Genomic DNA, 115343 nt, shown 5'->3' on the forward strand with positions numbered 1-115343 from the left:
AATCCGGCCAGTCCCAGCCCGAGGTCATCGTCAGCAGATGCTTGATTTGTATGGAGGCGTCTGGCACTCCTTCAAAATAATCCGCAATAGGCTGGTCTACGTTTTGAATATGACCGTCTGCTATGGCAACTCCGATAAGCGCGGACAACACGCTTTTGGTACAGGATAAGAGCGGCCCTACCGAATCCTCGCCCTTGGCATGCCACTCCCAAGCTATTGCATCATCACGCATAATGATGACCGAAGTCATCTTCCATGGCTCCAGCCATTCCTTCATCTGCTCCAGCTTCGACTCATCCAGATTAGCAACGGATGGCGCTACGATACGTAAATAAGGATCATTTATTAATGTAGACATGCTATTAATCAGCCTTTCCGGTTCTATGAAGGAGCATCCGCCGTATCCGATGCGGCATGGCCGCCTTCTGCGCCTGCTTTCGGAAGCATAAACATAGACAGCAGCACCATAACCGACATGACGCCCAGAATCATAAAGATCCGGTGAAGGCTGTGCTCCAGCTTAAGCGCATCAATCGCTTCCGTATTTCCGGTGTTCAGCAATAAACCAAACATGGCAATCCCCACCGTCTGTCCAAGGGTACGGATAAAGTTGTTGCTGCCAACCGCCGCTCCGCGCAGCTCCCAGCTGACAGCCGAAGTTACCGCCACGGTAAAGCTTGTTAATGAAAGGCCAAACGACAGGCCGGATAAGCACGTGTAGATCATAAACAAAACGATGGAGGTGTGAGCGTTCATAAGCATGAAGCCCGCGCTTCCGGCAATAAGAAAGAGCGAACCCGTTACAGCAATGCGGCGCATGCCGAACCTGGCAATAAAATTGCCGGCCAATATAGCCCCAAGCGGCCAACCGATGGACAGAGGAATCATTGCCATGCCGGAGTATGTCGCACTTTCGCCAAGCACGCCTTGAATCCACAGCGGGAGGTAAAAGATCGCAACAACATTTATCACGCATATCAAAAAGCTGATTGCGTTTACGGCGCTTATCGTCCGGATTTTAAAAATTTGCAGCGGAATGATCGGCTCGCGCGATCGTTTTTCAATAAAGTAGAACAACGTCAGGAGGATCGCCGCTGCCGCCAGGAGCAATATAATTTCGATCCTAGATTGAGCGGCATCCGGTTCGCGGAGAATCGTCAGCGCATACAAGAAAACGAACATTCCCGCCGCAAAAGCCGCGATGCCGGGATAATCGATATACCGCTTCTGCTTCACGGACACCTCTTTCATCGACATCATTAGAAGCACAAGCGCAACGATGCCAAACGGAAGATTCATATAAAAGATGGCCCGCCAAGACACGTAATCGACAAGCAGTCCGCCTGCAAGCGGTCCCGTTATGCCGGCGATGCCCCAAATGCTCGACATCCAGCCCTGGACTTTAGCCCGTTGCTCGAAAGGGTATAAGTCGCCGATAATGGTGTAAGGAATCGTGGTCAACGCCCCCGCTCCAAGCCCTTGAACCGCCCGGAAAGCAATCAGCTGCGGCATGGAGGCGGCAAGCCCGGACAGCATGGAGCCCAGAAGGAAAATGCCCGCTCCGGCGATAAACATTTTTTTGCGTCCGAACAGATCGGACAATTTGCCGTAAATCGGCGTTGTGATCACCGTGGCGAGCAGATAAATCGAGATAATCCAGCTGTACTGCTGGATTCCGTGCAATTCACCGGTAATGCTCGGCATTGCCGTGCTTACGATAGTTCCTTCTATCGCCGCCAGGAAAGTCGCGACATACAAGGCAACGGTTACGGTACGTCTATTGGTTGTTGTACTCATTATTTCTCCTTTCCGTACGTCTTATGACTTGGTAAAATAATGCGAAACAATCTATTATGATACTTGTTTGCGGAAAAGATCAATGGTTTTTGAGGTTTTTGGCAAAGGACACAGCCATTTTGACCTACCGGAAAACCTTTTTTTATGTTAGCTTTATTAAAGCTTCTTTTAATCAAATAACGTTGTTGATGTAAGGGATGAATATACAAATGGGTTACGATTATTTAATATCCATTATCGATCAGTTCGGCTATGTTTCGCTTTTTTTGGTTCTATGCCTAGGCTTAATCGGGCTTCCCGTTCCGAACGAGGTTGTCGTTATGACGGGCGGCGCGTTTGTTGCATCGGGTCTGTTAAGTCCCGTGCCTGCTTACCTGATGGTATTCCTTGGAATATGCTCGGCGATGACGTTTAATTACTCGATCGGCCGGTTCGCGGGAAGTAAAGTATTCGACTGGTTCATGAAAAAAAAGAATATGGATAAATTTATTCATCAGGCTCAAAACATGAGCGATAAGTATGGCGGCTTTGCGCTAAGCATCGGCCTCGTTCTTCCCGTGCTGCGGCATGTGATGCCGTTTGTAGGAGGAACAAACAAGATGACTTTTAAACGCTTTGTTTTGTTTGCTTACCCAAGCGCCTTTGTCTGGACGCTTATCTATTTTATCCTGGGTACGTTTGTAGGCGACCAAGTGCAAGCAATAGGCGATTCGATAACGAATAACGGAATGCTTGTTGTCTACGCCCTGCTTGCCGTTGCGGCAGGCGCGGGAGCCTGGCTGTACTTCAGGAACCGTTCGGCGAAGAAGAACGGAAAAGCTGAACGTCCGATGTAGGAGTAAAAAACCTCCGGAACCCCTTATTAAAGGGAAACCGGAGGTTTTTTTATTTGAACTTCGGGTCTAATTTTTCTTCCGCCGCGTTCACCAGGTAATCAAACAGCTCGTCATCCTCTTCGAGCAGGTCCTCTACCGCCAGCAGCTGGTCCTCGTCGCCCGATTCGTGAAGGAAAAAGAGGCCATACCCCCATTCCGTTCTCTTCCGGCTATGAATGGTCATTTCATATTGATTCGGCTGGCCGGTCATTTCGAATTGAATACGGCCAACATAACCTTCTTCCTTCGTATAAGTCATCGAAGCATCCAAAATTTTAACCTTATCCATCTGTTCTAAACTTCCTTCCGGTCATTCAATTTTTCCGTTTGTATTTGCTAAAAATAGCCTGCCCTCTAATTGTATACGGTTTGCCGCATTCGTCAACAAATGTTCAAGGCGGTTAAGCACATTTCATGGACCCGTGATGAACGCCTATAGACGGCCTTGCATACTGTACATTACGGCAGCGGTTACCGAAGCCGCGTATCCCGTGAGAGGGTGATTCTATGGCCATTGATTTAGTGGCGCTGCATTGGGTGTATCTCGTCTTTATCGTCGCCATAATCGGCTTTATGGTGATGCGGCGCGATACGTCGCTCATCTGTATCGTCGGCATCTTTTTGCTAGGCCTACTGGCAACCGAATCGCTGAGCGATTCCGTCAGCGGTGTGTTTAACAGCTTTATTTATGCCATTAAAGAACTAATGGGCACTATCCTCATTATATCCATAATTGTCGCAATGAGCCGGGTGTTGATCCGGACTGGCATAAATGAAGTGATGATCTCCCCGTTTGCCCGCTTCCTGCGGACGCCTACCCTGGCTTTCTGGGGAATCGGCCTCATTATGATGGTCACCTCGTGGTTCTTCTGGCCATCTCCCGCCGTAGCTTTGATTGGCGCCGTGTTGCTGCCGGTTGCGTTAAGAGTTGGCCTTCCCGCATTAGGAGCCGCAATGGCGATGAACTTGTTTGGCCACGGCATTGCGTTGTCCGGCGATTACATCATTCAAGGCGCTCCAAAGCTGACGGCCGATGCGGCCGGCTTGCCGGTTAGCGATGTCATGGAAGCAAGTGTTCCGCTAATAATCGTAATGGGTTTGGTCACGACTGTCACGGCCTTCTGGATGATGCGCCGCGATATGAAGACCGGTAAATGGAACGATGGCATTATCTCCAATGTGGAAGGCGATAAAGAGCTGACCGGGGAAGATGATCTTGCTTTCAAAAATGTGCTGTCCCACGGCACCAAACTAACGCTGGCTATCCTGATTCCTGTACTGTTTGCCGTCGACGTTGTCACCATGTTCGTCATGGATTTGCAGGGCGGCGATGCAACAGCGCTTGTCGGCGGTACCGCAATCTTCATCCTGCTCCTCATCACGATGCTCGCTCATAAGAGTAAAGGCTTGGAGAAAACAACGAATTATCTGATCGAAGGCTTCTTATTCGGTTTTAAGGTGTTTGGCCCCGTCATTCCAATCGCGGCATTCTTCTATCTGGGTGATTCCGGCTTCACCGCCATCTTTGGCGATACGCTTCCTGCCGGCTCTCAAGGCATCGTCAACGACCTTGGCGTTGCCTTTGCGAATCATGTACCGGTGAATGTCGGGGTTGGCTCCGTTACACTGACATTGGTTGGCGCTGTTACCGGCCTTGACGGTTCCGGCTTCTCCGGCATTTCGCTGGCTGGCTCCATCGCCCAGCTGTTCGGAAGCGCCATCGGTTCCGGCGTAGCCACCTTGACCGCTCTCGGCCAGGTTGCGGCAATCTGGGTAGGCGGCGGTACGCTTGTACCGTGGGCGCTTATCCCTGCCGCGGCCATTTGCGGAGTCAGCCCGTTCGAGCTGGCGCGCCGCAATCTGAAGCCCGTCATTATCGGTCTCTGCGTTACTACGGTTGTAGCGATGTTCTTAGTCTAATCATAAAAAGGATGATCCCTTTGGCGCATAGCCATCAGGATCATCCTTTTGCTGTTTACAAAATAATAAAGGCAAATACAATCGCAAGAGCAAAGCGGTAATACGCGAACCACGACAAGCTAAGACGCTTGATCAGGTTCAGGAAAGTTACAATCGCGATCATCGCAACGATAAAAGCAGCAACGAATCCGATAATAAAGAGCGGCGCATCCGATGCCGTAAGGAACTCGCGGCTTTTGATCAAGTCGATACCGCTGGCCCCCGCCATAATCGGCACCGATACCATAAACGTAAATTCAGCCGCGGCCTTTTGGCTTGCGCCAAAGAACATGCCGCCCGAGATCGTTGAACCGGAACGGGAGAAGCCTGGCCACAATGCGAGAACCTGGAACATACCAATTGCAAAAGCTTGCTTGTATGTAATGTCATCCAGCTCTTCCGCAGTAACTTTCTTTTTCAACCGGTCCGCTACGATCATTAAGATACCGCCTGCTACGAGACCAACAAGCACCGTTGCGGAGCTGAATAAATAATCCTTGATAACATCATGAAACAAAACGCCAATTACTCCGGCAGGAATCATGGCAAGAACAAAGTGAATGGCGTTAACGCCCGATCCTTTTCTGAAATCGAATTTCAGCAAGCCTAGAAACTTTCTCCAGTACAACACGAGGACGGCAAGTACGGCGCCTAATTGGATAACAACCTCAAAGACCTTCGCCCGGTTATCCTGGAAGTTTAACAACTCTGCTGTCAGAATCAAGTGGCCCGTTGAAGAGACAGGCAAAAATTCCGTAAGGCCTTCAATGATGCCCATAATAATGGCATTAAATAAATCTCCCAAATGTAGTCCTCCATCTCCTAAATTTTCTTTCGCTTATTTTTCTGATTAACCAACCTTATTATCATAGCACATGGACGAGACAAGCGAAAGCAACCAACGTTTTAGGAGAATAGCCGCATCCCCGATAACGGAATACGGCTCGTAAGTCCTTATTCATTAACGGGGCTAACGACATGAACGATGATTTCGATCTTACGGATCCGATGCCGTTCCTTCTCGCGGATAATAAAAGTCAGATGCTCATAGTCCTGAGGCACCCCAACCTGCAGATCAGGGTATTGATTAAATAGCCAGCCTCCAATTGAATCCACGTCATGGCTTTCCAAGCGGGAGCCGAGCGCATCATTCACCTCGCTGATCAATGCTTTGCCGTCTACAATAAAACGATTCGGCTCGATAGCATCAATTTCCTTCACTTCATCAGCATCAAATTCGTCACGGATCTCGCCAACGATCTCCTCCAGAATATCCTCGATGGTAATTAGCCCCGAGGTCCCGCCATATTCGTCGAGCAATATAGCGATATGCACCCGCTCCTGCTGCATTTTCCGCAGAAGCTTCTTGATTGGCATCACTTCCGGAACCGACATAACCGGCTGCAGAAGCGTAGCCACATCGGTCTCATCATTGCCGAAGTACTGCATGAAGAATTGCTTCGTATTGATAATGCCGATAATATTGTCCTTGCTGCCTTTCGCAACCGGGAACCGCGTATATTGCTCGCGACGGATAATCGAAATGTTATCGACCTTCGAATTCTCGATAAACAAACATACCATGTCGGTGCGCGGTACCATAATCTCCCGTGCCAGTCGCTCGTCGAATTCGAAGATCCGGTTCACATAGCTGAGCTCGCTTTGGTTGATTTTGCCGTTCTCGAAGCTCTCCGACATAATGCTTTTGATCTCTTCCTCCGAATGAGCCTCATGCTCTCCCGTCGGCTTGAAGCCCAACAATCGGACGATGCTGTTGGCAGAGCCGTTAAGCAGCCAAATAAACGGGAACATGACTTTGTAAAAAACGATAATAATCGGAGCTGCCGTTAAACTGATTTGCTCCGGTTTAATGATAGCAACCGTCTTTGGCGCAAGCTCGCCGAGCACGACGTGAAGATAGGTCACGACTGCGAAGGATATTATAAAGGACAGCACATTAACCAAGTTCCCGACAATATGCAGGCTGTGGAACAAAGGATCCAGCAAGTCATGTACGGTTGGCTCGCCAAGCCAACCTAAACCCAGCGCAGTAATCGTGATGCCTAGCTGACAAGCGGATAAATAACTGTCCAAATGCGTAATTACATTTTGTACCGCTGCCCCATTCCGGACACCTTCCGCGACCAATTGGTTCACCCGGCTGGGGCGGAGACGGACAACTGCGAATTCTGTTGCTACGAAGAATGCAGAACAAAACAGCAGCACCGCAAACAAGATCAGTTTCAGAACCATAAGCGTCTCTCCTCGGCACTGTTCGTAATTACATGTATTTTACCCTTCCCGGCCGTTCATGAATCCTGAAAAAATAAACCGTATCCAGATCAGCAAGATCCGGATACGGTTCGACTAGCGATTCTTATTAATACCCAACTTCCACTGACGCGTTAACGATGTAGATCAGATCGTTTTTGTCATCCTTGTCCGGCAGAACAACTCCGCTTGTCGTCATCATACCGCCATCCATAATTTCCACCGTGACCTGACCGTAAGGCAATACGGCTTTCACTTGGTCCACGTCAAGCAGCTCCTTGTCGCAAGGCACCGCCAGCTTGACATGGACCTTCATGTTGTCCAAAGTCCCACCCGGCAGGACCGAGCGCAGTCCGGGCATCGAATTATGATGGATCGCGTTCTGAACGGCTCTTACCGCGGCTTTCGTTACGTTCTGTCCGTGCAGGTCGCAACCCATCCCGATCTCAATAAAAAATAATTTGTCCATTATCTTCCCCTCCGTTACCAAGGTACGTCATCATCTTGAGCAGATGATTCCTCAACATACGGCTGTATAGCCGGTTCTTCTTCCTTGACGTTAGTGCCGATAATGGGCAAGAGCTGCTCCAGATCCGGAGGCAGGAGCAATTCGACAGGCGAGACCCCTTTTTCGAACTGGAAGGCATCTCCTTCAATTACGGCAACATAACGTCCATTATGTTTAGCAAAATGCAGCGTGATTCCGAAGTCCGCCAGCAGCCCCTTAACGGTTACGCCGCCAAGCTTGAACGAAAACGGCAGATCCGGCTTTTGCTCGACAAGCGCTGCCGAAGCCGTGCTCACCTGCTCATGGGTCCAATATTCCTGAAGCTCGCGCTTCTCGCTGGCTGCCCATACCTCGATCGCATTCTCTTCCTCGCGTCTTTCCGTGCTTTCCGGCTCAGCCTGCCACTTATCCTCCATGTACTGCTGGACCATGCCCAACACTTGCTCGCCCATAACCTCGGGAAGCGGCTTTTCGTAAGATACAAACTTCAGGAAATCCTCGAAATAACGAGCATGGGAGGCCTGATGGATTTTGAGCTCCCAATGGTCAAGCGACCCTTCCTCCGGCATATGCGGATATTGAATCGACTTCATCCCGCGTATGCTGATTGCCATTTCGACATGGGAGATCAGGCTCCGTTCATCGGATATCCTTGCAATCTTAGGCTCGAAATCGCATTTAAGCAGGAAGAGGAACGGTTCGTCGAAATACGTATTAAGCTTTGCCCGCGCAATGATAAAAGCTCCGCCCCGTACGGCCGTCGTATCCATATAGATATGTACAAGCTCGTCGGCGATTCCGATGAAGCGCTCTTTAGAGTCAGCCTCCCGCAAGCGTTGGAACAGGTTATAGTTCTGGTTGCTTCCCAGCTCGTAACCCGGCTCAACCATGAAACGGCCGATTTTCGTAGGCGCATTTTCCGTATTTGGGTTGCGTTCTACTTTTCTTTTGACAATCCGCGTAAATTCCCCGTCGAGAAAACGTTTGATCTCGCTGTCTTCGTAGTCGTCTTCCTCCAGCGTTTGAAAATGCTTATACCGCTTCGTCGAAGAACTGTCCTCGCCATCCGTTACAATAACGAAGAAAGAAAGATATTCCATTCTGAAATCCACTTTTTCATTTTCCCCCATGACCTAAGCTTATTAATTATTTCGAATATGGAGCTTTCTGATAGCCGTACGCAGGCTTCAGCTCCGTATTGTCAAATCCGCGATGCCATACCGGAGTCGTGGAAGGCGACATCGGCGGGATGAGCCAGGACCATCGGCCGGTCAGCGGCCGTCCGTTATTTTGCTCCTGCTGGGCGAACCGCATGAACTGCTCAGCCGCCGTATGATGGTCCACAATGCTGACGCCATGCTTCTTGAACGAGTGTATAACCGCGACATTCAGCTCGGTTAACGCACGATCCTTCCATAACGATGTATTGGTCGACATATCCAGTCCCATCAGTCTGGCAACCTCGGGAAGCTTATTGTATCGGTTGAAGTCGGCAAGATTGCGCGCTCCGATCTCCGTCCCCATATACCAGCCGTTGAACGGCGCGGCCGTGTACGTGATACCGCCGATCTCCAGCTTCATATCCGAAATAAACGGTACCGCGTACCATTTCAGCGCGAGTTCTTCAAATCGTTCAATTTCGGGATGAGACAACGGTACTTCCTTCACCAGTCCTTCCGGCAGCTCGTACCAGCTTGGAGGATCGTCATTCACCTGAATAACAAGCGGAAGCACATCGTATGCGGTTCTCGCCCCTTTCCAGCCCAAAGCTATGCACACCCGGGTAAACTCCAAAGATGCCGGATCCCCCAGGATTCCGCTCTCCGTATCGTAACCTGCGTACCGCACCAGCTGGTGGTTCCAAATCCGGATCTGCCGATCCCCGTATTGCGGAGCGAACACCGTAATGGCCGGACGGATTCGCCCTTCGTTTGTCGCATACTTAATATGGTTAAATATCTGCCCTGCCACTTGATCCGCGTCCTGTAACGAACGCGCATCGATGACCTCAAGCGATTGCCAGAATAACCGGCCGATACAACGATTGCTGTTCCGCCAGGCCATCCTTGCTCCATGCCGAAGCTCTTCCAACGTATGTACGTAATAACCCTTACTCTCAATCGACTGCTCGATTTCCTTCAGACGGTCCAATGCTTCTGCTTCCGTCTTGCCCAGCTCGCTATAACAATTCCCGATGAACTGCTCCGCCTCTTTATATAATTCTGTTGCAATCATGCTCGCACCTGCTCTCTATCCAACAACTTTCTTCTTACGATAACGTATTTTGAAGGAGCATGCCACCTTGCCGTGGGCGAATATGGCGCGTTCACTTATTGTTCATGGTTTCATTTAACCGGCTTGTCACAATTGGTTTGAAAGGATTAATTTCAAAAGAAAATCGCCTTCTCCCTTGCTGCAAGAAAAAGCTGGAGTAAGCTTCTTCCTGCCCGAGAGGGAAACAGGCGATTTAGTCATCTCAATATTCGCTTTTTTGGCGCCCAAGCACCAGAAGAACGGTAATTAGAATAAAAGCGGTCAGCGCCATCAACGGGATCGTGATGAAGCCAAGCCAGTTCAGATAATCGTAGTTACACGGAATACCTGAACGGCATGGCATCATATCGCCTACCTTCGGAAACCAGATTTCGAAGTTATGGTAGATCGAGATCAGCATTCCGATGATGCTAAGCGGAAGAACATATCCGATGATGCGGCGGTCGCCGCGATAAGCCGCGATTCCTAGCAGAATAACCTGCGGATACATAAAGATCCGCTGGTACCAGCACAGATCGCAAGGAATAAATCCGCGGATTTCGCTAAAATACAAGGATCCGCCGGTAGCGACTAAAGCGACAAGCCAAGCCAAATATAAACCATATCGCTGAAACCAGCTTTCATAGATTTCGGATTCGGTTGTCGTTGTCAAGTTCCCTACTCCTTATTCACAGCTTTGTCGATTGCCGCTTTGATACTAGCGTAATCAAGGTTGCCGGCATATTGGACTCCGTTAATAAAGAGAGTTGGCGTACCCGTCACATTAAGCGGTCCTACTTTTGCATTGTCTTTGTTTACTTCGCTTTGGTACGTTTTATCGTCGATATCCTTTTTCAGCTTGTCAAAATCAAGCGTAAGCTTCGCATCCTTCGCGAGCTGCACAAGGTAGTCCGAGGTTGCCCACTGGGTCTTCTCGTCCTTCTGATTATCATAAATCGTTTTGTAATAAGTCCAGAACGCTTCGTCGCCGCCTTGCTGTTGTACGGCTTCGGCAGCCAATGCTGCAGTTGTTGAGTCAGGACCGATAAACGTATAGTTCGCGAAATACAAAGCCGCTTTTCCCGTATCGATAAAGTCCTTCTCCAGCTGCGGCTCCACGTTTTGCGCAAAATACTGACATACCGGGCATTTGTAATCGCCGAACTCGACAATTTTGACGGGAGCTTCCGTATTACCCTTAACCGGCAGGCCGGTATAATCGATATCGTATACCTTATTCGCCAGCTCGGCTTGCTGCTTCGATTGATGATTAATGCCTAAAATGATCACTACGATTACGGCCACGATCGCCAGCGTCAAAACAATAAGAGATTTATTGGATTGCTTTCTTACCGGCTGCTTGTAAGTGCCTTGTCTTGGCCGCTGCTGCTTGGCCTTTGCTTTTGCTTGAGTGCCCAAACTTGTCCATTCCTCCCCGGCATTTGAATAATGTCCTTGGCCGTATCCAGCACCAGACACAATTCCCAATGCCTGGTGCTGTGGATATGCCTGTACTTGTAGCCAGTGTAGTTACAACGGGCTTTAATGTCAATAACAAGCTTGACATGACGAAATACTGTCATATTTGACGGGCTATTGCTCATTGATTAATGACGTTAACGAATCACGGTGAAGCAGCTTCAGCTTATGCAGGGCACGCGTACAGCCCACATATAAAAGCTTGGCATCATCCTGCGTATACATATCCGCTCCGGCGTCCGCGATTAATACCGCATCGAATTCCAATCCCTTGGACAGATATACCGGAACGACCGACAGACCGCCGCCGTACTCCGGCTGTTTGCTTTGGACCAGCGACGCTTCAAGCCCTTCGCGAACCAGATAATCATGCAGCTCCGCGCATTGCTCCGCGGTTCGGCCGATCACCGAGATCGTCTGGAATTGGCCGTCAGCCTGCCATTCACGGATCGACTGCGCAATCTGCTTCTGCCAAATTGCTTGGTCAACCTGTTCGACCTCAACCGGGTCGCCGCTCCGGAACACCGGCACGGCAGGCTTTACGCCGCCGCCCATCGCGCCTAGGATACGGTTCGCGAATTCGATAATTTCCATCGTCGAACGATAGCTGCGGTTCAGCTCGAAAAAGCCGGTCTGCCCCTCGTTAAATAGCTGGATCAGCTCTTTCCAGCTGTTAATTCCCGCATAAGCATGAATCCCTTGCTGAAGATCGCCCAGTACCGTCATGGACGGCGTTCGTTGGCAAAGCTTCAGGGCTTCCAGCTGGAACGGCGAGTAGTCCTGCGCCTCGTCAATGACGATATGATCGTAAGCCGGGATCTTTAGTCCGTACAGCCGCAGATGAATGTAGACAAGAGGCGCCAGGTCCTCCGCTTCAACCACGCCATCCTTTAAGGCAGCGGCCGTAGCGGTCGCGATACCTTTCGGAATGACGGACACGGCTTGCTTGCCTTGGAATAAGGCAGCATACAACTGCGGGGCAGTGTAGGAAGGGATCTTTTTCGCAAAGGCGGTGAGCTTGGTCTGCGCTTTGGCGCGCAGCTTCTTATCCGCGACCTTGCGAAGCTTAAGCTCCGATTCATACCAGCGACGGATACGGTTCACGAGCCGGTCGCGCTTCTGCATCAAAGTCTCGTCGCCGTAATCCGTCTCATACCATTCTTTCATTTGTTCCGGCTTCAGCACTAGTCCTGGCAGCGGTTCAAACGGAATAACCGGAACGATCCGCTGAGCCAGCTCTTCAATCCGGGAATCGACCGCTTCTTTGAAGGCAAGCGAGCCTTTGATCCGTCCCGGCGCATTAGCCATCTCTGCCGCCGAACGATGCTGCTCGAACCAGTAAGCCAAGGCATCCGATGCGCTTCTCAGCTTCACCTCGTGCCCCAACAGTTCAAGCGACCAGTCCGCAAACGTCGTCTGCAAAATATCGCCAACGCCAAGCTCGGGAAGAACGCCGGAAATGTAGTCCAGGAACATCCGGTTAGGAGCGAATATAATCATTCGTTCCGCTTTCACCCTGTCCGCGTATTGATAGAGAAGGAACGCAAGCCTGTGAAGGGCAACCGTCGTCTTGCCACTGCCGGCTACCCCTTGAATGAACAGCGCTTTGCCCCGTTCCGACCGGATAATCCGGTCCTGTTCATGCTGGATCGTCGATACGATATCCCGCAATTTATTATCTTTGTTCTCGCCCAGGCGATATAAGAGGAATTCATCCGTAACGGACTCTTCTTCCTTCCCGCGCACATAACTGTCAACCATGCGGACAAGCTCGCCCTGCCGCACCATAAAATTACGCTTCAGATGCACATAACCTTCAATGTCGCCTTCCGGCGCCGTATATGTAGCCGCATCCTCCCCGCCCGTAAATGAATAGAACAAGCTGGCTACCGGCGCGCGCCAATCAATGACAAGCAGCTCGTTGCTGCCTTGCTTGGCAACGCCCGCCTTGCCGATATAGAGCGGCTTCTTCTCGCCATCCGGCAGCTCTTCGAAATCAATCCGCCCGAAATAAGGCTCGCGAAATGCAACCTCCAGACGCTGTTTGCGCTCCTCGCGCTGCAAATCGAGCATCTGCTCCGTAAAATCATCGCCCGTATAACGGGGACCTATGCCTGCCAGCTGACTCTTGATATCGTCCAGCGATCGAGCCAGCCTCTCTTGCTCTTCTTGATAGGCACTTTGAACCGTGGTCATGTCAGTTACCTCCTAAAAAGAATTACTGCACAGTAGACTTCGATACAGTCAACTACTGTGATTCTTACCCCGAAAGCTAGACTTAGAATAAGATGTTAGTTTGCAAAAAACGGATTACCAATATACCACAGGACAATTGCCTTAAGCAACGAAATTGAAATTCATCCCGATCAAACCCGCCAAATAATAAATCACGACAAGGTTTAAGAGGAATAACAACGGAATTCCAACACGGAAAGAGGCATGCTTCGTTTTGTGCCGCCATACCTGCATGCCGATCCAGGCGCCCAACGCTCCGCCGATTGCGCTTACTCCAAACAGCCTTTTCTCCGGAATGCGCCGTTTCTTGTGTCTAGCATAGCTTTTGTCCATTCCCATCATCGCAAACGCGATAATATTAATGACAAGAAAATAAATAATCAACAGTTCCATAATCGTATCCCCTTCTTCCAACCGTTTACGTACGCGGCCTCACTCGGTTCGTTGGCTGCGCCGCATACGGATCATCCGGCCAATAATGCTTCGGATACCGTCCCTTCAGGTCTTTCTTGACTTCGAAATAGGCTTCGTTCCAGAAGCTTCTTAAATCTCTGGTCACCTGCACCGGTCTTTGGGATGGCGATAACAGATGAAGCGTCAATGGCAGCCTTCCGCCCGCAAGACGCGGCGTCTCCTGCATCCCAAACAGCTCCTGAAGCCTTACGGCAATAAAAGGCGCATCCGGATCGCTGTAATCAATCGGAATCCGCGAGCCGCTAGGCACCGTCATATGCGTTGGCACTTGTTCGTCAAGCTCCTGCCGCTGCCCCCAAGAGAGCAGCCCTTCCAATACTTGAACCATATTAAGCCGTTGCAAATCCGACTTGTTCTTCATGCCGTACAAATGCGGCAGCAGCCAATCGTGAACGGTTGACAGCAGCGCCTCTTCGGATACATCCGGCCATCCGCTGTTATGATGCGCCATCAGCTGCATTCTTGCCTGCAGCTGCCGCGCGGCCTTCGACATCGAGAGCAGTCCAAGACCTTCAGCGGCGATACCGTCGGCTAGCGCCGCTGCAATCCGCTCCGGCGATGGCTGCTGAATTGGCGTTTCCTTTAATATAATCGCGCCAAGCCGTAATCGTCTTCGCGCGCGCACCGCTTGCGCCCCGGAATCCCATTCCACGCTCTCTACGGCTTGGAACTGTTCGCTGGCCGCCTGCTCCAGCATTTCCAGATCAAGCTCGGCTGCCAGGCGTATGCGGCTTTCGCTGCCCGCATCATCAAGCTCTGCCGCAGCCAAAAAGGCAGAACGAGACAAAGGTTGAAGCTCGGGCAGCACGGCACCGCGGCCATTCGCCAGCAAATAACGGCCATCCGCCCGTCTTTGCGCGATCCGGTCCGGGTAAGCCAGAGCAATCAGCAGCCCCGCATAGGAAGTCCCCTTCCAATCCCGCTTGCCCTTATCCACTGAGGAATTATACGTCACCATCTGCTGCCATTGCTTTGCTTGAGCTCTAATCCGCTGCACAACACCGCGGTCAGCCTCCAATCTGCCGCCAGCGCCGCGTAAAGCTTCAAGTCGAAGGACAACATCGGCATTCCGCTCCTGAGGCAATAGGTCGCGTTCGCTAAGCAAACCGGCCAGTTCGCAGGCTTCATTTAATAAATTCAACTCCTCGGCCTTTAGCAGCATGAACCCCAGTCTTGGATGAACGCCAAGCTGGGCCATTCGGGTTCCCCGGCTTGTTATGCGGCCATCCGCATCAAGAGCTTGGAGCAGCTTCAAGAGCTCAAGCGCTTGACGGTAAGCAGCCTGCGGAGGAGCATCCAGCCACATCAGTTCGCCAGGTTCAGCAGCTCCCCATGCAGACAGCTCCAGAGCGAGCGGAGCCAAATCCGCTTCAAGCAGCTCCGGTGTATTATGCTGCGGTAAATAAGGATGCTCCTGCTCCGTCCATAGCCTGTAACAGACGCCAGGCGCAAGCCGTCCTGCCCGGCCTCTGCGTTGATCGGCCGAGGCTTGCGAGACAGGCACCGTCTCCAGCCGCGTCATTCCGGACCGGGGAGAAAACTTCGGAACCCTCATCAGTCCGCTGTCCACAACGATACGAATCCCTTCGACGGTTAAGCTCGATTCCGCAATGGAAGTCGCCAAGACAACCTTGCGTTCTCCCGGTTTGCAGGGCGCAACGGCAGCATCCTGCGCCTCGAGCGGCAGATTGCCATGAAGCTCGGCGATGCGGACAGATGAAGAAAGTCCGGATTGCGCAAGAAGGGCAGCCGTTCGCCTGATCTCTCCAACGCCGGGCAGGAAGACCAGGACGTCGCCCTCATTTTCTCGAATCGCTTCTACTATTGCAGTCGCGACTTGCTGTTCAATCCTGCCTTCAACTCTCGTGCTCCGGTAGACGGTCTCAACCGGATACGCGCGTCCGCTGCTCCGGATCACGGGCACCCCGCCAAGCAGCTCAGCCACAGGCTCCGCGTCCAGCGTAGCTGACATGATGAGAAGACGGAGATCCTCCCTCAGCAGCGACTGGGATTGCAGGGTTAACGCCAGTCCAAGATCTCCGTGAAGATGGCGCTCATGGAATTCGTCGAACAGAACCGCCCCAACCTTCTCAAGCGCCTGATCCTCCTGCAGCATTCGGGTCAAGACGCCTTCCGTAACCACTTCAATTCTCGTAGCGGCGCTTACTTTCGTATCCAGTCTTACACGGTATCCTACGGTCTCTCCTACTTGTTCCCCTAACGCGGCAGCCATATATTTGGCCGCGGATCGCGCGGCAAGCCGGCGCGGCTCCAGCATCACGATTTTTCGCCCGTTCAGCCAAGTCTCCTGAAGAAGCGCCAGCGGAACGCGGGTAGTCTTGCCGGCTCCGGGCTCTGCGACAAGCACCGCGTTTGTTCCGTCCCGCAAGGCTTGCAACAGCTCCGGCAGTACGGCATCGATAGGCAGTTGCTTCATAGTGTATACATTCCTTCATATTTATTTAATCTCATTAATTAATTATTGTTTAATGACGTTAACCACATTAATTAATGGCATAAATTATTTAACAAGTCTGATCATTTGAACAACCGGCCGGTTATCCCCGGTTAATGTTTTCTCCGCTGACCGAAGCTGGGACGAACCGTCTCCATCAAGAAAGATTCCGTCCTCCAGCATGCCACTGCCCACCTTTTCCACTATGGCATCCCGAAAGGCCTGCAGGGAACCCTTCGAGCTGCTGACAACCAAATAGAGAATTCCTTCACGGTCATAGACAGCCGCCGAACGCAAACGATCATCGTCCGGATAAGGCGCTTGCTCAGCCTCTATCTGCTCATGCCAGTTCCGATCCTGTCCGAGACTCATGCTGATGCCGCCCTGCGCCCAAAACCTCGTGTGGTCCATAACCTTCAAATCGGCTGCTTGGCGCACCACCTGCACGGACAGCTTGTCCGAGGCTCCGTCCCAGACTAAGGTGCCGCGGGCATACTTCACATTCTCCGCGCCCGAGCCGTAATCCTCCAATGCCCCATTGACCGGCAATCCGTCTACTACGGCAATGCTGAGAAGCGAATTCTCATAAAAGAATCCGCCGTTTACTCCGTAATAAGGCGTTAAAGAGATATTGTCTTGAATGGAAGCCAAAGTGATGTTCGACGGTCTAGTCTCCAGCACGTGAAGCTTCATGCCGTTTGAGGCTTCAAGCTCTTCATAGATATAGGCAGACGGAGCATGGGCATCACGCTTCGACCCTTCGCTTTTAGCCTGGATGGCGTACATCATCCCCGCAAACAGCAGTCCTAATAAAAGAATGATGCCAGCCATGATGCCGGCAATTTGCAGCTTTCTTTTCCCATCCAAGACCGCTAGAGATCGATTCTCCATGAAAGACCCCAATCCTTTGAAATTATTCTTTAATCGAACCAGCCTTTTCTGCGGAACCAGATGTACATGCCGATGCCAATCATGACCATAAATCCGATTAGGCCAAAATATCCCCAATGCCATTTAAGCTCCGGCATATTCTCGAAGTTCATGCCGTAAATGCCGGCCAGAAACGTCAGCGGCATAAAGATCGTTGTTATTACCGTTAACGTCTTCATGATGGCATTCATCCGGTTCGAGTTGTACGACATAAAGCTGTCGCGCAAATCCGCGGTCATTTCGCGCGATGCGTCGGTCATTTCCGTCAGCTTCAGAAGATGGTCGTACACGTCGTGATAGAACGCCAGATAACCTTTTAATCCTTCAATCCGTTCCGTATTCAGCGTTCGGTAGAGCAGGTCCCGCATTGGCAGGATCGTCTTGCGGAGACGCAGCAGCCTTGAACGAATGTTGAAGATTTCGTCCATCGTCATTTGATTCGTGCTTTCGCTGCCGCTTCCGATCTCCATATCAAGCACCTGCTCCTCCAGTTCCTGTACGGCAGGGAAGTACTCATCAACAAGCTGGTCGATAACCATGTAAGCCGCAAACAAATAGCCGTCGTTTCCCAGCTTGGAGGCCGATTGTATTTTGGCCCACGCTTCGTTAATCTCTTCCGAATTTTTTACGTGATAGGTCACAATAAATCGGGGACCGATAAATAAATTGACTTCCTCCACATCCAGGCTGCGCGGGTTGACCGAATGCAGCACAAAAAAATGCGTATCGTCATAGTGGTCCAGCTTTGGCCGCTGCAGCAGATGGCAGCAGTCCTCAATCGCCAGCGGATGAAAATGAAAGTATGTATCGAGGAGCTTCGTCTCCGAAGCTTCCGGCTCGTTGAAATCGACCCAATACCAATCAAGATCAAGCGATTTCAAATCGTCTAACGCGACGTCGTTCACCCATGTTTTTTCTTTCGTATACCCTTTTATCCGAATCATAGCCGAATCCTCCAACGTGATCACCGATTCTCTTATTCTAACGTGTTACAGCCATTCTGTAAAAAAGTTGCGCCGTTCAAAAAAGTCATGCTATCATCGGTGTCAATAAAGGAGAGTCGATCGATATGTCGAATATACGCGGACGCTTCGCTCCTACTCCGTCCGGTCTGATGCATGTAGGCAATGCCTGGGCAGCGCTGCTCGCCTGGCTCCAGATCCGCAGCCAAAACGGGCAGTTCGTGCTGCGAATGGAAGACATCGACGGTCCGAGATGCCGCCCGGAGCTGGCTTTGCAGGCGCTTGCCGATCTTCGCTGGCTGGGTCTTGATTGGGATGAGGGACCCGATATCGGCGGTCCCTATTCTCCGTACACGCAAAGCCAGCGCATGCCGCTCTACGATGAGGCATTGGCTAAGCTGCTTGCAAGCGATAGGCTGTATCCCTGCTTCTGCAGCCGAGCGGAGCTGCTTGCGGTTGCGAGCGCCCCGCACGGGTTATCCTCCGAAGGTCCCGCTTATGCCGGTACATGCCGGCATTTGACGCCCGAGCAGCAGCGGGAACGGGGCGAGGTCAAGACCCCTTCCCTGCGTTTTAAAGTGGACGAGGATAGGGTAATTACTTACGAAGACGGTATTGCAGGGACGTTAAGATTCCCTCCCGGGATTGGCGGCGACTTTGTGGTCCGCCGCGCGGACGGCATTGTCAGCTATCAGCTGGCGGTTGTTGTCGATGATGCTGCCATGAGCATAACCGATGTACTACGCGGAGCAGACCTCATGGATTCCACCCCGCGCCAGCTTCTCTTATACGAAGCGCTGGGCCTTCCCGCTCCCCGTTTCGCCCATGTGCCCCTATTGATGGGCGAGGACGGCAAACGGCTGGCCAAGCGGCATGGCGACACCTCAATTGCAGGTTTAAAAGAAGCTGGCGTTGGGCCTGAACGGATTATAGGCTGGCTTGCCTTTCTGGCCGGGCAAACGGACAGCTCCGAGCCTATTTCCGCAACCGAGCTTATCGGTTATTTCGATCAGAACCGGGTTCCAAAGGAACCGGTTACGATCCGCGAGAACTTGATGAAGCAGCTGTACAATTAAATGGATCGGCAAAAAACACGAGAGCTGGCTCCAGCCCCTCACGCAAGGCGTGACTGGCGGATTCAGCTCTCGTGTTGCGTCCGGCAGGCCTCGTACACGGTCTCGTAAACAAGACGGCCGATAGCATTGCCTATGGTTGTGGCCGCTCCCGCGTAAGCATGTACGGCTCGATAGGCCGGATTGCCGCTGACACCAACCACGACGGCATCCGTCGTTGTACCGGTTGCAATCCGGTTTGTCTCCCGATCCGTAAGCTGCAGATCGGCAAGAGCCGCCGCTTTCGCTTCGGCGTAAGTAATAATCGCGTTTGTCATCGCCGAATCGGTCATTTGACCATCCACAAGCAGCACCGTATTAATGGTACCGGCAGAATACGCGGAGAACGTTTCCCGCGGCAAGCCCGCTCTGGCCGCATTCCGGGTCCCCGCCGTAGTCAGGCACAGCAGCTTGAAGCAATCCCCTTCCAGCTCCACTACGGAAGCATGCGTCAGCTTCGCCGCGGTCAGCAGGCCTATCGTATACCCCGGGTCATAGCCCCATTGCCTCAATTGATCAGACGTATCACGTGCAGGATCTGTACCGCTGTAGTGCAGAGGCACCTTCCAGTTCACGATAACATTCGCCTCGGCCAGGCCACCGGTATGAATCGCATTACTTAACGTCCTTAACTTTCCGGGACAACCTATTTCCAGCCGTTCTTCCCTAAGGGTAATGCTTACCCCGTCCCATAACCTCGAACAATAATGCTGGCCTTGCCTGAATGGCTGGCTCATCGGATTGCCGCCTCCCGGAACTTGGACAAAGAGCGCTCCAGCGCCTCCAGCAGCCATTCATTCTGACGGCGGAGCTTAACCGCAAAGCGGCAATACGATTCATCAAGCCCGATAAAATGCGAGGCATCGCGGATAAGAATGCCCATTCGTCCCATTTCGTACTGCAGACTTGCAGCCGTTAATCCCGGAATATCCGGCAGCCGAACAAGCAAGTAGTTCACCTTCCCTGGAATAACCCCGAAGCCAAGCGCTTCAAGCCTGCCGATCAGCCAAGGACGCTCCTCCTGCAGCCAATTCATCGTGCGCGCGGCATACTCCTTCTCTTCCAGCACGGCTTCTCCGATCTGCTGGGCCAAGGAGTTGACGCTCCAAGGCACTTGAAGTCTGCGCAATTCCGCGATTCTACAAGGAGCTCCAACCATATAGCCTAGACGAATACCCGGTATGGCATAAAATTTGGTCATCGACCGGATGACGAATAACCGCTCGTGCACCGCAGCTTCCTTCAGAAGCGTGTATTTCTCTTCCTCCGGCACAAAATCCATAAAGGCTTCGTCAACCACAACCGTTGCGCCGCTATACACCAGCTTCATGATAAGCGCAGGATCCACCAGTTGACCGGTTGGATTGTTAGGCGAACCGATCATATAAAAGGCTGCTTCCGAATCTTCAACCATCGATGAATTCAATACAAATCCGTTATCGGCTGACAACATTACCGGTGTAATCGAACCGCCGGTCTTCATAACCGCGTCGCCGTATTCCGTAAAGCATGGATAAGCCAACGCCGTAACGGCCGGGCGAAGCGCCCTCACAACCAAATCGATCAACTCGGCGGCGCCGTTGCCGATCAGAATCGATTGCTCATCTACGCGATGAAGCTGCGCCAGCTTGGTCCGAAGACCGCGAACAGCCGGATCGGGATAGCGGTCAATCTGCTCGGCATAGTGCACCAAAGCGCGTCTCACTCCATCCGGCGGGCCAAACGGATTCATATTCGAGCTGAAATCGATAAATTGCCTGGCCGGGAAGCCGAAGGTTTCTTCCGCCGTCCGCAAATCTCCCCCATGTCCATAGCGTTCAAGCATGGATGTTCCCCTCTTCCCATTGCTAAATGACGTGAATAACCAATATTCCCGCAAATAATAAGACGGCCTCTACGGCTTCATTCAGCGCGCCGTAGGTATCTCCCGTCAAACCGCCAAGCTTGCGGCTGAGCCAAACGGCGAATAGTGATCCCGTAATAATCGTTAATACGATACATCCGGCAAGAAGCAGCAGCGTTTCGTGCCAAGCCAATCCGTTAACGGTCAAGCTCAGCACCGTTATTACGGCAGCCGCCATAAAGCCGGCCGTTACCTGCCGGCCCGATGCCAAATGGAATAGAGCTCCGATTCCTTCCCCTTGCCGGGCATTCGGCCAGCCCGCGATGGCTGCTCCCATCCACCATCTGCTCCAGACCGGTATGATGGCAAGAAGGGATAATCCGCGGACGCCGTTCTGCTGACCAAACCATTCCGCAAGCAAGGAAAATTTAAAGAGCAGCAGCAGCACCGCCGCAATGACGCCCATTGCCCCAACGCGGCTGTCCTTCATGATTTCCAGCATCCGCTCCCGGGACCGGTGGCTAAGCACGCCGTCAGCCGTATCCATCCAGCCGTCGAGGTGCAGACCTCCGCTAAGAGCTGTCCATATGGCCAGCAGCATTACGGCCGACGGCATATCGGGCGAGAACAGCTTGAGCACGGCAAATCCTCCTGCCAATATCGCCCCAATGAGGAAGCCTGCCGCGGGAAAATAAATAACCGTCCGTGCCAAAGTCACCGGTTCAAACGGTACCGTTACCGGTACGGGAATCCGCGTAAGAAACTGCAGAGCCGCAGCGGCTGCCAACGCATGGCGTTTTAACGCAGCAATAACCATAACCCCAACACTCCAGCCATCATAAGAATACTAACCGTGTACAAGAGCCGGACGGAACGGACGATATCATAAGGCTCCATGGCTCTGGTCGGCCATCCCATCCTGGCCCGTTCGCTTGGCTGTCCGAAATAATAATTAAGTCCGCCAAGCTCAATGCCAAGTGCTCCGGCCACGGCAGACTCCGGAATACCGCTGTTTGGACTTGGATGATAACGGGCAAAACGGCGAATGGCAGCCCATGACCGGGCAGCCGACATTCCCCTGTTCAGAAATGCGGCAAGCGTGAGCAAAAAACCGGTTAGGCGTGCCGGAATATAATTCAACGCATCATCCGTCCGGGCCGAGCTCCAGCCGAAGTTTACATAATTATTATTACGGTAACCAACCATGGAATCGAGCGTATTCGCTGCCCGATACACCATGGCAAGCGGTGCACCGCCGAGGATGGCAAACAGAATAGGCGATACAAACGCATCTACCGTATTTTCCGCTACCGTCTCTACAGCTGCCCGGGAAGCTTCGGGAGGCGTCAGGTTGCCCGTATCTCGCCCAACGATATATCCAACGAATTTGCGCGCATCATCCAAATTTCCGGCATTAAGAGGACGGTAGACAAGCATCGCCGCATCCTTCAGCCCTTTTACCGCTATCGTGGTCGAGATGAACCAGGCGCTAACCGCATATCCGAGCCATGGATGGATCCAGGCCGCAACAGCCGTAACTCCCCACATGATGCCATAGGATAAGGCTAAAGTAACGATCGTCAAAATAATGCCGGTGCCTTTAATCCGCCTGGCATCCCGTCCTTCTTCCTTTCTTCGAAGACGCTTCTCAAGTACGCGAATAAGCCGACCGATCCAAATAACGGGATGGGTCGGCCACTTCGGATCGCCGATAATCCAGTCTATGACGATAGCCGCCGCAACAAGCAGCAGCGTTTCCTGCAAAGAATAAAAGATCATAAGCTCTCCCACCGAAATTGCAAAGCCTTCAGTTCGATCGGAATTCCCGCTGTCACAAGGAAAACTCTGTCCGACAAGGCAGCCATCCTTTGATTCAGCCTTCCGGCTTCATCGCGGAACTTTCTGCCGAGCGGATAAGCCGGCACGATGCCGTCCCCAACCTCATTGGTCACAAGGATAAGCGGGTAGTTATATTCCCGAACGGCATCGGCCAGTTCATTGACCTGTTCACTCAGCCAATCCTGCGCTTTCTCTATAGATTCGGATTTTTCCCGTTCCTCCGCTTCCATCAGCGCATTTGTCAGCCATAACGTTAGGCAATCAACCAAAACCACGGGCGGCTTCCCTTCCCGCAGCTCCAGTTCGGAGGCTTCCTTCGCCAGCTGCCGAAGCCTGCCCGGAAGCTCCATCGGCTCTTCAATTGTGGTCCAACGAAAGCCGCCTTGTTCCCGGTTCTGCCGGTGCAAAGCGATCCGTTCCGCCATTTCCTCATCCCAAATCCGGCTGGTTGCGATATAGACACCTCGCTCCCCAAGCCGGGCTGCAAGCTTCTCGGCGAAGGAGCTTTTGCCGCTTCTTGCTCCCCCGGTTACCAACATGGCCATCTTCGACGCACCTACTCCCTGGAAACTCCGGCGCTTGAGAAGGTCGCCATTTCCTGCATCAGCTTTAAGGCCGCATCAACGAAATGGAAGCACAATACGGCGCCTGTTCCCTCGCCAAGCCGCATGTCCAGCTGAATCATCGGTGACAGCCCCATCGACTCCAGCACAACCGCATGCCCCTGCTCCTGGGACAAATGGGAGGCGAACAAATAAGGCTTCGCCTGTTCCGCCAGACGAACGGCTGCAAGAGCCGCAACCGAGGAAATAAACCCGTCAACGACTACCGGACACCCGTTTGCTGCCGCGCCGATGATAAATCCGGCCAAGCCCGCAATCTCCGCACCGCCTACCTTGGCGAGTGCATCAAGCGGGTCCGAGGCGTCAGGCTTATTGACGGCAATAGCGCGTTTCACGACTTCAATCTTATGCCGCCAGCTTTCATCGTTAATGCCCGTTCCTCTGCCAACGGACAATTCGGGCGATAACCCCGTCAATACGGTCGTCAGGGCGGCGCTTGGGGTCGTGTTGCCGATGCCCATCTCTCCCGTTGCGAACAGCCGGTAGCCTTTTTCCGCTAATTCATTAGCTACCTGAACGCCCGCCATAATGGCCTGGAGCGCCTCTTCCCTGCTCATCGCGGGCTGCTTTGCCATATTGGCTGTTCCGTGAACCACCTTCCGGCTGATCAGCCCCGGATGTTCAAGCTCGGCGTTTACGCCAATATCCACGCAATAGACATCGGCTCCCGCTTGTCGCGCGAGGACGTTTACCGCCGCTCCGCCGCTTAAGAAATTAAGAACCATTTGAGGAGTCACTTCCTGCGGGAAAGCACTGACTCCTTCCTCGCATACGCCGTGGTCTCCAGCCATCACCACGACCGCTTTGCGGCTCAAATCCGGCCACAGACTGCCCGAAATCCCGGCTAACCGAAAAGCAATCTCTTCAAGCTTCCCGAGACTGCCGGCTGGCTTTGTAAGTTGATCGGAATGCGCCTTGGCTTCAAGGACAGCCTGTTCCTGAAACGGTCTGATCCGTTCGATAACCTGTTTGAGCTCGGCAGCTAATTCATTTGCCATAATGTTTTCTCCTCTATTTCAGTGTTCTAAGTCATTTCAATCAAACTGCCAGCTTCTTGTATCTTCGGCTGCAGCAATATTTGCGGAGTACCGGTCAACGGATGCCTCACGATGGAAGCTTCCGTCTGATATACTTCCCGGATCAAGTCGGCGCTTAGCACCTCCGAAGGAGCACCTATTGCCGCCATTCCGCCCTTATGCAAGACGAGTATCCGATCACAGTAAAGGGAAGCCAGATTCAAATCATGCAGAACGGCAACAACGGTCAAGTCCCGCTGCTGCTGCCACTGCCGCACGGTATCCATCAGCTGCACTTGAAAACCGATATCCAGATAAGTCGTCGGCTCATCCAGCAAAATAACCTCGGGCTCCTGCACCATCACCTTGGCCAGCGCGACCCGCTGACGCTCCCCGCCGCTTAATTGATCGAGCGGCCGGTTCGACAAGGACGTCAGACCCATCGATTCCAGGGCATAATCGATCAGCGCCGAATGATCCTCCCGTTCATCCCCGAACCAGTTCTGATAAGGAAAACGTCCCATCTCGACCACTTGACGGACGGTAAAGCCCGCAGGCGGCAACCCGCCTTGCTGCAGCACGGCCAACCGCCTCGCGAGCGCTTTGCGGGAATAATTCGACAGATGAACGCCGGATAGACTGACTTCACCCGCAGAAGGCTTTGTCACGCCGGATAACAGCTGCAGCAGCGTTGACTTCCCTACTCCGTTTGGCCCGATAATGCCATGAAATCCGCCCTGCTCCAGCTTGAACGAGAGATTCTCCAACACAGAACGGCCGTTAACTTTCTTGCTCACTTGATGAACCGAGATCATTAGAAGCCCTCCTGTCCTTTTTTGCGCCGGTACAGCAGATACGCGAAGAAAGGCGCGCCTAGCAAAGCGGTTACGACCCCAAGCGGAATTTCCTTGGGAGCAAGGGCTATCCTTGCGAGCGTATCGGACCATAACACGAATATCCCTCCGCCGATTGCCGATAGAGGAATAAGCAGACGGTAATCCGGACCAATCATTAAACGAATGAGATGCGGCACAACCAAACCTACGAAGCCGATAACTCCGCTGACCGATACCGCTGCCGCGGTAAGCAGCGTCGAGCCGATCAGGACGATCAGCTTTGTCCGCTCAACCCGGATTCCCAGATGCGCCGCATGCCGCTCGCCAAGCACAAACAGGTTCAGCGCTTGTCCGTAAGCAATCAGAAGCGGCAGACCAATTACTAAACAAGGAAGCACGATATAGACGTCCGCCCAGTTTTTCATCGCCAATGATCCCATCAGCCAAAAAAGAATCTGATTAATGACTTCGTCCGACATCGATACCATAAACGATACAAACGCGCCCAAGAAGGATTGAATAATGACGCCCGATAGGATCAATGTCTCAATCTGCATGACGCCCCTGCTGCGCGCCAGGAAAAACACGCCAAGCAGCGTAAGCGTTCCCGTTATAAAAGCAACAACCGGAATGGTCCATTCGCCAAGCATAGCCTGATAACCAAATAAAATAAGAAAAGCCGCCCCTACCGAGCTGCCGGATGATACCCCTAACGTATACGGGTCGGCAAGCGGATTGCGAAGCACGCCTTGAAAGCCGGCCCCGGCAAGCCCGAGACACGCGCCGACAAGCACGCCAAGCAGCACGCGGGACAGCCTGACCTGCGTCACGATCGCAATTTCTCCGGCACTCCAGCGACTTCCGGCGTCATCCGTCCAAGGCAGCTGATGCCAGAGGATTCCCCATACTTCGGCAAACGGTATCATGGAGGATCCGATCGACAAACTTAGAACGATAGAAACAGCAAGAAGGAGCAAAGCTGCTCCTCCGTAGACCGCTAATTTTCTTTTCATCTTACTTCACAAAATCCGGGTGAAGAGCTTTCGCAACCTGCAGCAGAGCATCAGCAAGACGCGGACCTACGCGCGAAGTCTCGTCATTGCCCACCATAAACATCTGCTTGTTCTTCACCGCGTCAATCGCGTCCCAGCCTGGACGGCTGTTAATGCCGGTAACGATTGGATTCGGATCCTCTCCGAGATCAGGATAAAGGATAATTTGCGGATTTTGCTTCACGACTTCTTCCGCGCTAACTTCGTACCAGCCTGCTTGCGAAGCGCCTACATTCGTTCCGCCGGCGATCGTCAGCAGTTCATCCAGGAACGTACCGGAACCAACCGTCCAGCCTGGCGAGAATTCCAAGTAAACCAGCTTCTTCGGCGCGTCCTTGACGGCATCCGTCACCTGCTGCTTCACATCGCGCATATGCGCTGCAACTTTTGCCGCATCACTGTTCTTATTCATTATTTTACCGATTGTCTCGATTTTGGCAATTGTTTCATCATAAGTTTTCGGATCCGTAGCTAAAACCGTAATGTTCAGCTTGCGAAGCTGCTCGACCGCATCGGCGTTCATCGAAGAGGAAGCCACGACAAGATCGGGATTAAGAGCCGCGACTGCTTCAATATTGGTCGTCATGTCGCCTACCTTAGGCTTGGACGCCGCTTCTTCCGGATAATTGCTGTAGCTGTCAACGCCGGCTACTTCTTCGCCTGCGCCAACCGCGTAAAGAACTTCCGTCTCGCTTGGCGCGAGAGATACCACCTTCGTCGGAGCCTTCTCAAACGTCAATTCCGTTCCCGTAGCATCCGTAACCTTAAACGGATATACCGTCTCTGCTGCGGCTGCCGGACTTTCGGCAGGCTGCTCGCTTTGAACCGGCGATGCCGACGCGTTGGCATTACCCGTATTAGCCGCGTCATTCGTGTTCGCTTTATTAGCGCCGCATGCGGCCATAAAGACCAGCATGGCAGCCAGCAGCACGCCCAGCATGAACTTCGACAATCTTTTGTTTCTTTCAACCATTGTTTCCCAGCACCCCTTGTTGTTTATCTTGGATCGAAAACAAAAAAAGGCATTCCCGGCAATGGTGCCGGAAATGCCGGAAATCTTCTTTGCATGCGCGCAAAGAAAGACGGGTTCCTTCATTCCAACACTTCCCTAATTCCACGTAGGTACAGCGTTATGCGAACAGGCAGGTCTCCTGACTTGAAGCATTAGCGCCAGCGTCTTCCCGAATCTTTGCATTCAGTGACGTAAGCTGGCACATTGGTCTTTTAGCTTAAGCTAAGACCGCTTCTTACAGTGGCGGGTCCGTGCCGGATTTGAACCGGACTTCCCTATTAAGCTTGCAACAGCCTGTCGGCTCCTGCAGCACCTGTTCCATGATTTATTCGTTTTCGACCAACGTAACTATACCACCCATATTCTAGAATTGTCCAGCAGCTCTTTTTAATCTAGCCCCAAGCCGGATGGCGTTGCCTACCACCGAAACCGAACTGAACGCCATTGCCGTACCGGCCATCCATGGCTGAAGCATGCCGCATGCGGCGAATGGAATGATAAGCGCGTTATAGATAAAAGCAAACGTCAGATTTTGCCGGACATTGCGAACCGTTAGACGGCTGATCAGCAAAGCTTCAGGAATAGCGGTCATCCGGGGCTGGAGAAGCGTAATGTGTCCGGCGGTTAACGCCGCATCCGTACCGTCTCCCATTGCCAGGCCCACATCCGCCGCGGCTAGAGCCGGAGCATCATTCCAGCCGTCCCCGGCCATGCCAACCTTGTAGTCCTGCTCCTTCAGGCGGTCAACCAGCTCCAATTTATCCTCGGGCAGCATATTGGCATAAACTTTGGAAGGATCAATCCCCGCCGTTTGGGCCGCGCTCAAAGCAGGCGCAGGATGATCTCCTGTTGCCAGAACCACGGTAACTCCGGCTTTCCGCAGCTGCGTTACGGCTGGTTTCGCAAAAGCCTTTACCGCATCGATGAAGGAAATAGCTCCGATTACCCGGTTATTATCCGCAACATACAGTACCGTTTCCCCAAGTTTCTGGCGTTCTTCCGCGAATATTTGAATAGTCGGACTGCCAAAGCCCCACTTTTTCAGTGCGGCAAACCCGGCATTGCCAATTCCGATTCTGCGATGCTCTACCAATGCTTCTACCCCTTTGCCCGTCGTATAGGAAAAGTCGGTTGCCGCAGGGGGAACCAGGCCGGTCTGCACAGCCTCCGCCCGGATGGCGACGGCAAGGGGATGGGTCGAATTGGCCTCTACGGCGGCGGCAAGCCTCAGGAGTCCCTGCTTGCTCCCCTGTACAACGTGCATGCTGCCGATCTTCGGTTTTCCTTCCGTTAACGTTCCTGTTTTATCCAAAACAAGCATATTAAGCTGAGCCAGCCGTTCTAGCGCTCCGGCTTCCTTCACCACAATTCCTCTTTTGGCCAGCCGCCCGGATGCCACAACAAGAGAAATCGGGGTTGCTAGTCCCAAAGCGCAAGGACAAGCGGCCAGCACAACCGCAACGGCACAACGGAAGGCCGTCGTCCAATTGCCCGGATCCACAGCCGTAACCCAAATAACAAACGTGCCTAACGAAAGAAACAGCATCGCCGGAACAAACCATGCCGATACCGTGTCGACCTGGCGCTGAATCAACGACTTCGAACGTTGTGCCTGCCTGACCAGATCAACAATCCGGCTCAGCATGGTTGCATAGCCTGCAGCCGTTGTGCGAATGCGCAGGCTGCCGCTTTCATTCCGGGTCCCTGCCCAGACCTGGTCGCCCGGACGCTTCGCAAGCGGAACGCTCTCGCCCGTCAGCAAGGATTCATTCACTTCCGATTCCCCGTTTGTGATGACGCCGTCAACGGGAATAATCTGTCCGGAAGGCACAAGAACATAATCGTTCTCCCGGACAAACTCCGTCTTGATCTCCATTTCCACGCCGGCCCGCTCCACTTTTACTACTGTGTTCAGCAGCTTGCTGTATCCCGAGGCATCCTGCTGCGCGCGCGAAGTAACCGAGGCTTCGATAAATTTGCCAAGCAGCACGGCCGTTATGACCACAGCGGATGTCTCGAAATACAGGGGAACCTCATGGGCATACAAAGCGGTTCGATCCGCATTAAACACGAGAAAATGACTGTACAAATAAGCGGCCGAAGTGCCGGTAGCCACCAAGACATCCATATTGGTCGCCCGTGACCGAATGGCATGGTAAGCCCCGATATAGAACGGCAGACCTATGACGAACTGAATAATGGTCGCGAGAACAAGCTGAAGCCACGGATTGGTCAGAAGCTCGGGAAGCTCAATCCGGGCAAAAGGAGCCAGATGCTGTACCATCGCCGAAAGAAGAGGCGCTGTAAGAATCAAGGAGATAATCAGTCTCAGCCTCAGCCGGCTTCGTTCTTTCTCGAAGCCTTCCTTCGCATTTTCGGGCAGATCAGCTTTAAAGCCCAGCTTGGCGATCTGCTGCATAATAACTGACGGCTCAATCATACCAGGCTTATATTGCACCCAGGCCGTACGTGCCGAATAGCTGACCGCTACGGCTTCAACGCCTGGCATTTTTCCAACACTCTTCTCTATTCGGGCTGCGCACGCGGTGCAGCTCATCCCTTGCACGGATAAATCGATCGTAATTCCCTTCTCGTCCATACAGCCTCACCCGCCTTCTGCTTGTCCATTCTACTGCCGCAATTGAACAAGCTCCTGCGTTAATCTATATGATTCGAATGGGGGATGTAGAATTAAAAAAGCGTGCTTGCGGAGGCTAATTGCCGCCTGACAAGCACGCTTTACCTTTTATTTGCCGTATGCGACATCGCCGGTCCAGACGAGCATGCCGCCGGTCATGTTGGTTACGTTGTAGCCTTGCGCATGAAGGAAATCGCAAGCTCTTCCGCTGCGTCCGCCGCTGCGGCAAACCATGATCAGGGCTTGATCTTTCGGCAGCTCCTCGTAACGCTCGCCGAATTGCGAGAGCGGAACGCTGACCGCTTCCGCGATATGTCCCGCTTCCCACTCGTCATCCTCGCGCACGTCAATCAGATTCAGCTTCTCGCCGTTTTTCAGGCGCTCTTCTACTTCGGCTGGCGTAATCTCTGGGTACATTTCATTCCACTCCTTCATATTTCTTCAGGATCTTCGATTCATATTGCTGAAAAACCGGCGATTGCTGGAGTCCGCGTGCTTCCATGAGCATTTTGAACCTCAGCTCTTTCTCCGTCAGCTTCTTCTTGAGAACGGCTTGTTCATCCGGATTCCGGCATAGGCGGATCATATCGCGGAGGCCGACGATTTCCTTCTTCACAACCATCTCTTCCGGAATCATTCCGGCGTTGCTTAGAAGCTTGTAGGCGACCCGGAGCTCCTCCGGCACATGGGAGTTATCCTCCAGCTCGAGCGGTTTGCCTTTCCCTTTCAGGTTGTCAAACTCGCCTTTCGCCATCGCTTCCTTAATCCGCTGCTCTACTAGCGAGGACATAAAATCCATGCTTGCTTCCGCCTCCTGTCATTGCCCGTCATCCGTAGCGCTTTCTCTAAGCATTGTAACGAAAAAGAAGCTTCCCGGCAATGAGAAGCTTCTTTCCCTGATCTTCTATTAAATACGAACAGCCGTACCGCTGACAGCCACCATCAGCATACCGTCGCGCACAACCTCGTAGTCGATATCGATGCCAACAATAGCATTTGCTCCCATGCGGAAAGCCTGGTTTTTCATTTCTTCAAACGCAACATCCCTTGCTTCCTTCAGCTTGCTCTCGTAAGCACCGGAGCGACCGCCTACAATATCCGTAATCGATGCGAAAAAGTCGCGGACGACGTTGGCCCCCATAATCGCTTCGCCTGTTACAATCCCGGAATATTCGATAATCGGACGTCCTTCAATCGCTGCCGTTGTTGTTACTAACATAAATATGACCCCTCCCGATAATAGTAAAGCGGATGATAAGAAGGAATACGTTATGGAGTAAAGAACGTTTCATTCCGTAAAAAAAGAACTTTGCCCGCAGTTTAGCCCTTGAGCTCCTCGATCCGAATATCTCTTATTTTGCCGGAGTCGGCTGCCACAAAAATATGGACGCGTACGCCAAATTCGGCTCCGCTGCCCCTTAGCCACAACTTAAAGCGCTCTTCCGCCCTTGATCCGTCAGCGCTGAAATGTCCCTCATATTTGTAATCGATAATATCGGCATTCGGATATTTGTTTGCAGTTTCCTGCACCGCGATTCTTCCGTATTTGGCATATGAAGGCTCCGCATTTACAATTGATGGCACTGCAAACGCTAATACGGCGATTATCAGCATATAGATCAAAAGCCTGCTTTTTTTGAATACCATATTGCCACCTCCCTAACTTGGTACTCCTGTTAGTGTGGCTGTACTTGGCGGCAGGCATACATGTGATAACTATTCAAACCGGTTCAAGCATAGGGGCATACATCATAACGGCTTCATTGCTTGTTATGAATTCCTCGTCCAGCAGTTCCCCTTCATCCAATGCATATTTCCTGCGGTAGATCGAGTTGCTTCTAACGTAACCGCCCCATGGCTTCAGCTCGATCCGGTGATCCTTTTCCACAACTTCGTACCTGTAGTTCACCGGCAGAGACGATCGCCACTCGCCAACCAGCTTCTCTTCCGTAAGACCTACGATCAGCTGAAAAGGCTGCTGCGTCGGATTATGGATCTGCAAATCCAGATAATTGTACGCGCAGGTTGCACCGCTCCCGAATGGCTGCGTCCGCCCGGCGTCCGGAAAAACATCGTAGCTGTGCCGGTGCCGTTCAATGACCTGCAGCGGGGTGTGCAGCGTCATCCAGTAGATGAGATTGGACATTTGGCATAACCCGCCGCCTACTCCCGACTTATATCCGCCATAAAATAAAACCATGCCGTCCACGTAGCCCTTCCTTCTTGTCGGTTTGCCTATAGCCCGCCAATAGGAGAAGGTTTCGCCTGGCATTAATACGATACCGTTCAGCCTCTCTGCCGCCAGCCGCAAATTAATGACCTTATTGGTCTGCAGCCACATGTCTACATTTCGAAGCTGCCTCATCAGAGGAGTAGCATGGGTAAAAACCACATACGGCAATGACAGCTCTTTATTGATCCGGGCCAGCTTGCTGGAGCTGAACAGCCATTTTAACCGCCTTTTATTCGTAAACCACCATTTTCCCGCCTGCAAGCGCAGGAACGAACGTTTGACTGGCCGATGCTGCATCAGATTATTCAACTTCCTTATTCTCTCCTTTACAGAAGTCCAATTTTGCTCAGCGGCCATATCCGGTACACGGCCTTCCCTTCAATGCTGGAAAAGGCAATCGGCCCGATTGACCGGCTATCCACGCTATGCTCGCGGTTGTCGCCAAGAACAAAGAGCTCCTTCCGCGCTACCGTGTAAGGAAATTGCATTCCGCCGGGTGTCGTCAGACCCACCGTGTATGGCTCCAAGAGCTGCTTCCCGTTCAAGAAAACCGCTCCGTCCCGGACGTCAATGACATCGCCAGGCACGCCTATTACTCTTTTCACCAAACGCAGGGGGCTTTCCGGTCCATGGATAATGACGATATCCCCGCGCTCCGGCGACTTGAAACGGTACGACCATTTGTTTTCGATCAGACGCTGGCCTTCCACAAGCGTTTTTTGCATGGAGATGTTATGTACCTCTGCCTGCGCGTAAACATAGTTTTGGAACAGCAATGCGATGAGGATTGCAGCCGTAATCGAAATCAGCCACTCTCTTAGCTCGCGAAGCGCCTTGCTCTTCCCGGTTTGTTGATTATCCATTCCTTTGCACCTCTTGAAGAAATAGGAATTCAACATAACCATCACCTATAACGCTGTCGCCCGGCAAAAAGTTACCTGCGGCCTAAAAATACCGTGACAGGTGCGTGGCATGTCTTATAAAGTAGATTTATATGAGGGAGGTAGCGAGAATGGAACCATCAACACGATCGCAGCGACTACTTTTTATGACGGTAACGTTAATGTTCTGGATTGCGATGTATACATACGTGCCGACGTTGTCGCCTTATTTAAGCTCAAGAGGGCTTTCGCTCGATTTAATCGGAGTGGTGCTTGGCAGTTACGGCTTCGTCCAGCTGCTAATTCGTTTTCCGCTCGGGATGCTGTCGGACCGTTACGGAAAAAGGAAGCCTTTTATCCTGCTCGGCATGCTGGCCGCATGCGTCAGCTGTCTTCTGTTTATCATTCCGGGGAGCTGGCTATGGCCGTTAGCGGGTCGGGCGATGGCGGGATTATGCGCATCGACATGGGTTGCTTTTACGGTGATGTACGCGAACTATTTTGCGGCTGAGGATGCTACTAAGGCGATGGGAAATATCAGCGTGATGACCGTGTCGGGCCAAATGATCGGGATGCTGTTAAGCGGCTGGATGTCCGATGGATTTGGAGCGGATGCTCCTTTCGTGCTTGGGGCGGTTATTGGAGGAATGGGACTTTTGCTAGCGCTCGTTATTCACGAGCCGGCGAAACCGCTTCATGAGCGGAGCGGAATATCGTTCTCGAAGATTCAAAGCGTAATCCGGACGAAGCTGCTGCTGCAGGTTGCTCTGCTCTCCTTGCTCGCGCATTGCGTGCTCTTCATTACGATGTTCGGATTTACGCCGTTAAAAGCGGAGGACATGGGCAGCAGCGGTCTCGAGCTTACGTTACTCGTCTTCGCTTTTATGGCGCCGCATGCCCTCGCTTCCATGTTTACGGCCAGATGGTTTGCGCCGCGCTTCGGGAATTGGACGACGATCGGTACCGGATTTATTCTAAGCGCCGTCTGCACCGTCTCGATTTGCTATGTGCATTCCATCTGGGTTCTCATGCTTACGCAAATGATTAACGGATTCGCGCAAGGCTTGCATATCCCCCTTCTGCTTGGGCTTGCTATCCGCGACGTGGATCCTCCCGGCCGCGCTACCGCCATGGGACTGTACCAGGCGGTATACGCGGCAGGCATGTTCGCCGGGCCATTCCTAGCGGGCTGGCTGAACGAAAGCTGGGGGTTAAACAGCGGGTTTGCGCTTGGCGGTATGTTTGGACTTATCGCCGCCGTGCTTTGTTTCGTCTATTATCGGTCTGATCGGAATAAAATTAAGGCCATTAATAATTAACGCTATTATCTTATAAAAAGAAGAATGATTGCTGCGATACCCGCAGTAATGACGATACCGGTATCCTCCCGGCTGAACCTCAGGCGCAGGCCTTGCGTTGGCTTCGCAAGAGGATGACCGATGCCTCGCGCTTCAAGAGCATCCGCCATCTGCTCGGCCATGCGCAGCAAGGAACGGATGTATGGCACCATGGCGGGCAGCAGCATCCGGAACGGAAGCGAACCTGCGCCTGTTGTTACTTTCCCACGCGCATGCGCAATCTTGACGTAACGCTCCCATTCCCCCGCGAGCAGCGGAATAAAGCGGAAAATCAAGGTCACGGTAAGCGCGATGGACATCACGGGAACTTTGAACCGGTTCAGCCAGCCAAACGTCTGCTCCAGGCTGCGCTGTACTCGCAGCGGCGTCACGAGCCCCATAAGCGGCAAGCCCAGCATCATCACAAGCAGCAAACCGCAGAAACGCTGGATGGTCTGGAGGGCGGCATTCGTCTCGAAGGCTATGGGGTTAAAATGGATACCCGAAATAACGGCAAAGATCACAGTCATGATTGCATAGGCCCGGATGGCTTTCATCCAGGGCCTTATTTGCGCCCGCAGCGGGATAAGCACCGCAAGGGAGATGGCCGCTGCGACAGCCAGCCCCGCCCAGCTTCGCTGGAGCAGGATGGTTGTGGCGAGCAAGAGGTACGCGGCGATTAACGCCCGCGGATCAAATCGCGCAGCGAGCCCTTGGGTTGGAGCCGCAGCGGGCGAAGCCTCTGCAGGCGGAGCTGCAACGGGCGAAGCTGCAGCGGGCGAAGCTGCAGCGGGCGAAGCCTCTGCAGGCGGAGCTGCAACGGGCGAAGCTGCAGCGGGCGAAGCCTCTGCAGGCGGAGCTGCAACGGGCGAAGCTGCAGCGGGCGAAGCTGCCGCGGGCGAAGCTGCAGCGGGCGAAGCTGCCGCGGGCGAAGCTGCAACGGGCGAAGCCTCTGCAGGCGGAGCTGCAACGGGCGAAGCCTCTGCAGGCGGAGCTGCAACGGGCGAAGCCTCTGCAGGCGGAACTGCAACGGGCGAAGCCTCTGCAGGCGGAGCTGCAACGGGCGAAGCCTGCGGCTGCGCAAGTGCTGCTGCCGGGGCTTGTGCAGCCGCACTTGCGGCGACGGCTTGCAAGGACGGGCGTTCCGCCGTCCTTGCGCCGTGGGCGGCGCGCTGCGCCGCCAGCAGCGCCGCGAGCTCGCGCGGCGCCGGCCACGGCGCGCCGCCTGGCGCAGCCGGCGGCGCAAAGCCGGCCGCGCGCAGCTGCGCCAGCGCGCGCTGCGCCTGCGGCGCGGCGGCGTCGTCGGCGCGGTGCTCCGCCCACGACGCCGCGGGAGCCGCTTCGCGGACGGAACCGCCGGCAAGCACGGCGACCTCGTCCGCGAGCGGCAGCAGCGCGTCGAGGTCGTGCGTGGCCACGACCGCTCCGCGCCCCGCCGCCCTATGCGCGTCAAGCATCGCGCATAAGCGGCGGATGCCGTCGGCGTCTAACCCCGCCGTCGGCTCGTCGAGCAGCAGCCATTCCGGCTCGCATGCCATCAGGCAAGCCATGGCAAGCCTCCGCTGCTGACCGCCGCTTAGCGTCCAAGGATCGCGCTCCAGCAGCTCCCTTGGCAGTCCCGCCTGCACTATTGCTTGTTCTACTCTTCTTTCCTTCTCTTCTGAATTTAATCCGTATGGCTTCAAGGAATAGTCGAACTCTTCCCTTACCGTCGAAGCAAACCATTGCGATTCGGATTGCTGAAGAGCAATTCCGGTTCTCATCACAATCGGCTTATTCAGACGTTGCTTTTTTCCCCTGTTGATCCAGAGAGATTCATTGCCCTGATCGATTTGTCCGCTGTTTAAACGCCGCAAACCCGCCATTGTCTCCAGCAATGTTGATTTGCCCGAACCGTTGTGACCAACAAGCAAAGTAATCGCTCCTTTACGGAAGGTCAGGTTAATTCCGTTTAACAGCAGCTTGTCCGGCTCATGGGCCGCGGCGACCGATACCTGCTTCAGCTTCCAATCGTCCGTCATTCCGCTGTCACCGCCTTGGCAAGCATCTCGGGTGTCATAGGCAGCGGTTTAAGCTTTACCCCAAGCCTCTCCAGCTCCCAGGCCGTCTGAATAACGTAAGGAGCGGAAAAGCCCAGCTCCTCGCAAGGACTGCTTCCCTCGGAGGAACGCCGTTCGAACAGCCATTCTGAGGCTCCATCGAACCGGAGCTCTCCTTGCTCCAGCGCCAGCACACGGTCGCCGGCAGCAAGCTCCTCAAGCTTCTGCGTAATCCAAATGACCGTTACCCCGCGCTTGTTCAGCTCTCTAACCTTCCCCATAACATATAGGCAAGCTTCCGGATCCAGCATAGCCGTTACTTCATCCAGAATGAGCATCGGCGTTTGCACGGCAAGGCAGCCCGCAATCGCCGTTAGCTGCTTCTGCCCGCCGGACAACGTTTCTACCGGTTGATGCATGCGGGCATGCAGACCGGTCTGAAGTAGAGCATCCTCACAAAGACTCGCAATCCTGTTCCCATCAACGCTATGCTGCTCCAGCATCATCACGATATCTTCCCAAGGAGTAGACCCCACCATGGAAGCATCGGGCTGCTGAAGCACGATCGGAACCTGACCCGTTAAGAACCGGGATTGATCCTTCTCCACCTTGCCGTCAACCTGAAAAGCTCCAAAACCGGCAATTAGCCTTGCCAGCGTGCTTTTCCCGCTTCCGTTTCTGCCAATAAGGTTAATCCATTCCCCTTCCGCAATCGTCAATGACACATTGCGCAACAGAAATGGCTGAGCCTTCATTTGCTCCCCGTATGTAAGAGGCTTGACCGACACATTGGACAGCTCTGCCAAATTTTTTTCCGAAAACATTCCTTCAACCTCTTCCCCAAATGAAAAAGCTGTGCTAAAATCCGATTTGTTAACCTTCATCAACTATAAATGGTTAACAATTAAAAAGCAATCATCAAAGGAGTCGATCCACTATGCGCACCAGCAGCAATAATCGAAGCACCGTATTTATCGCCTTATTCGCCGCTCTCTTTATCGTAATGAGCGCCATTCAAATCAAGGTAGGTTCCTATGTGCCCATTACCCTTCAGACGCTTGCAGTCACGCTTGCCGGAGCCATTCTGGGCCCCCGCAAAAGCTTTATCTCGCTTTGGATTGTTATAGCCCTTACGGCTACCGGCCTTCCTCTATTAAGCGGCAGAGGCGGTCTTGAGACGCTAACAGGAGCAACCGGCGGATTTATCTTTGCTTTCCCTTTCTGCGCTCTGCTGGTCGGTTTTGCAACGCAGGCTCTCTTCCGCAGCAAAGCTCTTATGCGTAACCGGATTGTCGGATTTATCGCGTTATTTATCGTGTTTGAGCTGTTTGGTTCCTTCCTCACTTATGTACCCGGCGTACCATGGCTGATGCATGTAACGGGTCTGAACTTCGGAAAGGCGATGACAGCCGGCTGCTACCCTTACCTGCCCGGAGACGCTATCAAATCCTTTGTCGCGGCCGTTATCGTGCTGTCTCTCAAACCATACATTCTTAGAATTCAATCGTCAATCCATTCCGGACAGAACGAGAACCAGCTTCATACAACGATATAATAAAATACTTAAAACAAAAGCGGCTGCGCCAGGTAATATCCTGCGCAGCCGCTTTTGCATGATCACTATTTAACCCCGTTAAGGAATAAAAACCTGCCTTACCTTTCCTTTTCCGTTACCCGCTTCAATCTCCGCGTAGGCTCCGTCCGGACAATCCCTCCAATCGGCCGAAACTAAAAAGGCAGACCAGGTTCTCGTGATCTGCCTGTCTGCCTTATTCCTTACAGCGACAAACGATAAATCGCGACGACATCTTCCTTCGTCAGCTTGCGGAAGTTGCCGCGGGTACCGCTTCCGGTTGTTTTCTCCGCCATCTCTTCCAACCTGCTGTCGTCGATCTCGTAATCAGCGAGGCGCGACGGAGCGCCAATCGAATTCCAGAACTCGCGCAGCTTCGCAATTCCTTCACGAGCTACTTCAAGGTCGCCCTTGCCATCGGCGTTAACGCCAAATACATTAACGGCGAACTGCTTAAAGCGTCCTACGTTGTCTTCCACCACATAGTTCATCCAGTTCGGGAACAGAATGGCGAGCCCTCCGCCGTGAGGAATGTCGTAAACCGCGGACACCGCATGCTCCATGTCATGGTTCGCCCAGTCGCCGATAACGCCCATCGACAACGTTCCGTTCAGCGCCATTGTGCCGCAATACAGAATCGTCTCGCGCAGCTTCACGTTTGTCAGATCGTTCACAAGACCCGGAGCTGTCGCTATGACGGTGCGCAGAATCGTTTCGCAGAAGCCGTCTTGCACCGGAGTATTCGCATCATGATGGAAATATTGCTCCAATACGTGAGCCATCATATCCACCATGCCATATACCGTATGGTCTTTCGGTGCGCTGGCCGTAAATGCCGGATCAAGGATGGAGAACGTCGGATAAGCCAGTACGTTGCCCCAGCCATGCTTCTCAAGCGTATCTTGATTGGTAATAACCGAGCCGGAGTTCATCTCGGAGCCCGTTGCCGCAAGCGTAAGCACGGTGCCAAGCGGAAGTGCTGCCTCCGGCTTCGCTTTGCGCGTTACGACATCCCAGAAGTTGCCCTCGTATTTCGCCGAAATAATAATGGCTTTCGCGCAGTCAATCGTGCTGCCGCCGCCAACGGCCAGCACCCAGTCAATCGACTCGGAGCGGCATAGTTCGGCACCGCGGTGCACGGTTGACAGACGCGGGTTAGGTTCAACCCCGCTTAATTCGGTAACCGTACAACCCGCTTCATCCAGCTTAGCCAGTACCTGTTCGTATAGACCGTTTCGCTTAATGCTTCCTCCGCCGTAAACAAGCAGAACGCGTTTGCCCAGCTTTTCCGCTTCTGCGGGAAGCTGCTTCAATTGTCCCTCGCCAAAGTGAAGGCGGGTCGGATTATAGTATGTAAATGGATTCATGTCGTATTTCTCCTCTTCTAATTGGTTTGTAGGCACAAATGTTCCGACAATTCATTTTGGCACAATCCCGTCTATATTATGAGCGTCTCCGCCAAAAACAATAGGGAAAAATAAAGAGAAGCGTTCTGATTCAGACCGCCTCTCTCTTTATTCTAGTCGCATTCAGCCGGCGCTTCTACCGTAGCGTCCTCGACATTGATTTTCTCGGATACCGTATCGCGCACGATCGAAATAACAAGCTGCAGCAAATAGTTGATGTCCGATTGGCTTTGCTGGAACTCCGATACGATCGGAATGCCGTCCAGCTCGTCCTGAAGAGTCTCCATTTCGCCTTCGATCTTCTTCACCATTTGCTCGTTTTTGAACGTTGTTTCGAATGCAACGACTTCTTTTTGCTTCTTCTTAATAAGGGCGATCAGCGATTGAACGCGATCATTGCCTTGAATCTGCTTCTCGGCACGCCGATACTGCTGGACTTCCTCGGATGTAAAGATGAGATCCGCCAGTTCCTTCGCCTTGTGCATAATATCTTCACGGACCAGGAAATCGCGGGTATTGAATTTCGGAACATTGCAACCATGTTCATGGTCATGGTCATGATGGTGGTGCGAATTAACTGCAGTCTGTTGTTCGGACATCTATCATCTCTCCCACTAATTTGAGTCGCTTCTAGGATACGTTGCTGGCGGAGTTCGCCAAAGGTTCTGCTTTAATATACCATGTTTTTGCTTCCGTTACACGAACATGTATAAATTGGCCGATCCATTCTTTTGGACCTTCAAGATGCACCAGCTTATTCGTGCGCGTCCGGCCGGCCAGAATATTCGGATTGTTCTTGCTCTCGCCTTCCACGAGCACTTCCACAATCTCGCCTTCCATTCGCTCATTGCTTCTGCGGCCAAGCTCGGCCATCAGCTCATTCAGCCGCTTCAGGCGTTGCTTCTTCACTTCCATCGGAACGTTATCTTCCATTCCGGCAGCAGGTGTCCCTTCGCGCGGCGAATAGATAAAGGTATAGGCAAAATCAAAGCCAACCTGGCCGACCAGGGTCATCGTATCCTCAAACTGTTCGTCCGTCTCGCCCGGGAAGCCGACAATAATATCCGTAGAGAGGGACGCATTCGGAATTGCCCGTTTGATTTTCGCTGCAAGCTCAAGAATTTGCTCCCGGGAATACTTCCGGCTCATCCGCTTCAGCACTTCCGTGCTGCCGGACTGAATCGGCAGGTGGATATGTTCGACCAGATTGCCGCCTTGCGCCAGCACCTCGATCAGATGATCGTCGAAATCCTTCGGATGGCTTGTCGTAAAACGAACACGCGGTATATCGATCTTGGAAATGTCATGCATCAAATCGCCGAAGCGATAAGAGATGTCCTCGAAATCTTTCCCGTAGGCGTTTACATTTTGACCTAGCAAAGTAATCTCTTTGAAGCCTTGACGGGCCAGCTCGCGTACCTCCGCAATAACATCCTCCGGCCGGCGGCTTCTTTCTTTGCCTCGCGTGTAAGGTACGATGCAATACGTGCAGAACTTGTCGCAGCCGTACATGATGTTTACCCATGCCCGCATGCCGTCACGTTTCTTCGGCATATTCTCGATAATGTCGCCTTCCTTGGACCATACCTCAACAACCATCTCTTTGCTGAAATACGCGTTTTGCAGCAGCTGAGGCAGACGGTGAATGTTATGCGTGCCAAAGATCATATCCACAAAAGCATGCTTCTGCAAAATTTTGCCCACCACCGACTCTTCCTGCGACATGCAGCCGCATACGCCCAGCAGCAGCTCCGGCTTTTGCAGCTTCAACGTTTTGAGATGTCCAAGCTCACCGAACACTTTATCCTCGGCATTCTCGCGGATCGCGCAAGTATTGAGAAGAATGACATCCGCCTGCAGGCGGTCTTCGGTTCCGGTATATCCCATCTCTTCGAACATGCCCTTCATCACTTCCGTGTCATGTTCGTTCATTTGGCAGCCGTATGTTTGTATTAAATAAAATTTCCCTTTGCCGATGGTTTGCAGCTCTTCGGGAATCGAGAAATCGTAATGAACCTCTATGTCTTCTTTACCGCGTTTCTTTTCTTCTTTATAGTTCGGAGTGGAGTTTATCTGTACGTTCCTGCCTTTAATGCGGTAGGTTGTTACCCCGTCCTCCTCGCTTAGCACCTTAGCATCCGAGAAGTCAAAGTATTTGGAATAGTCTTTAACCTTGTCGGTTTGAGTTTTCGGGTTCCCCTTTGACATGGTTGTTCACACTTCCCTCTACATGAAATATTGCGGTTTGTTTGCCCCTGTCTATCAAATCATACCTTTGCCCAATAAAAAATTATAGCACAACTATAGCAAGGATATCCATTTGTTGTAGATCGCGCAAGGTGAAACGGCTATCGCCGTCCTTGGTGGGGGGGCGCGTTTCAATCCGGAATATTCTAAGCAATGTTTATAAAAAAACTTATTAACGCTTAGAATTGAAAAAGGCCAACAGCGGTACGGAACCGCATGTCAGCCTTTTGAATCCGCCTATGGCAGGCTTCTATTCGATGATTTCGGCAGTATCGCCGTTTTTGATGCCTGCCGCATTCGCTTCATCCGTATCGATATGCATATCGAGCGCAAAATCCGGAGATACGCGGGCAATAACCTGCTCGAATACAACTCCGCGCTCGCCTTGGAAGCGAACCTTCAGGTGCTGCTTGTCGGCAATTCCCCATTTTTCCGCATCGCTTGTGTGGAAATGAATGTGGCGGGCCGCAACGATCACGCCTTCTTCAATGGTGACTTCGCCGGCCGGACCTTTGATCGTGATGCCCGCAGAGCCTTGAATGTTGCCGGATTCTCTGACAGGCGGGTTAATGCCCAGGGCAAAAGCATCCGTGCGCGATACTTCCAGCTGGGTAGCTTTGCGTACGGGACCCAAAATTCTTACTTTCGGGAAAGAGCCCTTTGGACCAATCACCGCAACCGTCTCGTTGGCCGCGTATTGCCCCGGCTGAGACAACGGCTTGGCTTCCGTCAGTTCGCTGCCTTCTCCAAACAATATAGCGACATGCTCCGCAGAGAGGTGAATATGTCTTGCCGATACGCCTACGGGCACCATTTTTTGTTCCATATGTTTCTACTCCTTTGTATCTATGTATGGTAAAAAAAAAAGACATACGGCAGTTGATAAAAATGCCGTATGCCCATCATACACTTATTTAAATTCGGCTACAAGTTTATTGAACTGTTCTTCCGACAGGGAAAGTTCCTGCTTCGCAAGCGCGTCAGCGCCAAAACCGCTGATCATGTCCTCATACGATTTGCGCTGCGTGTTCTGATAGATCAGACCCGTCAGCATGCCCTCTGTTTCCATGATCTTGTTCATCGCCATAATGCGGTTCGAAGGATCGTAATCCGGGAACTGCTCCAGGTTCACGATGTTTTGCTTGAACCAGTCGTAGGTGTTGATCTTGTTGAAGGTAACGCATGGGCTGAACACGTTGATCAGGGAGAAGCCCTCATGCTTGATGCCCGCTTCGATCAGAGCCGTCAGCTGCTTCAAATCGCTCGAGAACGATTGGGCAACAAACGTTGCGCCGGCCGACATCGCGATCTCAAGCGGCGACAAAGTGGATTCGATCGAGCCTTCGGGCGTCGACTTCGTTTTAAAGCCTTCCGCGCTGCGGGGCGATGTTTGGCCTTTGGTCAGACCATAGATCTGGTTATCCATTACGATATACGTAATATTCAGGTTACGGCGGATAGCATGGACGGTATGGCCCATCCCGATCGCAAAGCCGTCGCCGTCGCCGCCCGATGCGATAACGGTCAGCTCGCGGTTGGCAAGCTTAACGCCTTGCGCGATTGGTAACGCGCGGCCATGAATCCCGTGAAGGCCGTAAGCGTTAATATAACCGGAAATACGGCCGGAACAACCAATACCCGAAATTACCGCAAGTTCTTCCGGCTCAAGGCCCACGTTAGCTGCTGCGCGTTGAATGGCGGCTTGGATGGAGAAGTCTCCGCAGCCCGGGCACCAGTTCGGCTTCACATTATTTCGGAACTCTTTAAATGTTGCCATGATTAGTCCAACTCCTTGCACGCTTTATAAACTTCGGATGGCAGGAACGGATTGCCGTCATATTTCAGCAGGTTGCGGATTTTCTCCGCGAAGCCTGCATGCATCTTAATTTGGCCGGCGAGCTGGGCGGTTGCGTTGTTCTCGATAACAACTACCTTCTTCGCTTGCCGCAGGTGAGGTATCAGCTGCTCGGTCGGGAACGGATGGATTTGGCGGATCGTAATATGATTCGAAGTAATTCCGTCGTTAGCCAGCCATTCGCGGGCTTGATCAATCGTTCCGCCTGTAGAACCCATGCCGATAATCAGAAGATCCGGTGTATCGTTTGGCGCATCGATGCGAAGACCGTCGCGAATTTGCAAACCGTTCAGCTTGCTCAGACGTTTATCCATCATATTCTGACGGTTAACCGCGCTTTCGGAAGGACGGCCCGTTTCGTCATGCTCAACCCCGGTAACGTGGTGGATACCGTTCTTAGCGCCTGGCAATACGCGCGGCGATACGCCGTCTTCCGTCAATTCGTAACGCTTGAACAGCTGCTGGGCCTCCAGCTCCGGCGCTTCCAGAACGAGCTTGCCGCGGTTGATTTGAATCGAGTTGAAATCAAACGGCTCGCAGGACTGCTTGCCAAGCGACAGCTGCAGGTCGGTCATCACGATAACCGGCACCTGATATTGCTCTGCCAGGTTGAAAGCCTCGATCATATCGTAGAAGCAGTCTTCGATAGACGCCGGAGCGATCACGATCTTCGGAATCTCCCCATGAGTGCCGTAGACCATAGCGTTAAGGTCGGATTGTTCCTGCTTGGTTGGCAGACCCGTCGATGGGCCGCCACGCTGCGTATCCACGATAACAAGCGGAGTTTCGGTCATGCCGGCAAGGCCAATCGCCTCCATCATCAGAGAGAGACCGGGACCTGCCGAAGCCGTCATCGTACGCACGCCTGCATAGTTGGCGCCAATCGCCATCGTAACCGCCGCGATTTCGTCCTCCGTCTGCACGACGGTACCGCCAAGCGCCGGCAGCTTCTTGATCAGGTATTCCATGATTTCGGATGCCGGCGTAATCGGATAAGCGGACATTAGGCGGCAGCCTGCAGCCAAAGAACCGAGGCCAATCGCTTCGTTGCCGATCATAAACAGCTTCTGGCGGCCGTCCGCTTCATCCAGCTTGAACTCGTTAAGCGGTCCGCCCGCCTGCTCCAATACGAACTCGGCGCCGCGTTTAACCGCTTCGATGTTTTTCTCGACGACTGCCGGACCTTTGCGTCCGAACTCTTCTTCTACCGCTTTATTAAATACCTCAAGAGGCAAACCGAGCAATGCCCAGGATGCCCCCGAAGCAACCATGTTCTTCATCAGGGAAGTACCAAGCTCTTCCGCCATTGCCGTAATCGGCACAGCGAACAGACGCGCATCGATTCCTTCCGGCACAACGGGATTAAACTTCGCATCTGCCACGATAACGCCGCCGCTGCGAAGCTCTTTTGCATTCAAATCTATGCTTTCTTGGTCGAACGCCACGAGGATGTCCAGATCATCGGAGATCGCCCGGATCGGGTATGTGCTGATTCGAATTTTATTATTTGTATGTCCGCCCTTGATCCGAGACGAGAAATGACGATATCCGTATAAATAATACCCAAGCCGGTTAAGCGCCGTGGAAAAAATACGGTCCGTACTTTCGACGCCTTCCCCTTGTTGCCCTCCGATCTTCCAAGACAATTGACTAATCAAAACGCCCATCTCCTCTTTTTGATGGCTTAAGCCGCGTACATTACTAAGGCAATATCCAACAATAATTTATATAATGAATGAACAGTCAAACCAAGTGTAAAGGTGCGGTTTGAAAATTGCAAGATGTAAACGTTTAATGAATGATAATGATTTTCGATTGTTTGTATACCGTATTCAGATTCGTTGCGAATCGCTTGCTACGCCGGCAGGTTTACGCTTAAAAATGAAAGCGCATTACCCGACAGAAACCGCTTGGTCTGCTCTTCCGAATAGTTTTTCAGCAGCGCTTCGCGCAGCCTGTACACTTCTCCGGGATGAGTCAGGCCGTTCACATATTTGTCGATTCCGTCAAAGTCGGAACCAAGCATAATATGATGCTCCCCGCCAAGCCCGCCGACATGATCGATGTGCCGTAATACATCGTCAACCGATACCTGCTCCCCTTCCGCTACAAACCATGGCACGTAAGTAATGCCGATGAGACCTTGCAGCGCGATAATAGCCTTTATCTGGTCATCCGTCAGATTGCGGGGGTGATTAAGAAGCGCCTTTGCATTGGAATGGGAGGCAATAATCGTTCTCGAAGCCAGATCCGCGACATCCCAAAATGCTTTTTCCGACAAGTGGGATACATCTACGAGTATGCCCAGTTTGTCGCATTCCGCGACAAAGTCTTTTCCCTTGGCTGTCAGTCCCCCTCCACGGGGCTCCATAACGCCGTCTGCGGCCCAGTTCGCATGGTTCCAGGTTAATCCTGCCGCACGCACGCCAAGGCGGTGAAGGAGCCTTAGAATCGGTATGCTGCCCTGCAGGCCATCAACGCCTTCCAGCGAGAGCAAAGCGCCAATCTTGCCCGCAGCGAGGCTTTCTTCCAGATCGGATCGATTGCGGATCAGTCTCATATCCGGACAAGCCAGCACCTTCTCGTAGAAATGATCAATGCATGCCAGGATAGGCTCGATAGAACCGTTCAGCTTCTCCGGTATGTACACCGCAAACGTTTGAAGCACGGCCCCCGATTCCTTTAACCGTTCATACGTTACGTCCAGCAATCCCGGTTCGCTTTTTTGAAAAGTCAGATTCGGATGCACGAGCAGCTTGCTTAATACATCGCAATGAAAATCCGCAATGCCATAGGACACGATATATCACACTCCCTTTACTCCGCCAGCATCAACAAAGCAAAAAACCTGTCTACTTCGTAAACAGGTTCCAATACCCGGTACCATCCAGCCTTGCATGGTTAGATATTACCTAGGTTCAACAATCAGTTTTATCGCTGTTCGGTCTTCTCCATCAATGACAATGTCAGTAAATGCCGGAACACAAATCAAATCCACCCCGCTCGGAGCTACGAATCCGCGAGCAATTGCTACCGCTTTGATCGCTTGATTGAGAGCACCCGCCCCGATGGCTTGCAATTCAGCGGCGCCGCGTTCACGCAAAACTCCGGCTAGCGCACCTGCAACGGAATTTGGATTGGACTTTGCTGAAACTTTTAATACTTCCATGAAAAAGGACCTCCTCGGGAATGATGGATGGATTCCACTATTTAGATAGTATTCGAGAGAGGTTAAAAAATTCCTGCTATCCCCGCAATAACTTTCATATCAATTCAGAATTGACTAAACTTTTAGAATATTCATATAACTACTGCATGAGCAGCCAATCGTCTTCGGTTAGGCGGATTTTCTGGATTTTGGTCGCCTGTCCCGTTGCATCGTCGATCTGAACCGATACCGCATGCAGATGCCAGTCGCCTTCATCCACTACAAAGCGTGTTGGCAGCTGGGTCAAGAATTTGTGCAGGACAGCGTTGCGCTCCATTCCGAGAACGCCATCGCGAGGCCCTGTCATGCCTACATCCGTTAAGTAAGCCGTTCCGCCCGGCAGGATCCGGTCATCGTTGGTTTGCACATGCGTATGGGTACCCACGACGATTGAAGCTTGACCGGCCAAGTGCCAGCCCATCGCAATTTTCTCGGAGGTTGCTTCCGCATGGAAATCCACCAGAATGTTTTTCGTTTTTTCTTTCGCCAGCGCGATCAGCTCTTCCGCTTTCCGGAACGGGCAATCAATCGGAGGCAGGAATGTCCGGCCTTGCAAATTAATGATAGCCAGCTGCTTTCCGTTGGCTTTGATAAACGCATGACCTTGGCCCGGCGTCCCCTCAGGGAAGTTGGCCGGACGCACCATTCGCGGCTCTTCGTCGATCCATTCGAAAATATCTTTATTGTCCCAAGTATGATTGCCCATCGTAATGCCGTGAACGCCCCATTCGAAAAATTCGCGGGCAATCGCAGCCGTAATGCCTCTGCCTGCAGCAGCGTTCTCGCCGTTCACGATAATGATATGCGGACTGTATTTGCTTTTGAGCGCAGGCAGCACCTGCTTCAATGCTTTTCGTCCTACGCTTCCTACGATGTCGCCAATAAATAATACGTTCACTCTGCCACTCCTTTAGTATGCAAAAAAAGTGGCTGACAAGCAGCCACTTTTCGTTCTTGAATTCTAAGAGTTTATAAGTTTTTTCTCATAAACATGGCTTAGAATTCACCGGATTGAAACGCGCTTTCCCGCCTAATCGGGGATAGCCGTTTCACCTTGCCATTTCGCATGTGATCTACTTCGCATATTCAACTGCACGGGTCTCACGAATAACCGTAACTTTAATATGTCCCGGATAATCGAGTTCACTCTCGATTTTCTTCGTAATGTCTCGCGCAAGCCGGAATGCTTCCGTATCGTCAATCTTTTCAGGCTGAACCATAACGCGTACTTCGCGTCCTGCTTGGATCGCGTAAGACTTCTCGACGCCGTCGAACGACTCCGAGATATCTTCCAGCTTCTCCAGACGTTTAATGTACGTTTCAAGCGTCTCGCGGCGTGCGCCCGGACGCGCGGCAGACAAGGCGTCCGCTGCGCCGACAAGCATCGCGATAACGGAAGTCGCCTCCACGTCGCCGTGGTGGGAAGCGATACTGTTGATAACAACAGGATGCTCCTTGTACTTCTTCGCCAGCTCTACGCCGATCTCGACATGGGAGCCCTCAACCTCGTGGTCAAGCGCTTTGCCGATATCGTGCAAAAGACCTGCGCGCTTAGCAAGCGTAATATCCTCGCCAAGCTCTGCAGCCATAAGCCCAGTCAGATAAGCAACCTCCATCGAGTGCTTCAATACGTTCTGACCATAGCTTGTCCGATACTTGAGACGTCCCAGAATTTTAATCAAATCAGGGTGCAAACCATGAACCCCAACTTCAAAAGTAGCCTGCTCACCGTATTCACGGATACGCTCGTCCACTTCCTTACGGGACTTCTCGACCATCTCTTCGATTCGAGCCGGATGAATACGTCCATCCGCAACAAGCTTCTCAAGGGAAGTTCGGGCAATTTCGCGTCTAATCGGGTCAAAGCCTGACAGGATGACCGCTTCCGGTGTATCGTCGATAATCAGATCGATACCGGTCAATGTTTCGAGTGCACGGATATTACGGCCCTCACGCCCGATAATGCGGCCTTTCATCTCTTCGTTAGGCAGGGTAACAACGGATACCGTTGTCTCTGCAACGTGATCTGCCGCACAACGTTGGATAGCGAGCGAAATAATATCGCGTGCCTTCTTATCGGCTTCTTCTTTCGCTTGCTGCTCGATCTCCTTGATCATCTGTGCCGTTTCGTGACGCACTTCCTGCTCCACATTCGACAAAATAATCGATTTCGCATCCTCCATCGTTAAGCTGGAGATACGCTCCAATTCACTTAGCTGCTGCTTGTAAATGGATTCAATTTGTTCTTGTGTTTCATCGATCCGTTTCTCTTTGTTGGCCACTAACTCTTCTTTGCGTTCAAGCGCTTCTATCTTTTTATCCAGCGACTCCTCTTTCTGGAGCAAGCGTCTTTCTTGACGCAAGGACTCGTTACGCCGCTCACGGATGTCTTTTTCAGCCTCCGTACGGAGTTTGTGGATTTCATCTTTTGCTTCGAGCACCGTTTCTTTCTTCTGGGCTTCTGCTTCCTTCTTCGCATTCTCTACGATTTGAATAGCAGCTTGCTCAGCGCTGGAAATTTTGGCCTCGGCAATCGACTTGCGAATAAAATAACCAATCCCAAAGAAAATAACGCCAACAACGAGACAGATCAACACCGTCCAAATAGGGTCCATCTTGTTCACCTCCTCGTTGCATTCACCAAGGCAAGCTTGGGATGATATTAGGTTTTTAGCCGGTTTCCATACCGATTGATTCTCTAACTTATTGACGAAAATAATCGTTTCAAATCAACTTTTGGAAGGAAAATTGATTTGATATAAAAGGAATACAATTTTATTTTATCTTTTGGCAAAATCAATTGTCAAGCAAAAGCCCTTCATCCTCATCCGCCTGCTCGATTTCCGCTTCATCTATAGCCGCTTTTGCCGCTTGTTTAACGACATCCGACGGAAAGCCCCGGCGCATTAAAAAGGCCATCAGCTTCTGGCGCTTCTCTCTATTCTCTCCTTTGAGAGAACGCCATTTCTTCTTGGCCGCAAGCACGGCGGATGAAAGTTCGTCTTCCTTGTCGATCGCATCAAGCGCGTCGGAAGCGGCCTGCTTCGATACTCCGCGCTGCTGCAGCTCTTGCTTGATCCAGCGGCGTCCCTTCTGACTGTATCGGATACGCTGCATGGCGAATTGCCTCGCATACTCTCCATCATCAACAATATGTTCGGATTCTAAACGTTCAAGAGCATAAGCAATTGGCTCAGGCTCAAATTCCTTGCGCTGCAAATATTGCTCAATCTGTTTGCGGGTTCTTGCTTTCATCCCTAGATAGGTGATGGCAAGAGCGTAAGCACGGTACCTTTCGTCCTCAACGGCGATCTCCGCAATAGCTTCGCTTGTCAGCTCCTTCCCTTTTAACAGCCGGTATTTAATAAGAAGATCCTCATGTACAGATAACAAAGGCTCTTCCAAGCCGTTTGCATAGATATGGTATCGTTTGCGATCCTTGCGGTCTTGTTCTACCGCAGAAATCTCGATTAGCATACTGGCTACACCCCGTTCATTACAAAGAAGCAGCGCCGCCCTCGAAAGGACGGCGCTGCTTCTTCCTTATTTACTACTTTCGCAGCTTGAATATGGCTGCTGCGAAAGTTCAGTTATTAATCGTCAAGTTCCGACTCGTCAAAGTCATCGTCATCATCCTGCGAGAAGTTAGCAGGCTGCGCGGAAGCGGACAAGTTGCTTTGCTCCCGGATCTGTCTCTCGATAACGGCAGCCACCTCCGGATGATCCTTCAGGAACTGCTTGGCATTTTCACGGCCTTGACCAAGACGGTCGCCATTGTAGGAGAACCAAGCTCCGCTCTTCTGAACGATATCCATCTCTACACCAATATCTACGAGGCTGCCTTCTCTCGAAATGCCTTCGCCGTACATGATATCAATCTCCGCTTGCTTGAACGGAGGAGCTACCTTGTTCTTCACGACTTTAATCCGCGTACGGTTACCAACCATGTCGTTGCCTTGCTTGATCGTTTCAATACGGCGTACTTCCAGACGCACGCTGGAATAGAACTTCAGTGCACGGCCGCCAGGCGTAGTCTCCGGGTTACCGAACATAACGCCGACTTTCTCACGCAATTGGTTAATGAAGATAGCGATTGTCTTCGACTTGCTGATTGCGCCACCCAGTTTACGCAGAGCTTGCGACATCAGACGTGCCTGCAGACCAACGTGGGAATCCCCCATATCGCCTTCAATCTCAGCTTTCGGTACAAGCGCTGCTACCGAGTCGATAACGATAATGTCGACCGCGCCGCTGCGAACAAGCGCTTCTGCGATCTCAAGCGCCTGTTCGCCCGTATCCGGCTGCGACAGCAGCAGCTCATCGATATTTACGCCCAGCTTGCTCGCGTACAATGGATCAAGCGCATGCTCCGCATCGATAAATGCGGCTTGTCCGCCGATCCGTTGTACTTCTGCAATAGCGTGAAGCGCAACGGTTGTTTTACCGGAAGATTCCGGTCCATAGCATTCAATAATACGGCCTCTTGGCATACCGCCGATTCCAAGAGCAATATCTAAAGCAATTGAACCGCTTGGTACGGTTTCAACTTGCATATGTGTGGATTCCCCTAATTTCATGATGGAGCCTTTACCAAATTGCTTCTCAATTTGACGTAAAGCCATCTCCAAAGCAGCACGACGATCCGACAAGCTACTCACATCCTTCGTTATTTATAATTGTATGATACCTTTTTTCTGATCAAATGCCAAGCTTTTTTTCGAACATACATTCGTCTTTTTATTTCCACGCCCTTTCCAGACGCATGGCGAAACGGCTTTTGCCATCTTGGGCAACAATGCGCGATTCGTCCCGAATCTAAAAATGGGCATAAAAAAACCGCAGCAAAGTAATCTTCGCCACGGTTCTTCCGCATGAGACCAATTATAGCGGAAATGGTACAAACAGGCAAGTATTTTTCGCGTTTATCCGACAAATTATTGTTCGCGGAGCTTCAACCACAATTGATATAAGGCCGCCTTTACCGCACGGATGCGGATGATGGCGCGGGTACCGGAGAAATGGCCGGTAAATACGGCTGTCGGTTTGCCTCTCTCGGCGACTGCGTAATAGACAAGCCCAACAGGCTTGCCCTCGGCTTGCGCCGGGCCGGCCACCCCCGTCAGCGACACGCCAAAATCGGAATCCCCGATCTGTCTGACGCGCTCGGCCATCATTGCGGCTGTCGACTCGCTGATCGCTCCCGGTGCACCTTCACCTTCAAGTTGGGCCATCGGGATGCCAAGCAGCTTATGCTTCATCTCGTTCGTATAGGTTACAACGCCGCCCGAATATTCGCCGCTGCTTCCGGGAATGCCGGTGATTAGCTCTGCGAGCAGTCCTCCGCTGATGCTTTCGGCGGTCGAAAGCTTTCTTCTGGATGTCCGAAGCAGCTGCACGACCTGCGCTTCCAGCGTAATCTCGTCCTGCGCATATAAGTAGTCGCCCACCCGCTGCTTAATCGCATCGACGGTTTGATCCAGCTTGGCAGTTGCATCGGTTTCGTTCGCCGCTTTAGTCGATACCCGGATAGCGACCTCGCCTTCCTTCGCATAAGGGGCTATGGTAGGATCCGACTGGGCTTCGATCAGATCCATCAGCTTTGCTTCAAGCGTCGATTCGCCAATTCCGGCAAACATAAGCAGTCTCGAATAGAGCGGCTCTTCCGCCCCGAGAATGGACCGAAGCCATTCCGACGCGGGTCCCTCCATCATCGGCTTCATCTCGCGAGGAGGCCCCGGCAGCAGCAAATAATGCGTCCCGTCTTCCGACAGACCGTTGCCGACGGCAAGACCCGCTTCATTCTCAATCGGAGCGCTTCCGTCAATCATCAACGCCTGTCTCCGGTTGCTCTCCACCATATGAATGCCTCGGGAACTGAACATCTGCTCGATTTTATCCATGGAAGGCTGGTGAAGGGACAGCCCGCGGTTCAGATAGGCCGCGAGAACATCCTTCGTCAGATCATCCTGCGTGGGACCAAGCCCGCCGGTAAATACAAGCAGGTCGGCACGCTGGCGGGCAATCTCGATGGCTTGGCGGATCCGGTTCGGGTTATCGCCGACAACCGTCTGGAAGTAAACATCAATGCCAAGCGATGCAAGCTTTCCGGACAAGAATTGTGCATTCGTATTGACGATTTGACCAAGCAAAAGCTCGGTACCCACTGCGATAATTTCGGCTTTCATACGATTTCCCCCTTCGAATCCTTAGCATTAGGAAGCAAAAGCACCCCTCCGCGATGGGAAAGATGCTTTATTGTTACTTATATGATCCTGATTATTGCACAGGAATCAAATGTTTGTTCTTGAAGAAATAGTCGAATCCGGAATATACCGTAATAATAACGGCAATCCAGCTTACGATTACGTCAAACGGAAAATCGATAAACGTAAACGGGAAGTTATTGAGCAGAAGCGAAATGATCATCGTAATTTGTACGGCCGTTTTCCATTTGCCCCATTTGCTAGCCGCCATTACGCTGCCTTCCAGCAAAGCAATCTGACGAAGACCCGTAACCGCGAATTCGCGGCTGATAATAATGATGGCCATCCATGCCGCCAGCTTATCCATTTGGACAAGCGAGATCAGAACAGCCGCCACGAGCAGCTTGTCCGCCAGCGGATCGAGAAGCTTGCCCAGGTTGGTTACGATCTTGTTCTTTCTTGCGATATAGCCGTCCAGCCCGTCTGTGCTTGCTGCTACAATAAAGATAATAGCCGCTATAATCTGATTGTATGTAATGGAATAGTCATCGCCGAACGCAAGAGGCTTAATATCAATATTGACGAGCAAAAATACCATAATAATCGGTACTAAAATAATTCTCGCCAGCGTAATCCTATTTGCCAGGTTCATTCGTTCACACCCCCGGACCGTCTAGCCGTTTTCCTGCATTGATGCATGATTGCTTGTACTGTCATTTGTATGTCCCCCGGATCGTTTCCAAAACTATCTAACCAAGTATAATACATGCCATTTCCTATGTCAAAATGTCGGACTTCATAGAGCGAAAGCCCTTCTTCTGCCGGAATGGATAAGGCAGCGAAGGGCCGGAAAAGGCTTATTAACGGTAATTCGTAAACTGCAATTCGACGGACAAATCCGCCCCGCGGAGCAGAGCGATAACCGCTTGCAGATCGTCGCGGCTTTTACCCGTTACGCGTATTTGATCGCCTTGAATCTGGCTTTTCACCTTAATCTTCGAATCGCGGATCAGAATATTAATTTTTTTGGCATTGTCTTGATCAATCCCCGATTTTAGCTTAATGCGCTGACGGACGGTGTTCGCCGAAGCCGATTCAACCTTGCCGTATTCCAGGTTTTTAACCGGTACGCCGCGCTTGACCATTTTCGATTTCAAAATGTCAAGAACGCTTTCCAGCTTGAAGTCATCGTCGGAAACCACAACAAGCTCTTCTTTCTCCAGCTTGATGCTGCTCTTGCTGCCTTTGAAATCGAAACGTGTTTCAATCTCCCGCTCCGCTTGCTGAATCGCGTTGTTCAGCTCTTGCATATCCAGCTTCGAAACAATGTCAAATGAACTTTCAGAACTCATCGTTTTACAACTCTCCCTTTATATCTATTCCGTTCTCTACTGATTCTCCGTGCCTGTCGTGTCCCCTGGCGTGGATGAAATATCCGGATTCGTTCCATCCGTTCCGCCAGCGCCCACCACAGGATTCAGCTGGATTTTCTTCGAGCCTGCACGGTCGCCGTCGTTAATCTGAACGCCGTCGACGCTAATTGAGCTCAGGTCGGCACGCCCGACATTAATGTACAGCGGCTGATCCAAATCGTATGTGAAGGCCGAGCCGTCCGGGGCCGTCTCCGAAATAATCGCTTTGCCGGAAGAGCCACCCGAACGCACCTCAGTCCAGCTTGGCCCGCCGGAAATCTTGATCTCCACTTTATGCACCATGCCGGCAGGCGCGACATCATAATGGTCGACCTTGCCCACCTTCGACGAGAACGTGACGGTTGTAGGCGCTTGGCTTGGAGTTGGCGTAGGCGTTGCCGTAGGTGTTGTTGTTGTTCCGCCTCCGTTCGAGGAACTTGGCGATTGGCTAGGCGGAGCCGGCGAAGCCTGATCCGTAATATTCGTATTGTCGATTTCCTTCGGATTATTGGCTTTCTGATTGACGAAATAAACCCAAACCACAACTACGATGAGGATCAGGAATGACCACATCATGATGTTGAAGCCAAGCTTGCTGATCCGTTCCGAGGAACGGGTACGAACCCGCTTTGGCTGTCTCGCGGGAACCGCTTCTACAATTTGATCCGTTACGGAAGCAGGAATCTCATGCTGGTACAGCCGGAGAACTTCATCCGCATCAAGGCCGACGGCATCGCAGTAATTTTTCACAAAAGCGCGTAAATAGAACGTTCCCGGCAGCACGCTATGATCGCCGCTTTCGATCGCTTCCAAATAGCGCTTGCGTATTTTCGTTATCTCCTGAACATCGTCAAGCGTTAATCCGCGTTCTTCCCTTGCTTTACGCAGCAACGCTCCTAAATCTGACATGGTGTCTACTCCTCTCTGCTAGAATTCATTATCCGAATAATTGGCGGTAAATGATTCATATGTAATCTCTTCGTCAGGTGTATTTCGCAGCTCAATAATCATATCAAAATGGCTGTAATCATATTGCGATTCCTTGATAAAGATATCCGGATGCTCAATGACCTTCGTTGAAGGCATCGCCATAATTTCCTGCAGCAGCGAATAGTGCTTCTCGTTGGAACGGATTGTGCTTACGATGCCGTCAATGATAAAGATGTTGTTGTCGTTCATTTCATCCTCGGACAGCTGGCTGCGCACGGTTTGTCTTAGCAATGTGGACGAGACAAAGGTCCAACGCTTGTTCGAGCATACGCTGCCTGCGATAATCGATTCCGTCTTGCCTACGCGCGGCATGCCACGCAAACCAATAACCTGGTTGCCGTCCCGCTTAAACACTTCGCCAAGAAAATCAACCAAAATACCCAGTTCGTCTCTTGTAAAACGGAAGGTTTTGCGGTCATCCGAATCGCGTTCGATGTAACGTCCGTGACGGACGGCCAATATATCAACGATCGTAGGTGTACGAAGCTTGTTAACCGTGATGTTGTCAACCTTCTGAAGCATTTTGCCCAGCAGGACGATTTTTTCTTCGTCATCCGTCTGGAGCAGCATGCCGCGAGTACGGTCCTCTACGCCATTAATCGTCATAATGTTCACTTCAAGCATACCGAGCAGCGACGCAATATCGCCGAGCAGTCCCGGCCGGTTCTTATGTATTTTGTATTCCATGTAGTATTGCTGCTTTGATCCCATTTCACACCGTCCCTTGTTGTCACCAATCCCATTTGATTGACTCGCTTATAAAAATTTATTCTACAATTTTCGTCACATTCCTGCAACCTATTCGCAGACATTGCAGAAAAGCCTCCAAATTGGGAGGCTTTTCTTCAGATGCGGGCAATTAAGTTTGTTCGACCAGCTTAACCATCAGACCGGCTACCGTTTTGCGCTCATTCTCGTCGCCCGCATCCCATAGCTGCTTCAGAACACGCTGCTGCTCATTTTTAGGGTCAACCTTCTCGTCGAGGAAGGAACCGATCTCGTAAGCCAAATTTTTAATCGTCTCTTCAGACATTCCGTTGTTTCTGGCTTGCGCAACGCGGTCCGACAAAAACTCTTTCCAATTGTCGAAATTGGAAATAACGTTAGACATTTTATTTCGCCTCCTGAATAAGTACATTTTTGGAAGAGTGTAGCACTCAACAAATATTATTCTGCGTAGAGGCGAAACGAATTATACGGACAACCGCTACGTGTGCCAGCCGCCGTTAGGACTAATAATTTGACCGGTTATGTACGAGGATTCCGGCAGCGACAAGAAATACACGAGCGAAGCGACTTCATCAGGTTGTCCAAAACGGCCAAGCGGAATTTCCTGTTCGAGCGCTGCCTTCTCCTCATCGTTAAATCCGCTCATCATCATCGTATCGACAGCTCCGGGTGCGACCGCATTGACAGTCACTCCGGATGGAGCAAGTTCCTTGGCCAAGGCCTTCGTGAAGGCGTTCATGCCGCCTTTGGTTGTAGAGTACAGCACTTCGCAGGAGGCCCCTGACATTCCCCAAATCGACGATACGTTAATAATTCGGCCGAAACGGTTCGATATCATACTCGGCATAAAAAGCTGACTGCACAAAAACATGCCCTTCAGGTTGACGGCCATTACATCATCCCATTCCTGCTCCGTCACATCCATTAGCATGCCGTAATGGGAAATTCCCCCGTTATTAACTAGGATATCGGGCAGCATGTCGTGAGCCTCAAGCTTCTCCTTCATCCTAATGAGCTGCTCCTTCGAACGAAGATCGGCTGATATGGTCATGACATTGGCTCCAAGACGCATGCAAGCTCTGGCGGTTTCGTTCGCCGCCTCATGCGATTCCCGGTAATGAATGACGATGTTAAGTCCCTCCGCGGCAAAGCGCTGCGCGATCGCAGCGCCGATTCCGCGGCTTCCCCCGGTAATTAACACCGTCATCTGTTTAAATGGTTTCATTAAACCGGCTGACCGTCCGGCTTCTCAACGATTGAAATCGCTAGCTGCCGGAAATCGAAATGCTCACGGAGCCTTTCGTTTACTTGCTCCAGCGTGCAATTCTCGTACAGGGACAAGAGATCAAACATGTCGCTGTCGCGGAACCGGTAACGAGTAAATTCGCCGGCAATCGCTTCAGGGGAATTCAGCATCCGCAAATATCCGCCGATTTTTTTCCGCTTCGACCGTTCAAAGGCGGCAGGCTCAATCCCCGTGCTCAGCGCTTCTTCAACAGCCGTACGGATCCGACTCAGCAGTTCATCCGGGTTCGGCGAGTCGCCGCCGATAACCGAGAAAGCATAATCCGTGCTTACATTAAACTCCGTTCCGAAGGAATCGGAGATTAAATTTTGCTCATACAAATCCTGATACAAGGCCGAGCTGGCACCAAACAAGGCGTCAAGCATCAGCTTGGAAGTCACTTCGTGGCTCAGAAGCGCCTCGCCGGTAAGCCCGGTTTTCTTCTCCTTGAACCCAAACATCACTTTCGGAAGCGATACCGGCAACTTTGTTACTTTCCTTGGAACCTTAACGCTCTCGGGTTCATGCTCGAAGAAACGTTTAATTTCGCCTTGCGGTTTGAAGGTCTTGCGGGCTTGGTTGTTGCGCACAAGCTCGAATACTTCCTCCGCCTTTACCCCTCCGACCACAAACAAAAGCATGTTGGACGGATGGTAAAACGTTTCGTAACAGCGGTACAACGTTTCCTTATCGATCTGATAAATCGACTCGACTGTACCGGCAATATCGATATGAATCGGATGGGTGTGATACATGGCGTCAATCAGGCCGAAATAAACGCGCCAATCCGGATTGTCTTTATACATATTGATCTCTTGAGCGATAATCCCTTTTTCCTTATCCACATTCTGATCGGTGAAATAAGGATGTTGAACAAAATCGATCAAGGTTTCGAGGTTGGCGGGAATCTGCTCCGTTGCGGAGAACAGATACACGGTACGGTCGAAGCTGGTGAAAGCATTCGCCGATGCCCCTTGCGAAGCAAAAGTGGCGAAGATATCGCCGGTTGGCTCTTCGAACATTTTATGCTCCAAAAAATGGGCAATCCCGTCCGGCACCCGGACAGGTTCTTGATCGCCTACGGCAAACTTGTTATCGACGGAGCCGTACTTGGTCGCAAAGGTGGCGTATGTCTTCTGAAAGCCTTCCTTCGGCAGGACGATCACTTCGAGGCCGTTATCCAGCACTTCGCGGTATAGCGTTTCCTGAACGCCTTTGTAGTCGAGTGTCTCCATTGCCGTTATGCCTCCTTCTGGTCACGCAAAAAGTAAATCGTATCAAGCTGCGCTAATCCCGCAACGCGGACGATGTCCTCTGCCGTTACCGCTTCAATCTGGTCAAGCAGCTGCTGTGCCGTTCTTTCTTTGCCGGAAAGCACGGCATTAAAGTCATAAGCGATCATCTCATAGGCGGAATCCTGCAGCTCCCGCAAATGATTGGCGATCATCGCTTTCGTCTGATTCATCTCCAGGTCGGAAAGCTTGCCTTGACGCATGCTCTCGAGCTGTTCCTTGATGATGGTGACCGCCTTCTCGTAGTTGGCAATCTCGATGCCCGATTGAATCGTGAGCAAGCCTTTATGCCCATCGAGCCTGGAAGCCGCATAATAAGCAAGGCTTTCTTTCTCGCGGACATTCAGGAACAGCTTGGAATGCGGATAACCGCCCAGAATGCCGTTATACATCAACGAAGCTGCATAGTCATCGTCGCCATAGCCGACATTCGTACGCAGTCCCATATTTAGCTTGCCCTGATTGACATCCATCCGTTCAACGACGGTCTTGACATTGCCAACTTCATGGGCGATTGAAGGCACGGAATAGCTGGCCGGGCTGCCAGCCTCGATACGGAAAGCTTCCTTCGCAAGCGCGGCCACTTCCCCCATTGTTGTATCGCCAACAACATATAAATCAAATGCGGCTTCGCTTAGCCACTGTTTGTATTGACTATATAACGATTCCGGCGTAATGGAGCCTATTTCCTCCAGCTTGCCGAGAGGGTGCAGACGGTAAGGCTCACCGGCGCACATCTCTTCCATGCAGCGTTCCGCCGCGTAACGGATCTTATCATTAACGATGGATTCCAGCCGCTTCGTAAGCGTCTGCTTCTCCGCATCTACGTATTTGCGGCGGAAGACACCGTCTTCCGTCACCGGCTCGGTTACGACCTCGCCAAGGAAACGCAAGGACGAGTTTAACAGCGGCACATCGGACGATACAAAATGATCGTTAATAACATCCATGCGGAATTGAACGATTTGGGAATCGCCTCTTTTATATACATCAAAGCCGAATCCGGCGCCATACAAATCATCCAGCCTCTCGCGGAAAGCTTTCGTCTCGGGCGTGGATACCGTCCCGCGGCGCAATACAAACGGGGCGAGCGCGGTTTTTGTTACAGCGTTTTCAGATAAAGGCAGTCCGGCGAACAGCGATATCGCAAACGTCTTGAACCGTTTGGTTGGCATTACATGCAGCCTGATCCGGCCTATTTGCCCTCTTTCGAATAATGTCACTTCCGTTTGCTCCTTCCGAGTAAAATGGAATATAGTAAATGTATTCCATTTTCATGCTTCCTATACCATTCTAACCGATACGAAATGGAAGAAGCAACCTGCCTGCCCAAGGCAGAAAGGCTGCTTCTTTAAAGGTTACATACAGAAAATATGCTTCCCGATCGTCTTCACTTGCGGCCTGGACCAGATCCATTTGGACGTTGCCGTCTCGGGATTGAAATAGTACGTGCAGCCGCCTGTCGGATCCCATCCGTTGATGGCGTCCTGCACAGCTTTTCTTGCCGTATCGTTTGGTGTCAGCCAGATCTGGCCGTCAGCCACCGCCGTAAACGCAAGAGGCTGGAAAATGACGCCCGAAATGGTATTCGGGAAGCTAGGCGATTTCAAGCGGTTCAAAATAACTGCAGCTACCGCTACCTGTCCTTCATACGGTTCACCGCGAGATTCCCCGTATACCGCATTAGCCATAATCTTCAAATCGCTCTCCGAAAGTCCAAGGTTATTGGACTTCGCAGGCGCACCGCCACCCGAAGTACCTGAATTCGAGCCGCTATTGCTGCTTCCGGTACCTCCGGACGAAGTGCCGGTGTCCGCTGCTGTCGGTTTCCAGTTCTTCGTAGCTTCCCACAGCTTAAGTTTGGTTTTTGCCCCAACTACGCCGTCGGATTTCATCCCGAATTTCCACTGAAACCATGTTACCGCATTTTTGGTGCTGGTACCAAAGCTGCCGTCGATCGGACCATCGTAATAGCCCAAATATTTAAGCCTACCCTGCAGCTCGTATACATCCGAACCGGAGGAACCTACCGTTAAAGTAGCATTGCTGAAAGTTGCCTTCGCGTCATCCTGCGAATATCGCTGGAGGGAATGCATTCCGAACAATACCGTTACAATGATGGTAGTCACGACAATTAATCGATTTTTCATGTAGGATTCTGCCTTTCTCTTGCAAGTTAGTCCGCGATTAGCTGCGTTACCTAACTCTAGTATGAGAAGGGAATCCTGCTTCTATTCATCATTGCGGATTGCTTAAGGCTGAGGCGGATCAGGAAGGAATGCGGCTGGCCTGGTATTGCTCCAGCGACATCAAGACCTCCCTCGGTTTGCTGCCTTCATAAGGACCCACAATGCCCCGCGCTTCCATCTGGTCCACCAGCCTTGCCGCGCGGGTATAACCAACCCGCATCCTCCGCTGAAGCAAAGATACGGATGCTTGCTTGGCCTCAAGAACTATTTGCACGGCTTGATCGTAAAGCTCGTCCAGAACTTCATCGGGATCTGCCGAATCTTCCTCTACTTCAGGTACCAGATCCTCCTTGTATTCCGCTTCGGCCTGGCCTCTCGCGTAATCGACAAGCGCCTCGACCTCTTGATCGGACAAGAAAGCTCCCTGTACGCGTATCGGCTTCGACATGCCGACGGGCAAATACAGCATATCCCCCCTGCCCAGCAGCTTCTCAGCGCCAACCATATCCAGAATGGTACGGGAGTCTACCTGCGAAGATACGCCAAAGGCAATCCTGGACGGAATATTCGCTTTGATAACCCCTGTAATAACGTCTACCGACGGACGCTGCGTGGCGATAATAAGATGGATACCCGCGGCACGCGCCATTTGGGCAAGCCTTGCAATGGAATCCTCAACGTCGTTCGAGGCAACCATCATCAAATCCGCAAGCTCGTCGACTATAACGACGATGTAAGGAAGGACGGCTTTTGGATTCTCGGCCATTAAAGCGTTATAGCCTTCAATATTGCGCGTACTCGATTTGGAGAACAGCTCATAGCGCTTCTCCATCTCCACAACAATCTTTTTCAAGGCAAGCGCCGCACGTCTCGGGTCGGTTACAACCGGCGCAAGCAAATGCGGAATGCCGTTATATACATTTAATTCGACCATCTTAGGATCGACCATCAGAAACTTTACTTCATCCGGAGCAGCCTTGTACAAAATACTTGTAATGATGCCGTTAATACATACCGATTTGCCTGAACCCGTAGCTCCGGCTACGAGAAGATGGGGCATTCTTGCCAGGTTGCCGATAATCGGTTGACCTGAAATATCCCGGCCAAAAGCGATCGACAGCTTGGAAGGAGCATTCTGGAAGGTGGCGGTTTCCATGACTTCGCGCATGGTCACCATCGATACCTCCATATTCGGAACTTCGATACCGATGGCTGATTTGCCCGGAATGGGCGCTTCCATACGAATATCCTTTGCTGCTAACGCCAAGGCGATATCGTCTGTCAGGCTTACAATCCGGCTTACCTTCACGCCTGACGCCGGCTGAACCTCATAACGCGTCACCGCAGGGCCGCGTACCACGTCAAGCACTTTAGCCTTAACGCCAAAGCTTTCTAACGTGGCTTCCAGCTTGCGCTTCGAATCCATGGCATCCGCACTGTCGCCGCCTCTTGCCATCAGGCTTGGCTTGGCAAGCAGGGAGAAAGGCGGCAGCAAGTATGGCTTCTTAACCGGTGCATCCGACGCCGGCTGATGGATCCCCGTCGTTGCGGATTTATCCGTTTCGGCAATATCACCATGAATATCCTGATCGTCGATTGCTTCTTTCTCGAGAGATGGTTCGGAATCGGTTTCGTCTTGCTCGTAATCGTCCGGGTATCGCGCTGAATCTGCTCCAACAGCCGCAGGTGCAGAGTAGTCCTCTGGTTCTTCCTCACCGTATGTATCTGCACGCGGAACGATTCTTGTAATAACTGCCGGCTCCCCTTCTTCCTCTTCCTCAAACTCGTTATATGGAGGATATACGGAATCGGTGGAAGAAGCATTGCCGCGTTCAGGCTGCTTCTCCTCCCAAGGAGGAAGCTCGTCCTCCTGCTGGTTATGTCCGGTATCGGCACTAATTTCGCCGTTTCGGTCCCACTGCTCGTCGTCATCCCAAGCTTGGGCGTTCGCCCAATGCGGCTTCGCGCCGTTCTCATGTCCTCCGTTGTAATGCTCTTCGTTCATGGACCAATCGTCGTGGGCACCTTGAGTTTCCTGCTGGTTGTTCTGCTCCTGATGTCTCCAGGAGAAGAACAGGGATTTTTTGCGCCTTGGCGGCAATGCTGCCGCGTAATCATCATCATCGTCATCGTCGTCAATTGCATCGGATTGTACAAAAACAGGCGGTTTGACGGTTTTATTCGATTTGCTTGCGCTCCGAAGCGCCGCACCTTTCGACCATTTGGCGGCCAGCAGCTTAAACAGCCGTATGCTCTTGTCCCGGCCGATACGGGCAAGCTCCACGTAGGATTTGCCCGTAAGCAGCATAATCGCGATGGCGTACATAACGCCTGCAATCAGCTTGGAGCCGAAATAACCAAACAGCGAAAACAGCATCGAATATTCGATGGCGCCGATATAACCTCCGCTTATCGCCCGTTGGCTGATCGGCCTGTCATCCGTTCCGTCGAAGGTCAGCAGCTCGTCCTTCATATCCTGGCCCAGCTGGTGGAGAATCGCTCCTCCCGTCAGGTCGGATGATGAAGGAAGCAGCTTGCGGTCGATTTCGGCTATGCTGCTGGATAACGTAAGAGCCAGCACAAATACAAGCAGGCCTGTCCGACGATTGGTCCAACCGCGCGGCCAAGCCCTTTTGACCATGACAACCAGTCCGACGTAAATGCCGACCAATGCCAATACAAAATAAAACTTGCCCAGGAACAAGCCGAACAGCTTGGACAAGGAGCGTCCAACCGTAGCCTCTCCTGATAAAGCAATTACCGATACCGTAATAAGCAAAATACCGTATACTTCATATTTTAATTGCGTAGTTATCGATTTTTTCTTCCGTCTTTTCTTAGCCAATGATTCGTCACCTCTGCCTAGCATTATACCATATCCAGGCAAAGGTTCCTATTGGACATAAGAACCTTTGTGCGTATTTTTACGAACCGGGAGATTGTCCGAACATGACGACATTACCCGGAGCCAGCTCCGGCTTCAAGTAATCGTTGAGGCTGCAATGAAGCAGGCGCACGATTTTCCCCATTCCCGGGGCCACCGGCTGAACCTGCATAAATACTCCGTTTACCCATACTTCCTGAGAAGGCTCCGGTTCTCCGTGTATGCCGTCGAGGACATTCTCAAGAGGCATAATCGTATAGAGCGTCATTAGTTATACACCCCAGTCTGCGCTGCAGGCTTGCGCTCCGCAATTCGTCGATTGAGCTCCCTAAGCGCGTCGCCAAGCCCGCCTACGGCATCGATCAGCCCATACTTCACGGCATCCGATCCGATAACGGTTGTGCCGATATCTCTTGTCAGTTCTCCGGTCTTAAACATCAGCTCTTTAAATTTCTCCTCCGTAACGTTGGAATGCATGGTCACGAATTTCAAAATACGCTCCTGCATTTTATCCAGGTATTCGAAGGTTTGAGGAACTCCTATAACAAGCCCGTTCAGACGGATGGGATGGATGGTCATCGTTGCCGTCGCCGCGATAAAGGATACATTGCCCGCTACCGCAATCGGAACGCCTATGGAATGCCCGCCGCCAAGCACAAGCGTAACCGTCGGCTTGGATAACGATGAGATCATTTCGGCGATGGCAAGACCCGCCTCCACGTCGCCGCCAACCGTATTTAAGACGATCAGAATGCCTTCGATCTTCGGATTTTGCTCCGCTGCAACAAGCTGTGGAATGAGATGCTCGTATTTCGTTGTTTTATTTTGCGGCGGCAGGACGATATGCCCTTCTACCTGCCCGATAATGGTCATGCAAAAAATGTTCGACTCCGTTGCTGGCGTAGCCGTCTGCCCTAATTGCTGAATCGTCTCCACGATCGAATTCTGCTTCTTCTTTTCGCTCTCTGCCGGATCCGGTTGCTGCGGCTGATCTTCATTCATGTAATTCATTTGTGCTCCCCCTCATTAACGTAAATGCTCGTCATAGTATGAGGTGGAATGGCGAATTTATACGGCAATCGCAAGCAAAAAAGAACGTCCCGTCAGGAGCCTGCCCTCTCCTCGTTAGAACGTTCTTTTTAGAAATGGTTATACTTCCATAATAATCGGAAGAATCATTGGCCTCCGTCTCGTCTGTTCATAAAGGAAACGTCCGAGCGCATCCTTTACGTTCGTTTTGAGCGAAGCCCATTCATTCACTTTGTCATGCATCAGCTTGTTAAGCGTCGAAGTAACGATCTTGGTTGCTTCATCCAGCAAGCCTTCAGACTCCCGCACATAAACAAAGCCGCGTGAAATAATATCCGGTCCGGAAACGATAGTGCCTCCATCCTGCTTGCTCAAGGTTACCACCACGACAAGAATGCCATCCTGGGACAGCAGCTTGCGGTCGCGCAGTACAATATTTCCGACATCTCCCACGCCAAGCCCGTCGATCATTATATTGCCGGCTTGCACCTTGGAGCCTTTGCGGGCCTGACCGCCTTGAAACTCAACGGTGTCCCCGTTTTCGATGACGAAAATATGACTCCGGTCCATACCTACGGCTTCGCCAAGCTGGGCATGCTGCCTTAGCATCCGGTACTCCCCGTGGATGGGTATAAAATATTTCGGTTTGATTAGGTTAAGCATCAGCTTTAATTCTTCCTGGCTTCCGTGACCCGATACATGTACTCCCGAGATGGAACCGGGGCCGTAAATGACGTGGGCGCCCAAACGGAACAGCTCATCTACCGTTCTGCCCACATAACGCTCGTTGCCCGGTATTGGCGTAGCGGCAATGATAACGGTGTCTCCCGGCAAAATATCAACCTTGCGGTGAGTCGACCGCGCCATTCTCGTCAAAGCCGACATCGGCTCGCCTTGGCTGCCCGTGCACAGGATTACCACACGGTCCGCTGCGAGCTTGTTCACTTCCTCGGGCTCAATAATCATACCTTCCGGAATGTGCAGATAACCCAACTCCGATGCAATGGTAACGACGTTAACCATGCTGCGCCCGACAACGGCCACGCATCGATTAGTTGCAATTGCCGCGTTAATGACCTGTTGGATGCGATGCACGTTAGAAGCAAAGGTCGCGACAACGACACGTTGAGAGGATTTATGAAAAATATCTTCAAGCTCTTCCCCGACGTTTTTCTCGGATGGCGTAAAGCCTGGCCTTTCTGCATTGGTACTGTCCGACAATAGGGCAAGCACGCCTTTTTTTCCGATCTCCGCCATCCGCTGCAAATCCGCGTATTGGTCATTGACCGGCGTATAGTCAAATTTGAAATCACCGGTATGAACGATGGTGCCTTCCGGAGTGTCAAGCGCAACGCCTATAGAGTCGGGTATACTGTGATTCGTCTTGAAAAAGCTTGCCAGGATCGTCCCAAGCTGTACCTCGGAATCCGCATCGATCACGATCCGCTTGGTCTCGCCTAGAAGACCTGCTTCCTTCAGTTTCCCTTCAATCAAGCCTAATGTCAGCTTGGTTCCATACACGGGTACATTTAGCTGCTTCAGTACATAGGGCAAAGCGCCGATATGGTCTTCATGACCGTGCGTGATGAGAATGGCCCTGACCTTATCCCGATTTTCCGTCAAATAGGAAATATCAGGAATAACAATATCAATCCCCAGCATATCTTCTTCGGGGAACTTAAGTCCCGCATCCACGACGACAATATCGTTCGAATACTGAACAACATACATATTCTTGCCAATTTCGCCAACTCCGCCAAGAGCAAATACGAGCAGCTTATCCTGATTTTTTTTCGACAAGCGCTTACCTCCTTCGAATGAAACCATTCTCCGTTCCAGCCAATTGTATGAATTTTCCGTCCGTTTCACTTGACCTCATTATACATGATGAAAAAGAAGGAAAACAAGGTGAAACAATCGTCCGCTTGTATCCCGCTTAAACGCAAACAAGCAGGCGGGAGATTGCTCTCCGCCTGCTTGTTGGGGTCGTACTAAAGATCTTATTAAATCAGCTTGCTAATAAAAGCCGCCTCGGCTTCGCTAGCCGCAACTAGAGGGAGTCTTACGCCGCCCACCGGCATACCGCGCAGGCCAAGAGCGTATTTCACGGCAACCGGATTCGGAACCGGATGAGGACATTCGAAGAGGCCTTTGAACACCGGATAGCATTCCGCATGCAGCTTGGCTGCCTGCTTCACATCGCCGCCCAGATACGATTCGATCAGCTGCTTCATCTTTGCGCCAATAATGTGACTGGCCACACTTACAATTCCGTAACCGCCGATCGCAAGAGTCGGCAGCGTTGCGCTGTCATCGCCGCTGTATACCCGGAAGCTGTCCGGAGCTGCAGCAATAATCTGCGACAATTGATCGGAGGAAGCACAATCTTTGGTTGCTACCACATTATCCAGTTCTGCTAGGCGCAGCGTGGTTTCTACGGAAATATTGATACCTGTACGCCCTGGAACGTTGTAGAGCACGACAGGTAATTTGGTAGATTCAGCGATTGCTTTGAAGTGTTGATACAAACCTTCTTGATTCGGCTTATTGTAGTACGACGCAACCAGAAGCACTCCGTCTACACCGGCATCTTCCGCAACCTTGGTCAGATGAATCGAATGCGCCGTATTGTTGCTTCCCGTACCGGCAATAATTTTGCAGCGGCCGGCGGCACGTTCCACGGCATAACGGAACAATTCCGCCTTCTCCTCTTCCGTCAAAGTCGGAGATTCCCCCGTTGTGCCTGATACAACAAGCGTATCGCTTTGCTGTTCTTCAATCAAATAGTCGATCAAACGACCGGTCGTGTCCCAGTCAATTTGACCGTTCTCATCAAAAGGCGTGACCATTGCAGTAATTAATCTACCAAAATCCATTGTTATGACCTCCTGAAAAGTACTTCACTTCGAAAGCGTATCGTGAAACTATATATGAAGTTCAAACTTCGCGTGAAGCGACCTAACGGCCTTCACCATATCCTCAGCCTTGACCAGTACCCAAATCGTTGTATTGGAGTCGGCGGATTGCATGATTGTAATACCTTCCTCGGTTAAAGCTTCCACGATGCGGGCCATTACGCCCGGCACGCCGTTCATCCCGCCCCCAATGACGGATACTTTGGCGCACCCTCGAACGGCCAGCGGATCATATCCGCATTCTTGAAGAACCGAAACTGCCCGATCAGCGTCCTGGTCGAATACGGTATACACCGCTCCGCTTGGCGTTACGTTAATAAAATCAACGCTGATATGATGCTTCGCCATCGTCTGGAACACTTGAAGCTGTACATCGCTTCTGCCTTCGATTGCTTTTACCGTGATCTGCGTTACTCCCGATACATGCGCAATCCCCGTAGCCTGACGGTCAGTTACCGGGGTAAATGCCGCATCGGAGACGAGAGTACCCTCCTCCATGGAGAAGGTCGATCTTACCCGTACCGGAATTCTTGCCTGCTGCGCAATCTCCACTGCGCGAGGATGAATGACTTTGGCGCCTTGACGCGCCATATTGCAGATCTCTGCATAGCTGACAACCTGGAGAGGCTTGGCATTTTCCACTATCCGCGGATCTGCGGTCAAGATCCCGTTTACATCCGTATAGATATCAACCATTTCCGCACGAAGCGCCGCGCCTAAAGCGGTAGCCGATGTATCGCTCCCGCCCCGGCCTAGAGTCGTCATATCGCCGCTTTCCGTACTTCCTTGAAAACCGGTTACAATTACGACCTTCTCATCCCGTAAATGCTGCAAAATCTTCTCGGGACGCAGCTCTTTAATCCGGGCGTGGCCATATTGATCATCTGTAATAATTCCTGCTTGGCCGCCGTTTAATACGACGGATGGTATACCTTCAGAGCAAAGCAAGCTGCATAACGCCGCGGCCGAAATAATCTCTCCGCAGCCCAGCAGCATATCCCGCTCCCGCGCCGGCAGCTTATCGCCGTTGTTTCGGATGAGCTGGAGCAAAGTATCCGTAGCGTACGGATCCCCCGAGCGCCCCATTGCCGAAACAACGACTACTACGCTGTATCCATTTGCGAGCTCTCTTGCAATATGTTGAAGACAATAGCTTCTAGCATGATCGGTCGAAAGTGAAGTGCCCCCGAACTTTTGTACCAGGATGCGCATTGCTGTCTTTCCTCCGTAACCGATACAAAGATGTCTGAACGGATAAGCCTAAGGCAGACATCTTCCCGATCGTTGTTGTTGTTGCACTAGTCGAACAATTCGGATGAACAAATGAAGGCAAAACAAGCGGCGTATTCGAATCCAAGGTTGCCGGCTGAATCGCCAGCGTCCCGAATACGTCGCCGCCTGCTTGTAATAGATGATACACCTATAAGAGCATTTTAATAGTTAAACCGCTCAATCAGTAACGGCTGCAGCTGTTTTCCCTGCAAGGCTGCTTCGCATGCTTCCAACGCCAGATCCATTCTCGCGACAAGCGAGTTTGGCTTTTGTACCGGGTTATCCTGGCCAAACGGCACAAAATAAATATTTTTGGCTACTAACAGCTTTGCAATATTAGCAGCATTCAGCCCGAGGCCGTCATTTGTTGAGATCGCCAGCACCAGAGGCCTTAAGTTGCGCATTTGAGCTTTCGCCGCCATAAGCACGGCACTATCGGTAATCGCATTGGCAAGCCTGCTGGTTGTGCTGCCCGTGCACGGCGCGATCAGAAGCACATCGAACAGCTTCGCCGGCCCAAGCGGTTCAGCCTGCACAATCGTCGAAATAATTTCGTTACCGGTTATCGCCTTCAGCTGCGTCTGCCATTCCTCAGACGATCCGAATCGCGTGTCTGTTGTCATAATGGATTGCGATACGATTGGCACCACATTAGCGCCAGCATCTACAAACCGTTTAATTTGAGGCATAATTTCAGCCAATGTACAGTGCGAGCCAGACAGCGCATACCCGACTGTTTTCCCTGTCCAATCCATTACCCATTCCCCCGCTTTATCGAATCGTCCGTAATCAACTGAGTCAAGCAATCCGCTATGATTCGTCCAGCTGTTTTGGGTGCGACGATACCGGGCAGTCCGGGCGCGAGCAACGCTTTAATGCCTCTCTTCTCGGCAAAGCGGAAATCAGTTCCGCCAGGCTTCGTGGCAAGGTCAATAATAACGGTTCGCGAGGGCAAATTTGCTATAATTTGCGCTGTGACTATCATAGTCGGAATTGTATTAAAAAGCAAGTCAATATTACCCGTATTTTGGAGGAGTTGACTTGTGTAAAACGGCGTAAAACCCATCTCGGCCGCCCTTGCAAAATGCTCGCTCCGCCTTACTCCTATCAGTACTTTCGCACCTAAGCTCTGCAAGGTCCGGGCCATGGTAAACCCGGTCCTGCCAAATCCCAATACCATGCTTGTTGATCCATGTATCGTAATATCCGTATTCTGAATGGCCATCATGATGGCCCCTTCTGCCGTCGGAATGGAGTTGTAGATCGCAACATCATCCCGGTCAAACAGCTCGACAAGACCAATCTGATGCTTCTCGCAAAGCTCCCTCAAATAGGGCTTTGCCATCCCGGCATATACCTTGCTATGCTTAGGCAGCCTAGCGATATGTCGATCCTCCAACTGCATCTGGCGGTCACTGAATACAGCATGAATAAAGCCGTTATCGTCCGTGCCTACTGCAGGCAGCAGCAGTGCATCAACATCGTCAAACAAGCTTTCGTCAAATTCGGCTTGCACTGCGCCGTCCAAGGATGAATGCAGTCCGTCAAAGCCGGATACCGTAACCGTTGCATCCAGCTCGGTTAACTTGCGAATAACTTCCAGTTGTCTCGCATCGCCTCCTAGCAGCAGTATTTGAACGCCTGTTAGCATGTAGGCTTCACTCCTTTCTGCGCACTAGTTATAGACCATCTTATGCCCTGCGCCCAGAATGGTGAAAGCCAATATTTCGGAACGCAAAAAAGCACCAAAACCAGGTTAACCTGGTTTTGGTGCTAAGATGGTTCTATTGAGTGCAGACCGGATATTTTTGGTTTCCAATTGTGCTTGAAGGCGGCTTGGGTAAGGGGTATCTCCTGCAGGAATGTTAATGTTCGCCTTTGTCTAATCATTGCGTCATCTAAAATATCAATCAAACAATGATTAGACAACAGCGGCCGTAAGGAGATACCCCGTCCCATTATGCCCCTCAAGCATTGTTAAACCAACTTACACGCCGGTATGCCCGAAGCCGCCTGCTCCGCGGACAGTGTCCGGGAGTTCGCTCGCCTCGGCGATCGTAATCTCCGGAAGCTGCTGGATGACCATTTGGGCAATGCGCTCTCCTCGGTTAATCGTGAACGGCTCTTGGCCTAGGTTAATGAGCAAGACCTTAACTTCTCCGCGGTAATCGGCATCAATGGTACCCGGCGAGTTCAGGCAAGTAATGCCGTGCTTGAATGCCAGCCCGCTTCTTGGTCGAACTTGGGCTTCGACTTGCGGCGGCATTGCCATGGCAAATCCTGTCGGGATCAGCTTGCGATCCCCCGGTGCCAGCACGACAGGCTCGGTTACTGCGGCCTGAAGGTCAAAGCCTGCAGCCCATTCTGACATTTTGCCAGGCAACGCGATGTCTTCATTGCCCGGCAGCCGTTTAAATAGAATTTGAAACAAAACGATCCCTCCCGATCTGTGCTGCAGCCTTATCGTTTGTTCCAACCATGGCAACGGCAAACGGTACGGACAACATCCGCTCCGTTACTTCTCGTACATCCTTCATCGTGACATTATCGATGCGTTGCAGCATTTCGTCTAACGTAAAATGTCTTCCGATCATCAACTCGTTCTTGCCAAGACGGTTCATCCGGCTGCTTGTGCTTTCAAGACTCAAGATCAGGCTGCCTTTCAGCTGCTCTTTCCCGCGGTGCAACTCTTCGTCACTCAGACCTTTAACCGCAAGCTCTTCCATCTGCTCCAGCGTTAGATCAAGCACTTCTTTCGTCTGCTTCGGCGCGGTTCCGGCATACACAGTAAACAAACCGCTGTCCGCATAAGACGTATGATACGAGTAAACCGAGTAGGCCAAGCCCCGTTTTTCGCGGATCTCCTGGAACAGCCGCGAGCTCATTCCGCCCCCAAGCGCATTGTTCAGCAAGATCATGGCATACAGCTGCGGGTCTGAATTGGAACAACCAGGGAATGTGAGGCAGAGATGGTTCTGCTCGGTCTTTTTCTTGAAGTAGACATAATCGCCGCGGAACGTTGGAGCCGTTACGATACCATCCTTCCCATTATTCTGAAAGCGGCCGAAATATTGCTCAAGGAGTGCCAGAAGCTTGGTTTCCTCCACGTTGCCGGCCACGCTGATTACCGTATTTTCAATCGTATATGTATCATTCATATATCCGCGCAGCGAATCGGAGTTCATGGCTGCAAGCCGTTCTTCCAGACCAAGAATGGAATACGCAAGCGGATGATCTCCGTAGGCTGCACGGGAAGCTTCATCATGCACCTTGTCGTCCGGCGTATCCTCGTACATCGAGATTTCTTCCAGAATCACGTTTTTTTCTTTCGCCAGTTCCTCCGAATCCAGCTTCGAATCGAAGAACATATCCGAAAGGGCGTCTACCGCGAGCGGCAGATGCTCATCCAGCACCTTTGCAAAATAGCAGGTATATTCCTTGGACGTAAAAGCATTCACGTTGCCGCCAATTCCGTCAAACAGATCGGCAATGTCTTTTGCCGTGCGGCCGTTAGTGCCCTTGAACAGCATATGCTCGACAAAATGGGAGATCCCGTTGTTCTCCGGCGTTTCATTCCGTGAACCCGTCTTTACCCAAATGCCGAAGGATACCGACCGAAATGTCGGCAAATATTCCACGACGACGCGGAGGCCATTGCTGAGCGTGTATTTATTCACTTCGTATCCTCCTAAAATGAATTGCCACACAAAGGGTTGATTATTAACCGTTTGTGGTGATTCATGCTTCGTAAGCATGAGCTGAAGATGAATGATTTCACTATAACAAATTTAGGGAGACTGCTCAACCGCAGAAGGAAGTCGGTTTGACGACAGCGTCTCGCTAACCGTGCCAAGCGCATAACCCTGGCGCTTTGCTTCGCGTATCATACCGGTAAGCGCATCCCTCGACGACGAGGTCGGGTGCATGAGAATCAGGGCGCCAGGCTCGAGCTTGGAGGAAATTTTCCGGATGATCCAATCCGGCGACGGCTTCTGCCAATCCACCGTATCAAGCGTCCACAACACCGTCATTAAACCTTGTTCGCTGGCAACCTGAACCGTAGTCTGGTTGTACGAGCCGGAAGGCGGAGCGAACCATTTGTTCTGTGCGCCAAGCGTACCCTTAATCAAATCCTCGGTACGGGAAATTTGCGTGTACTGGGATTGTCTATTTAGGGTTTTCATATCGGGGTGCGAATACGCATGATTTGAAATTTCATGGCCCCGTTCTTGAATCTGCTTCGCAACATCCGGATATTTCTTCAACCAAGAGCCATCCAGGAAAAAGGTTGCCTTCACCTTTTCTTTGTCGAATGTGTCCAGTATAGCCGGTAGATACTCGTTCCCCCATGCGACATTAACCATAATGGCAATCATCTTCTTGTTCGGATTGCCCTTATAAATCGGCCATGGCCCCAGATCCTTCAAGGAAATTTTCGGAGGAATCTCTTTGTATACAAACTGAATCGGCGACGTTTTACCGCTTGCAAGCGTTTGTTGATAGGTTTTCTCGACATCCACTTCCAGACCATTATACCCGGGAATCGCTTTCCATACCCGATCGATCCGAGCGTCAACGGGTTCAACATAGCGTTGTCGTGCCTCCGCTTCTATTGTTTCCCGCAGCTTGGCCTTTTCCTCATCGGAGATGGCCGATTCCGCCCCCGTAACAACCGCTTCCTTCCCTTTTACTGCCTGAATATAATCCATGACGCCTCCGGCATTCAGACGGATAAAGACAAATAGTACGATAAAGGAAGCACAAAGCCCAATGATTTTATTCCGCATACGCATCATTCCAGCTCCTACTTATCGATATAGGCCACGTATTATGGCGAATGCAGGCATAGCTTATCCATACGCCTGCGCTTGTCTAATAGGTATGTGGAGCTGGACGAGATTATGTCACAGAGATTTAGATGAAGACAGTCACGGATCCGTCTCTAACAAAACAAAAAGAGACAGATCGAATCTGGCTCTTTGCTTTAACAGATATGGAAGCGCAGTAGGTTTACTGCGCTGGAACTTGTGGAGTCAGAACAGCTTTGCGGGACAGATTAATACGACCCTGCTGATCGATTTCCGTAACTTTTACCGTAATCTGATCGCCAATCGCAACGACGTCTTCTACCTTCGCTACGCGCTCGGTCGAAAGCTGCGAAATGTGAACGAGACCGTCTTTGTTCGGAAGAATTTCAACAAACGCGCCGAATTTCTCGATCCGTTTTACGGTTCCGAGGTAGACCTCGCCAACAACGACTTCTTTTACGATACCCTCGATAATCGCCTTCGCGCGTTGGTTCATCTCTTCGTTCGAGGAAGCGATGTAGACCATTCCATCCTGCTCGATATCGATCTTTACGCCGGTTTCTTCAATAATTTTATTGATGATTTTACCGCCGGAGCCGATAACGTCACGGATCTTATCGGGGTTAATGCGGAGAGTCAGAATCTTAGGTGCGTATTTCGATAGGTTCGAACGCGACTCAGACATAACAGCCGTCATTTTGCCGAGGATGTGCATGCGGCCAATACGCGCTTGTTCCAATGCCTGCGACAAGATCGCACGGTCGATACCGTTGATTTTAATATCCATTTGGATAGCCGTAACGCCTTGCGCGGTACCCGCAACCTTGAAGTCCATATCGCCGAGGTGATCTTCCATGCCTTGGATGTCAGACAAGATGGAGAAATGATCTCCGTCTTTGATCAGACCCATTGCGATACCCGCTACAGGTGCTTTAATAGGTACGCCGGCATCCATCATAGCAAGCGTGCTTGCGCAAATACTTGCCTGCGAAGTCGAACCGTTCGATTCCAGAACTTCGGATACAAGGCGGATGGTGTACGGGAATTCCGCTTCGGAAGGAATAACCTTCGAAAGTGCGCGCTCGCCAAGTGCGCCGTGACCAATTTCGCGGCGGCCAGGAGGACGAAGCGGACGTGCCTCACCTACGCTGAATGGCGGGAAATTGTAATGATGCATGAAGCGTTTGGTCTCTTCCGGACTGATACCGTCCAGGATTTGAACATCGCCAAGCGCACCAAGCGTACAAATGCTAAGCGCTTGAGTTTGTCCACGCGTGAAGAGGCCGGAACCGTGTGTACGAGGCAGCAATGCAACATCGCACTCGATTGGACGAATCTCTTCAAGAGCACGGCCGTCCGGGCGTACTTTGTCATGCGTGATCAAGCGGCGTACTTCTTCTTTTACGATGTCGTACAGCACTTCTTTTACGTCTGCCAGAAGCTCGGGAGTTTCGGCATACACCTCTTCGAAATGAGCAACGGTCTCGCTGTTTGCGGCGTCAATCGCATCTTGGCGTGCATGCTTCTCCGGAATACGGATAGCTGCAACCAGCTTCTCAGAAGCAAAAGCGCGAACGGCAGCGTTAACTTCATCGTTAACCGCATGAAGCTTCACTTCCATTTTCGGTTTGCCTGCGGCAGCCTGAAGTTCCTCGATCGTAGCGACGATTTTCTTGATTTCATCATGGCCAAACATGATGGCTTCAAGCATAATGTCCTCCGATACTTCATTGCCTTCCGCTTCCACCATCATGATTGCGTCCTTTGTACCGGCAACCACAACGAAGATTTCCGTCAGTTGTTCTTGCTCGACTGTCGGGTTGATAATAAATTCGCCATTGATGCGACCTACGCTCACGCCGCCGATTGGTCCGTTGAATGGAACATCGGAAATCGTAAGCGCCGCGGAAGTACCGATCATAGCCGCAATTTCCGGCGGGCAGTCCTGGTCTACGCTCATGACGATATTCGCAACTTGAACATCGTTACGGAAGCCTTCCGGGAACAGCGGACGAATCGGACGGTCCGTCAAACGGCTGCTCAAGATCGCTTTCTCGCTTGGACGTCCTTCGCGTTTGATAAATCCGCCAGGGATTTTGCCAACCGCATATAAACGTTCTTCATAGTTCACGGTAAGCGGGAAGAAATCGAGGTCTTTCGGTTCAGCCGAAGCCGTTACCGTACAAAGAACGACGGTATCCCCGTAACGTACCGTTACTGCTGCATTAGCTTGCTTCGCCAAACGGCCTGTTTCCAGAACAAGCGGTCTGCCGCCTAATAACATCTCTACTCGTTGCAAACGTATTCCCTCCTAAAAAAGTTATGAAGCAATACTTGCTTCGTAAGCAAGTATGTGCTTAAAGTCATCGTTATGTAACCATTGGTTTTCATTACATTCGTGAACAGGGATGGTATATCCTGCTGAATGTTGTGATATTACAAAAAGCAACCCGATTCTGCCGGCTCCGGTAGCCCGGACGGCAAGACAACCAGGTTGCTTTTCATGAAACTTGTTCTAGCGGCGAAGGCCGAGTTTTTCGATCAATGCGCTATAACGTTTAACATCTTTGTTTTTCAGGTATGCCAACAGCTTACGGCGTTGACCTACCATCTTCAGCAGACCACGGCGGGAATGATGATCTTTCTTGTGCTCCCGCAAGTGTTGCGTCAAGTTCACGATGTTTTCCGTCAGGATAGCCACTTGAACTTCCGGGGAACCCGTGTCGCTCGCGTGTGTTTTGTGAGTCTCGATCAGTTGTTGCTTACGATCTTGTGTAATTGCCATCCTCGTTCACCTCCTGTTTCAGTTAATCGCCATTAGCCTCGAAACCGCCGGTGAGAGCTGATTTCCAAGCTAAGGTTCAAATGCGGTACGATACCGGACAGGCCGTTCTCGCCCACAACGTTACTTAGTATAGCACAATGAAGAAGGCAAGTAAATGCCACCGCTTAGGACAGACCAAAGAATAGCTTGGTTTGCTTCGCGTCTTCCCCAATCTGCTCGATTAATTCATGCACGGAACCAAAACGTTTCTCCGCACGGATAAAGGAGTGGAACTCAAGCGTGATCGGCTCTCCATATATCTCTTGATGGAAATCGAACAGATGCGCCTCCAGTACGGGACGAATCTCTTCTTTGTTAAACGTAGGCTTCATTCCGTGGTTGAGCACGCCGTAATAAGTTTTTCCCGCCACCTTTGCTTTAATGGCGAACACCCCAAGACAAGGGGTTACGTATGGCTTGGATAAACCTACATTGGCTGTCGGGAAACCGATCGTTCTTCCGCGCGCATCTCCGTGCACAACCATGCCATCCACTTCATAAGGCCGGCCAAGAAGAGTTGTTGCCAGCGCAATGTCACCCTTCTCGAGTGCGGCACGGATATACGTGCTGCTTACCTTCTCGCCATTCTCGTAAAGCGGCTCAACAATATCAACCGTGATATCGGGACTGCCTAGCGTCCTCATCGTTTCCGGATTTCCCTTTCCTTTGGAACCAAAGGTGAAATCGAAACCGACGACAACATGTTCGGCATGCAGAGGTCGCAATACCTCGTCTACAAATTGTTGAGGGCTGATTGCGGCAAAGGTCAGATCAAAATTCATGACAAGCATAATGTCAACGCCGAGCTCGGCGAACAGAGCCTGCTTCTCTTCCGGCGGTGTCAAGCAGCTGAAATATTGATCGCCTTGTCCAAGAACCTCTTTCGGATGCGGAAGGAAGGTCATTACGGCAGACAAAGCTCCGGTGTCCTTCGCAATTCGTACCGCTTGAGTAATCACGTTCTGATGACCGCGGTGAACACCGTCAAAATGCCCGATTGCCACAGCAAGCTTCTTGTTCCGAAGCATAGCCGGACTTTCGTGTAAAGGATAAGTAAGGGATATAATTTCCATGCTGATACACCTGCAATTCCTCTATATAATCCCGGTTAGGAAAATACTTTCACCGGTTTAAGCGCCAATGCTTGATCATCGGCCTCAAAAATTCCGATAAAAGCATCATTCTCGCCATATAGGCGTACGAGACTGCTGGAATCGAAGGAAGCGGCAATCCGCTTGTACGGTATTTTCTGCCCTCGAAGCGCCATCTCGGTAACCGCTGCATTTGCTTGAACCCGCTGAAGATGATCAATGGCGATATCAGCCGGAAGCAATTTCTCCTCCAGCCTTCCCGCTGCCTGCAGCTCCTCCAGCTCTTCAAGCGTGACGCATTGCTCTCTTGCAATCCCCCCGGACATCGTCCGAGTGAGCTCTGCCATCGCAGCCGGTACGCCAAGCGCACGGCCAATATCTACGCATAAGGTTCGAATATAGGTACCTTTGGAGCAGATAACGGAAAAGGCAAATCGCGGTTTATCCGCATCAAGATCCGCATTCAGAAGGTCAATCTGATGGATGGTCACTTTGCGTGACTTCCTCTCGACGGTCTTGCCTTCCCTTGCCAGCTCATAGAGCCGCTTGCCGTCTACCTTCACGGCGGAGAACATCGGCGGAACTTGATCGATCTCGCCAACAAAGCTTTGCAGCACCTGCAGCACCTGTTCTCTCGTTACCTTGATTCCAGTCTGCTCTTCAAGGACTGTCCCCGTCAAGTCTTCCGTATCCGTAGCTGTGCCGAGCTGAATGACGGCTTCGTAGGCTTTAGGTCTCTCCTGCAAATATTCAACCACTCTCGTTGATCTTCCGAGACACAGCGGCAATACGCCGGTAACCATCGGATCCAGAGTTCCCGCATGCCCGATACGCTTCATACGAACGATTCGCCGTACTTTCGCCACTACATCATGCGACGTCCAACCGGCAGGCTTCCATACGGCAATAATTCCGTCCATCTATTCATTCAACGCCTTTCTAACTGCTTCAACAAGCTCCTGCATCGCTTCCGTAAGCGTGCCTTGCATTCGGCAACCGGCCGCACGAACATGTCCGCCGCCGCCCAAAGCCTGAGCAATGGCCGCTACGTCCGCTTTTCCCGCAGACCGAAGGCTTGCCTTAACCCCGCCGTCTTCCGTTTCTTTGAAAAGAATCCCGACTTCCACGCCGTCAATATTAAGCGCGTAATTTACGATTCCTTCCAAATCATCAGGTACAGCGCCTATCTCTTTCATATCATCCTTGCCTACATACAGCCAGCCGATTTGCTGATCCTCCGTAAAGGTCAGTCTCGCTAAGCAGCGCTGAAGAAGCTTCAGCTTCGCCATCGTCATTTTCTCAAGCAAATGATCGGCTAGCTGATGTCCCGGCGCGCCAAGTGAAAGCATGCGGGAAGCAACATCCATCACTTTTGGACTGGTATTGGAATAACGGAATCCTCCGGTATCCGTAAGCAGTCCCGTATAGATAGCCGTCGCGCAATCCACATCGATGTTCAAACCTGACAATTCGATCAGATCAAACAGGATCTCAACCGTAGCCGCGGCATCGGGACGGATGACATTAACCACGCCAAACCCGTCATTGGTCGGGTGATGGTCGATATTAAGTATTTTCGCATCCTGCGCAAACAAGGCTGAAACCTCGCCAATACGCCGAAAATCGGCGCAATCGACCGCAATAACATGCGTGTACGTCTGCCCCGGCTTCTCCTTGCGGTAATTGACGATTTGATCAAAGCCTCTTAAGTAATTAAGCCGTGAAGGAGATTCCCCTTCATTAATCAGCGTTTTTGTTTTTCCCAATTGATCAAGCATCCAGCCTATAACCGAGGTGGAGCTGATTGCATCCCCATCGGGCTGCACATGGGAGACGACCAAGAAGTCGTCTCCTTCCCGCATAAATGCAAGTGCAGCTTCAAGCTGGTGCCCGTAGTTTACGCCGGCCGTCATTGGCCTTTGTTCCCACGGTTAATTTCTTCGAGCAGCCCTTCGATACGGCTGCCATACTCGATGCTGCTGTCGAACTTGAACAGCAGCTCCGGCGTGTGGCGGAGACGCATCCGCTTGCCAAGCTCAGAACGGAGATATCCGTTTGCTTTGCCAAGCGCTTTAAGGGTTTCTTCTTTTTGTTCTTCGCTGCCGAGCACGCTGAGGTAGACACGCGCCTGGGAAAGGTCGCTTGTCGCCTCAACACCTGTTACCGTAATAAATCCGATACGAGGATCCTTCAACTCGGTCTGGATAATTTGGCTCAGCTCTTTTTTAATCTGTTCGCCGACCCGTCCTACACGAATTTTTGCCATGCGTTAATCACCTCTCTACGGACTCCATTACGAAGGCTTCAATAATATCCCCTTCTTTGAAGTCGCTAAACCGCTCGATCGTAATACCGCACTCGTAGCCTTGAGCAACTTCTTTCACATCATCCTTGAAGCGTTTAACGGTATCCATTTTGCCTTCGAATACAACGATACCGCCGCGGATGACGCGAACTTCGGAGTTACGCGTAATTTTGCCGCTAATAACCATACATCCGGCGATAGCGCCAACTTTGCTGAGCTTGAAGATGTTGCGGACTTCCGCTTGGCCTTGAACAACCTCTTTGAAGATTGGATCCAGCATGCCTTTCATCGCTTGCTCGATCTCTTCGATTACGTTGTAAATAACGCGGTGCAGACGAACATCTACTTTCTCCTGCTGTGCAGCAAGATCAGCTTGCGGCTCTGGACGAACGTTAAATCCGATTACGATAGCGTTGGATGCCGCAGCCAAGTTGATGTCGGATTCCGTGATTGCGCCTACGCCGCTGTGAATGATCTTGATGCGAACGCCTTCGATGTCAATTTTCGCAAGGGAGCCTTTGAGAGCCTCTGTCGAGCCTTGAACGTCGGACTTGATGATGATGTTGAGATCTTTGATCTCGCCTTCTTGAATATGCTTGAACAAATCGTCAAGCGTAACGCGGGAATTCGCGCCAAGCTCCGACTGACGTTGTTTGATCGAACGACGGTCTGCAATAGCTCTTGCTTTGCGCTCGTCTTCAAATACCATAAACGGATCGCCTGCAAGCGGTACTTCCGTCAAGCCGGTAATCTCAACCGGAGTCGAAGGACCTGCTTCTTTGATACGACGGCCTTTATCGTTCACCATAGCGCGGACACGACCGAAGCAGTTGCCGGCTACGAAAGCATCGCCAATCTTAAGCGAGCCGTGTTGTACGAGAACGCGTGCTACCGGACCTTTACCTTTGTCGAGTTCGGCTTCAATAACTGTTCCGCGTGCGCGTTTGTCCGAATTTGCTTTGTAATCATTAACTTCGGCCACGAGCAGAATCATCTCGAGCAGCTCTTCCAGACCAAGGCGTTGCTTAGCCGATACGTTAACGAAGATTGTATCGCCGCCCCACTCTTCCGGAACGAGTTCGTATTCCGTAAGCGCCTGTTTGATTTTGTCAGGATCTGCTTCCGGTTTATCGATTTTGTTAACCGCTACGATAATAGGCACGCCAGCCGCCTTCGCATGGTTGACTGCTTCAACCGTCTGAGGCATAACGCCGTCATCGGCTGCTACAACGATGATCGTAATATCCGTTACTTGAGCACCGCGTGCGCGCATAAGCGTAAACGCTTCGTGACCCGGTGTATCGAGGAACGTAATTTTCTTATGGTTGATCTCAACTTGGTAAGCACCGATATGCTGGGTGATACCGCCTGCTTCGCCGCCCGTTACGTTTGTATGACGGATAGCGTCGAGAAGGGTTGTTTTACCATGGTCAACGTGACCCATAATCGTTACAACCGGTGGACGAGTCGTCAGATCTGCTTCATCATCCACTTCTTCCACGGTTTCGAAGGTATCTTCTTCAACCGGAATTTTCACTTCAACCTCTACGCCAAATTCTTGAGCAATCAGAAGAATGGTATCCATATCAAGCTCTTGGTTAATGGTAGCCATTACGCCAAGAGAAATAAGCTTCTTGATAACTTCTGACGCATCCTTATGAAGCAGCTTAGCCAAATCGCCTACTGTCATCGTACCGCGCACAATGATTTTCTTAGGCGTATTGTCGATTTTCTCGCGAGGAGGCTGCTGCGAATGGTTACGGTTATTTCTGCCGCCTTTGCCGCGACCGTTAGGATTCGTTCTAAAGTTCGGCTTGCCATCGTCGAAACGCTTTTGGCTGCCGTTGTTGTTATTCGTTCTGTTTTTGTTTACCGCATTGTTGCCTTTACGGTTGTTTGTTTCGCCTGCCGCAGTACCACGCGAAGTTGGTGCCGGACGGGACGAATCGAACGAACGGTTTTGTCCGCCGCCTTGACCTTGCGGACGGTTACCGCCTGGTGCGCCGCCGCCTTGTGGACGGTTGCCGCCCGGTGCGCCGCCTTGACCTTGCGGACGGTTAAATCCGCCGCCGCCTTGCGGACGATTGCCGCCTTGACCGCCTTGACCTTGCGGACGGTTGTAACCACCGCCGCCTTGACCTTGCGGGCGATTGCCGCCTTGGCCGCCTTGACCTTGCGGACGGTTGTAACCGCCGCCGCCTTGACCTTGCGGGCGATTGCCGCCCTGACCGCCTTGACCTTGCGGGCGGTTGCCTTGGTAAGAACCTTGACGGTTACCGCTGTGCTGCGGTCTGTTATTATTGCTGGAGCTGCTTCCGCTAGCAGTAGGGTTAGCTTGGCTCGAAGCCGAATTGCTTGTTGTTTCTTGCTGACTTTGCGGACGTTGTTCTTGTTGCGATTGGTTGGTTTCAGATGTCGTTTTAATAGAATTCATAGGCCCCTGTCTGTCCTGAGATAGATTTTTTTGTACCGTTTGATTATGCTGCGGTTTGCTTGCGGTCTGTGCCTGTGACTGAGGTGCCGCCGATACGGTAGCACTGCCGGAATCCTGGGCGCGCTTAGCTGCCGCATTTTGCTTAATATCGCGGAAGAAGCCTTCCACTTTTTGAACCATTTCGTTTTCCATAACGCTCATATGATTATTAACGGGCAGATTAAGCCGTTTAAGAATCGTTATAATTTCTTTACTGCTCATGTTTAGCGATTTTGCGTATTCGTATACGCGGGTTTTATCTTTATTGTCCTTGCTGTTGTCCTGTTGTTTGCTCAATATTATCCACCTCCGAATTTTGACTCAGATGACCTGCAATCATTTTTCCGAACTTTGCGTCAGTTACCGCCAGTACGACTCGTTCCGGCTTTCCGATGGCCTTTCCAAGCTGATCGCGGTCAAATGCTTCGGCGAGCTGTACCCCGTAGGTGTTGCATTTGTCGCGAAACTTCTTCTTCGTGTTCGGAGAAGCATCGCCCGCTATAATCACGAGCTGTGCTTCACCCTTACGAACCGCCTTGAGCACAATTTCATCTCCGGTAATAAGCTTTCCGGCTCTCATGGCCATTCCGAGCGAAGACAAGCCTTTATTCATCTTCATCGCTTTCCCGCTCCTTGCCTGCCAGAAACTCGTCCTCTACCGCAATGAAATCCTGTTCAAGCTGGTCGTAAATCGATGCGTCGACTGCCTGCTTTAATGCCCGGTCAAGCGCCTTGGACTTCTTAGCCAGCTTGAAACAGCTGACCTGCCCGCATAGATAGGCGCCGCGACCGGCTTTTTTCCCCGTCAGGTCTATAAGCACTTCTTCGTTTGGTGTCCGAACAACCCGGATGAGTTCTCTCTTCGGCTTCATTTCTTGGCATGCCACGCACTTGCGAAGCGGCACTTTTCTCGGTCTCACCGCACACCCCTCCTTTGCCCGTTAATGGACCCAAGATGCAAGCCTGCTATTAATCGATAGAAACGGAATCCTGATGCATAGTGCCTGCCGACGTTTTAGGACGGCCGTACTCCTGCTCGGCTTGAGTTTCACTCTTAATATCGATTTTCCAGCCTGTCAGCTTCGCGGCTAGGCGCGCATTCTGACCTTTAATGCCAATGGCAAGAGACAGCTGGTAATCAGGCACGATTACGCGGGCCATTTTCTCTTGTTCGAATACGATAACCTCAAGCACCTTCGACGGACTGAGCGCATTCGCTACATATTCCTCCACGTTCTCGGACCATCGGACGATATCAATCTTCTCGCCGGTGAGTTCGTTAACGATGGTTTGAACGCGCATGCCTTTAGGGCCTACGCAGGATCCTACCGGATCAACCTCTTCATTGCGCGAATAAACGGCAATCTTCGAGCGATAGCCGGCCTCGCGGGCAACGGAGCGGATCTCGACAACGCCGTCGTAGATTTCCGGCACTTCAAGCTCGAAGAGACGCTTAAGCAGGCCCGGATGAGTACGGGATAAAATAATTTGCGGCCCCTTCGTCGTGTTCTCTACCTTGGTAATGTACGACTTTACGCGGTCGCCGTGCTTGAATTTGTCCGTAGGCATTAGCTCGGTTAGAGGAAGCACCGCTTCGACCTTGCCGAGGTCAACAAACAGGTTGCGCGTATCCTGGCGCTGCACGATACCGTTAACGATATCTTCTTCCTTATCGATAAACGCGTTGTAGATCAGACCGCGCTCCGCTTCGCGGATACGCTGCGTAACGACCTGCTTCGCGGTCTGGGCAGCAATCCGGCCGAAATCACGAGGCGTAACCTCGATATCGGCGATATCGTCAAGAGTGTAGTGAGGGTTAATCTCGCGCGCAGCGTCAACTGTAATTTCAAGACGCGGATCGAGCACTTCGTCTACAACCGTCTTGCGGGCGTATACTTTAATAACGCCGCTGTGGCGGTTAATGTCTACGCGTACATTCTGCGCCGTATTGAAGTTGCGCTTGTAGCTCGATATCAAAGCCGCTTCAATCGCTTCTAACAGCACTTCCTTTGCAATCCCTTTATCCCTCTCGATTTCCGACAATGCTTCAATAAAATCCATGCTCATTGGAATGGAGTTCCCCCTTTCAAAAATAAAACGCTATTTAGAACACTATCGCAAGACGAGCGCTCGCGACCTTGGCGTAAGGAATGACATGCTCTTTCTTGCCGATTTTTACGGTAGCCTGCTCGCCGTCAAACGCCGTAAGCTGTCCTTCAAATTCCTTCGAACCGTCAATTGGCTCGTAAGTCGTTATGTAGACATGCTTGCCGACTGCTTTTCGGACATCTTCCGGCTTTTTAAGCGGACGCTCCGCACCCGGGGATGATACTTCCAAGAAGTAAGCATCGGAGACCGGATCGTTCTTATCCAATTCCTCGCTCAGAAATTCGCTGATTCTGCCGCATTCGTCAATATCGATGCCGCCTTCCTTGTCTACGAACACACGAAGGAAGAAGTTGCTGCCTTCCTTGACGTACTCAATATCAACAAGTTCAAATCCATTGCTGTTGAGGAAGGGAGTAACCATAGCCTCAACGACGGTTTTGATTTTGGATGTGCTCAATCGGTGTAACCTCCTGTTTCTTCATACGTAAGCAAGCGGCTAATTCGTATGCGAAAAAAGCCGTTTACAAAACGTAAAGAGTGGGTTTCCCCACTCTCTGCTTCAAGTCTCTATCCACATCATTGCCACAAAAATTATATCATAACCGCATAGGGGTGACAAGAAATGTTTTCTAACACGCAGCGTCTAGAACAAGGACAGCTGGTTGGATTCCGGCAATCCGCGGAAGCAGCCCATGCCCGTCAGTACCTCGATAATGGTCTTGCTCGCCTTGGATCTCTGCTGGAAATCCTCGATGGACAGGAACTCTCCGTCATTCTTGGCAGCCGCAATGTTGCGCGCGGCATTCTCGCCGATACCGGCAATGGCCGAGAACGGAGGAATAAGCGATTCTCCGTCAACGATAAACTTCGTTGCATCCGAACGATACAGATCAATCGGCTTGAAGGAGAAACCGCGGGCGGTCATCTCAAGAGCCATTTCCAGCAAGGAAATGCTGTTCTTTTCTTTAGTCGTGGCATTAAAGCCCTTGTCCTCGATCTCGATGATTTTCTTCTGAATAGCATCGTAGCCTTGACAGAGCAGCTCGAGATCGAAGTCTTCCGCTCGAACCGTGAAATAAGTCGCATAGTAATGAATGGGATAATACAGTTTGAAGTAGGCGGTCCGCACCGCGGAAATAACGTAAGCGGCGGCATGCGCCTTCGGGAACATGTACTCGATCCGGAGACAGGAATCAATGTACCAGGCCGGTACCTTGCAGCGCTTCATTTCTTCGATCCATTCCGGCGTGAGACCTCTGCCTTTACGTACGCTTTCCGTAATCTTGAACGCAAGTCCGGCATCCATGCCCGCTTTATAAATCAGATACAGCATGATATCGTCACGGCAGCCGATAACCGTCTTGATGTTGCAAGTGCCCTTCTTGATCAGTTCCTGGGCATTGCCGAGCCACACGCCGGTACCATGCGACAATCCCGAAATCTGAAGCAAGTCGGCAAACGACGACGGCTGGGTCTCCTGAAGCATCTGGCGAACGAACTTCGTCCCCATCTCCGGAACGCCGTATGTCGCCACCGGTGTACGAATCTGCTCAGGCGTTACGCCTAACGCTTTCGTCGAATTGAACATGCTCATCACTTTAGGGTCGTTCATCGGAATAGTCGTCGGATCGACACCCGTCAAATCCTGCAGCATCCGCATCATGGTCGGATCGTCGTGCCCCAGTATATCAAGCTTCAGCAAGTTGGCTTCAAAGGCGTGATAATCGAAATGCGTCGTCTTCCACTCGGCGTTCACGTCATCCGCAGGGTATTGCACCGGAGTGATGTCTTCTACTTCCATATAGTCCGGAACAACAACGATGCCGCCCGGATGCTGGCCTGTACTCCGCTTTACGCCGGTTACGCCGGAAGCAAGGCGCGACAATTCCGCGCTGCGCCATGTTTTACTGTGATCTTCGGCATACTTGCGGGCAAATCCATAACCGGTTTTTTCGGCTACCGTACCAATTGTGCCGGCACGGAATACGCATTTGTCGCCGAACATGATCTTGGTAAAGTTATGCGCCGTCGGTTGGTATTCACCGGAGAAGTTAAGATCGATATCGGGAACTTTATCGCCCTTAAAACCAAGGAAGGTCTCAAACGGGATATCCTGTCCTTCGCCTTTCATCGGCCTATTGCATTTCGGACAATTCTTGTCCGGCAAGTCGAAACCACTCGGGACGCTGCCGTCAAGGAACCATTCGCTATGGCGGCATTCCGAATTCTTGCACAAATAATGCGCTGGCAGCGGATTAACCTCCGATATGCCTAAGAAGGTTGCAACTACGGAAGAGCCTACCGATCCCCGTGAACCTACGAGATATCCATCGGCATTGGACTTCTTAACGAGTTTTTCCGAAATCAAGTAGTTGGCGGAGAAGCCAAATTTGATAATCGGTACAAGTTCCTTCTCAAGCCGGTCGATAACAACCTGCGGGAGATCATCGCCGTACATGGATTTGGCCGTGTTATAGCATGTACTCCGGATTTCTTCTTCTGCCCCTTCGATAATCGGGGTAAACAGCTTGTCCGGGAACATTTCAAATGGTTCGAACCGCTCAGCGAGTTCGTTTGTGTTCTTGACTACGACCTCGTATGCCCGCGCTTCCCCGAGGAAGGCAAACTCGCGAAGCATCTCATCGGTTGTCCGTAAATGGGCGTCCGGCTTCCGAATGTCCTTCAGCGGGCTAAATCCGGTAATGCCGTGAATGGCGATATCGCGATACAGCTTATCCCGCGGGTTCAAATAATGGACATTGCCAGTTGCGATAACAGGCTTGCCAAGCTCATCGCCTATCTCGCAAATCCGGCGCATGGCCTGCTCAATCTCGGCGCGGCTGCCAACAAGTCCTTTATCCACAAGATGCATGTAGAAGTCAATCGGCTGAATCTCGAGCGCATCGTAGAACCGGGCAACCTCAAGAGCTTCTTCATAAGATTTATTAAGCACCGTCTCGAAGAATTCACCCTTCTCACAGCCAGAAATCACAAGAATGCCTTCACGCATGTCAACAAGCTTGCTCTTCGGTATGCAAGCAACACGTTTGAAATGCTCGGTATGGGAGATCGATACCATCTTGAACAAATTTTTCTTGCCAACAGCATTTAACGCGTAAATATTGCAATGGAATGGCCGTGAATTGGATATGTCCAGTCCAACATAATCATTTAATTGATGAAGTCCGGTAATATTGCGTTCAGCCGCATCATTGATAAGGCCATACAAAACACCGCCGAGAGCAACGGAGTCGTCTACGGCACGGTGATGATTATCGAGAGAAACTTTATATTTCGCGGATAACGTATTAAGACGATGATTCTTAAGCGTCGGATGAAGGAATCTTGCGAGCTCCAGCGTATCAAGCACGGGATTCGTTAATTCCGGCATATCGATGGACTTGAGATTGGCTTGAATAAATCCGATATCAAACCTTGCGTTATGGGCTACAAGAATGCAATCCCCTATAAAATCGACAAATTCTCGAAGCTTCGGTTCAAGCTCCGGCGCGTCCTTGACCATATCATCATTGATGTTTGTCAATTGCTGAATATGATAAGGAATTTTCTCATGCGGATTGATAAAGGTGGAAAACCGGTCAATCTCTTTGCCGTTTTGCATTTTTACGCCAGCAAGCTCGATAATCTTATTATTAATAATAGATAAGCCTGTGGTCTCAATATCAAATACGACATACACGGCAGAAGCAAGCTGGTCTTCCCTTGAGTTCAGCACCATCGGTACCGCGTCATTTACAACATTAGCTTCAAGGCCGAATAAAACTTGGATGTTATTTTTCTTTGCAGCTTTGAATGCTTCCGGATAACAATGAATATTGCTGTGGTCCGTAATCGCGATCGCCTTATGTCCCCACTTGGCTGCCATCTTCACATACTCGCCAATCGGTGTTACCGCGTCCATCGCGCTCATGGTGGAATGAAGATGGAATTCAACGCGTTTCTCCTCCGCATTGTCTTTACGATCCGGCGGCGAAGAGATTTCCTGGAGATCGTTAGGGATCATCACCAGCTCGGGTTCCTGCATGAAGCGGTCATAATCGACTTTGCCGCGCGCCTTCACCCATTTGCCATTCGACAGCAGGCTGAGAATTTTCACATCTTCCTTATTCTTGGCAAACATCTTCATCGCCATGGAATCGGTGAAGTCCGTTACGTTAAAGGTGAACAAGGTCATTCCGTTGCGAAGCTCCTTCACCTCAAGGCCAAATACTGCCCCCTGAACCGTGACCTTCTTCTCTTCCTCCCGGATATTCATGAGCGGGGTAGGCTCATCGCGTATGTCGTAGCCCATTGCCAACTTGACAGGCTCTTCATCGCCTTCAGCCTCATTCGATTCCGCAACGCTCTCCATAATCTGAATGACGGCTTCCCTCTCCGCTTGATCCCGCTTCTGCTGGAATTCCTCGTAAGCATCCTGTCTGACTTGCTCGCCAACCTCCAGCTTAACCCGGTAATTCCGGCTGAAGGTCCGTTCGTAAAAGCTGCTGATCGCTTCGTCGATCTTTTTCTTCTTCGCCAGCTCGAGTCCCATGCCGTCCAGAAGCGATACGGCAATCATCTCGTCAGTCGGCTCCATGCCGGCTTTGCTAAGCCAGCCGTTAACCGATGCGTTCTCCTGCTGGACCCATTCCAGGAACAGAGGCCAATATTCTCGCGCAATGTCTGCAGAGGGAACAGTATCATCGTAAACCAGCTTAAAAGAAGTTTCGGCGATATGAGAGAACTTCATGTTTACGGCTTGGGTTAAAGCCATAAACGCTTTATAAGGAACTAAAGACGTTTTGCGAATGCAAAACGTCCATTTTCTGTTGCTTTTCCCTACAATGACTTGTTCGATGTAACCGTCTTTGTAATAGGAATTTATAATTTCGAGCGGCAGCCCCGCTTGCTGCATAAGCAGCTCAAAGCGCTGCCGGTTGTCTCCGGTTTGGCTCATGGCAATCAATCACTCCTGTACGATCCAATCCGATCGATGCTTTTAGTAGGCACGTGCAAATACGACCGTGTGCTCCGCATGATCACCGCATACGAGACATTTGCTTTTCTTCTTCTCCGGTTCGAACGGAATGTTGCGGCTTGTTGCGCCAGTCTCTTCCTTCACTTGCTTCTCGCAAGCGGCGGAACCGCACCAGCCAGCCAGTACAAATCCGCGTTTTTCTTCCATTGAAGCTTTCATCTCGTCAAGCGTCTCTACGTCGTAGAAATTATCTTCACGGAATTTTTTCGCTTTCTCATACATATCGCGTTGAATATCGGCAAGCATCGTTTCCACTTCCGCAATCAGGTTATCCTGGCGGACGATCCGTTTCTCGCCGCTAATGCGCGATACAAGAACAACTTGTCCGTTTTCCATATCGCGAGGGCCCAGCTCAAGACGAAGCGGTACGCCGCGCATCTCGTATTCGTTGAACTTCCAGCCCGGACTTACGTCGGAACGGTCGTCAACTTTTACGCGTACGCCGGCTTTTTTCAGTTCCGCATAAAGCTCGTCTACCCGGCCAACCACTTGATCGCGGGTTTTAGCCGGACCAATTGGGATCATAATCACTTGAGTTGGCGCAACCTTCGGAGGCAATGCCAGACCGCGGTCGTCGCCATGAACCATAATCATAGCACCAATGAGCCGCGTACTCACGCCCCAAGATGTGGTATGAGCGAATTGCAGGGTGTTCTCGCGGTCCAAATATTTAATGTCGAACGCAACGGCAAATTTGGTGCCCAGATAATGGGACGTACCGGCTTGAACCGCCTTGCCGTCTTTCATCATCGCTTCGATGGAGTAAGTGTTAACCGCACCGGCAAAACGCTCGGATGGCGTCTTCTCCCCTTCAATAACCGGGATTGCCAGGAACTCTTCCACGAATTCGCGGTATACCGTCAGCATCCTCATCGTTTCTTCTCGAGCTTCATCTTCGGTCTCGTGGGCCGTATGGCCTTCCTGCCAAAGGAATTCGCTTGTGCGAAGGAACGGTAAAGTGCGCTTCTCCCAGCGCACAACGTTTGCCCATTGGTTAATAAGGAGCGGCAGATCGCGGTACGATTGAATCCATTTCGCATACATATGGCCAAACATCGTTTCCGATGTCGGACGAATAGCCAGACGCTCTTCCAGCTTCTCTCCTGCTGCTTCCGTTACCCAAGGCAGCTCCGGATTAAAGCCTTCGACATGCTCCTTTTCCTTTTGGAAAAAGCTCTCCGGGATAAAGAGCGGGAAATAAGCATTGCGGTGGCCGGTTTCCTTGAAACGGCGGTCCAGGTCGCGCTGAATATTTTCCCAAAGCTCATAGCCTTCCGGACGGAACACGATACAACCGCGTACCGGCGAATAATCCATGAGCTCCGCTTTTTTAATGACATCGATATACCATCTTGAAAAATCCTCGCCTTGTGGCGTAATTTCGGTAACAAACTGTTTATCCTTGGACATAACCGACTTATGGCTCCCCTCGTACCAATCGCAAAATATCATTGTAAGTCACCACAAGCATCAGCAGCATAATTAAGGCAAAACCGATGAAGTGGACCATGCTTTCCCGGTTCGGATTAACCGGGCGCCCGCGAACTGCCTCGAGACCGAGGAAGATAAGCCTGCTGCCATCAAGCGCGGGAATCGGCAGCAAGTTGAATATGCCTAAATACAGGCTTAACAAAGCCGTCCATGACGTCAGATCCGTAATCCCTTTGCGGGCAATCTCACTGGTCATTTCCGCTGTACGGACCGGTCCGCCTAGGTCATCCAGCTTAAAGTCTCCAATGATAATCTTCTTGAAGCCTTCGAAAATGCTGACCGTCATCGTTTTCATCAGCTTCGCGGCACCCGTAATGGTCTCGCCCACCGTTGCGCTGCGGAACTGATAAGCCGCTCTGAGGCCAACCTTGCCAACGCCTTGATTATCCGCTACCGGCGTCAGCTTTATCGGCTGCAGCGAGCCGTTGCGGATCACGTTCAGTTGAATCGGCTTGCCTGCGGAAGCGCCGATAATGTCAATCATTTTGTCATAATCGGTACCGATCTTGACACCGTTGACGGTATCGATCAGGTCGCCTTTTTGCAACTGCGCCTGCTCGGCCGGCATCCCTTTGGTTACTTCATCAACAAGCAAGCCTTGCGGAGTACCTGCAAGCTGTATGTATGCCATAAACAAAACAAACGCAAGCACAAAGTTCATCAAAGGGCCTGCAAAAATGGACATGGCGCGCGCGCCAACCGACTTGCTGCCGAATTGACGGTCAAGCGGAGCAATCTGCGTCTCTTTCCCTCTCGAAATAAGAAGTGCCGCAGGATGAACGGAGAATCGGTCGTTCTCCCCTTCAACGTCAAGGGAAACGAACAAATCCTTCTCCAGGTCAATTCCAGTCACTTCACCGCGAATTACACCGCTGCGCTCATCGAGCCGGTCGAGGTAAATCCGGGTAACCTGATCATTTTTTACCCGAACAGCTACCGTTTGGCCTACAGTAACCTCGACGATTTCCGGATCCTCGCCTGCCATGCGAACAAAACCGCCGGCTGGCACAAGTCTTAGCGTAAACCGGGTTTCACCGCGTTTGATCGAGAATAGCTTGGGCCCAAAGCCGATAGCGAATTCCCTAACCAAGATTCCGGCGCGTTTCGCGAAAAAATAGTGTCCCCATTCATGAATGGTGACAATGACAAAAAATACGAGCACGGTCATAAATATGACCCGAATCATCTCCATAGCGAGCCTCCTGTTCGTAACGGCCTGTACATAGATTATCATTATTCTCCCGTACGATACAAGAGAACCGCAGGTTACGGCAAAAGCTAGACGACTGCCGCCTCTTTACGAGCCCAAGCATCTATCTCCGCAATAGCCTGCAAATCATTTACTGCTGTTACCGAGTGGCGCTCGAGCACGCGCTCCAGCACTCGCTCAATGCCCAAGAAATCAATTTCTCCGTTCAAGAAACGTGCCACCGCAATTTCGTTGGCTGCATTAAACACCGTTGGCGCCGATTGGCCGGCACGGCCGCAGTCAAAGGCAAGCTTGAGACACGGGTATCTGGCAAAATCCATCTCGCGGAAATGCAGCTTCCCGATTGCCGCCAGATTGAGCCGTCCCGTCGGAGTCGGACGGCGATTCGGATAAGTCAGCGCATATTGGATCGGAACCCGCATATCCGGCAAGCCCATCTGAGCGATTACGCTGTTGTCGCTGAATTCCACAAATGAATGGATGATGCTTTCCGGATGAATCAACACTTTGATCTGATCATAGTTCACGTCAAAGAGCCATCGTGCTTCAATGACTTCAAGCCCTTTGTTCACCATTGTAGCGGAATCAATGGTGATCTTGGCGCCCATAGACCAGTTCGGATGGTTCAATGCTTCCGCAACCGATACGCCCTCCAACTGCTCGCGGGTACGATCACGGAACGATCCACCCGATGCGGTCAAAGTTAGCTGCTGCAAAGCCTTAAGATCTTCTCCGTTCAGGCATTGGAAAATCGCCGAGTGCTCACTGTCCACCGGAATAATCGAGACGCCTTTTTGTCTCGCACGTTCCATAACGATATGGCCGGCGGTTACAAGCGTTTCTTTATTCGCAAGTGCAATCGTCTTGCCCGCGTCAATAGCGGCAAGAGTTGCGGGAAGCCCGCGGCTGCCCACAATCGCGGTTACCACGACATCGGCATCATTATTCGCCGCGATTTCCACAAGCCCCTCTTCGCCGTACAGCACCCGTGTACCCGAAGGCAATTCAGGCTTTGCCTGCTCTGCCAACTCCTTGTTTGCCAAGCAGACGGCAGAAGGCCGGAATTGCTTGGCCTGTTCGAGCAGCAGCTGAAGGTTATTGCCAGCCGATAAGCCGACAACTTGGTAGCGCTCCGGATCATTGGCGATGACGTCAAGCGTCTGAGTGCCGATGGAACCGGTGGAGCCTAATATGGTGATTTTTTTCATGGATTCCTCCTGGAACACGTTTGATGCTGTATTGCTCTGGGAAAGCATTCGCTGCGCGAAAGTGTCATGCTTCCGATCGCTGTTATCCCTGAGTTTCTTGATTCCAATCCGCATATTGCGGTTGTAACTCAGAGACAAAGGCGAACACTCCGTTTCTCCACCACGACACTTTCGCTCCGCTCACACTTAAGAGCAATATACGACTCGGAACTCCTTCCAAGTCGGAATGCCAAAGAAAAAAGATGGAGAGCAGAAAAACATTATTAACATGTCGAAAGCTCCATGTTAAGGGTTATCCATTAGTGGATACCTCTACTCTCACTTTGTTTATGTAGGGATCAAATCCGTCAGGATCAACAAAGGGAACACGATAATCCAACTGTCGAAACGGTCCAGAACACCGCCATGCCCCGGCAAGATAGAGCCGGAATCTTTGATGTTGCGGACGCGTTTGTAAGCCGATTGAATGAGATCGCCCAATTGACCGGCTACCGCAACGATAAGGCCGATCAGCAAGGAAGTCCCGATGTCGATAACATGAGGAGCGCAGATCGCGAATATTAGCGCTGCAATTACCGCAAGAACAACACCGCCGACAGCACCTTCAATTGTCTTGTTAGGGCTTATAGACGGCCACAGCTTATGCTTGCCCATCGCCCGCCCGACAAAATACGCTCCTGCATCGGACGCAACGTTGCAAGTAATAATAAGAAACGACCAGAAAATGCCGTGATGGTCAAGATCGCGAACGGCATTCATAGAGCTAAAGCCGTAACCTACATATAAAGCGCCTAACAACATAAGCGAGGCGCCGTCGATGGTTATTTTATTTTTGCTGAATACCGTTACCGCTAATAGCAGAAACGCCAACACCCATAGCACGGTAATCGCGGAAGGCGAATCTACGTCCATGAGTTTCCACGGCAGAACGAACATGAGCACGCCTGCATAACCAAGCAGAGACGCCGGTTCATTCCACGAGTGCCCGTTCATCTTCGTATACTCGTTAAATCCAAGCAAAGCGAGCAAGACTAGCGCAGCTGCATAAAACCATCCGCCGGCTAGTAGCAAAGCAACAAATGCCGCGCCGGCAAGCAGTCCCCAAATGATTCTCTGTTTCAAGTGATGGTCACTCTCCGTTATCGATGCTATAAACCGCCGTATCGCCGGGCGCGCCGCTGATATTCCCGAATGGCTTCCTGCAGATGAGCTTCGGTAAACTCCGGCCAATAAACGTTCGTAAACCACATTTCGCTATAAGCTACCTGCCACAGCATGAAGTTACTAAGCCTAAGTTCGCCGCTCGTACGGATCAAAAGATCGGGATCGGGAATGTCTCCGCTTAACAATCGGCTGGAGATCAGCTGCTCGTCAATCTGCTCGGTCGATAAACGTCCGTCCTGCACATCGGCGGCAATTTCCTTGATCGCTTCAAGCATTTCCCTGCGGCCGCCATAATTAAGAGCAAAATTGAGTACGAGTCCAGTATTATGAGCCGTCTTCGTGATTGCTTCCTCAACAGCGCTAAGCGTAAACGACGGAAGATTTTCTTTATGCCCCATCATGCGTACTTGAACGTTTTTTTCAATGAGCTCTGCCAGCTCAATTTCCAAAAATTGCTGGGGAAGCTTCATCAGGAACTCGACTTCGTCTTTGGGCCGTTTCCAGTTTTCCGTGGAAAAAGCGTACAATGTCAAATATTTGACACCAAGACGATCTGCCTCCATTACGATCCGCTTCACCGTCTTCATACCAGAATGATGGCCGGCGATCCGTGGAAGTCCACGTTTTTTCGCCCAACGTCCGTTGCCATCCATGATTATGGCGATATGCTTCGGGACATTGTCGGCAGCCAACGGTTCAGCCGCATTCGAGGACGATTTGCCAAGTTTAGCCCAAAGTCGACTGATCATGTTTGTTCCTCCCACCCGAAATTCAAAAAAACCAAACCCCACCTGACGGAGGGGCTGTAGGCGCAATTATACTTCCATAATCTCTTTCTCTTTAGCAACCAATACTTTGTCGACTTCCGCAATGAAACGGTCGGTTGCTTTTTGGATGTCTTCTTGATGACGACGGGATTCGTCTTCGGAAATCGTCGTTTTCTCAAGCTTTTTTATATCGTCGTTCGCATCGCGACGGATATTGCGGATTGCAACTTTCGCATCTTCGCCGAACTTCTTCGTCGTTTTAACAAGCTCTGTACGACGCTCTTCTGTCAGCGGCGGCAAAGTGATGCGGATAGCCGAACCATCGTTGGATGGAGTCAGGCCGAGATCGGATTTCATAATCGCTTTCTCGATCGCTGCGATCGACGATTTATCCCAAGGCTGGATGAACAGCGTGCGGGAATCCGGAACATTAATATTCGCTAATTGCGCAACGGGCGTTGGCGCCCCGTAATATTCAACTTGAACACGGTCGAGCAAAGCAGGCGTCGCCCGTCCTGCACGCAGTGTAGCCAGATCACGTTTCAAAGCACCGATTGCTTTCTCCATACGCTCTTCTGCATTTTTCTTAATTGCTTGCGGCATTATTTCGCACTTCCTCTCACAATAGTACCAATCTTCTCACCAAGCACGACTTTCTTAATATTCCCTTTTTCGGTAATCGCGAACACGACGAGCGGAATATTGTTATCCATGCAAAGCGACGATGCCGTCGAATCCATAACACCAAGGTTTTTGTTCAGTACGTCCATGTAAGTCAATTCTTCGTACTTCTCCGCTGTGGCATCTTTGAACGGGTCGGCGGAATATACGCCGTCTACTTTGTTCTTAGCCATCAGAATGACTTCCGCTTCAATCTCGGCTGCGCGAAGAGCTGCGGTTGTATCGGTCGAGAAGAACGGGTTTCCTGTACCGGCTGCGAAGATTACGACGCGGCCTTTCTCCAGGTGACGGATAGCGCGGCGTCTTATGTAAGGCTCCGCGATTTGTTGCATGGCGATCGAAGTTTGAACGCGGGTAGGCACTTCAATTTGCTCCAACGCATCCTGCAGGGCCAAAGAGTTCATTACGGTTGCCAGCATGCCCATATAGTCTGCCGTCGCTCGGTCGATGCCTTTAGCCGTACCTGCAATACCGCGCCAGATGTTGCCACCGCCTACAACGATAGCGACTTCAACACCGAGTGCAACTACTTCTTTAACTTGATCGGCGATTTCCGAAATGACCGAAGCTTCAATGCCGTAGCCTTGATCCCCCGACAAAGATTCACCGCTTACTTTTAGAACAATTCTTTTGAAAACAGGCTGTCCCATCGTCCCTACCTCCATCTTGTACCTCGCGGGCGAGGTAACATCCTATTATTTAGAAAAAAAGAGCGGGGCGAACGCCCCGCCCCGCCTGTGCGTTCGGTTTACAGTTTTGCTTGAGCCATAACTTCTTCAACGAAGTTATCCACTTTTTTCTCCAAGCCTTCGCCCAGTTCGTAACGAACGAAGCGACGGATCGAGATGTTTTCGCCGATAGCGCTGATTTTCTCGTTCAGAAGAGCCGAGATGGTTTTGTCCGGATCTTTAACGAAGGATTGCTCCATCAAGCAGTACTCTTCGTAGTATTTGGAGATACGGCCGTCAACCATTTTTTCAACGATTTTCTCAGGCTTGCCTTCGTTCAGGGCTTGAGCTTTCAAGATCTCGCGCTCTTTTTCGATTTCCTCAGCAGGAACTTCTTCGCGTTTCACGAACTTAGGGTTCGCTGCAGCAATGTGCATTGCGATGTCACGAGCGAAAGTACGGAATTGATCCGTTTTAGCAACGAAGTCAGTTTCGCAGTTGATTTCAACCAGCACGCCGATACGGCCGCCTGCATGGATATACGATTCAACTACGCCTTCAGTTGCAACACGGCCAGCTTTGTTAGCAGCCGCGGACAGACCTTTTTCACGAAGCAATTCGATTGCTTTTGTGATGTCGCCGTTTGTTTCGTCCAATGCTTTCTTGCAATCGAGCATACCTGCTCCAGTTCTTTCACGAAGTTCTTTTACTGCGCTTGCGGATACCGCCATGATTAGCCCTCCTGGAAATTCCATTTTTAGTTTTTACGTTCAAAAAAAGGGCGGTGAGAGGCTTTCACCTTCTGACCACCCTTTGTTGTAGCAATTATATCGGATTAAGCAGTTGTTTGCTCGCCTTGATTAGCTTCCACGATAGCGTCAGCCATTTTGGACGTCAGCAATTTAACTGCGCGAATCGCGTCGTCATTGCCTGGAATTACATAGTCGATTTCGTCCGGATCGCAGTTTGTATCAACGATACCTACGATTGGGATACCGAGCTTGCGTGCTTCTGCAACAGCGATGCGCTCTTTGCGAGGATCGATGATGAACAGCGCGCTAGGCAGGCCTTTCATGCCTTTGATGCCGCCGAGGAATTTTTCCAGACGGTCTTTTTCTTTGTTAAGGATGATAACTTCTTTTTTAGGCAGTACTTCGAAAGTACCGTCTTCCGACCATTTTTCGAGTTGACGCAGACGGTCAATACGTTTTTGGATCGTTTGGAAGTTAGTCAGCGTGCCGCCCAACCAACGTTGGTTGATGTAGAAGTTGCCGCAACGCTCAGCTTCTTCTTTAACCGAGTCTTGAGCTTGTTTTTTCGTACCTACGAACAGCATAGTGCCGCCCTCAGCAGCTACAGAACGCACGAAGTTGTAAGCCTCTTCGACTTTCTTAACTGTTTTTTGCAGGTCGATAATGTAAATTCCGTTTCTTTCTGTGAAGATATAACGATCCATCTTAGGGTTCCAACGACGAGTTTGGTGACCGAAGTGTACCCCAGCTTCGAGAAGCTGTTTCATGGAAATAACCGCCATATTCAACACACCTCCTGTTATGGTTTTTGAGTGATTACCTCCGCCCATCGCATCTTCCGCTAAAACTTCCGGCGACCGGAAGCACCATTAACGGAATTAATAGGCGTGTGTTTTTAACACCGTCAATTACTATAACATATCTGCCTACATGGTGCAACAAATGATTGTCGAAATTTTGCAGGATGTCCTTAGCTTTTCATTTGCTTCTCGAATTCGGACTTCGTTAGCGGCTGGCTTGTCAGTATACGAATGATGTCTGCTACCGTCGGATTCCCTTCAAAAATGAAATAACCGGCACGGACAGGCTTATTCTTCATGGCTTTGATAAAAGCGTCCTTGTCCGAAATCAGCTGCTGCTCGGCGAGCAGGTCCGCTGTATCCGTTAAATTCATTCCGCCAGTAATGCGAACCTGCCGTTTTACCGCTTCTTCGGCTTTCTTATCGTTATTCTTGACGCTAGTTGCCGGCGGTTCTGTTGCCGCAGCAGCAGGCGACTCCTCCGGCTTCACCGCTTCCGGCTTGGCCGTTGCTGCCGCATTCCGGGTTGCTTTAGCATGCTCCTCCGCAAGCTTTTCGTCCAGCTCCGCCTGCGTATACATTTTGGGCTCCCCATCCTTGAATCCGTCCGAAAGCTTCTGCTGGCTCTCGTCCCCTATTTGCATTAGCTGCAGCAAAATAGCGCCGGCAATAATGCCGACACCCAATCCTGCGACAAAGGAGCGGTTCTTAAACATAAGCCTTCTCCTCCTGCTTCGCCAGCTGCAAGATAAGCTGGACTTCGCCTTTATTCATGCTCAGCTTTTTGGCGATGGCTTCAATGGACTTGCCTTGATTATATAAATCAAACAGATCCGGATAACGAAGCTGAATCCCCGGCACGGGTTGTTGAAGCCCCGCTTCGGCGGTAGACGGCTCTTCTACCGCAGGAGCGGACTTAACCTGCCCTTGAAGAGCGCTTGGCTGCGCAGCCAGCAGATCGTTCTGACGCTGCTGCTGAAGGAAAACAAGCTGCTGCTCCAGGAGTTTGCATTTGTTCTCGAGTTCTGCCATTCTCTGCTTGTTTGCTTCCGTCTGCTGTTTTCCCTCTTCCCGCAATGCCGAAACAAGCTTCACCAGCTCTTGATGGTCCAGTTCGGTATTCTCCATAAACTGCTCTAGCGCTACTTCCATACTTTGCGTATCTTTAGTTGCCTGTACCTGCTGTTTTCTGGGCAGAAATAACGAAGCTACGGCTACAACCGCTCCTAGCAGTACGATATAAGTCCAGTTTGACATCATTCACACCCTCTACAAACATTGCTGTTCTTATAGCGATATATCCACGTGATGCCCTTTATAGGGATGCTCGGCCTTTTCCTCCGTATTCGCGGATTCCTCCAGCACCTGCCTCTGCTTTCTCTTGGCGGGATAAGGATTTCCGTTCTGGCGATCTCGGTCATTTCGAACGTTCGTTCCGCCAGTCTGTTCAACGCCGGTATTCTTGCTGCGCAATTGCTCGGTTTGCTTGGATGCCAGCTCGGCCAATCGCGTAAGCTCCGCATTCGCCTTATGATTCGACTGGCTTTGCATTCCTCCCACTTCCGGGGTACGAGGGATCGACCATTGCAAATCAATGGGCTTAAACGGCATTTGCAAGCCTCCTTCCTACGAGAAAGGTAATTGTACGATATCCCCGTCCGTATAACGGAATGAAACGCGCTGTACCGGATCTTTAATGAAACGCGTATAACGTCCGATTACAATCTTGATGCCGCCGTATACCGTATGGCTGACATCCACCTTGGCTTTATCGGTGTCCTCAAGCGTTTTCTCGATTTCCAGTATACGCTCTCTGATCCGATCGATCTCGGCCATTGTCTGGCGTCTCGTTGCGCTAAGTTTGATCCGCATGGCCATCTTCTGATCGTTTAGCTGATCCATCGCAGCTTGCTGATCAAGAATCGCTAATGCTTTCTCCGTTTTGTCGATCGCATCCATATGATTGCGGAGCGTTGAGCGCAGCTCCTGCAGCTCGGAACGGGACTCCGGCTGTACTCCCACTTCAATAACCGTCGCCGTTGACATCGTATTGCCGATCACCCGTGCCGACACTTGCTCAACCGCTTGTATGGAGCCGCCAACAATCAAGCCTTTCGAACCTTGGCAAATTACGTTGCGGCCAGCTCGAACATACGAATGCATGATGCTCTGAGACACTAGAACGTCCTCGCCGGCAATAACATTGCTGTCTTGGATGAAGGAGCTCTTTACGTTTTTTTGCGCTTTGACGTAGCCTTTGTTGCCCGCCATGATTCCGCCCGTGATTTCAATCGAACCCTCGGATTCCAGCTCGGCTCCTTCCACTCCGCCTATAACGCGGATATCGCCGGAGGCTTTTACCCGAAACCCGCTGAGAACATTGCCGCGAATAACTACCGTTCCTACAAAATCGATGTTGCCGACTCTATAATCAACGTCTCCGTTTACTTCGTATACCGGGAAAACGTTTACTTTCTCTTTGTCAGTAATCGTAATAAGACCGTCAATTAAGGCATACATGGCCGTCTGGTTTTCGTTTACGACAACGTTCTTGCCAACCTTAAACCTTGCCTGCTTGCCTTGCTTGGCGGGAATCTCTTCGCCCGTTACCATCATGCCGGGTGAACCGAAGAGAGCGTCGATCCGCTCTGCAATCAATTGACCGCGCTTTACGTTTTTTAGCCGGGAAACTTCTTTGAAATCCACCTTTCCGTCTTCCAGCTCTGCAGGACGCTGCATCTGCTCCTGCATATCATAAGCGAAACGGATAGATCCGTCCTTACCTGGCGAAGCCGGATTACCAACAGCAATTAATGTTTGCTCTTTGCAATACGCCAGCGTATTGCTGCAAATTTCATTTAACAGACTTGTTCGTATCCCATATACAACGCCCTTGCTGCGTACAAATCGTTCCATTTGACCGGGAGTACAGTCGAAATCTTCGGTGATCCGGTTAAAGGTCAGGAAGGCAGACAGCTTGTCAGCTGATATCTGGATACGCAAGTAAGATTCCAATAAATGGTCTTCCACCTTGCCTACTCCCTTCTAATGCTGCAGTAGTTGATCTTTATGCTTTGCTAACGCTCCGCGCAGCCGTAAAATAGCTTTCGAATGAAGCTGGGAAATTCTTGACGGGGATAATGACATGACTTCCGCAATCTCGCTTAACGATAATTCTTCATAATAAAAGAGCGAAATAACGGTTCGTTCCTTTTCCGTTAATTTCTCGATTCCGCTGATAAGAGAGTCTTTGAGGAAAAACTCATGCGCTTTATGGTCCGGGTTTTTGGCCCGTTCGTCTATAAGCAGCGACAGTCTTGTCTCCGATTCTTCTTCACGGATCGGATCTTCCAGCGAGCATACCGTCGTGATCGCAATTTCATGAAGCATCGTGGTGAATTCCTTCTCGCTGACGTTCAAGTATTCGCTGATCTCGGAATCGCTAACGGAACGCAGGTATTTTTGCTCCAGGCTTTGATAAGCTTCTTCGATGCGTTTCGCCTTCTCCCTTACCGAACGGGGTACCCAGTCACCCTGGCGAAGCCCGTCGATAATAGCCCCGCGAATTCTCCAGGATGCGTAGGTTTCAAACTGCAAGCCCCGGCAGTAGTCGAATTTCTCGATCGCATCGATAAGTCCCATGACTCCGTTGCTGGCGAGGTCATCTTTAAGCACATTTTTGGGCAATCCAATCGCCATACGGTTCGTTACATAATCGACCAAAGGCAAGAATTGCTCGATGAGACGCTTCTTGGCTTCAAGATCGCCTTCCTCTTTCCACGCTCGCCACAAATCCAAATTCGCAGTCGCAATCATGCCCCTCACCCTCCAGTCAGATGACGAATGGCCTTAGCCAATTCCTCAGGCTCTTTATTCTGTGTTGATACCAGCTTTGGCGGCGTTAACGGCTTAAACTGACTTTGTTCCTGTTGTTGCGCTTCCTGAGACTTATGACCGTCCAACTGTGATTTGAGCATTTGATTTAGGTCTTCGCTCTCATCGGGAGTTTGGAGATCCAGCTGCGTTCCTTTTCCTTCTTCTCCGACTGTCTCAGCTTGATGCATCACTGGCGGTTGAAGTATAAAGGCCAGTGCAAACCGCATTGCAAATGCAATCGCAGCAAAGGCGATGAAAGCATACATGCTGCGCATCAGCATGACAGACAGCGGGTTTTTACCAATCGAAAATAATAGGGTTAATCCCGCGCCAACAATCCCCAAGCCGACATTCCATCGCCAGTTTCCAACCATTTCAAATCTCCTTTATTCCAAACTGCACGCTTCTAATGGTCAATACACCGCTGCTGCTGTCAATTTCAATCGTGCGGCCGTAATTCCCGCCTGTATCCTGTCCCACCACGGGGATCGAATAGTTCGCGAGAATTTCCAAACAGGATTCTACATTCCGGGGTCCGATTCGCATCGAATCCGATTGGCCGGAGAAGGCAAACATTTGCGCTCCGCCGGCCATTTTAGCTGCTAGACGCCCGACAACGGCGCCTTCCGCTTTCATTTGCCCAATAAGCTCTGGAATTGCCGTATCCGCATATTTGGCAATATTCATGGTCGACTCTCTGGCAATATCCGAAGATGGCAGCATGACATGCGCCATGCCCGCAATTCGTGCAACTGGATCGTATAACGTCAGTCCGACACAAGAGCCTAGTCCTGTTGTCCTCAGATGTGCTCCGCCCGCAGCCCATTTTAAATCTGCCATGCCGACCTTGATCACATCTTGTTGGATCATTCGGTCAGTACTCCCAGGGATTGAAATATTTTAGTGAAGGAATCCGGGTCCGGAATAAGGAAGAAATGTCCCTCCAGCTCTTCTCTGTCTTCAAGAAACGTGGTTTCGATAAGCAGGGCCGAATCCCCCATCTCGCCGTATTGCATTAATCCGTAAGTCAGGATTGGACCTGCCATATCCCTGGCAACGGAAGGCACGGAAGGCGCCATGGACAAATGCGTGAAGTCGGCAAGGGAAGATAAATAGGATCCCGCCAAAATGTTGCCGATCTCGCAAAGGGCGGACATCTCCATCTCCGAGTAGCTGTCCGTCGAATCGCATTCCAGGGACAGAAGCTGTCCCAAAAGGCGTTTCGCGGCATCCTCCTGGATGATGAAAAACATATTGCCAGGCGCTTCCCCTTCTACGCGAAGATACACGGCAATGACAACCTGCTCCGAGCCGCCGACTCGGTCTGCCACTTCCTCGAAGGGCAGCAGGCTGACCTTCGGGACCGCCATGTCTACGGGCTTGTCCAGTAGACGGGATAATGCGGTTGCCGCATTACCCGCCCCGATATTGCCAACTTCCTTCAGAACATCCATTTCAAACGCTTTGAATCGGTTAAAGGCGTCCACACCTACACCTCTAACTGCTCAAGCTGAATGATCTCGTTTTTGTTCAGCACTTCGGACAGATTCAGCATAATAAGCAGCCGGTTATCTCCGAACTTCGCAATGCCTCTCAAATATTTCGCTTTAATGCCGCCGACAATCTCCGGCGGCGAATCGATGGTATCCGCGTCGATATCCACTACGTCATTGGCGGAATCAACGATAAAGCCAACTTCCATTTCGTTTACCGCAACGACAATGATCCGGCTGTTCTCCGTTGTTGCCGACTCTTCGAGGCCAAAGCGGCCGCGAAGATCGATAACAGGAACGACGATGCCGCGTAGATTAATTACTCCTTTAATGAAGGAAGGAGTTTTCGGAACGCGCGTAATTGGGGATAAACGCTCGATTGTACGGACTTTATCCACCTCAATGCCATATTCCTCATGTGCCAGCGAAAATACGATTACTTTTAATTCTTCTCCCATCGTTAAGCCCTCCCTATTTGATAAGTGCGTTAGGATCAATGATGAGCGCCACTTGGCCATCGCCAAGAATGGTCGCACCGGATATAGCCTCAATATTGGTCAAATATTTGCCTAGCGATTTCAATACAATCTCGCTTTGTCCAATAAACTCGTCAACGGTAATTGCCGCCCACTTATCCCCTTTTCGGATAACGACAATTTCGGTCTCCGACTCGCTTTGCTCGTTAAAGTCGGGCGAATCGAGCACCTTGCTTAAGGAAACGAGCGGAATAACCGCGTTGCGGAAATGAATCATCCGGTTGCCGTGAACGTTCAGAATCTGATCCTTCTGGATAATGCCGGTTTCCACGATAGACGTAAGCGGAATCGCATATTTCTCTGAACCTAGCTTAATAAGCATCGCCGAAATAATAGATAGAGTAAGAGGCAATTGAACGGCAAACTTCGTTCCGCGTCCAAGCGCGGAATCTACCGTTACATTGCCGCCAAGCGAAGTGATCTTCGAGCGCACTACATCAAGGCCAACGCCTCGGCCGGAAATATCGGAAATCTTATCGGCCGTGCTGAAGCCGGGAGCGAATATCAACATGTTGATATCCTCGTCAGACAGCTGCTTCGCCTGATCTTCGGTCACAACGCCGTTCTTGATCGCTGTTTTGAGAACCTTCTCGCGGTTAATGCCCCTGCCGTCTTCCTCAACCTCGATAAAGACATGGTTGCCGCTGTGATAAGCCCGCAAATTAATCGTACCCGTCTCCGGTTTGCCCGCTGCGATCCGTTCTTGGGTCGTTTCAATGCCATGGTCCACCGAGTTCCGGAGCAAATGAACGAGCGGGTCGCCAATCTCGTCAATGACTGTGCGATCAAGCTCGGTATCTGCGCCCGTAATGACCAGATCGATCTTCTTGTCGAGCGATTTGGCTAAATCGCGAATCATGCGCGGGAACCGGTTAAATACCGAATCTACCGGAACCATTCTCAGCTTCAATACGATATTCTGCAGATCGGAGCTGACGCGGGTCATATGCTCGACGGTCTCTGTCAGATCGTTGCGGCGGATCTCGCTGGAGAGCTGCTCCAGCCTTACCCGGTCAATCAACAGTTCGCTGAATAGATTCATCAAGGCATCCAGACGATCGATATCAACGCGAATCGTTCTGGATACGGCTGCAGGCGCAGAGGATGCTGCCGCCTGCGTGCGTGCTGCGCCAACCTGCTTGCCAGCCTCTTCCTTCGCGGCTTCCGTTTGCGGCGAGGCTTGCGCAGTTGCCGCAGCCGGAGCCTGCTCCTTGGCTGCCGCGTTATTCAGCATCGCGAGCAACTCAAGATCAAGCAGCGCCACGGATACTTTCTCGATCTCCGAGATTGCGGCAATTTGAGCTTCCAGTTCTTGCTGGGATAAGGTAGAGATCGTAAACACGGAGAAGGAGCGGTCGAATTTCTCCTGCTCCAAATCGGTTACGGAAGGCTCGGATTTTACGATGTCGCCGTTCTTGCCCAGCAGGTCAAACACCATATAGGCACGCACGCCTTTTAATACGCAATCTTCCCGGATATCCACTTCGATATAGTAGACGTTATGCCCGCTGTCGATCGATTGCTGGATAACCGAAGTCTGGAACTCATCCAGCATTCCGCCGGTTTGTTGTAAGGATACGGATGGAGCTGACGATGCGGCTGCAGCAGCTCCGGCTGTTTTGTAGTCCCCTTTGACGATGGATTGCAACGAAGCCACAATCGCGGTAACATCCGCTTTGCCCGTCCCCCCGCCAACGATATCCTGAACCATGGACTCAAGCGCATCAAGCCCCTTGAACAAGGTATCGAAAATAAATTCATCCATCTTGAGCTTGCTGTTCCGTACAAGATCTAGCACGTTTTCCATCTCATGCGTTAGTGAGGCAAGATCTTCATACCCCATCGTTGCGGACATCCCTTTAAGGGTGTGGGCAGAGCGGAAAATTGACTGGACGATCGTCAGATCCTCCGGTTCGCTCTCCAGGCGAAGCAAATTTTCGTTCAAAGCTTGCAGGTGATCATTGGACTCGTCGATAAACATCGATAAGTAGGCGTTCATATCCATTTTGTCGCACCTCCTGATAGGACTTTATATCATCTATTATCCTTTCAAAACCGCATGCTGCAGCTCGGCAGCAATCTGCTGCAGAGGCAGTACCGTCTTCACGCAGCCGGTCTCGATTGCGCTGCGCGGCATTCCATAAACGACGCAGGTCTGTTCGGATTCGGCAATCGCCGATTCCGCGCCGCTGTCGACGAGAGCCTTCATCCCTTTGGCTCCGTCGCTTCCCATTCCCGTCATGATAACGGCATGACGTTTCAGCTCGTCAAATGGGGTTAGTGATTCGAACAGGACATCCACCGAAGGACGATGACCGTTTCGCGGCGGCTTTTGGGTAAGCTGAACATAGTAGCCGCCCTGGTCCTTCGCCAGTTCCATATGATGCCCGCCCGGAGCGATGTAGACAACCCCGGCTTTCAACCGGTCACCTTGGGATGCCTCCACTACCTCAAGCTCGCTAAAGCTGTCAAGTCGCTGGGCAAGCGACTTCGTAAACTTGGGGGGCATATGCTGGACGACCAATACGGGCGCTGCCAACTGGGCCGGAAGCGATGTGATCACTTCATGCAGGGCGCGCGGACCGCCAGTGGAGGTTCCGATGGCAATTAGTTGGTCGAAGCTGCCCTCAGCCGGCTTCTGTCTGAACCTCTTTTGTTCTTTGTTCTCCTCAAGTGCCGCTGCGACTGGCGCCACCGGTATAATCGGGACTGCCTCCATAGATCTGCCGCTATCGGCCATTGGCTTCATTGGATTGCTCAAGCTTCCTGTTGGCTTGTCTTTCCTCTCAAACGCAGAAGCAGCTGCATCTCTTGCCTCTGCTTGCTGCTCCGGTCGCAGCAGCCCGCGTTTGCGGCTGTTTCCTTCTTCCACCGGTTTAACGGACCCTGTAAGCTTGGACTGGTTGGTCTTGTCCCGTTTAATGGGAGATTTCTTCTTATCGGGTTCCGTAACAGAGGCGGAATACCTTCTGGTCAGGACCGCAATTCTAAGCTTCTCCAGCAATAGCTCGCCAACCCGGACAATATCATTGGAGAAGGCGCCCATTGGCTTGCGGATAAAGTCAAATGCCCCTAGCTGCAATGCCTTAATGGTTTCTCTCGTGTTCTCCTCGCTGATGCCGGACAACATAATGACGGGTGTCGGCTGTTCGACCATGATGCGCTGCAAAGCATCCAATCCGTTAAGCTCGGGCATCTCGAGATCAAGGGTTACTGCATCGGGCTTCCACTTTTGTACGGCTTCAATGGCTTCAAGACCATTACAAGCGGTTGCCACAATCGTGAATTGGGGATCTTGAACGATCAAATCGCTAAATATCTTTCTCATGAAAGGCGAATCGTCCACGACAAGCACGCGATAAGGAGCCATCCTGTTCCCCCCTCTTATGTATGTATAACTACCGGTTAAACCTAAACATCTTATGTATAAAACCTCTTACCCCAGCTGCAGCGGTTTGCTCCGGAATGGACATCTCCAAGTATCGGCGTGCAATTTCGTCAACTCCTTTAGAAGCATCGCTTCCGGGGAAAGCAACAGTAAACGGCGTTTGACGCTTTACCGCTTTCGTCACATTCGGATCATCCAGGATGACGCCCAATGTCGGAAGTTCGGCTTGAAGGAATCTTCTTGCCACAAGATTAATTTTGTCCGCAGTCTGGATGCCTTCCTTGCGGTCTGTGGCGCGGTTAATAATCAACTTAAAAGCAGCGTTAATCCCCATCGACTTGACCATCTTTACCAGAGCGTATGCATCGGTAATCGCTGTTGGCTCCGGCGTTGTGACTACAAAGGTTTCTTCCGCCGCGGATATAAACTTGACCGTTTCCTTCGACAGTCCCGCTCCCGTATCAAAGAGAATAAAATCGTATTCCCCCTGAAGCTTGCCGATCTGATCCGAGAACCAGTCCAATTGCTCCGCGGTTAAGTCGAGAAGATCCTGAAACCCTGAACCGCCTGCTATAAAATGTACGCCTGACGGTCCAATCTGGATAATATCCCAGATAGTCTTATCCTGTTTCAACAGATGATAGAGGTGATAGGAAGAGCTTACCCCCATCAGGACATCGATATTGGCCATGCCGATATCCGCGTCAAACACGAGCACTTTTTTTCCTAGGCGCTGCAGCGAAATGGCAAAATTCAAGCTGAAGTTGGATTTGCCTACGCCGCCCTTCCCGCTCGTGATCGTCACGATGCGGGTAGGACGGGCAGGGTCTTGACCCATCCTCATTTTCACCATGTTGCGAAGTGCCTCTGCTTGATCATTCATCGGCAGGAGCCCCCAGCAGCGAATCAATATATCGCTCCGCGTTAAATGGGGCAATATCGTCCGGCACGGTCTGGCCGCTGGCAACAAACACAGGCTGCAATTCATTCTGCAGCGCCAGGTTTAGGATCGATCCGTATACGGAGGTTTCATCCAGCTTCGTGAACAGCACCTTGCGGACTCCGTATTTCACGAAATTGTCCGCCACCGCCATCATGTCTTTGGTTTTGCCCGTCAAGCTCAGCACCAGAACGGTCTCGCTCTGTTCACTGGACTGAAGGAGACTGTTCACTTCGGATACATGAAGCTCATTGCGGAAATTCCGCCCGGCTGTATCCATATAGATCAGATCACGGTCTTCCAGCTGTTTAAAGGCTTTAGGCAAGTCCATTGGCGAAAATACAACTTCCATGGGCACGTTCAGGATATTCGCATACGTCCGTAATTGATCAACCGCGGCGATTCGGTAAGTGTCCGATGTAATGAAACCAATCTGCCGCCCGAATTTAATCGATTGTCCCGCGGCCAGCTTTGCGATTGTTGTGGTCTTGCCTACACCTGTGGGACCAACAAAATGAACAATTCTTGCCGAATCGCTTATGGACTCGCGACTGTACGGATTCAGCCATTCCAACAGCAGCTCACGGGCAATTTGCCAGGTCTCCGCCCCGTTTGGCGTTTCCTTATGTTCCGCGAGCTTCTCGTTTACCGCATCGATTAACCGGTCAATCAGCTCCGGCTCCACCTCCTGCTGGACGAGCCGACCATACAAGGATTGAATCGCAAGCGGCCGGGCATTTTCCGGATTATGCATCGACAGCTGCTTCAAAGACTGCTTGATAAACCGGATCTCTTCTAACAGATCATCGTTAATCCGGTTTATCGTCTGTGACGGAGGCGAACCCGGCATAACGGGCGGGGGCGGCTGAACAGCCGTCACAGGCGCGGGAGCCGGAGGTTCGAGAACCGCCGTAGACGCAGCTGCTTGTCTTTTTGACTCTTGAATCGCATGAACGACACGCTGTACCTCTGCAGCCGCTTTTTTCGGCTGGGTTGCTGGGGCAGGTGCGGCTGCCCCCGACTCGATCGCAGCTATAACTTCCATCTTTTTCTTCCGGAACATCCCCATAAATCCGCCAATCCGGACTTCCTTTGTATTCAGAATGACGGCATCTTTGCCAAGCTCGCTCCTAATCATAGGCAAGGCTTCCGGCAAGGCATTCACCACATAACGCTTTACTCTCATAAATTCACCACCCCTACGCTTTGAACTTCAATGTTAGGCTCAAGCTCGCTGTACGACAGTACCGGTACATCCTGCATGGTCCGCTCGACGATTTGTCTCAGGTACATGCGAATGGTAGGCGAAGTCAATACCACGGGATGCTGGCCGGATTGAATTTGGCGCGACACTTGCTCATTGAGCTTCTGATAGATTTGCTGCGTTGCAACAGGATCAAGCGCAATATAACTTCCCTGGTCGGTTTGCTGAACCGACTCCGCGATTTTCTTCTCAAGGGCCGGACCTACCGTGATTACCTTCAGCATATTGCCCGTTGAAGTAAACTGCTGCGTAATCTGCCTCGACAAGGCTTGACGGGCATATTCCGTAAGAATATCCGGGTCCTTCGTATAATGGGCTTGGTCCGCCAGCGATTCGAAGATCGTAACCAGATCCCGAATCGAAACCTTTTCCCGCAGAAGCTTAGCCAACACCTTTTGCAAATCGCCAATCGATAATATAGAAGGAATAAGTTCTTCGATCAATGCCGGGTACGACTCTTTCACGTTTTCTACGAGAGCCTTGGTCTCTTGGCGGCCAATCAGCTCATGCGCATGACGCTTAATAATTTCGGTCAAATGCGTCGCCACAACGGAAGGCGGATCTACAACGGTGTATCCGGAGATTTCCGCTCTCTCCTTCATCTGTTCGTCAATCCAGAGCGCCGGAAGTCCAAACGCCGGTTCCGTGGTCTCGATACCGATAACAGACTCGTCTTCAAAGCCGGGGCTCATCGCAAGGTAGTGGTTAAGCAGCAATTCGCCGCGCGCAACGATATTCCCCTTAATCTTGATGACATACTCGTTAGGCTTTAGCTGGATGTTATCGCGTATCCGAATGACCGGCACCACAAGTCCAAGCTCCAGCGCGCATTGCCTGCGGATCATTATAATCCGGTCAAGCAAGTCTCCTCCCTGCTGCGTGTCCGCCAGCGGAATAAGGCCATAGCCAAATTCGAATTCGATCGGATCCACCTGCAGCAAGCTGATAACACTTTCGGGACTGCGCACCTCTTCGATTTGCTGTTCCTCCTCCATCAGCTCTTCCTGCTGCATTTTCTTGTTGATGGATTGCTGCATCTTCCAGGCACCGAACAGGAGCAATGCCGCGAAAGGAAGCGTGCGTAAAATGCCAATTGGAGTGAATAAGCCGAGCAATGCGAGAGTTCCGGCTACGATATAGAGCAGCTTCGGATATTTAAGGAGCTGCGTTGTTACGTCCTGCGCGAAGTTTCCGTCCGATGCGGCACGGGTTACGATCAAGCCCGCTGCCGTGGAGATAAGCAAGGCCGGAATCTGGCTGACCAGGCCGTCGCCAATCGTAAGAATCGAGTAGGTTTGCAAAGCATCGCTAAAGCTGTCCCCATGAATGGCCATACCGATAATGAACCCGCCAATGAGGTTAATAAGCAAGATAATAATAGAAGCTATGGCATCGCCTTTGACGAATTTGCTTGCACCGTCCATGGAGCCGTAAAAGTCCGCTTCTCTTTCGATTTTCGAGCGGCGCTCACGCGCCTGCTGTTCATTAATCAGTCCCGCATTCAGGTCGGCATCAATACTCATTTGCTTGCCGGGCATCGCGTCGAGCGTAAATCTGGCTGCAACCTCCGCCACCCGTTCCGAACCTTTCGTAATAACGATGAACTGGACAACGACCAGGATGAGGAAAACGACGAAGCCGATCGCGATTTCCCCGCCGCCTACCCAGGATCCAAACGTCTGTACAACCTTACCCGCATGGCCATGCGACAAGATATTGCGTGTTGTCGAGACGTTAAGCGCAAGCCGGAATAAGGTCGTGACAAGCAGAATCGCAGGGAAGATAGAGAAATCGAGAGCTTCCTTCGTATTCATCGCAATCAGCAGAATCATGAGCGCGATCGAAATGTTCAGGATAAGCAATATATCTAGCAGCAGTGTCGGTATAGGGATGACCATCATGAGTACGATGCCGATAATCCCAGCTAAGATAGCAATATCTTTCACTTTCATGATGTTGTCTCCTCCCTCTCAATTATGATGAACGAACTCGGCCTTTCATTTTATAGACAGCCGCCAATACTTCCGCCACAGCTTGGAACAAATCGGCAGGTATTGAATCACCGATATCGGCCCGTTCGTATAACGCTCTGGCAAGCGGCTTGTTTTCCATCATGACAACGCCGTGTTCCTTGGCAACCTCCCGAATGCGGAGCGCCACGTGATCCATCCCTTTTGCAATAATGAGCGGAGCTTCCATTTTGGAAGCATCGTACTGCAATGCAATGGCAAAGTGGGTTGGGTTCGTAATAACTACGTCGGCTTTTGGTACCTCCTGCATCATCCGCTGCATCGCCATCCGGCGCTGCCTTTCGCGGATTTTGCCTTTGATAAGAGGATCGCCCTCCGACTTTTTGTATTCGTCTTTGATGTCCTGCTTGGACATCCTCAAACTCTTTGCATGCTCGTAACGCTGGTACATATAATCGGCGAAAGCCAGTACGACAAGAACAGCTCCTGTCTCCAGACCAAGCTTGACCGTCAATCCGGCAGTAAAGGCGAAGATCTGCTGGACGGATAAACTCGACAGCATAAGAATCTTGTCCCAATCGCCCCAAATCGCCCGATAGACCAGAATGCCGATGATTAAGAGCTTTAATATGCTCTTTAGAAATTCAACTACCGTTCGCATAGAGAATATCTGCTTAAAACCGTTAATCGGATTCAGCTTGGTGAATTTGGGCTTAAGCGATTCGCCCGTAAGCAGAAATCCGAACTGCATAACGTTTCCCAAAATCGCTACGATCACCACGATGGAGAAAATCGGCGCCAGGAACATCAGCATATCGACCGCAAGCTTGCCAAACAACGGCATGATGTTAGCCGTTGTGACATCCATCGTCAGCCAGTTATCAAACAGCTCCTGGAATACGCCCATAATCCTCGTCTTATAGTAGCTTCCTAATGCCGCAAAGGTAGCAAAGGTAAAGAGCAAAATCATGGAGCTTGGCAAATCGTTGGATTTGGCGATCTGCCCTTTCTTGCGGGCCTCCTGCGTTTTCTTGGGCGTCGCTTTTTCCGTTTTTTCCTGACTAAACAGCTGCAAGTCTAGCTCTAGGTAGTAAGATCTCAACGTTGCAGCCTCCTTATTTGTTAGCGGTTTGTTGCACAATGCCAAACAATTGCTCCAGGTTGTCAAACATGATGGCAAACAGTCGCTCGAATATCGCGGATATGCCGGGAAGCACCAGGATCAATAACCCGAGTCCAAGCAGCAGCTTAAGCGGAATCCCGATAACAAACACGTTGTACTGAGGAGCTGTCTTTGCCAGAAAGCCAAGGCCTACGTCCGTCAGGAACATCGCAATGACAAGCGGGGCTGCAACCTGCATCGCCAGCAGGAATGCGTTACCTACCGCCCTGGACAGGAAATCGGTTATGCTGCCATCGTAAATCCTGCTGAATAATTCATTCGACAATGGCATCCATTTGTAGCTGTCCATCAATCCGGTTAACAGATAATGATGTCCGTTAACGGCCAGAAACACCATAATAAGAAGCATGTACTTGAAGTTGCCCAGCAGCGGGGCCGAGACACCCGTCATTGGATCAATAACGTTGGACATGGCGAATCCGATCTGCATATCCATCAGTGCGCCGGCTGTTTGCACAACCGTCATAAAGAGATAAACGATGTATCCCATCAGGAGCCCGATCAGAACTTCCCGAAATATGTACAAAATATACTCTGCGTCCATCGGTACCGTCTTCTCTTTCAACCCATAGGTCATAAAGACAATAAGCGAAAGAAAAAAGCCAAGTCCAATCTTGAAGGTGCTTGGTACTCCACGCATGTTAAACAGTGGAGCTACGACGAAAAACGATGTCATTCGACAAAAAATAAGTAAAAAAATAGGGAAGTACTCCACGATCTGATCCATGATTTCCGTTCACAACCTATCCGATGTATTTATACAAGTTGTTCAGCAGATTGTAAGTGAAATCGACGATTACATTCAGAATCCAAGGCCCGAATATAATCAGGGATACAAAGACCGCTACGATTTTAGGCACAAAAGCTAACGTCTGCTCTTGAATTTGGGTAGTCGCTTGAAAAATACTGATGATTAATCCGACGACTAGAGCGAGAACGAGCATCGGCGCGCTGGCTTTCAATACGGTACTGATGGCTTGTCCGGCCAATCCGATGATGAAATCAGCACTCATTGAACGTTCCTCCCTGTCATAATTACGTGTTGAAGCTTAACAGCAATGATTTGACGATCAAGTACCACCCGTCCACCAGCACGAACAACAGAAGCTTAAACGGCAGGGATATCATGACCGGCGGCAGCATCATCATCCCCATCGCCATTAATGTGCTGGAGACGATCATATCGATGACCAGGAACGGAATGAATATCATAAAGCCCATCTGGAAAGCGGTCTTCAGCTCGCTAATCGCGTAAGCAGGCACCAGAACCGTAATCGGAATATCCTGATATTTCTCCGGCTTCTCCGTCTTCGTGTAGTTGAGGAACAGAAGCAGGTCTTTCTCCCTCGTATGCGAGACCATAAACTTTTTCATCGGATCCGCTGCTTTCTCCAGCGCCACGGTCTGCGTAATTTCACCCTTGAGATAAGGCTGCAATGCCACTTCGTTCACTTGGGAGAAGGTTGGAGCCATTATGAAAAAGGTCAGGAACATCGCCAGCCCGATCAGAACCTGGTTAGGCGGCATTTGCTGCGTGCCAAGCGATGTACGCACGAATCCAAGTACGATTACAATGCGTGTAAAGCTTGTCATAAGTACCAGTATCGCCGGCGCAATGCTTAATACCGTTATTAGAAGCAGGAGCGACAAGGCACTTGTTCCCGGCTCTTCGCTTCCATTACCGATGCTGATATCGACATTGGGAAGCGGATTAGCCGCAAACGCATGCGATTGCAGCAGCATAACCCCCAGCGCTGCGGTGACGATCGAAATCCACCATTTATTTTTCATTGTCATCCCCATCATGTTTGGATTCCTTCAGAAGCGACTCCAGCTGCTCTCTGCGGTCAGCCTGCTTGCTGAGGTTTTGATTCAGCAAGCTTTGGAAGGAGGACGCCTGCAGGTTCCATTGCTCATCCGTAAGGTCCTCTCCCTTTTGCGGCTCTTCTTTACGAAACCTCTTAAGAAAATCGGTAATTGTGTTTGCCGACCATCCGGCTGCATGGGATTGTCTGTCGAGTGAAGCAAGAATAGCCTGTACCTGCTTCTCATCGTCAATTTTGTCGAGGAGCGTCACATTCTCGCCGACACCCACCACATACAACCGGCCTGACAGCTCAACAACCTGGAGCGAATTATTCTGCCCCAGCGCAACC

The 115343-nt window shown here is 51.2% G+C and carries 110 protein-coding genes, 3 pseudogenes and 1 riboswitch (2 of these 114 running past the window's edge); of the genes and pseudogenes, 6 read left to right on the forward strand and 107 right to left on the reverse strand.

The window, feature by feature from the left end:
- Positions 1–358, reverse strand: the 5' end (the start) of a protein-coding gene (locus WFK81_RS08030; protein WP_336785924.1) for a serine hydrolase domain-containing protein. Its footprint begins 617 nt before the window's first position; the window shows 358 of its 975 coding nt (coding positions 1–358); it begins with the start codon at positions 356–358; its stop codon lies off the left edge, out of view.
- Positions 359–381: 23 nt separating this feature from the next.
- Complete coding sequence (locus WFK81_RS08035) at positions 382–1797, reverse strand: MDR family MFS transporter (protein ID WP_336785925.1); 1416 nt, start codon at positions 1795–1797, stop codon at positions 382–384.
- A gap of 197 nt (positions 1798–1994) precedes the next feature.
- On the opposite strand from WFK81_RS08035, the gene WFK81_RS08040 reads away from it, so the two are divergent.
- Positions 1995–2633 carry a DedA family protein gene (locus WFK81_RS08040; RefSeq protein ID WP_336785926.1) on the forward strand — a complete coding sequence of 213 codons (639 nt, stop codon included), beginning with the start codon at positions 1995–1997 and terminating at the stop codon, positions 2631–2633.
- Between the two features lie 49 nt (positions 2634–2682).
- On the opposite strand, the gene WFK81_RS08045 is transcribed toward WFK81_RS08040, so the two are convergent.
- On the reverse strand, positions 2683–2961 hold the full coding sequence (locus WFK81_RS08045; RefSeq protein ID WP_336785927.1) for a hypothetical protein: 279 nt from the start codon (positions 2959–2961) through the stop codon (positions 2683–2685).
- A gap of 218 nt (positions 2962–3179) precedes the next feature.
- On the opposite strand from WFK81_RS08045, the gene WFK81_RS08050 reads away from it, so the two are divergent.
- A complete protein-coding gene (locus tag WFK81_RS08050) occupies positions 3180–4592 on the forward strand; it encodes a hypothetical protein (protein WP_336785928.1) in 1413 nt (470 codons plus the stop codon).
- Between the two features lie 55 nt (positions 4593–4647).
- On the opposite strand, the gene bacA is transcribed toward WFK81_RS08050, so the two are convergent.
- From bacA to corA, 12 genes are all read right to left on the reverse strand, one after another.
- Complete coding sequence (gene bacA, locus WFK81_RS08055) at positions 4648–5436, reverse strand: undecaprenyl-diphosphate phosphatase (protein ID WP_336785929.1); 789 nt, start codon at positions 5434–5436, stop codon at positions 4648–4650.
- A 149-nt stretch (positions 5437–5585) separates the two neighbouring features.
- Complete coding sequence (locus tag WFK81_RS08060) at positions 5586–6884, reverse strand: hemolysin family protein (protein ID WP_336785930.1); 1299 nt, start codon at positions 6882–6884, stop codon at positions 5586–5588.
- 127 nt (positions 6885–7011) lie between these two features.
- A complete protein-coding gene (locus WFK81_RS08065; protein WP_336785931.1) occupies positions 7012–7371 on the reverse strand; it encodes a Lin0512 family protein in 360 nt (119 codons plus the stop codon).
- A gap of 14 nt (positions 7372–7385) precedes the next feature.
- Positions 7386–8522, reverse strand: coding sequence for a DUF3900 domain-containing protein (locus tag WFK81_RS08070; protein WP_442956035.1), 1137 nt, complete (start codon positions 8520–8522; stop codon positions 7386–7388).
- 34 nt (positions 8523–8556) lie between these two features.
- Positions 8557–9645 (reverse strand): nitric oxide synthase oxygenase, encoded by a 1089-nt coding sequence (locus tag WFK81_RS08075; protein WP_336785933.1) that lies wholly within the window; start codon positions 9643–9645, stop codon positions 8557–8559.
- 241 nt (positions 9646–9886) lie between these two features.
- Positions 9887–10336 carry a disulfide oxidoreductase gene (locus WFK81_RS08080; RefSeq protein WP_336785934.1) on the reverse strand — a complete coding sequence of 150 codons (450 nt, stop codon included), beginning with the start codon at positions 10334–10336 and terminating at the stop codon, positions 9887–9889.
- A gap of 5 nt (positions 10337–10341) precedes the next feature.
- Positions 10342–11082: a DsbA family protein gene (locus tag WFK81_RS08085; RefSeq protein WP_336785935.1), complete on the reverse strand. Its 741-nt coding sequence runs from the start codon at positions 11080–11082 to the stop codon at positions 10342–10344.
- A gap of 174 nt (positions 11083–11256) precedes the next feature.
- Positions 11257–13338: a HelD family protein gene (locus tag WFK81_RS08090; RefSeq protein WP_336785936.1), complete on the reverse strand. Its 2082-nt coding sequence runs from the start codon at positions 13336–13338 to the stop codon at positions 11257–11259.
- Positions 13339–13479: 141 nt separating this feature from the next.
- Complete coding sequence (locus tag WFK81_RS08095; protein WP_336785937.1) at positions 13480–13770, reverse strand: DUF1294 domain-containing protein; 291 nt, start codon at positions 13768–13770, stop codon at positions 13480–13482.
- Positions 13771–13795: 25 nt separating this feature from the next.
- A complete protein-coding gene (gene hrpB, locus WFK81_RS08100; protein ID WP_336785938.1) occupies positions 13796–16288 on the reverse strand; it encodes an ATP-dependent helicase HrpB in 2493 nt (830 codons plus the stop codon).
- Between the two features lie 84 nt (positions 16289–16372).
- A complete protein-coding gene (locus tag WFK81_RS08105; RefSeq protein ID WP_336785939.1) occupies positions 16373–17197 on the reverse strand; it encodes a hypothetical protein in 825 nt (274 codons plus the stop codon).
- A gap of 29 nt (positions 17198–17226) precedes the next feature.
- On the reverse strand, positions 17227–18180 hold the full coding sequence (gene corA / locus WFK81_RS08110) for a magnesium/cobalt transporter CorA (RefSeq protein WP_336785940.1): 954 nt from the start codon (positions 18178–18180) through the stop codon (positions 17227–17229).
- Between the two features lie 125 nt (positions 18181–18305).
- Between corA and gluQRS the strand changes: the two genes are divergently transcribed.
- Positions 18306–19274 carry a tRNA glutamyl-Q(34) synthetase GluQRS gene (gluQRS, locus tag WFK81_RS08115; protein WP_336785941.1) on the forward strand — a complete coding sequence of 323 codons (969 nt, stop codon included), beginning with the start codon at positions 18306–18308 and terminating at the stop codon, positions 19272–19274.
- Positions 19275–19336: 62 nt separating this feature from the next.
- Here the strand turns inward: gluQRS and WFK81_RS08120 are convergent, their stop codons facing one another.
- The 16 genes from WFK81_RS08120 to lepB form a co-directional block, all read right to left on the reverse strand.
- Complete coding sequence (locus WFK81_RS08120) at positions 19337–20047, reverse strand: adenosylcobinamide amidohydrolase (protein ID WP_336785942.1); 711 nt, start codon at positions 20045–20047, stop codon at positions 19337–19339.
- Positions 20044–21135 (reverse strand): threonine-phosphate decarboxylase CobD, encoded by a 1092-nt coding sequence (gene cobD / locus WFK81_RS08125; protein WP_336785943.1) that lies wholly within the window; start codon positions 21133–21135, stop codon positions 20044–20046. Before cobD ends, WFK81_RS08120 begins: the two co-directional genes overlap by 4 nt.
- Positions 21136–21157: 22 nt before the next feature.
- A complete protein-coding gene (cobS, locus tag WFK81_RS08130) occupies positions 21158–21970 on the reverse strand; it encodes an adenosylcobinamide-GDP ribazoletransferase (RefSeq protein ID WP_336785944.1) in 813 nt (270 codons plus the stop codon).
- The gene (gene cbiB, locus WFK81_RS08135) at positions 21952–22932 is read right to left on the reverse strand and encodes an adenosylcobinamide-phosphate synthase CbiB (RefSeq protein WP_336785945.1); all 981 of its coding nucleotides are present in this window, start codon (positions 22930–22932) and stop codon (positions 21952–21954) included. The genes cobS and cbiB overlap by 19 nt, the downstream gene beginning before the upstream one ends.
- Complete coding sequence (gene cobU, locus WFK81_RS08140) at positions 22929–23537, reverse strand: bifunctional adenosylcobinamide kinase/adenosylcobinamide-phosphate guanylyltransferase (RefSeq protein ID WP_336785946.1); 609 nt, start codon at positions 23535–23537, stop codon at positions 22929–22931. The genes cbiB and cobU overlap by 4 nt, the downstream gene beginning before the upstream one ends.
- Positions 23538–23548: 11 nt before the next feature.
- The gene (gene cobT / locus WFK81_RS08145; RefSeq protein ID WP_336785947.1) at positions 23549–24613 is read right to left on the reverse strand and encodes a nicotinate-nucleotide--dimethylbenzimidazole phosphoribosyltransferase; all 1065 of its coding nucleotides are present in this window, start codon (positions 24611–24613) and stop codon (positions 23549–23551) included.
- A 26-nt stretch (positions 24614–24639) separates the two neighbouring features.
- Positions 24640–25446, reverse strand: a complete 807-nt coding sequence (locus WFK81_RS08150; RefSeq protein WP_336785948.1) for a heme ABC transporter ATP-binding protein — start codon at positions 25444–25446, stop codon at positions 24640–24642.
- A complete protein-coding gene (locus tag WFK81_RS08155; RefSeq protein WP_336785949.1) occupies positions 25446–26480 on the reverse strand; it encodes a FecCD family ABC transporter permease in 1035 nt (344 codons plus the stop codon). Before WFK81_RS08155 ends, WFK81_RS08150 begins: the two co-directional genes overlap by 1 nt.
- A 1-nt stretch (position 26481) precedes the next feature.
- On the reverse strand, positions 26482–27492 hold the full coding sequence (locus WFK81_RS08160; RefSeq protein WP_336785950.1) for an ABC transporter substrate-binding protein: 1011 nt from the start codon (positions 27490–27492) through the stop codon (positions 26482–26484).
- A gap of 151 nt (positions 27493–27643) precedes the next feature.
- A riboswitch (cobalamin riboswitch) is annotated at positions 27644–27863 on the reverse strand.
- Between the two features lie 32 nt (positions 27864–27895).
- A complete protein-coding gene (locus WFK81_RS08165) occupies positions 27896–30130 on the reverse strand; it encodes a heavy metal translocating P-type ATPase (RefSeq protein ID WP_336785951.1) in 2235 nt (744 codons plus the stop codon).
- A 147-nt stretch (positions 30131–30277) separates the two neighbouring features.
- Positions 30278–30586 carry a rhodanese-like domain-containing protein gene (locus WFK81_RS08170; RefSeq protein WP_336785952.1) on the reverse strand — a complete coding sequence of 103 codons (309 nt, stop codon included), beginning with the start codon at positions 30584–30586 and terminating at the stop codon, positions 30278–30280.
- 1 nt (position 30587) lies between these two features.
- Positions 30588–30968: a DnaJ family domain-containing protein gene (locus WFK81_RS08175; RefSeq protein ID WP_336785953.1), complete on the reverse strand. Its 381-nt coding sequence runs from the start codon at positions 30966–30968 to the stop codon at positions 30588–30590.
- A 108-nt stretch (positions 30969–31076) separates the two neighbouring features.
- Positions 31077–31388: a YbjQ family protein gene (locus WFK81_RS08180; protein ID WP_317981937.1), complete on the reverse strand. Its 312-nt coding sequence runs from the start codon at positions 31386–31388 to the stop codon at positions 31077–31079.
- Between the two features lie 101 nt (positions 31389–31489).
- Complete coding sequence (locus WFK81_RS08185; RefSeq protein ID WP_336785954.1) at positions 31490–31816, reverse strand: YqzG/YhdC family protein; 327 nt, start codon at positions 31814–31816, stop codon at positions 31490–31492.
- A 73-nt stretch (positions 31817–31889) separates the two neighbouring features.
- The gene (locus WFK81_RS08190; protein WP_336786448.1) at positions 31890–32699 is read right to left on the reverse strand and encodes a VanW family protein; all 810 of its coding nucleotides are present in this window, start codon (positions 32697–32699) and stop codon (positions 31890–31892) included.
- A 29-nt stretch (positions 32700–32728) separates the two neighbouring features.
- A complete protein-coding gene (gene lepB / locus WFK81_RS08195; RefSeq protein WP_336785955.1) occupies positions 32729–33265 on the reverse strand; it encodes a signal peptidase I in 537 nt (178 codons plus the stop codon).
- A 149-nt stretch (positions 33266–33414) separates the two neighbouring features.
- Here lepB and WFK81_RS08200 point away from each other — a divergent pair, with 149 nt between their 5' ends.
- Complete coding sequence (locus tag WFK81_RS08200) at positions 33415–34602, forward strand: MFS transporter (protein WP_336785956.1); 1188 nt, start codon at positions 33415–33417, stop codon at positions 34600–34602.
- A 5-nt stretch (positions 34603–34607) separates the two neighbouring features.
- Here WFK81_RS08200 and WFK81_RS30945 read toward each other — a convergent pair.
- Positions 34608–35306: pseudogene (locus WFK81_RS30945) on the reverse strand (energy-coupling factor transporter transmembrane component T family protein); the annotation flags it as partial.
- A gap of 32 nt (positions 35307–35338) precedes the next feature.
- On the opposite strand from WFK81_RS30945, the pseudogene WFK81_RS30950 reads away from it, so the two are divergent.
- Positions 35339–35524, forward strand: a pseudogene (locus WFK81_RS30950) (pentapeptide repeat-containing protein); the annotation flags it as partial.
- 601 nt (positions 35525–36125) lie between these two features.
- On the opposite strand, the pseudogene WFK81_RS30955 reads toward WFK81_RS30950, so the two are convergent.
- Positions 36126–36641 (reverse strand): annotated as a pseudogene (locus tag WFK81_RS30955) (ATP-binding cassette domain-containing protein); the annotation flags it as partial.
- The gene (locus WFK81_RS08210) at positions 36638–37483 is read right to left on the reverse strand and encodes an ATP-binding cassette domain-containing protein (RefSeq protein ID WP_336785958.1); all 846 of its coding nucleotides are present in this window, start codon (positions 37481–37483) and stop codon (positions 36638–36640) included. The gene WFK81_RS08210 and the pseudogene WFK81_RS30955, both read right to left, overlap by 4 nt.
- A 113-nt stretch (positions 37484–37596) precedes the next feature.
- Between WFK81_RS08210 and WFK81_RS08215 the strand changes: the two genes are divergently transcribed.
- On the forward strand, positions 37597–38214 hold the full coding sequence (locus WFK81_RS08215) for a biotin transporter BioY (RefSeq protein WP_336785959.1): 618 nt from the start codon (positions 37597–37599) through the stop codon (positions 38212–38214).
- A 221-nt stretch (positions 38215–38435) separates the two neighbouring features.
- On the opposite strand, the gene WFK81_RS08220 is transcribed toward WFK81_RS08215, so the two are convergent.
- The 73 genes from WFK81_RS08220 to WFK81_RS08580 all read right to left on the reverse strand — a co-directional run.
- Positions 38436–39599, reverse strand: coding sequence for an iron-containing alcohol dehydrogenase (locus tag WFK81_RS08220; RefSeq protein ID WP_336785960.1), 1164 nt, complete (start codon positions 39597–39599; stop codon positions 38436–38438).
- A 152-nt stretch (positions 39600–39751) separates the two neighbouring features.
- A complete protein-coding gene (locus WFK81_RS08225; protein ID WP_127495759.1) occupies positions 39752–40237 on the reverse strand; it encodes a RicAFT regulatory complex protein RicA family protein in 486 nt (161 codons plus the stop codon).
- A 31-nt stretch (positions 40238–40268) separates the two neighbouring features.
- Positions 40269–41846 (reverse strand): tRNA (N6-isopentenyl adenosine(37)-C2)-methylthiotransferase MiaB, encoded by a 1578-nt coding sequence (miaB, locus tag WFK81_RS08230; protein ID WP_336785961.1) that lies wholly within the window; start codon positions 41844–41846, stop codon positions 40269–40271.
- Between the two features lie 289 nt (positions 41847–42135).
- Positions 42136–42711, reverse strand: coding sequence for a phosphate propanoyltransferase (gene pduL, locus WFK81_RS08235; protein WP_336785962.1), 576 nt, complete (start codon positions 42709–42711; stop codon positions 42136–42138).
- An 84-nt stretch (positions 42712–42795) separates the two neighbouring features.
- Positions 42796–43662: a 2-oxoacid:ferredoxin oxidoreductase subunit beta gene (locus tag WFK81_RS08240; RefSeq protein WP_015844950.1), complete on the reverse strand. Its 867-nt coding sequence runs from the start codon at positions 43660–43662 to the stop codon at positions 42796–42798.
- 2 nt (positions 43663–43664) lie between these two features.
- Positions 43665–45398, reverse strand: coding sequence for a 2-oxoacid:acceptor oxidoreductase subunit alpha (locus WFK81_RS08245; RefSeq protein ID WP_336785963.1), 1734 nt, complete (start codon positions 45396–45398; stop codon positions 43665–43667).
- Between the two features lie 197 nt (positions 45399–45595).
- Positions 45596–46540, reverse strand: coding sequence for a dipeptidase (locus WFK81_RS08250; protein ID WP_336785964.1), 945 nt, complete (start codon positions 46538–46540; stop codon positions 45596–45598).
- 108 nt (positions 46541–46648) lie between these two features.
- Positions 46649–46909, reverse strand: coding sequence for a stage V sporulation protein S (locus tag WFK81_RS08255; RefSeq protein ID WP_005550495.1), 261 nt, complete (start codon positions 46907–46909; stop codon positions 46649–46651).
- 139 nt (positions 46910–47048) lie between these two features.
- The gene (locus WFK81_RS08260; protein WP_336785965.1) at positions 47049–47846 is read right to left on the reverse strand and encodes a TIGR00282 family metallophosphoesterase; all 798 of its coding nucleotides are present in this window, start codon (positions 47844–47846) and stop codon (positions 47049–47051) included.
- Between the two features lie 175 nt (positions 47847–48021).
- Entirely contained in the window at positions 48022–49563 is a 1542-nt protein-coding gene (gene rny, locus WFK81_RS08265; RefSeq protein ID WP_336785966.1) for a ribonuclease Y, read from the reverse strand.
- 181 nt (positions 49564–49744) lie between these two features.
- Positions 49745–50425, reverse strand: a complete 681-nt coding sequence (locus WFK81_RS08270) for a RecX family transcriptional regulator (RefSeq protein ID WP_336785967.1) — start codon at positions 50423–50425, stop codon at positions 49745–49747.
- 116 nt (positions 50426–50541) lie between these two features.
- Positions 50542–51597 (reverse strand): recombinase RecA, encoded by a 1056-nt coding sequence (recA, locus tag WFK81_RS08275; RefSeq protein ID WP_127495766.1) that lies wholly within the window; start codon positions 51595–51597, stop codon positions 50542–50544.
- A gap of 285 nt (positions 51598–51882) precedes the next feature.
- Complete coding sequence (locus tag WFK81_RS08280; RefSeq protein WP_336785968.1) at positions 51883–53133, reverse strand: competence/damage-inducible protein A; 1251 nt, start codon at positions 53131–53133, stop codon at positions 51883–51885.
- A 91-nt stretch (positions 53134–53224) separates the two neighbouring features.
- Positions 53225–53803: a CDP-diacylglycerol--glycerol-3-phosphate 3-phosphatidyltransferase gene (gene pgsA, locus WFK81_RS08285; RefSeq protein ID WP_336785969.1), complete on the reverse strand. Its 579-nt coding sequence runs from the start codon at positions 53801–53803 to the stop codon at positions 53225–53227.
- A 208-nt stretch (positions 53804–54011) separates the two neighbouring features.
- Positions 54012–54503, reverse strand: coding sequence for a YajQ family cyclic di-GMP-binding protein (locus WFK81_RS08290; RefSeq protein WP_336785970.1), 492 nt, complete (start codon positions 54501–54503; stop codon positions 54012–54014).
- A 36-nt stretch (positions 54504–54539) separates the two neighbouring features.
- Positions 54540–55472, reverse strand: coding sequence for a helix-turn-helix domain-containing protein (locus WFK81_RS08295; protein WP_336785971.1), 933 nt, complete (start codon positions 55470–55472; stop codon positions 54540–54542).
- An 18-nt stretch (positions 55473–55490) separates the two neighbouring features.
- Positions 55491–56264: a DUF3388 domain-containing protein gene (locus WFK81_RS08300; RefSeq protein ID WP_127495771.1), complete on the reverse strand. Its 774-nt coding sequence runs from the start codon at positions 56262–56264 to the stop codon at positions 55491–55493.
- A gap of 148 nt (positions 56265–56412) precedes the next feature.
- Positions 56413–56664, reverse strand: coding sequence for a DUF3243 domain-containing protein (locus WFK81_RS08305; RefSeq protein ID WP_336785972.1), 252 nt, complete (start codon positions 56662–56664; stop codon positions 56413–56415).
- A 96-nt stretch (positions 56665–56760) separates the two neighbouring features.
- Positions 56761–57507: an elongation factor P 5-aminopentanone reductase gene (ymfI, locus tag WFK81_RS08310; protein ID WP_336785973.1), complete on the reverse strand. Its 747-nt coding sequence runs from the start codon at positions 57505–57507 to the stop codon at positions 56761–56763.
- The gene (gene yfmH, locus WFK81_RS08315; protein ID WP_336785974.1) at positions 57507–58802 is read right to left on the reverse strand and encodes an EF-P 5-aminopentanol modification-associated protein YfmH; all 1296 of its coding nucleotides are present in this window, start codon (positions 58800–58802) and stop codon (positions 57507–57509) included. Before yfmH ends, ymfI begins: the two co-directional genes overlap by 1 nt.
- Before the next feature lie 5 nt (positions 58803–58807).
- Positions 58808–60034, reverse strand: a complete 1227-nt coding sequence (gene yfmF / locus WFK81_RS08320) for an EF-P 5-aminopentanol modification-associated protein YfmF (protein ID WP_336786449.1) — start codon at positions 60032–60034, stop codon at positions 58808–58810.
- Positions 60035–60217: 183 nt separating this feature from the next.
- Positions 60218–61009 carry a spore cortex-lytic enzyme gene (sleB, locus tag WFK81_RS08325; protein ID WP_336785975.1) on the reverse strand — a complete coding sequence of 264 codons (792 nt, stop codon included), beginning with the start codon at positions 61007–61009 and terminating at the stop codon, positions 60218–60220.
- Positions 61010–61127: 118 nt separating this feature from the next.
- Positions 61128–63893: an FtsK/SpoIIIE family DNA translocase gene (locus WFK81_RS08330; RefSeq protein ID WP_336785976.1), complete on the reverse strand. Its 2766-nt coding sequence runs from the start codon at positions 63891–63893 to the stop codon at positions 61128–61130.
- 79 nt (positions 63894–63972) lie between these two features.
- Complete coding sequence (locus WFK81_RS08335; RefSeq protein ID WP_336785977.1) at positions 63973–64200, reverse strand: YlzJ-like family protein; 228 nt, start codon at positions 64198–64200, stop codon at positions 63973–63975.
- Complete coding sequence (locus tag WFK81_RS08340) at positions 64200–64943, reverse strand: ClpP family protease (protein WP_336785978.1); 744 nt, start codon at positions 64941–64943, stop codon at positions 64200–64202. Before WFK81_RS08340 ends, WFK81_RS08335 begins: the two co-directional genes overlap by 1 nt.
- A gap of 138 nt (positions 64944–65081) precedes the next feature.
- The gene (locus WFK81_RS08345; protein WP_336785979.1) at positions 65082–66761 is read right to left on the reverse strand and encodes a ribonuclease J; all 1680 of its coding nucleotides are present in this window, start codon (positions 66759–66761) and stop codon (positions 65082–65084) included.
- A 203-nt stretch (positions 66762–66964) separates the two neighbouring features.
- Positions 66965–67837: a 4-hydroxy-tetrahydrodipicolinate synthase gene (gene dapA, locus WFK81_RS08350; RefSeq protein ID WP_336785980.1), complete on the reverse strand. Its 873-nt coding sequence runs from the start codon at positions 67835–67837 to the stop codon at positions 66965–66967.
- A 48-nt stretch (positions 67838–67885) separates the two neighbouring features.
- Positions 67886–69088, reverse strand: a complete 1203-nt coding sequence (dapG, locus tag WFK81_RS08355; RefSeq protein WP_336785981.1) for an aspartate kinase — start codon at positions 69086–69088, stop codon at positions 67886–67888.
- A 221-nt stretch (positions 69089–69309) separates the two neighbouring features.
- On the reverse strand, positions 69310–69903 hold the full coding sequence (locus WFK81_RS08360; RefSeq protein WP_336785982.1) for a dipicolinate synthase subunit B: 594 nt from the start codon (positions 69901–69903) through the stop codon (positions 69310–69312).
- Positions 69903–70799 (reverse strand): dipicolinate synthase subunit DpsA, encoded by an 897-nt coding sequence (gene dpsA, locus WFK81_RS08365; RefSeq protein ID WP_336785983.1) that lies wholly within the window; start codon positions 70797–70799, stop codon positions 69903–69905. The genes WFK81_RS08360 and dpsA overlap by 1 nt, the downstream gene beginning before the upstream one ends.
- 336 nt (positions 70800–71135) lie before the next feature.
- Positions 71136–71579, reverse strand: a complete 444-nt coding sequence (gene dut / locus WFK81_RS08370; RefSeq protein WP_336785984.1) for a dUTP diphosphatase — start codon at positions 71577–71579, stop codon at positions 71136–71138.
- Complete coding sequence (locus WFK81_RS08375) at positions 71560–72825, reverse strand: M16 family metallopeptidase (protein ID WP_336785985.1); 1266 nt, start codon at positions 72823–72825, stop codon at positions 71560–71562. Before WFK81_RS08375 ends, dut begins: the two co-directional genes overlap by 20 nt.
- A 111-nt stretch (positions 72826–72936) precedes the next feature.
- Positions 72937–73944 (reverse strand): polysaccharide deacetylase family protein, encoded by a 1008-nt coding sequence (locus WFK81_RS08380; protein ID WP_336785986.1) that lies wholly within the window; start codon positions 73942–73944, stop codon positions 72937–72939.
- 214 nt (positions 73945–74158) lie between these two features.
- Positions 74159–76240 carry a polyribonucleotide nucleotidyltransferase gene (gene pnp, locus WFK81_RS08385; RefSeq protein WP_336786450.1) on the reverse strand — a complete coding sequence of 694 codons (2082 nt, stop codon included), beginning with the start codon at positions 76238–76240 and terminating at the stop codon, positions 74159–74161.
- Between the two features lie 231 nt (positions 76241–76471).
- Positions 76472–76741, reverse strand: a complete 270-nt coding sequence (rpsO, locus tag WFK81_RS08390; protein ID WP_336785987.1) for a 30S ribosomal protein S15 — start codon at positions 76739–76741, stop codon at positions 76472–76474.
- Between the two features lie 164 nt (positions 76742–76905).
- On the reverse strand, positions 76906–77853 hold the full coding sequence (locus WFK81_RS08395) for a bifunctional riboflavin kinase/FAD synthetase (RefSeq protein ID WP_336785988.1): 948 nt from the start codon (positions 77851–77853) through the stop codon (positions 76906–76908).
- Positions 77854–77888: 35 nt separating this feature from the next.
- Complete coding sequence (gene truB, locus WFK81_RS08400) at positions 77889–78791, reverse strand: tRNA pseudouridine(55) synthase TruB (RefSeq protein ID WP_336785989.1); 903 nt, start codon at positions 78789–78791, stop codon at positions 77889–77891.
- On the reverse strand, positions 78792–79784 hold the full coding sequence (locus WFK81_RS08405) for a DHH family phosphoesterase (protein ID WP_336785990.1): 993 nt from the start codon (positions 79782–79784) through the stop codon (positions 78792–78794).
- On the reverse strand, positions 79781–80137 hold the full coding sequence (gene rbfA / locus WFK81_RS08410; protein ID WP_015844983.1) for a 30S ribosome-binding factor RbfA: 357 nt from the start codon (positions 80135–80137) through the stop codon (positions 79781–79783). The genes WFK81_RS08405 and rbfA overlap by 4 nt, the downstream gene beginning before the upstream one ends.
- Positions 80138–80144: 7 nt before the next feature.
- On the reverse strand, positions 80145–82946 hold the full coding sequence (gene infB, locus WFK81_RS08415) for a translation initiation factor IF-2 (protein ID WP_336785991.1): 2802 nt from the start codon (positions 82944–82946) through the stop codon (positions 80145–80147).
- Positions 82912–83262 (reverse strand): L7Ae/L30e/S12e/Gadd45 family ribosomal protein, encoded by a 351-nt coding sequence (locus WFK81_RS08420; protein WP_091183487.1) that lies wholly within the window; start codon positions 83260–83262, stop codon positions 82912–82914. Before WFK81_RS08420 ends, infB begins: the two co-directional genes overlap by 35 nt.
- The gene (gene rnpM / locus WFK81_RS08425) at positions 83255–83569 is read right to left on the reverse strand and encodes an RNase P modulator RnpM (RefSeq protein WP_091181683.1); all 315 of its coding nucleotides are present in this window, start codon (positions 83567–83569) and stop codon (positions 83255–83257) included. Before rnpM ends, WFK81_RS08420 begins: the two co-directional genes overlap by 8 nt.
- Before the next feature lie 49 nt (positions 83570–83618).
- The gene (nusA, locus tag WFK81_RS08430) at positions 83619–84716 is read right to left on the reverse strand and encodes a transcription termination factor NusA (protein ID WP_336785992.1); all 1098 of its coding nucleotides are present in this window, start codon (positions 84714–84716) and stop codon (positions 83619–83621) included.
- A gap of 37 nt (positions 84717–84753) precedes the next feature.
- Complete coding sequence (gene rimP / locus WFK81_RS08435) at positions 84754–85215, reverse strand: ribosome maturation factor RimP (protein WP_127495794.1); 462 nt, start codon at positions 85213–85215, stop codon at positions 84754–84756.
- Between the two features lie 186 nt (positions 85216–85401).
- Entirely contained in the window at positions 85402–89715 is a 4314-nt protein-coding gene (locus WFK81_RS08440) for a PolC-type DNA polymerase III (protein WP_336785993.1), read from the reverse strand.
- A gap of 42 nt (positions 89716–89757) precedes the next feature.
- A complete protein-coding gene (gene proS, locus WFK81_RS08445; RefSeq protein ID WP_132305586.1) occupies positions 89758–91206 on the reverse strand; it encodes a proline--tRNA ligase in 1449 nt (482 codons plus the stop codon).
- A gap of 7 nt (positions 91207–91213) precedes the next feature.
- Entirely contained in the window at positions 91214–92479 is a 1266-nt protein-coding gene (gene rseP, locus WFK81_RS08450; RefSeq protein WP_336785994.1) for an RIP metalloprotease RseP, read from the reverse strand.
- 86 nt (positions 92480–92565) lie between these two features.
- Entirely contained in the window at positions 92566–93705 is a 1140-nt protein-coding gene (locus tag WFK81_RS08455) for a 1-deoxy-D-xylulose-5-phosphate reductoisomerase (protein ID WP_336785995.1), read from the reverse strand.
- Positions 93706–94032: 327 nt separating this feature from the next.
- Complete coding sequence (locus tag WFK81_RS08460; protein WP_336785996.1) at positions 94033–94827, reverse strand: phosphatidate cytidylyltransferase; 795 nt, start codon at positions 94825–94827, stop codon at positions 94033–94035.
- A 26-nt stretch (positions 94828–94853) separates the two neighbouring features.
- Positions 94854–95618, reverse strand: a complete 765-nt coding sequence (locus WFK81_RS08465; protein WP_336785997.1) for an isoprenyl transferase — start codon at positions 95616–95618, stop codon at positions 94854–94856.
- A gap of 66 nt (positions 95619–95684) precedes the next feature.
- A complete protein-coding gene (gene frr, locus WFK81_RS08470; RefSeq protein WP_336785998.1) occupies positions 95685–96239 on the reverse strand; it encodes a ribosome recycling factor in 555 nt (184 codons plus the stop codon).
- Positions 96239–96967, reverse strand: a complete 729-nt coding sequence (pyrH, locus tag WFK81_RS08475) for a UMP kinase (protein ID WP_336785999.1) — start codon at positions 96965–96967, stop codon at positions 96239–96241. The genes frr and pyrH overlap by 1 nt, the downstream gene beginning before the upstream one ends.
- Positions 96968–97065: 98 nt before the next feature.
- The gene (tsf, locus tag WFK81_RS08480; protein WP_015844997.1) at positions 97066–97716 is read right to left on the reverse strand and encodes a translation elongation factor Ts; all 651 of its coding nucleotides are present in this window, start codon (positions 97714–97716) and stop codon (positions 97066–97068) included.
- 104 nt (positions 97717–97820) lie between these two features.
- Positions 97821–98519 (reverse strand): 30S ribosomal protein S2, encoded by a 699-nt coding sequence (rpsB, locus tag WFK81_RS08485; protein WP_015844998.1) that lies wholly within the window; start codon positions 98517–98519, stop codon positions 97821–97823.
- Positions 98520–98707: 188 nt separating this feature from the next.
- A complete protein-coding gene (locus WFK81_RS08490; RefSeq protein WP_336786000.1) occupies positions 98708–99253 on the reverse strand; it encodes a hypothetical protein in 546 nt (181 codons plus the stop codon).
- Positions 99246–99794, reverse strand: a complete 549-nt coding sequence (locus WFK81_RS08495) for a DUF6115 domain-containing protein (protein ID WP_336786001.1) — start codon at positions 99792–99794, stop codon at positions 99246–99248. Before WFK81_RS08495 ends, WFK81_RS08490 begins: the two co-directional genes overlap by 8 nt.
- A gap of 30 nt (positions 99795–99824) precedes the next feature.
- Positions 99825–100148, reverse strand: a complete 324-nt coding sequence (locus WFK81_RS08500) for a hypothetical protein (RefSeq protein WP_336786002.1) — start codon at positions 100146–100148, stop codon at positions 99825–99827.
- A gap of 15 nt (positions 100149–100163) precedes the next feature.
- A complete protein-coding gene (locus WFK81_RS08505; RefSeq protein WP_336786003.1) occupies positions 100164–101567 on the reverse strand; it encodes a DUF342 domain-containing protein in 1404 nt (467 codons plus the stop codon).
- A gap of 15 nt (positions 101568–101582) precedes the next feature.
- The gene (locus WFK81_RS08510; RefSeq protein WP_336786004.1) at positions 101583–102353 is read right to left on the reverse strand and encodes a FliA/WhiG family RNA polymerase sigma factor; all 771 of its coding nucleotides are present in this window, start codon (positions 102351–102353) and stop codon (positions 101583–101585) included.
- Positions 102354–102358: 5 nt separating this feature from the next.
- On the reverse strand, positions 102359–102787 hold the full coding sequence (locus WFK81_RS08515) for a hypothetical protein (RefSeq protein ID WP_336786005.1): 429 nt from the start codon (positions 102785–102787) through the stop codon (positions 102359–102361).
- A 1-nt stretch (position 102788) separates the two neighbouring features.
- Positions 102789–103283 (reverse strand): chemotaxis protein CheD, encoded by a 495-nt coding sequence (locus tag WFK81_RS08520; RefSeq protein WP_336786006.1) that lies wholly within the window; start codon positions 103281–103283, stop codon positions 102789–102791.
- A complete protein-coding gene (locus WFK81_RS08525; RefSeq protein WP_336786451.1) occupies positions 103280–103867 on the reverse strand; it encodes a chemotaxis protein CheC in 588 nt (195 codons plus the stop codon). The genes WFK81_RS08520 and WFK81_RS08525 overlap by 4 nt, the downstream gene beginning before the upstream one ends.
- A gap of 35 nt (positions 103868–103902) precedes the next feature.
- On the reverse strand, positions 103903–104364 hold the full coding sequence (locus WFK81_RS08530) for a chemotaxis protein CheW (RefSeq protein ID WP_336786007.1): 462 nt from the start codon (positions 104362–104364) through the stop codon (positions 103903–103905).
- A gap of 13 nt (positions 104365–104377) precedes the next feature.
- On the reverse strand, positions 104378–106447 hold the full coding sequence (locus WFK81_RS08535; RefSeq protein WP_336786008.1) for a chemotaxis protein CheA: 2070 nt from the start codon (positions 106445–106447) through the stop codon (positions 104378–104380).
- A 36-nt stretch (positions 106448–106483) separates the two neighbouring features.
- Positions 106484–107812 carry a protein-glutamate methylesterase/protein-glutamine glutaminase gene (locus WFK81_RS08540; protein ID WP_336786009.1) on the reverse strand — a complete coding sequence of 443 codons (1329 nt, stop codon included), beginning with the start codon at positions 107810–107812 and terminating at the stop codon, positions 106484–106486.
- Positions 107813–107840: 28 nt separating this feature from the next.
- The gene (locus WFK81_RS08545; protein WP_336786010.1) at positions 107841–108713 is read right to left on the reverse strand and encodes a MinD/ParA family protein; all 873 of its coding nucleotides are present in this window, start codon (positions 108711–108713) and stop codon (positions 107841–107843) included.
- Complete coding sequence (gene flhF, locus WFK81_RS08550; RefSeq protein WP_336786011.1) at positions 108706–109956, reverse strand: flagellar biosynthesis protein FlhF; 1251 nt, start codon at positions 109954–109956, stop codon at positions 108706–108708. The genes WFK81_RS08545 and flhF overlap by 8 nt, the downstream gene beginning before the upstream one ends.
- Positions 109953–111986: a flagellar biosynthesis protein FlhA gene (flhA, locus tag WFK81_RS08555; RefSeq protein ID WP_336786012.1), complete on the reverse strand. Its 2034-nt coding sequence runs from the start codon at positions 111984–111986 to the stop codon at positions 109953–109955. Before flhA ends, flhF begins: the two co-directional genes overlap by 4 nt.
- Before the next feature lie 22 nt (positions 111987–112008).
- The gene (gene flhB / locus WFK81_RS08560; RefSeq protein WP_336786013.1) at positions 112009–113106 is read right to left on the reverse strand and encodes a flagellar biosynthesis protein FlhB; all 1098 of its coding nucleotides are present in this window, start codon (positions 113104–113106) and stop codon (positions 112009–112011) included.
- A gap of 13 nt (positions 113107–113119) precedes the next feature.
- The gene (fliR, locus tag WFK81_RS08565; RefSeq protein ID WP_336786014.1) at positions 113120–113914 is read right to left on the reverse strand and encodes a flagellar biosynthetic protein FliR; all 795 of its coding nucleotides are present in this window, start codon (positions 113912–113914) and stop codon (positions 113120–113122) included.
- A 16-nt stretch (positions 113915–113930) separates the two neighbouring features.
- Positions 113931–114200, reverse strand: a complete 270-nt coding sequence (gene fliQ, locus WFK81_RS08570; RefSeq protein ID WP_015845014.1) for a flagellar biosynthesis protein FliQ — start codon at positions 114198–114200, stop codon at positions 113931–113933.
- A 22-nt stretch (positions 114201–114222) separates the two neighbouring features.
- Complete coding sequence (gene fliP, locus WFK81_RS08575; RefSeq protein WP_442956047.1) at positions 114223–114930, reverse strand: flagellar type III secretion system pore protein FliP; 708 nt, start codon at positions 114928–114930, stop codon at positions 114223–114225.
- Positions 114931–114967: 37 nt separating this feature from the next.
- Positions 114968–115343 carry the 3' portion of a flagellar biosynthetic protein FliO gene (locus tag WFK81_RS08580; RefSeq protein WP_336786015.1) on the reverse strand. Its footprint extends 254 nt past the window's final position, so only the last 376 of its 630 coding nucleotides appear in the window; the start codon falls outside the window, past its right edge; the stop codon is at positions 114968–114970.

Source organism: Paenibacillus sp. MMO-177, assembly GCF_037147795.1.
Lineage (GTDB): Bacteria > Bacillota > Bacilli > Paenibacillales > Paenibacillaceae > Pristimantibacillus.

What these genes read in the sequence shown, in the direction of transcription:
- dapA (WP_336785980.1), bottom strand. Translation starts at nt 67,837, where the DNA reads ATGGATTTTGGTAGATTAATTACTGCAATGGTCACGCCTTTTGATGAG.
- sleB (WP_336785975.1), bottom strand. Translation starts at nt 61,009, where the DNA reads ATGAAAAATCGATTAATTGTCGTGACTACCATCATTGTAACGGTATTG.
- WFK81_RS08150 (WP_336785948.1), bottom strand. Translation starts at nt 25,446, where the DNA reads ATGATCTCGGTTCATCAAGTGAGCAAGAAAGTTAACGGCCGTTCTGTG.
- WFK81_RS08060 (WP_336785930.1), bottom strand. Translation starts at nt 6,884, where the DNA reads ATGGTTCTGAAACTGATCTTGTTTGCGGTGCTGCTGTTTTGTTCTGCA.
- WFK81_RS08075 (WP_336785933.1), bottom strand. Translation starts at nt 9,645, where the DNA reads ATGATTGCAACAGAATTATATAAAGAGGCGGAGCAGTTCATCGGGAAT.
- WFK81_RS08050 (WP_336785928.1), top strand. Translation starts at nt 3,180, where the DNA reads ATGGCCATTGATTTAGTGGCGCTGCATTGGGTGTATCTCGTCTTTATC.
- pduL (WP_336785962.1), bottom strand. Translation starts at nt 42,711, where the DNA reads ATGGAACAAAAAATGGTGCCCGTAGGCGTATCGGCAAGACATATTCAC.
- cobU (WP_336785946.1), bottom strand. Translation starts at nt 23,537, where the DNA reads ATGGCCATGTTGGTAACCGGGGGAGCAAGAAGCGGCAAAAGCTCCTTC.
- WFK81_RS08290 (WP_336785970.1), bottom strand. Translation starts at nt 54,503, where the DNA reads ATGAGTTCTGAAAGTTCATTTGACATTGTTTCGAAGCTGGATATGCAA.
- pgsA (WP_336785969.1), bottom strand. Translation starts at nt 53,803, where the DNA reads ATGAACCTGGCAAATAGGATTACGCTGGCGAGAATTATTTTAGTACCG.
- WFK81_RS08495 (WP_336786001.1), bottom strand. Translation starts at nt 99,794, where the DNA reads ATGTCAAACTGGACTTATATCGTACTGCTAGGAGCGGTTGTAGCCGTA.
- WFK81_RS08360 (WP_336785982.1), bottom strand. Translation starts at nt 69,903, where the DNA reads ATGGATTGGACAGGGAAAACAGTCGGGTATGCGCTGTCTGGCTCGCAC.
- WFK81_RS08545 (WP_336786010.1), bottom strand. Translation starts at nt 108,713, where the DNA reads ATGAATGATCAAGCAGAGGCACTTCGCAACATGGTGAAAATGAGGATG.
- WFK81_RS08185 (WP_336785954.1), bottom strand. Translation starts at nt 31,816, where the DNA reads ATGGTATTCAAAAAAAGCAGGCTTTTGATCTATATGCTGATAATCGCC.
- WFK81_RS08520 (WP_336786006.1), bottom strand. Translation starts at nt 103,283, where the DNA reads ATGATCCAACAAGATGTGATCAAGGTCGGCATGGCAGATTTAAAATGG.
- WFK81_RS08270 (WP_336785967.1), bottom strand. Translation starts at nt 50,425, where the DNA reads ATGCTAATCGAGATTTCTGCGGTAGAACAAGACCGCAAGGATCGCAAA.
- WFK81_RS08340 (WP_336785978.1), bottom strand. Translation starts at nt 64,943, where the DNA reads ATGAATTACATGAATGAAGATCAGCCGCAGCAACCGGATCCGGCAGAG.
- WFK81_RS08065 (WP_336785931.1), bottom strand. Translation starts at nt 7,371, where the DNA reads ATGGACAAATTATTTTTTATTGAGATCGGGATGGGTTGCGACCTGCAC.
- WFK81_RS08535 (WP_336786008.1), bottom strand. Translation starts at nt 106,447, where the DNA reads ATGGATATGAACGCCTACTTATCGATGTTTATCGACGAGTCCAATGAT.
- rseP (WP_336785994.1), bottom strand. Translation starts at nt 92,479, where the DNA reads ATGGAGATGATTCGGGTCATATTTATGACCGTGCTCGTATTTTTTGTC.
- pyrH (WP_336785999.1), bottom strand. Translation starts at nt 96,967, where the DNA reads ATGGGACAGCCTGTTTTCAAAAGAATTGTTCTAAAAGTAAGCGGTGAA.
- cbiB (WP_336785945.1), bottom strand. Translation starts at nt 22,932, where the DNA reads ATGATCTTTTATTCTTTGCAGGAAACGCTGCTGCTTGTTGCGGCGGCT.
- WFK81_RS08090 (WP_336785936.1), bottom strand. Translation starts at nt 13,338, where the DNA reads ATGACCACGGTTCAAAGTGCCTATCAAGAAGAGCAAGAGAGGCTGGCT.
- WFK81_RS08225 (WP_127495759.1), bottom strand. Translation starts at nt 40,237, where the DNA reads ATGTCCGAACAACAGACTGCAGTTAATTCGCACCACCATCATGACCAT.
- WFK81_RS08530 (WP_336786007.1), bottom strand. Translation starts at nt 104,364, where the DNA reads ATGGGAGAAGAATTAAAAGTAATCGTATTTTCGCTGGCACATGAGGAA.
- WFK81_RS08120 (WP_336785942.1), bottom strand. Translation starts at nt 20,047, where the DNA reads ATGAGCCAGCCATTCAGGCAAGGCCAGCATTATTGTTCGAGGTTATGG.
- WFK81_RS08105 (WP_336785939.1), bottom strand. Translation starts at nt 17,197, where the DNA reads ATGGAGAATCGATCTCTAGCGGTCTTGGATGGGAAAAGAAAGCTGCAA.
- ymfI (WP_336785973.1), bottom strand. Translation starts at nt 57,507, where the DNA reads ATGAAACCATTTAAACAGATGACGGTGTTAATTACCGGGGGAAGCCGC.
- WFK81_RS08280 (WP_336785968.1), bottom strand. Translation starts at nt 53,133, where the DNA reads ATGAAAGCCGAAATTATCGCAGTGGGTACCGAGCTTTTGCTTGGTCAA.
- lepB (WP_336785955.1), bottom strand. Translation starts at nt 33,265, where the DNA reads ATGGATAATCAACAAACCGGGAAGAGCAAGGCGCTTCGCGAGCTAAGA.
- WFK81_RS08095 (WP_336785937.1), bottom strand. Translation starts at nt 13,770, where the DNA reads ATGGAACTGTTGATTATTTATTTTCTTGTCATTAATATTATCGCGTTT.
- dapG (WP_336785981.1), bottom strand. Translation starts at nt 69,088, where the DNA reads ATGCGCATCCTGGTACAAAAGTTCGGGGGCACTTCACTTTCGACCGAT.
- WFK81_RS08175 (WP_336785953.1), bottom strand. Translation starts at nt 30,968, where the DNA reads ATGGATTTTATGTCCTCGCTAGTAGAGCAGCGGATTAAGGAAGCGATG.
- WFK81_RS08305 (WP_336785972.1), bottom strand. Translation starts at nt 56,664, where the DNA reads ATGTCTAACGTTATTTCCAATTTCGACAATTGGAAAGAGTTTTTGTCG.
- WFK81_RS08200 (WP_336785956.1), top strand. Translation starts at nt 33,415, where the DNA reads ATGGAACCATCAACACGATCGCAGCGACTACTTTTTATGACGGTAACG.
- cobD (WP_336785943.1), bottom strand. Translation starts at nt 21,135, where the DNA reads ATGCTTGAACGCTATGGACATGGGGGAGATTTGCGGACGGCGGAAGAA.
- pnp (WP_336786450.1), bottom strand. Translation starts at nt 76,240, where the DNA reads ATGTTATTAGGCGGCAGACCGCTTGTTCTGGAAACAGGCCGTTTGGCG.
- WFK81_RS08255 (WP_005550495.1), bottom strand. Translation starts at nt 46,909, where the DNA reads ATGGAAGTATTAAAAGTTTCAGCAAAGTCCAATCCAAATTCCGTTGCA.
- tsf (WP_015844997.1), bottom strand. Translation starts at nt 97,716, where the DNA reads ATGGCGGTATCCGCAAGCGCAGTAAAAGAACTTCGTGAAAGAACTGGA.
- rny (WP_336785966.1), bottom strand. Translation starts at nt 49,563, where the DNA reads ATGGACCCTATTTGGACGGTGTTGATCTGTCTCGTTGTTGGCGTTATT.
- frr (WP_336785998.1), bottom strand. Translation starts at nt 96,239, where the DNA reads ATGCCGCAAGCAATTAAGAAAAATGCAGAAGAGCGTATGGAGAAAGCA.
- WFK81_RS08165 (WP_336785951.1), bottom strand. Translation starts at nt 30,130, where the DNA reads ATGGACGAGAAGGGAATTACGATCGATTTATCCGTGCAAGGGATGAGC.
- WFK81_RS08215 (WP_336785959.1), top strand. Translation starts at nt 37,597, where the DNA reads ATGCGCACCAGCAGCAATAATCGAAGCACCGTATTTATCGCCTTATTC.
- WFK81_RS08420 (WP_091183487.1), bottom strand. Translation starts at nt 83,262, where the DNA reads ATGAATAAAGGCTTGTCTTCGCTCGGAATGGCCATGAGAGCCGGAAAG.
- rbfA (WP_015844983.1), bottom strand. Translation starts at nt 80,137, where the DNA reads ATGGCAAAAATTCGTGTAGGACGGGTCGGCGAACAGATTAAAAAAGAG.
- gluQRS (WP_336785941.1), top strand. Translation starts at nt 18,306, where the DNA reads ATGTCGAATATACGCGGACGCTTCGCTCCTACTCCGTCCGGTCTGATG.
- WFK81_RS08515 (WP_336786005.1), bottom strand. Translation starts at nt 102,787, where the DNA reads ATGGTTGGAAACTGGCGATGGAATGTCGGCTTGGGGATTGTTGGCGCG.
- WFK81_RS08240 (WP_015844950.1), bottom strand. Translation starts at nt 43,662, where the DNA reads ATGGCAACATTTAAAGAGTTCCGAAATAATGTGAAGCCGAACTGGTGC.
- cobS (WP_336785944.1), bottom strand. Translation starts at nt 21,970, where the DNA reads ATGGTTATTGCTGCGTTAAAACGCCATGCGTTGGCAGCCGCTGCGGCT.
- nusA (WP_336785992.1), bottom strand. Translation starts at nt 84,716, where the DNA reads ATGAGCATGGATTTTATTGAAGCATTGTCGGAAATCGAGAGGGATAAA.
- WFK81_RS08465 (WP_336785997.1), bottom strand. Translation starts at nt 95,618, where the DNA reads ATGATCAGTCGACTTTGGGCTAAACTTGGCAAATCGTCCTCGAATGCG.
- WFK81_RS08395 (WP_336785988.1), bottom strand. Translation starts at nt 77,853, where the DNA reads ATGGAAATTATATCCCTTACTTATCCTTTACACGAAAGTCCGGCTATG.
- WFK81_RS08045 (WP_336785927.1), bottom strand. Translation starts at nt 2,961, where the DNA reads ATGGATAAGGTTAAAATTTTGGATGCTTCGATGACTTATACGAAGGAA.
- cobT (WP_336785947.1), bottom strand. Translation starts at nt 24,613, where the DNA reads ATGGCAAATGAATTAGCTGCCGAGCTCAAACAGGTTATCGAACGGATC.
- flhF (WP_336786011.1), bottom strand. Translation starts at nt 109,956, where the DNA reads ATGAGAGTAAAGCGTTATGTGGTGAATGCCTTGCCGGAAGCCTTGCCT.
- WFK81_RS08220 (WP_336785960.1), bottom strand. Translation starts at nt 39,599, where the DNA reads ATGAATCCATTTACATACTATAATCCGACCCGCCTTCACTTTGGCGAG.
- WFK81_RS08155 (WP_336785949.1), bottom strand. Translation starts at nt 26,480, where the DNA reads ATGAAAAGAAAATTAGCGGTCTACGGAGGAGCAGCTTTGCTCCTTCTT.
- rpsB (WP_015844998.1), bottom strand. Translation starts at nt 98,519, where the DNA reads ATGGCGGTTATTTCCATGAAACAGCTTCTCGAAGCTGGGGTACACTTC.
- WFK81_RS08040 (WP_336785926.1), top strand. Translation starts at nt 1,995, where the DNA reads ATGAATATACAAATGGGTTACGATTATTTAATATCCATTATCGATCAG.
- WFK81_RS08160 (WP_336785950.1), bottom strand. Translation starts at nt 27,492, where the DNA reads ATGGTTGAAAGAAACAAAAGATTGTCGAAGTTCATGCTGGGCGTGCTG.
- WFK81_RS08510 (WP_336786004.1), bottom strand. Translation starts at nt 102,353, where the DNA reads ATGATTGCGACTGCGAATTTGGATTTGTGGCGAGCGTGGAAAGAGGAA.
- fliQ (WP_015845014.1), bottom strand. Translation starts at nt 114,200, where the DNA reads ATGAGTGCTGATTTCATCATCGGATTGGCCGGACAAGCCATCAGTACC.
- WFK81_RS08380 (WP_336785986.1), bottom strand. Translation starts at nt 73,944, where the DNA reads ATGATGCGTATGCGGAATAAAATCATTGGGCTTTGTGCTTCCTTTATC.
- WFK81_RS08405 (WP_336785990.1), bottom strand. Translation starts at nt 79,784, where the DNA reads ATGACGGCCGGCGTAAACTACGGGCACCAGCTTGAAGCTGCACTTGCA.
- miaB (WP_336785961.1), bottom strand. Translation starts at nt 41,846, where the DNA reads ATGTCAAAGGGGAACCCGAAAACTCAAACCGACAAGGTTAAAGACTAT.
- truB (WP_336785989.1), bottom strand. Translation starts at nt 78,791, where the DNA reads ATGGACGGAATTATTGCCGTATGGAAGCCTGCCGGTTGGACGTCGCAT.
- WFK81_RS08540 (WP_336786009.1), bottom strand. Translation starts at nt 107,812, where the DNA reads ATGGCTCCTTATCGCGTGCTTGTCGTGGACGATTCGCCTTTCATGAGA.
- WFK81_RS08335 (WP_336785977.1), bottom strand. Translation starts at nt 64,200, where the DNA reads ATGACGCTCTATACGATTATGCCTCTTGAGAATGTCCTCGACGGCATA.
- proS (WP_132305586.1), bottom strand. Translation starts at nt 91,206, where the DNA reads ATGTCCAAGGATAAACAGTTTGTTACCGAAATTACGCCACAAGGCGAG.
- flhA (WP_336786012.1), bottom strand. Translation starts at nt 111,986, where the DNA reads ATGAAAGTGAAAGATATTGCTATCTTAGCTGGGATTATCGGCATCGTA.
- yfmF (WP_336786449.1), bottom strand. Translation starts at nt 60,034, where the DNA reads ATGCCAACCAAACGGTTCAAGACGTTTGCGATATCGCTGTTCGCCGGA.
- fliR (WP_336786014.1), bottom strand. Translation starts at nt 113,914, where the DNA reads ATGGATCAGATCGTGGAGTACTTCCCTATTTTTTTACTTATTTTTTGT.
- dpsA (WP_336785983.1), bottom strand. Translation starts at nt 70,799, where the DNA reads ATGCTAACAGGCGTTCAAATACTGCTGCTAGGAGGCGATGCGAGACAA.
- WFK81_RS08180 (WP_317981937.1), bottom strand. Translation starts at nt 31,388, where the DNA reads ATGTTAGTAACAACAACGGCAGCGATTGAAGGACGTCCGATTATCGAA.
- fliP (WP_442956047.1), bottom strand. Translation starts at nt 114,930, where the DNA reads ATGCTGCTGCAATCGCATGCGTTTGCGGCTAATCCGCTTCCCAATGTC.
- hrpB (WP_336785938.1), bottom strand. Translation starts at nt 16,288, where the DNA reads ATGAAGCAACTGCCTATCGATGCCGTACTGCCGGAGCTGTTGCAAGCC.
- rpsO (WP_336785987.1), bottom strand. Translation starts at nt 76,741, where the DNA reads ATGGCAATTACACAAGATCGTAAGCAACAACTGATCGAGACTCACAAA.
- corA (WP_336785940.1), bottom strand. Translation starts at nt 18,180, where the DNA reads ATGATTCGGATAAAAGGGTATACGAAAGAAAAAACATGGGTGAACGAC.
- WFK81_RS08035 (WP_336785925.1), bottom strand. Translation starts at nt 1,797, where the DNA reads ATGAGTACAACAACCAATAGACGTACCGTAACCGTTGCCTTGTATGTC.
- WFK81_RS08455 (WP_336785995.1), bottom strand. Translation starts at nt 93,705, where the DNA reads ATGAAAAAAATCACCATATTAGGCTCCACCGGTTCCATCGGCACTCAG.
- WFK81_RS08170 (WP_336785952.1), bottom strand. Translation starts at nt 30,586, where the DNA reads ATGTACCCAGAGATTACGCCAGCCGAAGTAGAAGAGCGCCTGAAAAAC.
- yfmH (WP_336785974.1), bottom strand. Translation starts at nt 58,802, where the DNA reads ATGGAGACACTCGACTACAAAGGCGTTCAGGAAACGCTATACCGCGAA.
- WFK81_RS08440 (WP_336785993.1), bottom strand. Translation starts at nt 89,715, where the DNA reads ATGAGCCAAACCGGAGACAACCGGCAGCGCTTTGAGCTGCTTATGCAG.
- WFK81_RS08525 (WP_336786451.1), bottom strand. Translation starts at nt 103,867, where the DNA reads ATGGATGTTCTGAAGGAAGTTGGCAATATCGGGGCGGGTAATGCGGCA.
- WFK81_RS08300 (WP_127495771.1), bottom strand. Translation starts at nt 56,264, where the DNA reads ATGGGATCAAAGCAGCAATACTACATGGAATACAAAATACATAAGAAC.
- WFK81_RS08190 (WP_336786448.1), bottom strand. Translation starts at nt 32,699, where the DNA reads ATGCAGCATCGGCCAGTCAAACGTTCGTTCCTGCGCTTGCAGGCGGGA.
- WFK81_RS08490 (WP_336786000.1), bottom strand. Translation starts at nt 99,253, where the DNA reads ATGTTTAAGAACCGCTCCTTTGTCGCAGGATTGGGTGTCGGCATTATT.
- WFK81_RS08500 (WP_336786002.1), bottom strand. Translation starts at nt 100,148, where the DNA reads ATGCCGTTTAAGCCCATTGATTTGCAATGGTCGATCCCTCGTACCCCG.
- WFK81_RS08295 (WP_336785971.1), bottom strand. Translation starts at nt 55,472, where the DNA reads ATGTCAGATTTAGGAGCGTTGCTGCGTAAAGCAAGGGAAGAACGCGGA.
- WFK81_RS08210 (WP_336785958.1), bottom strand. Translation starts at nt 37,483, where the DNA reads ATGTTTTCGGAAAAAAATTTGGCAGAGCTGTCCAATGTGTCGGTCAAG.